Origin of the sequence: Stutzerimonas stutzeri (genome assembly GCF_000952685.1) — a bacterium.
In the GTDB taxonomy this organism is placed as follows: domain Bacteria; phylum Pseudomonadota; class Gammaproteobacteria; order Pseudomonadales; family Pseudomonadaceae; genus Stutzerimonas; species Stutzerimonas stutzeri_E.
This window is the reverse complement of sequence record NZ_JYHV01000015.1, coordinates 113933-229275: the sequence shown is the minus strand read 5'-3', so window position 1 is coordinate 229275 and position 115343 is coordinate 113933. Positions and strand designations below refer to the sequence as shown.

Below are 115343 nucleotides of genomic sequence, written 5' to 3'. Positions count from 1 at the left end.
GGAATCAACCGCGCCAAACCCTTCGTGGACTGGCTGCGAACCAACAATCTGCGCGGTTTCATCGGCGAGATGGGCGTACCGAACTATGCGCCCGACGCGATCGTCGCCATGGACAATCTCCTCGGTTATTTGCGCGAGAATTGCGTGCCGCTCACGTACTGGGCCGGCGGCCCATGGTGGGGCAAATACATCCTCGCGCTCGACGTATCGGGGGGCGCTGAACAGCCCCAACTGCCGGTTCTGCGCAAGCACGCCAATACACCGAATAGTTGCGCTGCGATTGGCGAACCGATGTAACCTTCTGCAAATACGCCAGGGCCTGCCACGTATTGCGTGCCAGGCCTTTTTTGCGCCCGGTCTCGCGCTCGCTGCAAACCACCCTTGTTCACCACAACCTCAGGCAAACGGAACCATTCAATGGTCAATGGGACGAATTCCTTGTGCCTGGTTTCAGGTACCGGAAAGGTTGGCATGACGTCGACCTGAAAAACGCCGAGGATCGGGTATGACGGAAGGCATCTTGTTGGGAGCGACGGGCCTGCTCGTCGTACTGACCCTTTTGCCACTCTGGAAGCATCCCGCCTGGTGGGTGCGAGGGCTGGATTTCCCTCGCTTGCAGCTGTGCGCACTGGCCCTGGTACTGCTGTTGGCCCAGGCATTGCTGTTGTCTTACTCCGAGCCGCTGCAGATCCTGATCTCGCTGGCAGCTGCCGGCTGTCTCGGCTACCAGGCCTGGTGGATCATTCCGTACACCCGGTTATGGCGGCCCGAAGTAAAGTCCGCCGACACCAGTCGCAACAGACCTCGTATCCGTGTCATGGCGGCCAATGTACTGATGCCGAACCGTCAGGCCGACATGCTCAGAAGTCTGGTCCGCGAACATCGACCCGATGTACTGGTGACGCTCGAAACCGATGACTGGTGGGAGATGCAGCTCGAAGAGCTGACCGAGGAATATCCCCACTGCATCCGATGTCCGCTCGACAACCTCTATGGCATGCATGTGTGGTCGCGACTGCCGCTGGAAAATGCCGAAACCTGCTTTCTGGTCGAGCAGGATGTCCCATCGATGCATGCGCAGGTCCGGCTGAACGACCGGCTGGCGATCCGCATGCATTTCCTGCATCCGGCGCCACCCAGCCCCACGGAGAACGACGAATCCACCGAACGCGATATCGAGCTGCTGCTGGTGGCCAAAAGCGTTCAGGACGACGAGCCCGACACACCGATCATCGTGACCGGTGACCTCAACGATGTTGCCTGGTCAGCCAACACACGTCTGTTCCGCAAAATCAGCGGATTGCTCGACCCGCGGGTCGGCCGTTGCATGATTAACAGCTTTCATGCCCAGCACTGGTACCTGCGCTGGCCGCTGGACCACTTGTTCCATAGCCACCATTTCCAGCTGGTGCGTATCCAGCGATTGCCATCATTCGGCTCGGATCATTTCCCCGTATTGGTCGAACTGCAGTACGACCCCGCCTCCGAGCAACAGAGCCTGCAAGGCGGCGCAGCAGACGAGCAGGAGGCCGCGCAAAAGATGGGTGAGAAAGACCTCAGCGAATCCGATGTGCCTGAGCCGGAAAAGCGCTGAAACCGGTTTCGCCTGCCCTATTACTTGGGACCAACGTTCAAACCTCGTCGACCCGGTTGAACTGCACCGCCAGACGCATCGTTTCGTGAGACTCGAGCGCCAGCAAATCATTGGCGAGGTCCCGCGCACCGTCAATTTCGGCTCGGCGTGCCAGTGAGCGATACAGATCCATCACCTGATTGTGAATGGTGAAAACTTCATAGGAAATTTCTTCAACGCTCATCGCCGCGTACGGCATGGCTTGGGGCTGGCTGCGAATCACCGGATTGCGCGCCACGTAGTCATAAATCCAGGTACGCAGAGCTTTCGGATCGGCGTGGCGCTCCACACGTTCAATGGTATTGGCCAGGATCTTTTCGTGATCAGCGAGATAGGCCAGCAACCATCGTGCTCGCTGTTCTTCGTGACGCAAAGCGCTGCGTCCCAGGCATCTGGAAAGCTCTCGGTGGGTATCGCGGGTCCAGTCGATGAGGTCTTCGAATCGTTCAATTTTCATATTCCTCTCCACGCCTTTCGATGGTACGCAGCCACTCGCTGACGAGTAGATGCCGCGTCCGCAGACGGCTCACCCGAATCCTCGAATAATGGCCTTACGGTCCATGGTTGAAGATTAGTCATGACTGACTGAATAGGCTGCCAACAAGAGCGTGTCGAGCTGTATCAGGGTTTTACCGCTCGCCGCCACCTTCCGACTGCGGTGCCGTGAGGGTCTACGCTGCTAGAAGGCAGTGCAACGCTCCGACTAACAGGATGGGGCTGGCGAACCCAACCACATCGCATGACAGAGGACAGCGACATGGCGACCACTACGCTCGGCATCAAGCTAGACGAGGCTGCCCGTGATCGACTCGAGGCAGCCGCCCGGCAGGTCGACCGCACGCCACAGTGGTTGGTAAAACAGGCGCTGCTGAATTACCTCGAACAGCTGGAAAGCGGCACAGCCCCTCTCGGCGCCGCCCCGGTGGAACACGTCGCCGATCATATGGACGTAGAGATCACATCCGATAGCCAGCCGTTTCTCGAATTTGCCGAGAGCGTGCTACCGCAGTCGGTGTTGCGCGCGGCTATTACCGCAGCCTACCGCCGTCCGGAGCCGGAAGCGGTGCCGGTCCTGCTGGAGCAGGCGCGCCTGTCACCGGAAAGGGCCGAAGCCACGCACCGGCTGGCCTTGCGTATCGCCGAGAAGCTGCGCAATCAGAAAAGCGCTGGCGGACGCCAAGGCCTGGTGCAGGGGCTGCTGCAGGAGTTCTCGCTGTCGTCCCAAGAAGGCGTGGCACTGATGTGTCTGGCTGAGGCCCTGTTGCGCGTGCCAGACAAAGGCACGCGCGATGCGCTGATCCGCGACAAGATCAGCACCGGCAACTGGCAACCTCACCTGGGCAACAGCCAGTCGGTGTTCGTCAACGCCGCGACCTGGGGCCTGATGCTCACCGGCCGGCTGGTCGCCACGCATAACGAATCCAACCTCTCCTCCTCGCTCAACCGCCTGATCGGCAAGGGGGGCGAGCCGCTGATCCGCAAAGGCGTGGACATGGCAATGCGGCTGATGGGCGAGCAGTTCGTCACCGGCGAAACCATCAACGAAGCCCTGAGCAATGCGCAGACCATGGAAGCCAAAGGCTTCCGCTATTCCTACGACATGCTCGGCGAGGCGGCCCTGACCAGCGCAGATGCGCGGCGCTATCTGGCCTCGTACGAGCAGGCGATCCATTCCATCGGCATGGCCTCGCGCGGGCGCGGCATCTATGAAGGCCCGGGAATCTCGATCAAGTTGTCGGCGCTGCATCCGCGCTACAGCCGTGCGCAATACGACCGCGTGATGGACGAGCTGTACCCGACCTTGCTGTCCTTGACCGAACTGGCGCGGCGCTACGACATCGGCATCAACATCGATGCCGAAGAAGCGGATCGCCTGGAGCTGTCGCTGGATCTGCTGGAGCGGCTTTGCTTCGAACCCTCGCTGAGCGATTGGAACGGCATCGGCTTCGTCATCCAGGCCTATCAGAAACGCTGCCCCTATGTAGTGGATTACCTGATCGATCTGGCCAAGCGTAGCCGCCATCGGCTGATGATTCGCTTGGTCAAGGGCGCTTACTGGGACAGCGAAATCAAGCTGGCACAGGTCAACGGCCTCGAGGGGTACCCGGTTTACACCCGCAAGGCCTACACCGATGTGTCCTTCATTGCCTGCGCACGCAAGCTGCTCGCCGCGCCCGAGGCAATCTACCCTCAGTTCGCCACCCACAACGCCCACACCCTGGCCGCGGTGTACCACCTCGCCGGCCAGAACTATTACCCCGGTCAGTATGAGTTCCAGTGCCTGCACGGCATGGGCGAGCCGCTCTACGAACAGGTGGTCGGCAGGGGCGAAGGCAGACTCAACCGGCCGTGCCGTATCTACGCCCCGGTCGGCAGCCACGAAACGCTGCTGGCTTATCTGGTGCGGCGTCTGCTGGAAAATGGCGCCAATACCTCCTTCGTCAACCGCATTGCCGACAAGAGCATTTCGCTGGAAGAGCTGGTGGCCGATCCGGTGGTAACCGTCGAACAGATGCTCGCGGCGGAAGGCACGCTTGGCTTGCCTCACCCGCGAATCCCGCTACCGCGCAACCTATACGGTGAAGGTCGCCTCAATTCGTGCGGCATCGACCTTGCCAATGAACAGCGCCTGGCCTCGCTCTCCTCCGCCCTGCTCGCCAGCGCCCATCAGCGCCATACGGCAGCGCCTCAGCTAGGCTGCGAGACGGTTTCGACGATGCCGGTCGAGCCGCTGCTCAATCCTGCGGATCAGCAAGACGTGGTCGGTCAGGTGCAGGAAGCCAGCGAGGAGGATGTCGACAATGCCCTGCGTTGCGCAGTGGAGCATGCTGCTGCCTGGCAATCCACTGCGCCGAAAGAACGTGCGGCGGCGCTGTTAAGCGCTGCCGATCTGATGGAACAGCGCATGCAGATGCTGATGGGCGTGCTCATTCGTGAAGCGGGCAAGTCCTACGTCAACGCCATCGCAGAGGTTCGCGAAGCAGTGGACTTCCTGCGCTTCTATGGCGCCGAAGTGAACTGCAATTTCGATAACGACACCCACCGCCCAGTCGGCCCGGTAGTTTGTATCAGCCCCTGGAACTTCCCGTTGGCGATCTTCACCGGCCAGGTCTGTGCCGCACTGGGCGCCGGCAATACGGTGTTGGCCAAGCCGGCCGAGCAAACCCCGCTGATCGCCGCGCTTGGGGTGCAGATACTCCACGATGCAGGCATTCCCAGAAGTGTCTTGCAGCTGCTGCCCGGGCGCGGCGAAACCGTTGGTGCGCGCCTGGTGAGTGACGAGCGCGTTCGTGGTGTGATGTTCACCGGTTCTACGGCGGTCGCCTCGATCCTCCAGCGCAGCATCGCCGGACGGCTGGATGAGCGCGGGCGGAGCATTCCACTGATCGCCGAAACCGGCGGCCAGAACGCGATGATCGTCGACTCCTCGGCACTCGCCGAGCAGGTGGTGATGGACGTGATGAACTCAGCCTTCGACAGCGCCGGTCAGCGCTGCTCGGCATTGCGTGTGCTCTGCATGCAGGAAGACGTTGCCGAACGGGTCATCGGCATGCTCAAGGGGGCGATGGCCGAAGCACGCATGGGCAACCCGCAGCGACTGGCGGTGGACATCGGTCCGGTTATCGATGCCGAAGCGCGGGACAATATCGAACGGCACCTACAGGCCATGCGGGACAAGGGCCGCCGGGTGCATCAGATGGCTCGCGTCGACGAACAGGAATGTGCCCATGGCACCTTCGTGACGCCCACACTGATCGAGCTGGAACGCCTGGACGAGTTGCAGCAGGAGATCTTCGGCCCGGTGTTACATGTGCTGCGCTATCGCCGTGCCGATCTGGACAAGTTGCTGGACCAGATCAACGCCGCCGGATACGGATTGACCCTGGGCGTGCATACCCGCATCGACGAAACCATCGCCAAAGTCATCGACCGCGCCAAGGTTGGCAATCTATACGTCAACCGCAACATTGTCGGCGCAGTGGTGGGTGTGCAGCCATTCGGCGGCGAGGGGCTCTCGGGCACCGGACCCAAGGCCGGCGGTCCACTGTATCTGTATCGCCTGCTGTCGGAGCGGCCCTACGATGCATTGCTGCGCGCGCTGAACTTCGGTGGTGCTCAGACATTGCCCGAGGTGCAGCAGTCTCCGGCGCAAACCGCTGCCGCCAAGCAGTTCAGGCAATGGGCGCACGACAATGGCCGAGGCGAACTGGCCGCATTGTGCGATCGCTACGCCGAGCAATCCCAGAGCGGCACCACGCGGCTGCTCAACGGGCCCACAGGGGAACGCAACAGCTACAGCCTGCTACCACGCGAATATGTGCTGTGCCTGGCCGAGGATGAACGCGATCTACTGACCCAGCTAGCGGCAGTGCTGACCGTCGGCAGCGAAGCTGTACTGGCGGATAACCCATCCAGCAGCAACCTGATCGGCCAGCTGCCCGAAGCCGTGCAAGCCCGAATCATCCGCGTCGCGGATTGGACCAGTGACGCCGTACGCTTCGATGCGGTGCTGCACCATGGCGAGCCCGACCAACTGCGTGACGTCAACCAGCGACTGTCCCAGCGCAGCGGCCCTATCGTCGGCGTGCAAGGGCTGGCGCCGGGCGAAACCGATATCCCGCTGGAGCGGCTGTTGATCGAGCGCGCCCTGAGCATCAACACCGCGGCGGCCGGCGGCAACGCCAGCCTGATGACCATCGGCTGAGCCCCGAACGCACCGCAGCCCTGATGAAGTACGCGCAACCAGCGTCGAAAGCGGGCTTTGTGTCTCCCGCAGAGCCAAAGTTTCGCTCCGACGCAAGCCTCTCATGCCAAGCCATAAACATGACAAACCAGATGCAAAATATGATGTAAACTAACTGAATATGAAACGTATCTTCACTGTATCAAGACATAGTAAAGCCTGAGACACCACCTCTGGCTGGCGCTCCCCCATCAACAGATCGTCAGTACGCCGTACTGCTGGGGTCGGCCATCTACTAGCAGCTTGCCCTCGTCACCCTCGTGGCAACCGAGCAAGGCCCGTCCCAGCGGTGAATGCGGAGAAATGACCAGCACTTCGGTTTCGCCCACTTTTACCTTCAGCCCTGCGGCGTCCGGACCTAGGAAAACCCACCGGCAACCACTCGCCAGTTCAAGCGAAACCAGAGCACCCAGCCGAATCGGCTCGCCCGTCAGATCGCGCATAGGCAGGTTGCGATAGCTCGCCAGCGCCGCTTCGATTTCTGCGACCCGGCGGCGCTGGCCGTCCGCCAGGTACGCCGCTTCCAGCCCGCGGGTGTCGTATTTGTTTTCCGCCTTGCTTTCGGCATGAGTGGCCGCCTCGTGAGACGCCCTCAGTGCGTCCTCGGCGATCCTCAGATCGGCGAGCAGCTTGTCGATGATCAGCGTCTGCAGATGAATCTTATCCATGCGGGCTCGGGTGAGAGGAGTGGCCGGCTAGCATGGCATCGCAGGCGGCGGAGAGCCATGACCCAGTGCTGTTGTGACGCGTCGCGCTGGCCGTCCGAGCGCAACGACGCCACTATGGCACGCCCGATCCGCAACGTGCCGGAGTCGCCGCGCGGACCGCTGCAGCCAGATGATGCTAGACGAACCACCGGAGCTTATCGATGACACTACGCGCAGTATTTCTGCTGCTTGCCGTTTCGGCGAGCGGTGCGGCATTTGCCGACGGCCAGGCACTGACCGTAAGGCTGAACGGCATCCAGCATGACCAAGGGGCTGTCCGGGTCGCGCTGTTTTCCGACCCGAAGAGCTTTCGCAAGGTCGACAAGGCTTTCGCCACACAGGAGGCCCCGGCGGCGAGAGGTACGGTCACGCTGCTGTTCGAGGACGTGCCCGCCGGCCAGTACGCCATCATGGTCTACCACGATGAGAACGCTAACGGCGAGTTGGATCGCCGCTTCGGCATGTTTCCCACGGAGGGCTACGGGCTGTCCAACAACCCCAAGGTGATGGGCCCGCCGACGTTCGAAGAAAGCGAGTTCGCGGTAAGCGGCACAGCGCCGACCGAACTGGATATCGATATTCGCTACTAGCCGCTGCCGGTCCCGGCGGGCAGATCGGCGTGTCGGTTCGGTGCCTGAGCGAGTCCCGCCGGATCGCCAGCCACGCGCATGCCTGGCCCGGCCAAACCAGGGCCACACCGTCACCAAACGCCTGCAACGAGGCGTCGCGGGGAGCGATTGCAGCAATAGCCGATGGTCGGGCGGGCAATGAACCGAAGCTGACAGGACGCTGTCCAGACAGAAGCGTCCGGATCAGCTGCAACATGCGATTTTGTCAGCCGGCCAACATATTTTTTTTACAAAAGAGGAAATTTGCCGCAGGCGACAGGGCGAGACGCTGCTTATACTGACCACCCAACCCAATCTGGAGCCACACCCGTGAATAAAGCCGAGTTGATTGAAGCTATCGCAGCCTCCGCCGATGTTCCGAAGAGCACTGCCACCCGTGTACTGGATGCCTTCACCGAAAGCGTGACCAATACCCTGCAGAACGGCGACAGCGTGACGCTGGTCGGCTTCGGCACCTTTGCCGTCAAAGAGCGTGCTGCGCGTGACGGTCGCAATCCGCAGACCGGCGCGACAATCAAGATTTCCGCAGCCAAGCTGCCGGGCTTCAAGCCGGGCAAGTCGCTGAAAGATGCGGTGAACTAAGCACCTCATTCGAAAACCGGGCCGCTGACGTCCCTTGTGGACGCAGCGCCTGATCAAAACGCCCCGCTGCTCCCCTCTTCGTCTACTCTCGCAAAACCGCTCTCCAGAGCGCCTGCTGCATTTCGATCTGAACAACCATCTCCCTGTGAATCCCAGCACCTTGCGTGCTCATGGGACGCTGCCGCTGTGCCTGTGGCGTTGCAGACCGGCTTCAGCCCTCCGAACCGTACAGTGTTGCTCGGTGGGCTGCAGCGGCACGCCTCCAGCCCACCCTAGGTCTATTTGTCGCGATCGACCGCGAAGCCCGCCCACGCTTGGCGCGACGGCATGATCTCCAACCGATTGATGTTGATATGCGCAGGCAATGTGGCGACGTAAAAGATCTGCTCGGCGATATCTTCTGCCGTCAACGGTGTGGTGGTGCTGTAAAGGGCATCGGACGCCGCCTGATTGCCCTTGGTACGGACCAGGGTGAATTCGGTTTCGGCCATGCCCGGCGCAATATCGGTGACGCGCACGCCGGTGGCGATCAGGTCGCAGCGCAGGTTGTAGCTGAATTGCTGAACGAAGGCCTTGCTGGCCCCATATACGTGGCTGCCGGGATACGGCCACTGCCCTGCCACCGAACCGATATTGACGATACTGGCGCCCTTGCCCGTATCGATCAGCGTCGGCAGCAGTGCATGGGTGACATTGACCAAGCCGGTGATATTGGTATCGATCATGGTGTGCCAGTCGTTCAGATCGGTCTTCTGCGCAGGCTCCGGGGCCAGCGCCAAGCCCGCGTTATTGACCAGGCAGGTCACGGCCCGAAAGGCTTCGGGCAACGCGGCGATCACTTCCTTGACCGCCTCGTTCTTGCGCACATCGAGCGTCGCGACATGAACGGGTACTTTACCGTCCAGTTCGGCTTTTAACGTTTCCAGGCGCTCCGAGCGGCGACCGGTCAGGACCAACGACCAACCGGCTTCGGCAAATCGGCGAGCCGTAGCGCGCCCGAACCCGGATGTGGCGCCAGTGATGAAGACGACCTTGCTATTCATGCTGTTCCTCTTTCGATTGACGGTACTCGTAGAAGCGCCGTGGTGGTAATCGGTGAGCTATGGTCTGTCGACCGGCAAAAAAATTCGAGTGCTTTCCACGCTGTACGGCAACTCCGATACGCCACTGTTCAGCCGGGATTCGCTACGGCGGCACCCTTGCCGTGCAAAACAACCCGTTGAGAGAAGTGAGTAAAAGCGGAACTGCTGCAGCGCCGGCGCGTTTATCCACTTGAGCCCGATGAGCTACACGCACAGCTGGTCGTTCTGCCCGGCCCGTCAATCCATGCCTTCAGCGCTGGATGAACAGACCTGGCGTCTCACCGTTTCGTATGGGTTCGTCTGCCGCTTATCTCCAATTGATACAAAGCAAAACGCTGGCACTTTCGCTCCAAAGCCCAGCGTTTTCGTGTGGCATCCATTGACGGCCGTAAGAATTAATCCCCCGTAGAATACAGTTCAGCTTTTCGGCGGATACACAGTCACAAGCGCGCCGGCTAGAACTCAGGCCTCCTTCACTCAAGGAACTCTGAAATGCAGACAAGAAAAACAATCCTGGCAGCGGCCATTTCAGTATTACTGGCGAATCACGCCTACGCCGTCAGTGAATCGACCCAGGATCAGACGGGCAGCGACAACTATGCCGATGTGATGCAGCAAGGCGACGAGGGCAGCATTACGCAAGTACAGAACGGCACAGGCAATGTTGCCTACACCGACCAGAGCGGGGTCGGTCTTACGGCCAACAGCAACCAGACTGGCAACGGCAACATCTCCACCATCGAGCAAACAGGCTTGAACGGCGAAATCACTGTCAACCAGGACGGTGCTTACAACCTCGCTACCGTACTTCAGTCTTCAGCAGAAGTTGGCCATTCGGCATCCATCTCGCAAGTGGGTACGAGCAATCTGGCCTATATCGAGCAGCTGGACTTCAACGCAAACAGCGCTGCTATCAGCCAGAACGGAGAGAACAACTCAATCGAGGTGTTTCAGGAAGGCTTCCTCGTCAAGAATTACAGTGGGGTGCAGAACGGCTCTGGGAACACCGCCTATATCGAACAAATAGGCGATACTCATGCGCAGACCGAGCAGAACGGTACGGATAACGCCATCAACCTCACTCAGGATGGCTTCCCCTTCGGCGCCACCGCAACGATCAGTCAGAACGGTACGGCTAACCAGGCGACGCTCGACCAACGTTCACCCGGTCGCTACTCCTCGGGTACCGTTGAGCTGATTCAGATCGGCACGGACAACGTCGCGGATGTCGTGGAGTCTGCCGGCTTCGGCTCGTTCTCCTTCACGCAGAATGGCACCGGCAACGAGCTGACCGCACAGCAAAGCGGGCGTTCGACTAGCGTAGAGGGGAACTCCACTGGCGATTACAACCGGGTGGATATCCGGCAGGATTTCGACGGCAGCAGCCTGATCATCGACCAGAACGGAACCGCCAACGAAATCGATGTGGATCAGTCCGGCTACTACAGCTCTGCCAACGTCGGTCAGATCGGCACCGAGAACTACGCGTCTGTCGTGCAGACCGGCACGCTGGATAGCCCGCAGAGTTACAACGCTGCGATCATGCAGAACGGAACGGGCAACTCGGCGTTCGTGACTCAAGGCCCGTAAAGGGTTACCGCCCAGCCTCCTCGACAAGCCCGCTGAACGCGGGCTTTTTGCTGTCAGTGGCTACCTCGACGCATGCCTGATGCAATTCAAGCCCCTTCCAACGCCTGAGATACGACTCGCTCCAGATCGCTGAAGAAGAACGGCTTTTGCAAGGTGGGGATGTCGGAGAATCGCGGGTCCATGCCATCGACCCCATAGCCGGTGGCAAACAGCAGCGGGATGTTGCGGGCGATGAGCTGTTCGGCGATCGGAAAACTGGCGACGCCATCAAGGTTGACATCCAGCACGGCCAGATCGAAAGACCCGGTCTCGGCCGCTTGCAGCCCATCGGCGAAGCGCGACAGAACTTCCACGTGTGCGCAGCCGATGTCGCTCAACATATCCTCTAGCAACATGCCGACCAGCGCCTCGTCTTCCACGACCAGAACCCGGAGATGTTCAAAACTTCTCTCGCTTCTAGTATTCGCGCTGTGATCGATCATGGCAGCGGAACCTCGATATCACAGGTCACACCGTCGACCGGATAAGCCAGTCGTACCTCGGCATCGAGTTCACCCGCCAGACCGTACTCGAGCAGGCGCGATCCGAACCCCTTGCGCGCCGATGGCGAAACCGGGGGGCCGCCAACCTCCTTCCAAAACAGATGCATGGACTTAGAGGGTGTGACCGTCCAATGAATGCGAACGAAGCCCCTCTCACTGCTCAGCGCACCGAACTTCGCAGCGTTGGTACACAGCTCGTGAAAAGCCATCGCCAATGCCAACGCAGCTTTAGGTTTCAGGCGCTGGGGCGGCCCCTCGATAACGAAGCGCTGGTGACCTGGGGCCTGAAACGGCGCCACCGCCTGATCGATGATGTCGTTCAGACTGGCAGCTTGCCAGTTCTCCTTCGACAGCACGTCATGAGCCTTGGACAGTGCGATCAGGCGTCCTTCGAACCAGCGATAGCCTTCGCTGATCTCGTTCCTCCGGAAACTTTGCGCGGCGATCGACTGTACGGTTGCCAGGGTGTTCTTGACCCGGTGATTCAACTCGTTGAGCAACAACTGCCGATGATCCTCGGCGACCTTGCGCTCCGTGATATCCACCAGCATGTTTACCGCGCCGATCAGTTCACCAGCCTCGTTGTGTAACGGTGCGGGGTACGCCAGAAATGGCACCCGAGTGCCATCCGGTCGCTCGGCCATCGCCTCGGCACCATGAATGGCGCGGTTCTCGGTGAGCGCGATGGCCATCGGACAGGTCGCGTGAGGCATCGGCGTGCCGTCTGGCCAATACAGCCGCCAGGTAATGCACCACTCATCGGTGCCGATCGCCGGCACGCGGCCCGCCAGTTTTACGCAGGCCTGGTTGAAGTACGTGACCTTACCGTTCGCGTCGGTGGTATAGACGGCGCTGGGCAGCGCATCGAGAAGGTCGGCCAGCCGACGCTCCGCCTCGCGGGTCGCCGCCTCCAGACGCTTGCGAACGGTGATATCGCGCGTCACCGCCAGTTGCACGAAACCACCTGACGCGCCGCGGAGGCCGCCGGGCAGCGCCATGGGAACGGCATGGGTCTCCATGTGCCGCCGGGTTCCACCCAAGCTGACGATGTCGAATTCCCAGTTGAGCTTCTCGCCTTCACACACCCGCCGGTGTTGGTCCCGCCAGTATTGTCGGTGCTCCGGCACGATCAGATCGAAGACACTCAGCCCCTCCACATCGGATGGGTTTTTCGCGTCCACCATGCGCAGGCCCGCCGGGTTCATCTGCACCAGAGTGCCGTCCTGGTCGACGACCTTTACGCACTCAGGCGTGTTTTCGACGATGGCGCTCAGCCATTCGACGCTGCGTCGACGATCGGCGTTGCACTGTCGGGATGGCGTGTTGCCCTGAAAGCAGATGACGGCACCGGTGATCTGCCCGGTATCGCTGCGCATCGCCTGGATGTTGGCAAGGACCGGCATCGGCTCGTCATCGGGCCGTTCGATCAGCAGGGCAATGTCCTGACTGGTACGTCCTGTACGGATCGTATCCGCCAGCGGTGAGTCGGCGAATGCCAACGCAGCTCCATCCGGGCGCAGGATACGAAGCCGCCCATACACCTCCAGCCCGCTTCCGCAAAGCTGACCGGCGATTCGGTTGTAACGCAGCACCGCGCCATCGGCATCGAGCGTGCAGACGCCGATCGGCAGCACATCCAATAGCGCTTCATCGAAGGGCAACGGGCAGTCGGGTCGATCGACCACCTGTTTCACGCCGGGACTATCGGTACTCAACATCTATAGTTGTTCCAAGGTCACAGTTGGGTCTCGTTTTGCCAGTGAACCAGGCGCTGCGATATGCAGGCTTACCCTCGGCGTGGCAACGCGAGCTCAGCCAACGCTGTGTATTTATGCAGACCCACTATGCGCCAACCCGCATTGATGTGGATAAATTTGCACTCTAGGATCAGGAAAGCTCAATCGGCCTTTATTCAATAACAACAATCGCTAGGACCCACCATGACCCAGTCAAGTGCCATCCCCACAGTCAAACTCCTGATCGGCGGTGAGCTGGTCGAGTCCTCCACCAACGAGTGGCGCGACATCATCAACCCGGCGACGCAGGAAGTACTGGCCCGCGTACCCTTCGCCACCGAAGCGGAAATGAACGCCGCCGTCGCCAGCGCCAAGGAAGCCTTCAAGACCTGGCGCAAGACGCCCATCGGCGCGCGCTCGCGGATATTCCTCAAGTACCAGCAGTTGATTCGCGAAAACATGAAGGAGCTGGCCGCAATCCTCACCGCCGAGCAGGGCAAGACCCTGCCGGATGCCGAGGGCGACGTGTTCCGCGGCCTGGAAGTGGTCGAACACGCCGCCGGCATTGGCAACCTGCAGCTCGGTGAGCTGGCCAACAACGTCGCCAACGGCGTCGACACTTATACGCTGCTGCAACCGCTGGGCGTCTGTGCCGGCATCACCCCGTTCAACTTCCCGGCGATGATCCCGCTGTGGATGTTCCCGATGGCCATCGCCACCGGGAATACCTTCGTGCTCAAGCCGTCCGAACAGGACCCGATGGTGACCATGCGCCTGGCCGAACTGGCGCTTGAAGCCGGCGTGCCGCCGGGCGTGCTGAACGTCATCCATGGCGGCGCCGATGCGGTGAACCTGATCTGCGACCACCCGGACATCAAGGCCGTTTCATTCGTCGGCTCGACCAAGGTCGGCACCCATGTCTACAACCGCGCCAGCCAGGCCGGCAAGCGCGTGCAATGCATGATGGGCGCGAAGAACCACGGCATCATCCTGCCCGACGCGCACAAGGAGCAGACACTCAACAACCTGGCCGGTGCCGCGTTTGGCGCTGCGGGCCAGCGTTGCATGGCCCTGTCCGTACTGATTCTGGTCGGTGAAGCCCAAAGCTGGTTGCCGGATCTGGTCGCCAAGGCCAGGACGCTGAAGGTCAATGCGGGCGCCGAAAGCGGCACCGATGTCGGCCCGGTCGTCTCCTGTGCCGCACTCGATCGCATCAGTTCGTTGATCGAACGCGGTGTTGCCGAAGGTGCCGATCTGGTCCTCGACGGCCGCAACCCGCAGGTCTCGGGCTTCGAGAAGGGCAACTTCGTCGCGCCGACGATTTTCTCCGGCGTGACGCCTGAGATGAGCATTTACCGCGAAGAAATCTTCGGCCCCGTGCTCTGCGTGATGCAGGTCGACACGCTTGATGAAGCCATCGAGTTGATCAACGCCAACCCCAACGGTAACGGCACCGCCCTGTTCACCCGTTCCGGCGCCGCAGCACGGCATTTCCAGGAAGAAATCGACGTTGGTCAGGTCGGCATCAACGTGCCGATTCCGGTGCCGGTGCCGATGTTCTCCTTCACCGGCTCGCGCGCCTCCAAGCTCGGCGATCTCGGCCCGTACGGCAAACAGGTGGTGCAATTTTATACCCAGACCAAGACCGTCACCCAGCGCTGGTTCGACGAGAACGAAGTCGGCGGATCGGTCAACACCACCATCAACCTGAAATAACCGCGGCAGGCGTCGTGGCCATCGGTCGCGGCGCCGCCAATCGCCCTTAATAAGAAGAAGGAAACGGCCATGCATATCGGTTTTCTCGGACTCGGCAACATGGGCGGGCCCATGGCCCACAACCTGCTCAAGGCCGGTCATCAGGTCTGTGTCTTCGATCTTTCCGCCGCGGCGGTCGCCAATCTGGTGGAGGCCGGCGCGAAGGCAGTCACCTCGCCCGCCGCCGTCGCCCAGGCCGGCGTGGAGATGATCATCACCATGTTGCCGGCTGCGGCCCATGTAAAACAGGTCTACCTGGGCGATGACGGCCTGCTCGCGCACGTGCCGGCCGAGGTGCTGTTGATCGACTCGTCCACCATCGACCCGATGAGTGCGCGCGAAGTCGCCGCCGCCGCGGCGAAGAACGGCAACCCGATGCTCGACGCCCCCGTCTCCGGCGGCACCGTTGGCGCGGCAGCCGGCACCCTGACCTTCATGGTCGGGGGCGATGAGGCGGATTTTCAGAAAGCCCAGCCGATTCTCGCGACGATGGGCAAGAACATCGTCCATTGCGGCGGCAGCGGCAACGGCCAGGTGGCCAAGGTCGCCAACAATCTGCTCCTCGGCATTTCCATGATTGGCGCCGCCGAAGCCATGTCCTTAGGCGTCGCGTTGGGCATGGACCCCACAGTGCTCGCCGGGGTGATCAACTCTTCCAGCGGTCGCTGCTGGAGTTCCGAGATCTACAACCCGTTTCCCGGCGTCGTGGAAAACAGCCCCGCCTCGCGCGATTACAGCGGCGGCTTCGGCACCGATCTGATGCTCAAAGACCTGGGTCTTGCCAGTGAAGCGGCCAAGCAGGTACGCCAGCCGGTTATCCTCGGTGGCCTCGCGCAACAGCTGTACCAGGCCTTCAGCATGCAGGGCAACGGTGCGCTGGACTTCTCCGCGATCATCAAACTCTACCGTCAGGAGCATTGAGCATGACCCAGGCAGAAGCGCCGGTATTGATCGAGGTTCGTAACCGCGTCGGCTACCTCACCCTCAACCGTCCGGCCGGACTGAACGCAGTGACCCTGCCGATGGTCCGCAGCCTTCATCGTCAACTGCAGGACTGGGCTGACGACCAAGACGTGGTCGCCGTGGTATTGCGCGCCGCCGGCGAAAAGGCCTTCTGCGCCGGCGGCGACATCCGCTCGCTGTACGACAGCTACCAGAACGGCGAGGACCTTCACCGCGTCTTCTTCGAGGAGGAATACGCCCTCGACCAATACATCCACGCCTACAGCAAGCCGCTGCTGGCACTGATGAATGGCTTCGTGCTCGGCGGGGGCATGGGGCTGGTCCAGGGCGCTTCGCTGCGGGTGATCTCCGAGCGCACGCGCATGGGCATGCCGGAAGTCGGCATCGGTTATTTCCCGGACGTCGGTGGTAGCTACTTCCTGCCGCGCCTGCCGGGCAACCTCGGCATCTACATGGGCCTGACCGGCAACCACATCGATTCGGCCGATGCGCTCTATGCCGGACTCGCCGATTATTGCGTGCGCCATGAGCGTTTCGCTGAACTCGAACAGGCGCTGGACCGTCAGGACTGGAGCACCCCGCCGGTGCAGGCGCTGACCAATCTGCTGGTATCGCTGGGCTGCACCGAGCTGCCGGACGCCTCGTTCAAAGGGCTTTTCCCGGCCATCGAGAAGCACTTCGGGCATGACGACGTCGCGGCCATCCGCGACTCCCTGGCGAGCGAGAACCGTCCGGAATACCGCGACTGGGCGGCCGAGACGCTCAAGATCATCGACAGCCGCTCGCCTCTTTCGCTCGGCATCACGCTGGAAATGCTTCGTCGCGGACGCGCACTCTCACTGGCCGATTGCTTCCGTATGGAGCTGCACCTGGACCGCCAGTGGTTCGATCAGGGCGACATCATCGAGGGCGTTCGTGCACTGATCGTCGACAAGGACAAGAACCCACGCTGGAACCCGCCTACGCTGAGTGAGGTGACGCCTCAGCGGGTTGCCGATTTCTTCGCGGGCGTCTGAGAGGGAACAATCCATGCAAGACATCGAACTGAGCGAAGAACAACGGATGATCCGCGACATGGCGCGCGACTTCGCCCGCGCCGAAATCGCACCCAAAGCCCAGGCCTGGGAGCAGGCCGGCTGGATCGGTGACGAGACCGTGACCCAGCTGGGCGAGCTCGGTCTGCTGGGCATGATCGTTCCCGAGCAATGGGGCGGCACCTACATCGATTACGTCGCCTACGCGTTGGCGGTCGAGGAAATCTCGGCCGGCGACGGTGCCATCGGCGCGTTGATGAGCATTCACAGCTCGGTCGGCTGTGGTCCAATCCTCAAATACGGCACGCCGGAACAGCAGGACGAATGGCTGCCGGATCTGGCCGCCGGGCGCGCCATCGGCTGCTTCGCCCTTACCGAACCCCAGGCCGGCTCCGAAGCGCACAACCTGCGCACCCGCGCCGTGCTGGAGAACGGCGAATGGGTGATCAACGGCGCCAAACAATTCGTCAGCAACGGCAAGCGCGCGAAGATCGCCATCGTCTTCGCAGTCACCGATCCGGAGCTGGGCAAGAAGGGTCTTTCGGCTTTTCTGGTGCCTACCGACAACCCCGGTTTCGTCGTAGATCGGATGGAAAGCAAGATGGGGATCCGTGCTTCGGATACCTGCGGCGTCACCCTGCGCGACTGCCGCATCCCCGAAGCCAATCTGCTCGGCCCACGCGGCAAGGGACTGGCCATTGCCCTGTCGAATCTCGAAGGTGGGCGCATCGGCATTGGCGCCCAAGCGCTGGGCATCGCCCGCGCGGCGTTCGAGGCGGCGCTGGGATATGCCCGCGAGCGCATCCAGTTCGACAAGCCGATCATCGAGCACCAGAGTGTGGCAAACATGCTGGCGGACATGCACACCCGCCTCAACGCCGCGCGACTGCTGATCCTGCATGCGGCGCGTCTGCGCAGCGCCAACCTGCCATGCCTATCCGAAGCCTCCCAGGCCAAGCTATTCGCCTCGGAAGTCGCCGAATACGTCTGCTCCAAGGCCATGCAGATCCACGGTGGCTACGGCTATCTCGAGGATTATCCGGTCGAGCGTTACTACCGCGACGCACGCATTACGCAGATCTATGAAGGCTCCAGCGAGATTCAGCGGCTACTGATCGCTCGGGAGCTCAACAACTATGGGCTGTGAAAGATCGCGCATGGAAAAGCGGCGCGCGGACTCATCTGTTCGTGGCCAGGCTCGCGAATGCAACCTGGAGGGCCAAGGGAGCGCTAGTTCAGCGCGAAATCATTAAAGCTGGCGGGTAAGACCCGTTAAAGACGACAAGCAGTCAGTAATCCGAGTTATGGATGTCGAGCCATATCAGCCGCCATCCACACAACAATAAAAAGGATACGAAGATGCTCAAAGGTACGATGCAGCAGACCCCGCTGATGATCAGCGGCATCCTGACCCACGCCGCCCTCGCCCATGGCGATCGGGAAATCGTCTCGCGGCTGGTAGACGAACCTCTCTGGCGTTATGACTATGCCGGGCTGGCGAAACGCGCAGGCCAGGCGGCCTCGATGCTGCGCAGTCTGGGCGTCAAAGCCGGCGACCTGGTCTCGTCCATGGCCTGGAATACGCATCGTCACTTCGAGCTGTTCTTTGCCGTACCGGGCGTCGGCGCCGTGCTCCACACCGCGAATCCGCGGCTGTCGGATGACCAGATCATCTACACGTTGAATCACGCCGGCAGTGGCGTGTTGCTGTTCGATCGCAGCTTTCTCTCCGTGGTCGAACGCGTTCGGCCACGGCTGGAGCACATCCATACCTTCATCATGCTGTCGGATGCCCAACGCACCGAACCCGGCGAAGTAGGTGCGCAGAGCTACGAGACCCTGATTGCCCAAGAAGAACCGATCACCGATTGGCCGCAGTTCGACGAGAATGCCGGCGCCATGCTTTGCTACACCTCTGGCACCACCGGTCATCCGAAGGGTGTGGTGTATAGCCACCGCTCCGTCGTCCTGCATGCCATGGCCGCGGGACTCACCGGCGCCTTCGGCTTCTCGGCGTTCGACTGCATCATGCCCTGCTCCTCGCTCTATCACGCGACCGCGTGGGGCGTGCCCTTCACCGCGGCGATAAACGGCTGCAAGTTCGTCCTGCCGTGCGACAAGATGGATGGAGCCAGCCTGCAGGAGCTGATCCAGAACGAAGGCGTGACCTTTTCCGGCGGTGTGCCGACCATCTGGACCATGTACCTCAATTATCTGGAACGCACCGGCGAGGGCACCGGCCAGCTCAAGTGCCTGGTCATTGCCGGCTCGGCGGTACCCAGGGCGCTGGCCGAGAAGTTCGAGACCCGCTATGGCGTCAGTGTCCGCCAGCTCTGGGGCATGACCGAAACCAGCCCGCTCGGCGTGGTCGCCACCCCGACGCCCAAGTTGGCCGCCCAGGGCGAAGCGGCCACCAACGAGGCCATCTGGACCCGCCAGGGCAGGCTGCAATTTGGCATCGAGCTCAAGATCGTTGACGAAAGAGGCAATGAGCTGCCCCACGATGGCACCAGCTCCGGCGCGCTGCTGGTGCGCGGCCCCTGGACGGTCGAGCGCTACTTCCGCAGCGACTCCAGCGCACTGGACCAGGATGGCTGGTTCGACACCGGTGACATCGCCACCATCGACCCCAACGGCTACATGCGCATCACCGATCGCAGCAAGGACGTGATCAAGTCCGGCGGCGAATGGATCAGCTCCATCGATATCGAAAACATCGCCGTGGCCTGCCCCGGCGTGCGAATCGCGGCGGTGGTTGGTGTGACCCACGAAAAATGGGAGGAGCGCCCGATTCTCATCATCGAAGCCCACGATGACGCTGAAGTGTGCGCTGAAGCCGTTCTCGCCTATCTGGAACCGCAGATCGTCAAATGGTGGATGCCCGACGCGGTGATCTTCGACAGCGTTCCGCTAACCGCCACTGGCAAGATCGACAAGAAGACCCTGCGCGACCGCTACCGCAACCACCTGCTTGAGATGAGCGCGGTGGGCAGCTAAACCGCCAGGGTTGCGCCCATCCTACGACCACCACAGTTGGATCTCGCTTCGCCGAGCCATCTGCCCGTTCGATGCGCTAAGCCTCGGGAGCTACCGATGTCGATAGACCAATCACAACCCCGCCAAGGTCCCCTGCTCGGCCTTCGGGTGCTCGAATTCGCCAGCATCGGCCCCGGCCCGCACTGCGCAATGCTACTGGCCGATCTCGGTGCCGAGGTTATCCGCATCGAGCGTGAAGGCGGCAACGGCTGGCCCAATCCGGTGGCGGATCGCGGCCGCAAGCGAATCACACTCGACGTCCGTACGGACACAGGGCGCGAGCGATGCCTGACCTTGGCCGAAAACGCGGACGTGTTGATCGAAGGTTTTCGCCCCGGGGTGATGGAGCGACTAGGCCTTGGGCCGGAGCAGATGCACGAGCGCAACCCGCGCTTGGTCTATGGCCGAATGACCGGTTGGGGCCAGACCGGACCACTGGCCAAGAGCGCCGGCCATGACATCAATTACTTGGCGATCACTGGCGCGCTGGCTGCCATCGGCGGCCGCGAAAGTCCGGCGATCCCACCGTTGAATCTCGTTGGCGATTTCGGCGGAGGCTCGCTGTATCTCGCGTTCGGCATCATGGCTGCCCTCTGGGAGCGGGATCGTTCGGGAAAGGGGCAAGTGGTCGACGCCGCCATCGTCGATGGTGTGTCGTCCATGATGACCTTTTTCGCCGGGCTCCTGCCCAGCGGCGCCATCTCCCTGGAGCGAGACCGCAACCTGCTCTCCGGTGCCGCCCCGCACTACCGCTGCTACACCTGTGCTGATGGTCGCGACATTGCCGTTGGGCCATTGGAGCCGCAGTTTTTCTCCGAGCTGATGCAGCGCATCGAGGCGCCGGAGAGCCTGCGCCAAGGCTGTTCCGACCCGGACCGCTGGCAGGAACAGAGCGAGCAACTCGCCACACTGTTCGCCAGCCGGAACCAAGCCGACTGGTGCGCGCTGCTCGAAGGCACCGATGCCTGCTTCGCGCCGGTACTCACGTTGGAAGAAGCCGCGCAGCACCCGCACATGCGGGAACGCGGCGTGTACCGCGACATCGACGGCACCCCCCACGCCGCACCCGCCCCGCGCTTTTCGCGAACGCCGGGGGCAATCAGGGACTCGGCAGAGGACACGAAAGGCTGGGATTGAACGAGAGGTGAGGTCATCACCCTTCCGCTTCGCAAGCCAGTGTCATCTGGAATATCGACGCAGCCTAAGATTTAGCCCCGTAGGTGAGCGTCAGCCCACCAGGGCCATGGTTGCCGCCCCATTGTGGTGAGTTTCAGCCCACCCGGAGCCAAACGGCTTGCGCATCAATATCGAACAGAGGATTCACTCCCCCAAGTTGCGCGCAATTACCAATCGCTGAATATCGCTGGTGCCTTCGTAAATCTGGCAGACACGTACGTCGCGGTAGATGCGTTCCACCGGGAAGTCCTGCAGATACCCATAACCACCCAGCGTCTGGATCGCTGCCGAGCAAACCTTCTCCGCCATTTCCGAGGCAAACAGCTTGGCCATGGAGGCTTCGACCAGTGCAGGCTGGCCGGCCTCGCGCAGTGCGGCAGCGTGCAGCACCATCTGCCGAGCGACGGTGATTTGGGTGGCCATGTCGGCCAGGCGAAAGGCGACGGCCTGGTGTTCGGTAAGGGCTTTTCCGAACGCCTCACGCTCGCGCGCGTAATCGCGCGCGGCTTCGAAGGCCGCTCGGGCCATTCCCACGGCCTGGGCGGCAATGCCGATGCGGCCACCTTCCAGATTCGCCAGTGCGATGCGGTAGCCCTCGCCCTCCTCGCCCAAGCGCTGCGACTCATGCACGCGCATCTCTTCGAACGCCAGTTGGCAAGTGTCGGAGGCGTGCTGGCCGAGCTTGTCCTCGATCCGTACCACGTGATAACCCGGTGTATCGGTCGGCACGATGAAGGCGCTGATGCCACGCTTGCCGGCGTCCGGGTCGGTCACGGCGAAGACAATTACCGTGCCGGCGTGTTGGCCCGAAGTGATGAACTGCTTGGCGCCGTTGATAACGTAACCATCGCCGTCACGTCGGGCGCGGGTGCGCAAGCTGCTCGCATCGGAGCCGGCATGGGGCTCGGTGAGGGCGAAGGCACCGATCTGCGAACCGCTGGCCAACGGCGTGAGGTAGCGCTGTTTCTGTTCATCATTTCCAAAGCGCAGGATCGGCACGCATCCGACCGAGTTGTGCACGCTCATGATGGTCGAGCAGGCGCCGTCTCCAGCCGCGATCTCTTCGAGTGCCAGCGCATAGGCGATATACCCGGTGTCGCTGCCGCCCCACTGTTCCGGGCAGAGCATGCCGAAGAAGCCGAGCTCAGCCATCTCGGCAATCGCCTCGGCCGGGTAACGATGCTCGCGGTCCCAGTCGGCGGCGAAGGGTTTCAGCCGTTCCTGGGCGAATTGTCGAGCCATGTCGCGAATACTGGTCTGGTCATCATTGAGCAGCATGGCAATTCCTCAGTCGAGTAGTTCGACGGCCATAGCGGTCGCTTCGCCACCGCCGATGCAGATGGCCGCAATGCCCTTGCGCAGCCCACGGTCGCGCAGCGCGGCGAGCAGCGTGACGAGAATGCGCGCACCGGATGCACCGATCGGGTGGCCAAGCGCGCAGGCGCCGCCGTTGACGTTGACCTTGGCGTGATCCAGACCGAGCTCGCGCATGGTGACCATGCTGACTACGGCGAAGGCCTCATTGATCTCGAACAGATCCACCTCGTCGAGACGCCAGCCGGTGCGCTCCAGCAGCTTGTGGATGGCACCGATGGGCGCGGTCGGGAACAGGTTGGGCGCATCGGCGAATACCGCGTGGCCATGGATCACCGCTTGCGGCTTCAGGCCGAGCTTTTCGGCCCGGGAGCGTCGCGTCAGCACCAGCGCGGCGGCGCCATCGGAAATCGAGGAGGAGTTGGCTGCGGTAACAGTGCCGCCCTCGCGAAACGCCGGCTTGAGAGACGGAATCTTCTCCGGCATTGCCTTGGGCGGCTGTTCGTCATCGCGCACGGTGCGCTGCTCACGACCCTGCGTGACCTCCAGCGGGACGATTTCACTGGCGAAACGGCCAGCGGTAATGGCGTCGCGCGCCCGCTGCAGTGAGGTCACCGCGTAGGCATCCTGCTCCTCACGGCTGAAACCATGATTCTGCGCGCAGTCCTCGGCAAAGGTACCCATCAAGCGGCCCTTGTCGTAGGCGTCCTCGAGGCCGTCGAGGAACATGTGGTCAAGCACCTTGCCGTGGCCCATGCGGTAGCCGCCGCGGGCCTTTTCCAGCAGGTACGGCGCGTTGGACATGCTTTCCATGCCACCGGCAACGATCAGGTCGACGCTGCCAGCGCGCAGCGCGTCATGGGCGAGGATCGCCGCCTGCATGCCCGAGCCGCACATTTTGTTCAGCGTGGTGGAAGCGGTTGCCTTGCCTAACCCGGCGCCAAGCGCGGCTTGACGTGCCGGTGCCTGGCCGAGGCCGGCTGGTAGCACGCAGCCCATCAGCACCTCCTGCACCTGTTCGGCTGAAACACCGCTGCGCTCCACTGCAGCGCGAATCGCCGCCGCGCCCAGCTCCGGCGCGCTGAGGCTTTTCAGATCGCCCTGGAAACCGCCCATGGGCGTGCGGGCCGAGCCCAGAATCACGATTGGATCGTTGTTCATTGCTGTCTCCGATTATTTCGCGGCCATGCGCAGCGCACCGTCGAGGCGGATCACTTCACCGTTGAGCATGTCGTTTTCGATGATATGGCGTACCAACGCTGCGTATTCCGGCGCGCGACCCAGCCGCGGAGGGAACGGCACGCCTGCGGCCAGTGAATCGCGCACTTCCTGAGTCATGCCGGCCATCATCGGCGTCTCGAACACGCCGGGGGCGATGGTCATGACCCGAATGCCGTGGCGTGCCAATTCACGTGCGGCCGGTAGCGTCATCGCGACCACACCACCCTTGGAGGCCGCATAGGCAGCCTGGCCGATCTGGCCGTCGTAGGCCGCGACGGAGGCCGTATTGATGATCACGCCGCGATTGCCCTCGGCGTCCGGTTCATTCCTGGCAATGGCCTCGGCAGCCAGGCGCAGCATGTTGAAAGTACCGATCAGGTTGAGGCCGATGACCTTGCCGAAACTGTCCAGACCATGCGGCCCCTGACGACCGAGTATTCTTTCGCCGCTGGCAACGCCGGCGCAGTTGACCAGCCCGTGCAGCGCGCCGAACCGCTCCACCGCCTCATTCACAGCCCCCTGCGCCGCAGCTTCGTCACATACGTTGGTGATCACACCCAGGGCATTGGCGCCCAACGTCTCGCAGCGCTCGTTCAGCAGCTTGGTATTGATGTCCGCCAGCACGACTTTCGCACCGGCCAGCAGCAGTATTTCGGCAGCCGCCGCGCCCAGCCCGGAGGCGCCTCCGGTGATCAGGAAAACCTTGTCTTGAATGTCCACAGCACAACCTCTCGAAAGCGTCCGAGATCGCCGCCGCAGGCACCTATGGTCAAGGCCGGCGCCCAAGCGATCCCCTTGGCGGCATCTTCATCAGCCCGATCGGTGCGGACAATGGTCGTTCTTCTCAATCTGGCTGACCGTTTTGGCCAATCTGACCTGACTGAAGTCTAGACCGTACCCAGAATCAGTCGGCGGTACTGGCCGGGGTTGGTCCCGGTCCATTTGCGGAACGCCTTGTAGAAGGAGCTGACATCGGCAAAGCCGAGGCGATCGGCGATTTCGCCATAGGTGATGGCGGCATCGGCTAGCCACAAGGTCGCCATTTCCTGCCGCACCAAGTCCTTGATGGTCTGGTACGGCAGCCCGGCTTCGGCCAGCCGACGGCGCAGGGTCGACGGCGAAACGCACAGTTCTTGAGCCAGCAGGTGGCTGGTCGGCCATTGCTCGGCCGGCAGCCCGCGCAATTTCGCCTTGATGCGGCTGGCCAGACTGGTGTCATCACGGTACCGGACCAGAATGTTCGCTGGCGCCTGGGCCAGGAAGCCATGCAGTTCGGACTCACTACGGCGAACGGGCAGACCCAGCACCTCGGCGGCGAATATAAGGCGCGTGGTGGAACGCGAAAACCGCAGGTTGTCCGAAAACATCACACGATAGTCATCGCTGTAGTCAGGCTCGTCGCAGCGCAGCTCCACCGCCAGCAACGGAATGCGCCGCCCGACCAGCCAGCACGCCAGCCCATGCAGCAACATCCAGAAGGTGAAGTAGGTAAATGCCCGTCGTGGCGACGTATCGCGCTCCAGCAGCACGATCTCGGCCAGACTTTCGCTACGGTTCAGTTCGCCGCGGAAGGCTTCGAAGGTTAACCCGAAGAAGTCCAGCGCCACTTGCATCGCACTGTCCAAGGTCGGCTGCGCCATCGCTGCGCGGCAGACGAAGGCAAAGCTGCCGACTCGCATTCGCCGCGCATCCATGCCGAAGAATTCATCGTCGAAATGCCGTGCCAGTCGCCGCCAGAGCTTGCTGTATTCAGTCACATCGACCCGCGCCTCCGAGTCGTCGAGCGCGATTGGCGAAAGTCCGAGGTTATCCAGCAGGGCCTGAACAGGCAGCACCGGCGTCGTAAAGGCCAGCAGTGCCTCGTGCACCAACTGGACCGAAATGGTGCCCTTGTCCTCGCGGATCATGCGCGCCCCATCATCTGATCCTGGCTGCTGGCGGCGACGGCGCGGAGAAAATCCCAGCACACGCGCATCCTCGCCAGGTCCTTGTTTTCCACGGGCATCAGCATCCAGAACGTACGGGTGAACTCGATTTCGTCGACCAGCACCTCCTTGAGCAACGGCTCCTTGCGTGCGGAGAATGCGGGCAGTATCGCAAGCCCGGCCCCGGCGGCGACGGCTTCCTGCTGCGCAAGAATGCTGGTACTGCGCAGCGAATGCTGACGGGGGCGAACGATCTCGTCGAGGAAGAACAGCTCCTTGCTGTAAAGCAGGTCCTCGATATAGCTGACGAACACGTGGTGGCTCAAATCTTCACGGCTGCGGATGGGCGGATGTTGAGCGAGATAGGCCTCCGACGCGTAGAGCCGCAACACGTAGTCGGTCAGCTTGGTGATCACGTAGGGGCCACGTTCCGGCCGTTCCAGCGTGATGACGATGTCCGCTTCATGGCGCGCCAGACGCACCGAGCGCGGAACGGCCAGCAGATCCACGCTGAGGTGCGGGTAGTCGCGGGTGAGCGTGGCCAGTTGTCCGGCCAGCATCAGCGTGCCATAGCCCTCGGTCGCGCCGATGCGGACCTGACCGGAGAGTTTGTCAGCCGTCAGGCTCGGCTGTTCGATGGAGGTAATGGCGCTCTCCATCGCCTCGGCTTGGGTGAGTAATTCACGACCGGCTTCGGACAACCGATAGCCCGCCTTGGCGCGGATGAACAGCTGCCTGTCCAGCGCCTTTTCCAGTGCCTGCACCCGGCGCGCGACCGTGGTGTGATCGACCGCCAGGCGCCGCGCCGCCACCGTCAACTTGCCCGCGCGCGACAGTTCGAGAAAGAAACGCAGGTTGTCCCAATCCACCGTAGGCTCCAGATCCGTGAGGTCATCGCGCGCACGCCAACAGGGCCGGCTGTGCAAAAAAACAGAATACATCTGCATTTAGTCGCATGTGTTTACTATTTTTACACTGCTAGGCTCGTTCATCGAACCCTGCTCGCCTTACGACGTGCACATCATTCCAACGAGAAGGAACCGACATGAGCCAGAAGATCCAGCTCGAGATACGCGACCACACCGCCCTGCTGACCATCGCCAACCCGCCGGCCAATACTTGGGACCGCGAGTCGCTGGCCTTGCTGGAACAACTGATCGGTCAGCTCAACGACGATCCGAACGTGTATGCGCTGGTCATCACTGGTCAGGGTGAAAAGTTCTTCTCGGCCGGTGCCGACCTCAAACAATTCGCCGACGGCGACAAGGCCAGCGCCCGCGAAGTAGCCGAGCGCTTCGGCCATGCCTTCAATGCGCTGACGCGTTTTCGCGGCGTTTCCATCGCGGCGATCAACGGGTACGCCATGGGTGGCGGCCTGGAATGCGCGCTGGCCTGCGACATCCGCATCGCAGAGGAACAGGCGCAAATGGCGCTTCCCGAAGCGAGCGTCGGCCTGCTGCCCTGCGCTGGTGGCACCCAGAACCTGCCCTGGCTGGTGGGCGAAGGCTGGGCCAAGCGCATGATTCTCTGTGGCGAGCGCATCGATGCACAGCGGGCCGAGAAGATTGGCCTGGTCGAGGAAGTCGTCCCACGCGGACAATCGCTCGAGGCTGCGCTCAAGCTCGCAGCAGGCGTCAGCGCACAGAGCCCGTCCTCCATCAGCCGCTGCAAGCGCCTGGTGATGAATGCACGCAACGAGACCCACGCCGATGGCTGGGCCTCCGAGCGTGAGCTGTTCGCGGAACTGTTCGATACCCAGGATCAGAAGGAAGGCGTCAATGCCTTCCTGGAAAAACGCCGCCCGAGCTGGAAAAACGCCTGAGCAACAAGGCCCTGCGCGACTGCAGGGCTATCTCACCGCTAGACAGCTTCGCCCCGGGGGCGGGGCTCCCCACAGACCGTATCTACCGAACGTCGCATGCGGGACCTCCCCAATTGGCGTGCGCTTGCTCACCGCGGCTTTGGCACCCACACCGGCCCGCTTTCGTGAGAGGCGCGCCCCGCAGCGAATGCCCACCGGACCGCCCAACCCTGGCCGCTTCACCCGGGTAACTCTCCTACCATTGGCGAGCTACTGCTGTGCGATCGGTCCTGCCTGGGGACCCGGACGCCTCCTGTCTCCGCTTCCGGTCGCCTTTTACTTGAAATTGCGTTTGATCAGCCGCTCCAGCCAACCCACGATGCCGGAGCGGAACAGCAGCACGCAGAGCACGAAAATCACGCCCAGAATCACATGCACCCACTCGCCCAGCGGCCCGTTGGATAGCGAGCTCTGCAAAGTCACCACCACCGTCGCACCCACGATCGGACCGAGAATAGTGCCGACGCCGCCCAGCAAGGTCATCAGGATCACTTCGCCGGACATGTGCCAGTGCGCATCGGTCAACGAGGCGAGCTGGAACACCACAGTCTTGGTCGAGCCGGCCAGGCCAGTCAACGCCGCAGAGATGACGAATGCCAGCAACTTGTGCGCATCGACGTTGTAGCCGAGCGATATCGCCCGGGGTTCGTTTTCGCGAATAGCCTTGAGCACCTGGCCGTATGGTGAGTGAATGGTGCGCTGAATGATGGCGAAACCGAACACGAACACCGTTAGCACGAAGTAGTACAGCGCCATGTTGTTCTGCATGTCGAACAGGCCCAGCAAGAACCCGCGCGGCACGCCCTGCATACCGTTTTCGCCGCCTGTGAACGGTGCCTGCACGAAGACGAAGAAGGCCATCTGCGCCAACGCCAGGGTGATCATCGCGAAATAGATGCCCTGCCTACGGATAGCCAGCAGTCCGAAGATCAGCCCCAATATTGTCGATGCCAGCGTGCCGGCGAGAATACCCAGCTCGGTGCTCAGGCCGCTGTAGCTGCTGAGCATGTAGCCGGTGATATACCCGCCACAGGCGAAGAACGCCGCATGCCCGAAGGACAGCAAGCCCGCATAGCCCAAAAGCAGATTGAAGGCGCAGGCGAACAACGCGAAGCACAGCAGCTTCATCAGAAACACGGGGTAAACCATCATCGGCGCCACCAGCGCCAGCCCCAACAGCACCACGTAGAACAGGTATTTGCGGCGCATCGCAGCACGGCGGCGCTCGCGTTCGGCGTTGGCTCGCGTGGCCACCGGAGACGCTTGAACGCTTTCTTGAGTCGACATGTTCATGCCTCCTTACCAAACAGGCCGGCGGGGCGAACCAGCAGGACCAGAACCATGATCACGAAAATCACCGTGTTTGCCGCCTCGGGATAGAACACCTTGGTCAGTCCCTCGATCAGCCCCATGGCGAGCCCTGTAATGATCGCGCCCATGATCGAACCCATACCACCGATCACTACTACGGCGAACACCACAATCAACAGATTCGAGCCCATGCCCGGCGTCACCGCGTAGATCGGCGCAGCCAGCACGCCGGCAAAGGCAGCAAGCGCCACACCGTACCCATAGGTCAGGGTGATCAACAGCGGTACGTTGATGCCGAAGGCCTGCATCAGCTTGGGGTTTTCGGTACCAGCGCGCAGATAGGAGCCCAACCGGGTTCGCTCGATCATGTACCAAGTGGCGAAGCACACCGTCAGCGCTGCAACAATGACCCAGCCACGGTAGGTCGGCAGGAACATGAAGCCCAGGTTATGCCCGCCCTTGAGCATGTCCGGCATTGGATAGGATGAACCCGAGACGCCGAACAGTTTGACGAAGCTGCCTTCGACGATCAGCGCCAGGCCGAAGGTCAGCAGCAGGCCGTACAGATGATCTTCCCCAGCGATGCGGCGCAGCAGGCCGCGCTCGATTCCGATGCCAAGCAGCCCGACCAGCAAGGGCGATAGCAACAGTGCCGCCCAGTAATTGATGCCCAGGTAGTTCAGCCCGAGAAACGCCGCAAAGGCGCCGAGCATGTACTGCGCGCCGTGGGCAAAGTTGATGATGCGCAGCAGGCCGAAGATGATCGCCAGACCAAGGCTCAGCAGCGCATAGAACGACCCGTTGATCAGGCCGAGCAGTAGCTGCCCGAACAGAACGCTCAGGGGGACGCCGAAAACGAGAGTCATGATTCACTACCCAAGGAATTTTCCGGGGTACCCAGCCGCTCTGGCGAGAGCCGGCCAGGTAAAGGCACGGATCGGGCGAGTCAGTTCTTCGCCGCCATCTTCTGGCACTGGCTTTCGCCTATAGGCCGGAACGCTTCATCGCCAGGGATGGTGCTGACCATTTTGTAAAGGTCCCACTCGCCCTTGGATTCGGCTGGGGTTTTCACCTTGACCAGATACATGTCATGCACCATGCGCCCGTCCTCGCGGATGCTGCCGTTTTTGGCGAACATGTCGTTGATCGGCGTCTTGGCCATCTGCGCACGAACCACTTGAGCATCATCACTGCCGGTTTCTTTCACGGCGTTGAGATAGTGCATGGTCGCCGAGTAGATGCCGGCCGGCACCATGCCCGGCATGCGGCCGACGCGATCGAAATAACGCTTGGCCCAGGCGCGGGATTCCTCGTTCATGTCCCAGTACCAACCGGTGGTCAGCATCAGGCCTTGGGTTACGTCCAACCCCATCGCGTGGATGTCGTTAAGGAACACCACCATCCCGGCAAGTTTCTGACCGGACTGGGTCACACCGAACTCGCTGGCGGTCTTGAGCGAGTTCACCGTGTCGGCGCCGGCGTTTGCCAGGGCGACCACGTCAGCGCCGGACCCTTGTGCCTGCAGGATGTAGGACGAGAAGTCACTGCTCGGGAACGGATGGCGAACGGTGCCGACCACGCTCCCGCCCTCAGCCTCAACGACTTTGGTGATATCGGCCTCCATGGCGTGACCGAAGGCATAGTCGGCGGTGAGGATGAACCAGCTCTTGCCGCCATCCTTGAGCACTGCATTAGCGGTGCCGTTGGCCAACGCGAAGGTATCGTAGGTCCAGTGAATATGGCTGGGCGAGCAGTACTCGTTGGTAATGCTCGATGCGGCCGCGCCGGAAATCAGCGCCAGCTTGCCGCCCTGCTCCACGACCTTGGCCGCCGCCAGCACTACGGAGCTGGCCACCATGCCGGTCACCATGTCCACATTGCGCTCGTCGATCCACTGCCGCACGGTGTTGGCGCCCACGTCGGGCTTGTTCAGGTCATCAGCGTTAAAGGTCACGATCTTCTTGCCATTGACCGTGCCGCCGAAGTCTTCGATCGCCATTTGCAGTGCTTCGAGGCCGCCCGGGCCGGACAGATCACGGTAGGTTCCGGACATATCGGCGAGATAGCCGATGCGAACTTCGTCGTTGCTGATTTCGGCCTGCGCGGCACCGGCGATCATGCTGGAAACCAGAACGGCAGCTGCGGTCTTCTTGATGGTTTTCATATTCACCCACTGTGTTTGTTTTTGTTGTTGTGGCTCTTGGTGTATTGGCCGGCGTGCACTTCGAACCGGCGGGACTTCCTGACGAAAAGGGCCGTCAGACCCCCAGACAGCTATTCAAAAACTCCTTTTTCGAATCCAGTTCTGCAGCACTGATCTCTTCGATGATCCGGCCGTGCTCCATCACGTAATGACGATCGGCCAGAGGGGCGGCAAAGCGGAAGTTCTGCTCCACCAGCACGATGGTCAGCCCGCGTTTCTTCAGTTTGATCAGCACTTCGCCGAGCTTCTGCACGATCACCGGGGCCAGGCCTTCGGTAATCTCATCGAGCAGCAGCAGGTTGGCGCCGGTACGTAGAATGCGCGCCATGGCGAGCATCTGCTGCTCGCCGCCGGACAATCGCGTGCCCTGGCTGAAACGGCGCTCATACAGGTTGGGGAACATCTCGTAGAGTTCGTCCAGCCCCATGCCACCGCTGCGGACAGTGGGCGGCAGCAGCAGGTTTTCCTCGACACTGAGGCTGGAGAAGATGCCTCGTTCTTCGGGACAGTAGCCAACGCCGAGCCTTGGAACCTGGTGGGCCGGCATGCCGATGGTTTCGTTGCCGTTGATCACGATGGAGCCGGTGCGTCGCCCGACCATGTTCATGATTGCGCGCAACGTCGTGCTGCGACCGGAACCGTTGCGGCCGAGCAGCGTGACGAGCTCGCCCCGCCCGACGACCAGATCGACACCGTGAAGAATATGGGACTCGCCATAGAAAGCATGCAGATCATCCAGTCGCAGCTGGTCGCGGTCGGCCATGGGCGTCATGGGTGCACCTCTTCTGCGGCGGCTTCGCTGCCCATGTAGGCCTCGCGCACCTGGGGATTGGCCGAGACGGTGTCATAGTCCCCCTCGGCCAGCACCGCGCCGCGCGCCAGCACCATGATGCGGTCGCAAAGCCGACTCACCACGCTGAGGTTGTGCTCGACCATCAGCACCGTGCGATTCACTGCGGCTCGCCGTACCAGCGCCACGACCATGTCGACGTCTTCGCCCCCCATACCCTGGGTGGGTTCGTCGAGTAGCAGCACAACCGGATCCAGCGCCAGCGTGGTTGCAAGTTCGAGCGCCCGCTTGCGGCCGTAAGGCAGTTCGATGGCGAGCGTCTGGGCAAAGGTTTCCAGATCCACGTCCGCCAACAGCTGCATAGCACGGTCGTCCAGTTCACGCAGAATCCGTTCGGATTTCCAGAAATGATAGGAATTGCCCAGCTTTTGCTGCAGCGCGACACGGACGTTCTCCAGCACGGTCATGTGACCGAACACCGCCGATATCTGAAATGAGCGCACGAGGCCCAGCCTGGCAATCTCGTTGGCTTTCATCGAGGTGATCGCTTTGCCGCGGTAGAGAATGTCGCCGCGAGTGGGCGTGAGAAATTTGGTGAGGAGGTTGAATACCGTGGTCTTACCGGCGCCGTTGGGGCCGATCAGTGCATGGATGTGTCCCTTCTGTACGCGCAGATCAACGGAATCCACTGCGGTGAAGCCGCGAAATTCCTTGGTCAGGCCGCGCGTTTCCAGCACGAACTCTGGTTCCATTGGATGCCCTCTAACCTTGATTATTGTTGTTGGTTATGGCGCAGGTCGCTGCGTGACCTTTACGTAAACGATAACAACCGCTTACGACTCGAGGCAAGCTGCAATTTCAAACGGCCGATTGACTTCTGGAGTCAATGATTCGAGGCCGCCCGAACGGAATTCCTCATTGAAGGTAGCCTAAAAAACCGGGCCACAACGGCCCGGCAAAGATCAACGAGGAGGGGTTGCGGTGTTGCGCTCTCCGGTTACCAGAGCGCCAGGGTGTAGCTGAGGATCAGACGGGTTTCGTTCAGGTCGGAGCCGAAGTTGCTGCGCACGGTCGCGTTGCGCACTTTCATGCCAAAGTTCTTCAGCGGTCCACTCTGCACCACGTAGGCGATATCGGTGTCACGCTCCCACTCCTCGCCTTCCCCACCGGCGGCCAGGTTGACGTTGTCACCGGACACGTAACGAGTCATCAGGCTCAACCCTGGCACGCCCACGGCAGCGAAGTCATAGTCGTAGCGAACCTGCCATGATTTCTCATCTTCGTTACCGAAGTCATTGATCTGCAAAAGGTTGATCAGCATGTTGTCGCCACCGCTGACATATGCAAAGCCGGTGTCGCCGCTCATCTTCTGATAGCCACCGGTAAAGCCATGGCCGCCGAGCCGGTAGGTGAACAGCGCGCCGAACGCGTTGTTGTCGACGTTGCTGCCGCCGTCGTCGGTGGAGCGCACGTAGCGCAGATCGGTTTTGAAGCTCTGGTTCTCACCCAGCGGCATGATATGGACCAACTGCATGTTGTGCTGGTCGTAGATGCCGTCCAGTCCGCCGTAGTAGTAGCTGCCGGTCAGTTCGGGGCTGAACTGATATTTGCCCCCAGCAAACAGGAACTCGTCGCTGGTCTTGGTGCTACCCAGCTGGATATTCCGTGCGCCGCCATTGAATACTGCCATCTCCTCGTAATCGGACGAGTCGCGATAACTGGTGCGATCGAGCCGCCCCGCATCCAGGGTCAGCCCTTGGACTTCTTTGCTCTGCAGCCAGGCACCGCGGTAGACGTTGGGGAGCAGGCGGCTGTCGTTGCGCATCAGCACCGGAATGATCGGCTGCAGGGTGCCAACGTGCAGCGTGGTGTTTGATAGTTTCGCCTTGGCGGTCAGCCCCGCGGTGCCGTAGTCATCCTGGGCGCGCTTGGTCTCCAGGTCGCGCTGCAGAATGCCGGTGCCGGAACGATCAGGGCTGGAGTCGAGCTTGACGCCCAACAGGCCGATGGCGTCGAGGCCGAAGCCGACCGGCCCGTCCGTGTAGCCTGATTCGATTTTCATGATGAAGCCCTGAGCCCATTCGTCGGCCTTGGACTGGCTCGCACCGCTTTCGCGGAAATCACGGTTCATATAGAAGTTGCGAAGCTCGACGGCCGCCTTGCTGTCGTCGAAAAACGCGGCTGAAGCCATCGTCGAGGCGCCCAGGGCGGATGCCGTCAGGCTGCTTAGGATGAAAAAACGGCTCAGGGGTTTCAGTTGCATAGTCATCTCTCTTGTTATTGTCTTGGTTGATGCAGCTGTGAGCCCGACCTGCTCCAGCCGGGGCTCGTATCTACCGCATATGCGGCAAATCCAGGGCTGTCGCTCAGCTCGCGGCAGGCTTGGGCACGCGGCCCAGCAAATAGAATTCGTCGTTGGGCGGTGTGCGCGCCATCGACACCAGACGATTGGATAGACCGAACAGCGCGGCAATCGCGCCGATGTCCCAGATGTCGTCCAGCGTGAAGCCCAGACTCTCCAGTCGTGTCTGCCAAGCGTCATCCAATACGCCACGCTTGGCAGCCAGGTGCAGGGCGAAATCGAGCATGCCCCGCTGGCGTTGGCTGATCGGCGCGGTGCGATAGTTGACGGCGACCTGATCGGCGATCAGAGGATCCTTGGCCAGGATGCGCAGGATCGCGCCATGGGCCACCACGCAATACAGACAGCCATGATCGGCGCTCACCGCGACCACGATCATCTCTTTCTCGGCCTTGGTCAGGCTGGTGGACTCGCGCTCCATCAGCGCATCGTGGTACGCGAAGAACGCGCGAAATTCAGCAGGCCGATGAGCCAGCATCAGGAAAACGTTAGGAACGAAGCCTGCCTTCTCCTGCACGGCGAGAATACGCTCGCGTACATCCGCAGGCAGCGCGGCGAGATCCTCGACGAGCGGGAAACGACTGATCGATTGAGTCATGTGGCGCTCCGTATCGTTGCGATCGACAATGCGAGCGGCCGGTGCTGCTGACCGGCACGCCGCTGCTTGGTTACTCAGCAAGGCCCAGCTCAGCGACGCTGACTTCGCGCATCTTGAATTTCTGGACTTTGCCGCTGATGGTCATGGGAAATTCGTCGACGAACTTGATGTGGCGCGGCGTCTTGAAGTGGGCGATGCGCCCCTTGCAGAACGCGCGCAGATCGTCCGCCGTAGCCTCATGGCCGGGATGCAGCTTGACCCAGGCGACGATCTCTTCGCCGTAGGTCTTGTCCGGCACCCCGATCACCTGCACGTCAGCCACGGCCGGATGGGTGAAGAGGAATTCTTCGATCTCGCGCGGATATACGTTCTCACCGCCGCGAATGATCATGTCCTTGTTGCGCCCAACGATCTTCAGATAGCCCTCGTCGTCCATGATCGCCAGGTCGCCGGTGTGCATCCAGCGCGCGCCGTCGATGGCACCGGCGGTGGCCTCCGGGTTGTTCCAGTAGCCCAGCATCACGCTGTAGCCACGGGTGCAGAGCTCGCCGATCTGCCCGCGCGGAACGATGCGGTTGTGCTCGTCGACCACCTTGCTCTCCAGATGCGGCTGGGTACGCCCGACGCTGGTCACGCGGCGCTCGAGGTCATCGTCGGCACTGGTTTGAGTGGACACCGGGCTGGTCTCGGTCATGCCGTAGGCGATCTGCATTTCGGCCAGGTGCATGTCGTCGATGACCCGTTTCATCACCTCGATCGGGCAGGTCGAGCCAGCCATGATGCCGGTGCGTAAGCTGCTCAGATCCAGTGAGGGGCGTTCCGGGTGGTCAAGCATGGCGATGAACATGGTCGGCACACCGTACATCCCCGTGGCTTTTTCTTCGGCCGCGGCCTGCAGCGCCGCTAGCGGTTCGAATGCCGCGCTCGGATAGATCATGGTGGTACCGTGGGTGACGCAGCCCAGGTTGCCCATGACCATGCCGAAGCAGTGATACAGCGGCACCGGAATCACCAGCCGGTCGTGCTCGGTCAGCTTGAGGCTCTCCCCGACCATGTAGCCGTTGTTGAGGATGTTGTAGTGGCTGAGCGTCGCGCCCTTCGGAAAACCGGTGGTGCCCGAGGTGTACTGGATGTTGATCGGGTCGTCGAATTGCAGCTGCTCGCTGCACAGTCGCAGCTGCTCGGGTCCGACCTGATCGGCCATGTCCATCAGCCCTTTCCACAACAGCATGCCGTCCACCGGTGTGTCGCACAGGCTGATCACGCCGCGCAGCTCCGGGAGCATGTGACTTTGCAGGGCGCCAACGGCCGATCGCTCCAGCTCCGGCAGCAGCTCGTTGAGCATGGCGTGGTAATCGGAGGTTTTGAAGGCATCGGCGCAGATCAGCCAACGGCAGCCGGACTGCTTGAGCGCATACTCGAGTTCGTTGAGGCGATAGGCCGGGTTGATGTTCACCAGGACCACACCAATCTTGGCGGTCGCGAACTGGGTGATGCACCACTGAGCATTGTTCGGCGACCAGATGCCCACCCGTTCGCCCGGCTGCAGACCGAGCGCCAGCAGTCCCCTTGCGCAGCGGTCTACCTCATCGGACAGCTGGGCCCAGGTGTAGCGCAAGTTCTGATGGCGAACGACCAGGGCCTCACGCTCGGCGAACCGCTCGACTGCCCGATCGAACGCCGCACCGATGGTCATCGCCAACAGGGGTTTGGTCTGCGGACCGCAGGTGTAACTCGGAAGACTCATGTCGGACTCCTCAGTCTTATGTTTGTTATGAGGCCTTGCCGTCCGGGGATATCGATGAGTTGACAGTTATCCCGGCGTTTGATTACGTTAACGTAAAGGTAACAGCGTGACAACCCACCGCACCCTACATCTAAAGTCGCTGTTGGAGCGTGGTGAGCGAACAGGCCGGACGACAGGCGTTATCAACGTTTCGCGACGTCCGGCAGTCGAATCAGAACAACTACAAAACAGAACAGGTGGCACATGAACTACTCCGGCCTCAACTTCGCCCTCGGTGAAACCGTCGACATGCTCCGCGACCAGGTGCGCGGTTTCGTGGCTGACGAGCTGGCGCCCCGCGCCGAAGCCATCGACCGTGACAACCTCTTCCCCAGTGACATGTGGCGCAAGTTCGGCGACATGGGTCTGCTCGGTATCACCATAGACGAGGAATTCGGCGGCGCTGGCATGGGTTATCTGGCGCACGTCATTGCCATCGAGGAGATCAGCCGCGGCTCGGCTTCGGTTGGACTCTCGTACGGTGCGCATTCGAACCTCTGCGTCAACCAGATCAACCGCAACGGCACACCCGAGCAGAAGGCCAAGTACCTGCCCAAGCTCGTTTCAGGCGAACACGTCGGCGCCCTGGCGATGAGCGAGCCGAATGCCGGCTCCGACGTGGTCTCGATGAAGCTGCGTGCAGACCGCAAGGGCGATCGCTTCGTGCTCAATGGCAGCAAGACCTGGATCACCAACGGCCCGGACGCCAACACCTACGTGATCTATGCCAAGACCGACCTGGACAGAGGCGCCCACGGCATCACTGCGTTCATCGTCGAGCGTGACTGGAAGGGATTCTCGCGTGGGAACAAGTTCGACAAGCTCGGCATGCGCGGCTCCAACACCTGCGAGCTGTTCTTCGATGACGTCGAGGTGCCGGAAGAGAACGTGCTGGGCGTCGAGAACGGCGGCGTGAAGGTACTGATGAGTGGGCTGGACTACGAACGCGTGGTACTGGCCGGCGGCCCGGTCGGAATCATGCAGGCCTGCCTTGATGTGGTCGTGCCCTATATCCACGACCGCAAGCAATTCGGCCAGAGCATCGGCGAATTTCAGTTCATCCAGGGCAAGGTAGCCGACATGTACACCCAGCTCAATGCCAGCCGCGCCTATCTCTACACCGTGGCGCAGGCCTGCGACCGCGGTGAAACCACCCGCAAGGATGCCGCTGGAGTGATCCTCTACACCGCCGAAGCGGCAACGCAAATGGCCTTGCAGGCCATCCAGATCCTCGGCGGCAACGGCTACATCAACGAATTTCCCACTGGCCGACTGCTGCGCGACGCCAAACTCTACGAAATCGGCGCCGGTACCAGTGAGATTCGCCGGATGCTGATCGGCCGCGAGCTGTACAACGAAACCAAATAAGTTCGCCGAATAACGGTGGGCTGAAGCGGAACGTCGCTCAGCCCACGCTACGCAAGATATTCAATTCGGAGTGAGCCGCATGGCTATCCTGAATACCCAGATCAACACCCGCTCCCCCGAATTCGCCGCCAATCGCGACGCTATGCTCGAGCAGGTGGAAAGCCTCCGCACCCTGCTCGGCCGTGTCAGTGAAGGCGGTGGCGAGAAGGCCCAGCAGCGTCACATCGCCCGCGGCAAGTTGCTGGTACGCGACCGCATCAATGCCCTCCTCGACCCCGGTTCGGCGTTTCTCGAAGTCGCGCCGCTGGCGGCTTACGAGGTTTACGGCGAGGACGTTGCCGCCGCTGGCGTGGTCGCCGGCATCGGGCGCGTCGAAGGCGTCGAATGCATGGTCATCGCCAACGACGCCACGGTAAAAGGCGGCAGCTACTACCCATTGACCGTGAAGAAACACCTGCGCGCCCAGGCCATCGCTCAACAGAACCGCTTGCCTTGCATCTACCTGGTGGACTCGGGCGGTGCCAACCTGCCGCGTCAGGACGAGGTTTTCCCGGACCGCGAGCACTTCGGCCGCATTTTCTTCAACCAGGCCAACATGAGCTCGATGGGCATTCCGCAGCTTGCCGTGGTGATGGGCTCCTGCACTGCCGGCGGCGCGTACGTGCCGGCGATGGCCGATGAAACCGTCATGGTGCGCAACCAGGCGACGATCTTTCTCGCTGGCCCGCCCCTCGTGAAAGCCGCCACCGGCGAAGTGGTCACCGCTGAAGACCTGGGCGGCGCCGACGTGCACTGCAAGACGTCCGGTGTGGCCGACCATTACGCCGAGAATGACGAGCATGCACTGGCTATCGCCCGTCGCTGCGTGGCCAACCTCAACTGGCGCAAGCTCGGCCAGCTACAGAGTCGCGAACCACGCGCGCCGCTGTACGCCGCCGACGAGCTGTACGGGGTGATCCCGGCCCAGGCCAAGCAGCCTTATGACGTGCGCGAGGTGATCGCACGGCTGGTCGATGGCAGCGAGTTCGATGAATTCAAGGCCCTGTTCGGCACCACTTTGGTTTGCGGCTTCGCCACGCTACACGGCTACCCCATCGCTATCCTGGCGAACAACGGCATCCTCTTTGCCGAAGCGGCGCAGAAAGGTGCGCACTTCATTGAGCTGGCCTGTCAACGCGGCATCCCGCTGCTGTTCCTGCAGAACATCACAGGCTTCATGGTCGGGCAGAAGTACGAGACCGGCGGCATCGCCAAGCACGGCGCCAAGCTGGTCACCGCGGTGGCCTGCGCTCAGGTGCCGAAATTCACCGTGGTCATCGGCGGCAGCTTCGGCGCCGGCAATTACGGCATGTGCGGACGCGCCTATGATCCGCGCTTCCTGTGGATGTGGCCCAACGCGCGCATCGGCGTGATGGGTGGCGAACAGGCTGCAGGCGTACTGGTACAGGTCAAGCGTGAGCAGGCTGAACGCAGCGGACAGGAGTTTTCCGAGCAGGACGAAGCCCACCTCAAGCAGCCGATTCTCGAACAGTACGAACGCCAGGGACACCCCTACTATTCCAGCGCCCGGCTATGGGACGACGGGGTTATTGACCCGGCGCAGACACGCGATCTGTTGGGCCTGGCACTCTCGGCCAGTCTCAACGCGCCGATCGAGCCGACCCGCTTTGGCGTATTCCGGATGTGAGCGGCGCTCACGCCCCCAGTGATTGAGGATTTGCCGTCATGACCGATTTCACCACCGTACAACTGGAAATGGATCCGCGCGGCTTCGCCACGCTCTGGCTCAATCGACCGGAAAAAAACAACGCCTTCAACGCCGAGATGATCCGTGAACTGGTGCTCGCCATCGATCAGGTGCAATCGGACAAGAGCCTGCGCTTCCTGCTGCTGCGTGGCCGTGGCAAGCACTTCTGCGCAGGAGCCGATCTCGCCTGGATGCAGCAATCGGCGAAGCTGGACTTCGATGCCAACCTCACCGATGCCCGTGAACTGGCTGAAATGATGTACAGCCTTTACCACTTGAAGCTGCCGACGCTTGCGGTCGTGCAAGGCGCGGCCTTTGGAGGCGCAGTCGGGCTGATCGCCTGCTGCGACATGGCCATTGGCGCGCAGGACGCACAACTGTCGCTCTCGGAAGTGCGCATCGGCCTCGCGCCAGCGGTGATCAGCCCCTTCGTGGCCAAGGCCATCGGCGAACGGGCCGCGCGCCGCTATTCGATGACCGGCGAACGCTTCAGCGGCGAACGCGCTCGCGATCTTGGCCTGCTGTCGGAAACCTATGCCGCTGAAGCGCTGGACGACAACCTCTGCGGCTGGATCGATACGCTCCTGCTGAACAGCCCGCAGGCCATGCGCGCCAGCAAGGATCTGATGCGCGAAGCCAGCAGCGGATCGCTCAACCCGGCGCTTCGCCGCTATACCGAAAACAGCATCGCCCGTATCCGCGTCAGCCCTGAGGGGCAAGAAGGCTTGAATGCCTTTCTGGAGAAGCGCAAACCGAATTGGATGCAGGAGCCACAACAATGATAACCACCCTTCTGGTGGCCAACCGCGGCGAAATCGCCTGCCGCGTGATGCGCACCGCCAAGGCCATGGGCCTGACCACCGTCGCCGTGCATAGCGCCATCGACCGTGACGCACGCCATGCGCGCGAAGCCGACATCCGCGTCGAGCTCGGTGGTGCCAAGCCCGCCGAAAGCTATCTGATGATCGACAAGCTGATCGCCGCAGCCAAAGCCAGCGGCGCCCAGGCGATCCACCCGGGCTACGGCTTTCTGTCCGAGAATGCTGATTTCGCCCGTGCCATCGAAGGCGCCGGGCTGATTTTCCTCGGCCCGCCCGCCTCGGCCATCGACGCCATGGGTAGCAAGTCAGCCGCCAAGGCGCTGATGGAAAAGGCCGGTGTTCCGCTGGTACCGGGCTACCACGGTGAAGCCCAGGATGTGGAAACCTTCCGCGCTGCCGCCGAGAAGATCGGCTACCCGGTGCTGCTCAAGGCCACCGCCGGCGGTGGCGGCAAAGGGATGAAGGTCGTGGAGCGCGAAGTGGATCTCGCCGAAGCACTGCAATCGGCCCAGCGTGAGGCGCAATCCTCGTTCGGCGATTCGCGGATGCTGGTGGAAAAATACGTGCTCAAACCACGCCATGTGGAGATTCAGGTGTTCGCCGACCAGCACGGCAACTGCCTGTACCTCAACGAACGCGACTGCTCGATCCAGCGGCGCCATCAGAAGGTCGTCGAAGAAGCACCAGCGCCAGGCCTCTCCCCCGAATTGCGCCGAGCCATGGGCGAAGCGGCGGTCAAGGCGGCGCAGGCCATCGGTTATGTCGGTGCTGGCACCGTGGAGTTTCTGCTCGATGCGCGCGGGGAGTTCTTCTTCATGGAGATGAACACCCGCCTGCAGGTCGAGCATCCAGTCACCGAAGCCATCACCGGTCTCGATCTGGTCGCCTGGCAAATCCGCGTCGCCCGCGGTGAACCCCTGCCGATCAGCCAGGATCAGGTACCGCTTAACGGCCACGCCATCGAGGTGCGACTGTATGCCGAAGATCCTGACAATGACTTCTTGCCGGCCACCGGTACCCTCGACCTGTATCGCGAATCCACTGAGGGGCCGGGTCGTCGGGTCGACAGCGGCGTGGCTGAAGGCGATACGGTTTCGCCGTTCTACGACCCCATGCTTGGCAAGCTGATCGCCTGGGGCGAAAACCGCGAAGAGGCGCGTCTGCGGCTGCTGGCCATGCTCGGCGAAACCTGTGTTGGCGGTGTGCGCACTAACCTGGCGTTCTTGCGGCGGGTGGTTGGGCATCCTGCCTTCGCGGCGGCGGAACTGGATACCGGCTTCATTCCCCGGCACGAAGCCGAACTGATGCGCCAGCCAGGCGAACTGGCGGATGCGTTCTGGCAGTTGGCCGCTGAGCTATACATCGAAACCGAACCGGCCAAGGTACGCAGTGATGACGTCCACTCGCCCTGGTCGAATCGCGCCGGTCTGCGCTTCGGGATGCCGGCGCGGATTGGCGTGCACCTGACGTGTAACGGTGAAAACCGCCTGGTGCGGGTGGATGAACCGGCCATTCAGCGCGAACCTGCAGCTGGCGGGGTACGCAAGCCGAAGGCAATTCGCCAAGGCCACACGCTCTACCTGGAGTGGGACGGCGAGCTGCACGCGGTAACCGCATTCGACCCCATCGCCGAAGCCGAAGCCAGCCATCAGCACCACGGCGGCCTGACGGCCCCTATGAATGGCAGCATCGTGCGCGTCCTGGTCGAGACCGGGCAAAGCGTTGAAGCCGGGGCCACGCTGATCGTGCTTGAAGCGATGAAGATGGAGCACAGCATCCGTGCGGCAGAAGCCGGCGTGGTGAAAGCCGTTTACTGTGCCGAAGGCGAGATGATCAGCGAAGGCACCACGTTGGTGGAGCTTGAGTGATGACCGTTACCGGCGGCTGGCAGATCCGGGAGCACCTGCCAGTGGCGCCCCCCGGTGATAGCCTGCGGGACGTCGGTGCTGCCCTTTGCAGGAGCGAGCTCGCTCGCCAGCCAGGCCCCTCGCGAGAACGCCCTAGCAGACCAATTCGCTCCAACAGAAGTACAAACGCCGCTCAATGGCTACATGCGGAAACGACGCACAAGCCCATTCAGGCCCACCGCCAGGCGCGAGAGCTCCTGAGTCGCCACGCTAGTCTGCTGGGCGCCAGCGGATGTTTGCACCGAAAGATCGCGAATGCTGACCAGGTTGCGATCGATCTCACGGGCGACCTGCGCCTGCTCCTCCGACGCACTGGCAATTACCAGATTGCGCTCGTTGATCCCAGCCACCGTCTCGGCGATCCGCACCAGGGCGACGCCAGCCGCCTCGGCTTTATCGAGTGTGCCCTGGGCGCGAGCGGCACCCTGTTGCAGCGCTTCAACCGTCCGCCCCGTGCCTTGCTGGATGCTACCAATCATCGATTCGATTTCGCGGGTCGACTCGCCGGTACGTTTGGCCAACGCTCGTACTTCATCCGCCACGACAGCGAAACCACGCCCGGCATCGCCGGCGCGAGCAGCTTCGATGGCCGCATTCAGCGCCAGCAGATTGGTCTGGTCGGCAACGGCACGGATCACATCCAGTACTCGGGTGATGTTATGGGTCTGATCGGCCAGTTCGCCGGCGCGTGCCGAAGCGCTGACGACGTCATCCGCCAACGCCTGAATCGACGCGATCGCCTCTTCGAGCTGCTTACGCCCCTGCTGAGCCGACTCGCTGGAGGCCCGCGACGCTTCAGAAGTGGACACGGCATTGCTGGCCACCTCTTCGACTGCGCAAGTCATTTCGTTCACCGCAGTGGCCGCCTGCTCGATCTGGTCGTTCTGCCGCTGCAGGCCCTGGGTGCTGTCCAGCATGACAGCGCTCATCTCTTCGGCCGAGGCGGTCAATACATGGGCCGAATCGTTGATCTGGCCGATGATGTTACGCAGGTTGATCTGCATTTCGCTCAACGAGGCCAACAGTTCGGTCGCTTCGTCATTGCCATCGACATGCACATCATGGGTGAGGTCGCCTTTGGCTATCTGATTCGAAACGGCGACAGCCCGACGCATGGGCCGGACGATACTGGCGGTCAACAGCAGGGCCAACGCAACGGTCGAGACCAGCGCAATCAGGATCACCGAGGCGATCACCATCTGCGCCTTCTGGTAAACGGAAGTAGCCGCCTCCACTGCATGGTGAGCGCCCTCTTCGTTGAAGGACCGGAGCTTCGACAAGGCCTGCTCGAACTGGTGGCTAAGATCGTTAACCCGCGCCTCAGCCCTGGCGGCCTGCTCGGCACTCAGGTTGCTATCAAGCACGCGCTGCCGGTCCTGAAGCGCCTGCGGATAATTCGCGTATACCTCCTTGACGATGCTAAATGTACGAGCCTCGTCGGGGTTGGAGATGTGATTCTCATAACGAACCATCAGGCGACCGATTTCAGTCATTGCCGCGGCGATCTCCTCACCACTCTTACGAAGCGTTTCGGCATCGTGAAAAGCAAGCTGACGCATGGATTCGATCCGTACGTGAGCGAAGTTCAGCGCCATATCGTCAGCGGCCGCCTGGCTTGGCATCCAATCGGAGTCGATTTCGCTGCCTGCGGCACGTATCGCCGCCATCTGCATCAGACTAAACAACCCAAGCGCGGTCAGCAGTACAGCGACAAGCGCAAAGAACAACAGCGTACGGTGGGAGATCTTCAGTTTGCGTAGCATGGCGGTTCTCGAACGTGGTGCCCCGCCAAGGAGCGGGTCTTCCAAAGTTATCTGCCATGCTGCTGGGAACTTGAGGGAGCAGAGTCGCCGTATGACCCATGGGTCTCCCCAATTTACCGGGACGGCACCGGCACTTGTTCATGAGGACAATCGATGACTACAACCACCGCAATGCCACGCCGGGTACGCCTGGTTGAAGTGGGCCCCCGAGACGGGCTGCAGAACGAAAAGCAGCCGATCAGCGTGGGCGATAAGGTACGCCTCGTGGACGACCTGAGTGCCGCCGGCCTGCATTACATCGAGGTCGGCAGTTTCGTGTCGCCCAAGTGGGTCCCACAGATGGCTGGTTCGGCCGAGGTATTCGCGCAGATCCGGCAGAAAACCGGGGTCACTTACGCCGCCCTGACGCCCAACCTGAAAGGGCTCGAGGCCGCCATCGAAGCCGGAGTCAGCGAGGTTGCGGTGTTCGGCGCCGCTTCCGAGGCTTTCTCGCACAAGAATATCAACTGCTCCATCGAAGAAAGCCTGGCGCGCTTCGCGCCGCTGATGGCAGTCGCACGAGAGAACGGCATCCAGGTGCGCGGCTACGTGTCCTGCGTGCTCGGTTGTCCCTACGAAGGCGAAGTGGACCCCAAGCGCGTCGCACATGTCGCTCATGAGCTGTTCGCCATGGGCTGCTACGAGGTGTCGCTGGGAGACACCATCGGCACCGGCACACCGGGCAAGACCCGGCAGCTGTTCGAGACGGTCAGCCGTGAGGTCCCGCGCGACAAGCTCGCCGGGCACTTTCATGACACCTACGGCCAGGCGTTGGCAAACATCTATGCCAGCCTGCTGGAAGGCATCTGCGTGTTCGACAGTTCGGTTGCAGGCCTGGGCGGCTGCCCATACGCCAAAGGCGCCAGTGGCAACGTGGCCAGCGAGGACGTGCTCTACATGCTGAACGGCTTGGGCATCGAAACCGGCGTCGATCTCGACGCCCTGATCGCCGCCGGACAACGCATCAGTGACGTGCTGGGACGACCCAACGGCTCACGAGTCGCTCGTGCGCGCCAGGCGGCGCAATGACGACAAAACGCCCGCTTGCACCGGCGCGTTCCGGTCCTATGGTTTGAGTGGCGGCACACGGAAAAACACGAGGTTCATATGAACAAGCTCTATCCCAACGCCCAGCAAGCGCTCGATGGCCTGATCGAAGACGGCATGACGCTCGCCGTGGGCGGCTTCGGTCTGTGTGGCATTCCTGAAGCGCTGATCGAAGCACTACGCGACACCGGCAAGAAGGATCTTACGGTGATCAGCAACAATGCGGGTGTCGACGGCTTCGGCCTGGGCGTACTGCTGGAAACGCGCCAGGTGCGCAAGATGATTTCCTCCTATGTCGGCGAGAACAAGGAATTCGAACGCCAGTACCTGGCCGGCGAATTGGAACTCGAATTCACGCCGCAAGGTACCCTGGCCGAGAAGCTGCGTGCAGGCGGTTCCGGCATTCCCGCGTTTTTCACCCGCACCGGCTACGGCACGTTGATCGCCGAAGGCAAGGAAACGCGCCAGTTCAATGGCGAGTGGTACGTGATGGAAGAATCGCTCACCGCCGACATTGCCCTGGTCAAGGCGCACAAGGCCGACAAGGCGGGCAATCTGGTGTTCAACAAAACCGCGCGCAATTTCAACCCGCTCGCAGCCATGGCCGGTAGGGTCTGCGTGGTGGAAGTCGATGTACTGGTCGAAACCGGCGAAATCGACCCCGACCAGGTCCATCTGCCCGGCATCTATGTGCAGCGCATCATCCACAACCCGAACGCCGAGAAGCGCATCGAAAAACGTACGGTGAGGAGCTGATCATGGCCTGGACACGTGAACAGATGGCGCAACGCGCCGCGCAGGAATTGCAGGATGGCTTCTACGTCAACCTGGGGATCGGCCTGCCGACGTTGGTGGCCAACTATATTCCGGACGGCATGGATGTCTGGCTGCAGAGCGAGAACGGTCTGCTCGGCATCGGTCCGTTTCCCACCGAGGAGGAGATCGATCCGGACCTGATCAACGCTGGCAAGCAGACCGTCACCGCCCTCCCCGGCAGCGCCTTTTTCGACAATGCCATGAGCTTCGGCATGATCCGCGGCGGTCATATCAACCTGGCGATTCTTGGCGCCATGCAGGTGTCGGAGAAAGGTGATCTGGCCAACTGGATGATCCCCGGCAAGATGGTCAAGGGCATGGGCGGCGCAATGGACCTTGTCGCCGGGGTCAAACGCGTGGTGGTGCTGATGGAGCACACGGCCAAGGGCGCGCACAAGATCATCAAGCAGTGCGATCTGCCGCTGACCGGCGTCGGCGTGGTCGACCGTATCATCACCGACCTGGGCGTGTTGGACGTCACGGAACAGGGACTGAAGCTGGTCGAACTGGCTGACGGGGTCACCTTCGAGCGGATTCAGGAAGCGACCGGCTGCGCGATCCAACGCTGACGCAACGAGCGCTGGCTAAAAGCCACTGGGCATCGGGCCAGCGCAGCGTGTAGCCTTGGCTCGTTTCACATAAGTACAAGCGCCCGGTTCGTCGCGAGCCGCGGGTGGACAGGCAAGACTGGATATATTCATGGCAAAGCAGACCTACAGCATTTCCGATTTAGCCAACGAACTCGACATCACCACCCGTGCCATACGCTTCTACGAAGAACAGGGCATGCTCTCGCCGACACGGCGCGGCCAGGAACGCATCTACACCCCCAAGGACCGCGTCGCGCTCAAGCTGATCCTGCGCGGAAAACGCCTCGGTTTCTCGCTCGCCGAATGCAAGACGCTGATCGAGCTGTACGATCCCAAGGCGGGCAACCAGAAGCAGCTCAACATCATGCTCGGCATGATTGCCGAACGCCGCCAGCAGCTTGAGCAGCAACAACTGGATATCCAGCAGATGCAGCTGGAGCTCGATACTGCCGAAGAGCGCTGCCTCACCGCATTGAAAGCGACCCTGGGCAAAGAAGCGAGCTGAATGCCCAACGCACGGCGAGCGCCTAGCGCCGTCTCGGTAACCGTCCCCCCGTTCTTAGCCGCAGCGACTCGCCACAACCACGTGGTGGGGTCGCCGTCTCGGCGTGTCCAACGCACTCACTGTCCAGACCAAAAGACACTTTTCCAGATTATTGGACATACAAAATAATCCGCGCTCAGCATGTCCAGCCTGCTGGACAACACTTTCACCAGGTTGTTGGTGAAATGGCTCTGGGACGCGCGTTTCAACGTATTCATCGGGGCAGGCACAGAACCTGCTAGGTGATAAGCGCTAGAGGCCAGAATATCTGGCGGACGAGCGACCGGATGTCACTCGCCCGCCTCCACTGCGCAGCGCCACACCGGGCTGCACCTTCTGGTTATCCAAAACAACAAAAACAAGGAAACCTGCGATGTCAGTAAAGAAAAAGCTATCCCGCCTCGCCTGTGCCATTGGCGCAACCACACTTCTCAGCGCCCCCCTGTTAAGTGGAAACGCGATGGCCGCCGAGAAGATTCGCTGGCAGGTGCCGTTGGCCTTTCCATCCCATCTCGTCGGCCTGACCACGCCGGTCAAGCACCTGTCCGAGTCGCTCAAAGCGATTTCCGGTGGCGATATTCAGCTGCGCTATTACGAACCCGGCGAACTGGTCCCGCCATTCGAGATCATGGATGCGGTGAGCAACGGCAAGTATCCGGCCGGCTACACCTGGATCGGCTACGACCAAGGCACCATCCCAGCGCTGCCGCTCTACTCCGGTGCGCCCTTCAATATGGAGCCGCCAGCATATCTGGCCTGGTACTACGAGGGTGACGGCAAAAAACTGCTCGAAGAGATCTACGCCAAGCGCAACATCCACCCCATGCTGTGCAGCATCATCGGCCCGGAAGGCGCCGGTTGGTTCGCCAAGCCGATCGAGAAGCTGGAAGACATCGACGGCCTGCGCATCCGCTTCGCCGGTATCGGCGGCAAAGTGCTGGAGAAGCTCGGCGCCTCGGTCACCATGATTCCAGGTGGCGAGATCTATCAAGCATTGGAACGCAAGACCATTGATGCCACCGAGTTCTCGCAGCCGGCGATCGACAAGATGCTGGGCCTGGATCAGATCATCAAGAACTACATCATGCCGGGCTGGCACCAGACGTTGACTACCTCACACCTGCTGGTGAACAAGGGCGTGTGGGACAAGCTGGAGCCGCAGAGCCGTGCGCTGATCGAGATGGGCTGTGAATCCGCCACGCTCAAGGGCTTCGCCGAAAGCGAGTGGGCCCAACCGACCGCACTGGGCGACTACGAGAAGCAGGGTGTGGAGGCTCAGGTGCTGCCCGAAGAAGTGTTGCGGGAGCTTGAACGCGTAACCAACGAGGTGCTCGACGAACTCGCCGCCAACGACGAAACATTCAATCGAGTCCTGACCAGCCAGCGCGCGTTCATGAAGCATCACTCGGTCTGGCACAGCAAGGGCTATCTGCCACGCGATTACTACCAGTACGACTGATCGCTGCGCACTGACTCCGGTGCCCTGATAAGTAGGTGCGTCAGTCAGGTTCGAATGCTCGAGCCCCGATCAGGCGTTTCGATCGAGGCGTCAGGCAGCGAAACTCGTTGACCTAGCCAACCAACCAGGGCGCTGACGGCACGGCTTCGGTCGTGCCATTTCTTCATGAGTGCCGGATTACCGAGGTGGCCGTGTCCGTTCTTCCCGTTTCCCCTGACGATGCAGTGCCCACCGCCCATGCGGATGCACTGCCGCACAACAAATTTTCCCATTGGCTGGACAAGGCGCTGGTCGCCATCGGCGAAGCCAGCGCCTGGATCTGGCTGCTGGTGCTGGCGGTGGTGCTGACCAACGTCTTCAGTCGCTTCGTGCTGTCGCGCGGCTCGATCGCACTGGAGGAGCTGTCCTGGCACCTGTTCGGCGCGGCATTGATGCTCGCGCTCGCCTATGCCGTGGTGCGTGATGACCATGTACGCGTCGATGTGCTACGCGAAAAATTCACCCTGCGCAGCCAGGCCATCATCGAGCTGCTATCCATCCTGTTCCTGGCTCTGCCGATCGTGCTGCTGATGGTGGATGCGCTGATTCCCTTCGCCTACCAGGCCTTCATCCACAACGAGCGTTCGCAGGCGCCGAGCGGCCTGCCGCACCGTTTCATCTTCAAGAGCGTGTTGCCGCTGGGCCTGACCCTGGTCGCCCTGGCCCTGCTGTCGCGGGCCACGCGTTGCAGCACCTTGCTGTTCAATTTCCCGCGGGCGTTGTCAGCCCCGACGAATGACCGCAACCGCGGCCATTCGCAGCCCTGATGGAGTAGTCGTAGTCATGGGTCTGGAACAAATTCTCGTCATCAGCATGTTCGCCTCGTTCATGGGGCTCCTGCTGCTTGGTTTCCCGGTGGCCTGGTCGTTGGCCGGCATCGGACTGCTGTTCGCCGTATTAGGCCATGTGCTGATCGAACACTTCGATGCCGACCTTTGGTTCACCTGGGACGGCACCATCGGCGTGCTCGATGCGCGCATCTACGGCATCGTCGCCAATGAACTGATGGTCGCCCTGCCGCTGTTCATCTTTATGGGCATCATGCTCGACCGTTCCGGCATCGCCGAGCGTCTGATGCACAGCCTGGTACGGGTCCTCGGTCCGTTGCGCGGTGGCTATGCAGTCACGGTGGTGCTGGTGGGCATCCTCCTGGCCGCCTCCACCGGCATCGTCGGCGCTTCGGTGGCACTTTTGGGCATGCTCTCGATCGGCCCGATGCTACAGGCCAAGTACAACAAGAGCCTGGCCGTCGGCACCGCCTGCTCGGTAGGCACCCTGGGGATCCTGATCCCGCCGAGCATCATGCTGGTGTTGATGGCCGACCGCCTCGGCACTTCGGAAGCCTCGGTGGGCAAACTGTTCATGGGTGCGCTCATCCCCGGGATGATGCTGGCGCTGATGTACATCCTCTATATCGTCATCGCATCCTGGCTGAAAAAGGATTTCGCGCCTGCACCGGCCAACCGCTCGAAGCTCGACGCCCGCGCGCTGCTCGACGTATTCTGGGCCGTGGTGCCGCCCTTCGTGCTGATCCTCGCCGTGCTCGGGTCGATTTTCTTCGGTATCGCTACTACCACCGAAGCCTCCGCCGTCGGCGCGTTCGGCGCGGTGCTGATGGCGGCCTGCAGTCGCCGTCTGAACATGGCCGTGTTCAAGGAGGCGCTCTATCAGACCAGCCGCACCTCAGCCTTCATTTTCGGCATATTCATCGGTGCCACGGTGTTCGCCGCCGTGCTGCGCGGCCTAGGTGGAGACGACGTGATTCGCGCGGCACTCACCGGCCTGCCCTTCGGCCAGACCGGGGTGCTGCTGACGGTGCTGTTGATCACCTTCCTGCTGGGATTCTTCCTGGACTGGGTGGAGATCACCCTGATCATTCTGCCGCTGGTGGCACCGGTGCTGTTTTCCATGGGTGTCGACCCGCTGTGGTTCGCGATTCTGTTCGCGCTGTGCCTGCAGACCTCGTTCCTGACGCCACCGGTGGGTTTTGCGCTGTTCTACATCAAGGGTGTATGCCCGCCCGAAGTGACCACCCGCGACGTGTATTTTGGGGTACTGCCCTACATCCTGATCCAGTTGATCGGTCTGGCACTGGTGTTCTTCTATGCGCCTCTGGCCACATGGCTGCCCAACGAGGTGTACGCCCAGTAAAAACTACCTGCGTTGGCAATACTGCGTTGAAACCGGCCTCAGAAAGCCGCTTGCGGCTAACGCGCTTTAGCGCGGCCCGGAGGGCGAACGACGTGAGTAATGCTCATTTACATAAAGTAAACTCGTACGCGAGCTCGGTCCGCTTCTTCGGCCGTTTGACTCGCTGCGCTCGCCCTTCGGGCCAGCCTTCGGCTGTTACTCCCGCTGGTCGTTGCGCCTTGTCTTGCCTGCCTCGCTAACGTTTTTCCAGCCTAGCTGCTCCGGCCCGGCTACCTTGCTTGAGGCAGCCGGGGCCTCCCATAATCGGCCGAACCCAAACGGATTTCTCTGCCCATGGCGATTGCGCGCAACGACCTCGACCACAACGGCCTGATCATCGGCGTTTCGCCGGAGCGTTTTCGCGCGGTGGCGATGCCGTTGCTGTTCGATCACCTCAATGCGCAATGCGAAGGCACCATCGCGGTCAACCGCCAGGCGCGCATCGTCTGGATCAATGACAAGTACGCCGAGAAGGTCGGCATCAGCGATCCGCGTAGCGTGCTCGGCAAGGAGATCGAGGAAGTGCTGCCGGCCAGTCGTCTGCGCGAGGTGGTGGAAAGCGGCCTGCCGAGCATGCTCGACCTGATGGCATTCGGTGACGAACATTTCGTGGTGACCCGTATCCCGCTGCGTGACGAGGACGGCACGCTCGTGGGCGCGCTGGGGTTCGTCCTGTTCGACCGGGCGCAGCATCTCAAACCGCTGATGTCCAAATTCAACATCCTGCAGACTCAGCTGGTCGCCACCCAGAACGAGTTGGCCAAGGCCCGCCGCGCGCGCTACACCATTGCCGGTTTCATCGGCACCAGCCCCGCCGCCAGCGAGGTCAAGCGCCAGGCCCGGCGCGCCGCACAGCTCGATGCCACGGTGCTGATCCGTGGCGAAACCGGGACCGGTAAGGAATTGCTGGCCCAGGGCATCCACAACCTGTCGCCGCGCGCTAACGGCCCCTTCGTCGCGGTCAACGTCGCGGCCATTCCCGAAACCCTGGTGGAAGCGGAGCTTTTCGGCACCGCACCCGGTGCCTTTACCGGCGCCGATCGCAAGGCACGGACCGGCAAGTTCGAAGTCGCCAATGGCGGTACCTTGTTCCTCGACGAAATCGGCGATCTGCCCATGGCGCTGCAGGCAAAGCTGCTGCGTGTATTGCAGGAACAGGAAATCGAGCCGCTCGGTTCCAACCAGGTCAAACCACTCAACGTACGGGTGATCGCGGCCACCCATATCGATCTGGAAGCCAAGGTCGCCACCGGGCAGTTTCGCGACGACCTCTACTACCGGCTCAATGTTCTCGCTCTCAAGGTGCCGTCACTGCGCGAACGTGCCAGCGATATCCCGGCCCTGGTCGAACACCTGCTCGATGACATCGCTAATCGATCCGGCCAGGCGCCGATGGAGCTCACCGCCGACGCCGTGGCGCTGCTCTGCGGGCAACCCTGGCGTGGCAACGTGCGCGAATTGAGCAACCTGCTGGAGCGCGCACAACTGAACGCCGACGGTCTGCCGCTGGAGTCGAGGCATCTGCTGCCCCTGCTTGGCGAGCAGACCCACCGGGTCGCACCGCCGGCGGAGCCAGCATTGTCCGCGGTCGAACTGCCCACGCTGGAAGATTCGCCCTTGCAGCTGCTGGCCGAAAGCGTTGCACAGGCCGAGCGCCGCGCACTGCAACATGCGCTGCGCGCCTGCAAGGGCAATCGCCGCCGTGCCGCTGTCGAACTGGGAATTTCTCGAGCGAGCTTGTATTCCAAGCTTCAACTGCATGGATTGAGCGAGCGGTAGGTCGCTGCGATAGCCACGCGGACCCAGCCGCGTCGCATGCGAGCCGTGAGTTCGAATCTTACCGCCCCATCACTTATGGATTATCGGCCCTTCTGCTATTTTCGGTTGCTTTGGCCTCTGCGGAGCCAGATACGCATCGCTGGCGCGATGCACTCCAGCGGCGTGGCCATGCAGGAGCGCAGGCACGGACCGGCCGTGCCGACGGCAGCCATGGGTTTCGCCGCGCTAGTCGATCATTGCGCCAGCCAGCCGCCATCCACGTTCCAGGCCGCCCCGCGCACCTGCCGAGCGGCATCGCTACAGAGAAACAGCGCCAGGTCACCCAGCTCTTCAGGCGTGACGAAATCCAGCGAGGGCTGTTTCTCCATCAGCAGCTCACGGGTCGCTCGGCTCGGGTCGCCATGGACCTGCGCCTTGCTATCGATCTGCTGTTGCACAAGTGGCGTCAGTACCCAGCCGGGGCAAAGCGCGTTGCAGGTAATTCCAGTGGTTGCCGTTTCCAGCGCAACCGTTTTGGTCAGCCCGATCACACCATGCTTGGCCGCCACGTAAGCAGCTTTCTGCGCGGAGGCCACCAGGCCATGTACAGAGGATATGTTGATGATCCGCCCCCAGTTGCGCTCACGCATGCCCGGTAATACCAGGCGCATGGTATGGAACACCGAGGACAGATTGATGGCGATGATGCTGTCCCAGCGCTCGACCGGGAATTTCTCGACCGGAGCGACATGCTGGATGCCTGCATTGTTGACCAGCACATCAAGGGAACCGAAATCACGCTCGGTCTGGCTGACCATGTCGCCGATCTGTTCAGCATCGGATACATCGGCCGGGTGGTGCAGCACGCGCGTGCCGTACCTGGACACTTGGGCGACAGCCGCCTCCACATCGCCGAAGCCGTTGAGCATCACGCTGGCGCCCGCCTCCGCCAGTTTGCAGGCGATGCCCAGGCCAATGCCACTGGTCGAACCGGTGACCAGGGCGGTTTTGCCTTTCAAGATCATGGCTGTCTCCGATAACGGCGAATGACGGTCAGGGCATTGGTGCAGAAGGCACCTTGCTGACAATCAGAATAGCGGCTGCCACGAAGGGCGCTGTGCGGGGCTATGGCAAAGCGGGACGGCATATGGCCGGCGGTCGCTCCCCCAGAACGTTCGAGTAAGGCATTCATGCAGTTTTCCTTATTGTTCTAGTCACCCGCACTCCAGTCGGCCCCGCGTTGCGGTGCGACTGGGATAACAAGCGGGACAGTGGGAAACCAAGAGCGAAAGCCGTGCCAGACCGGGACAACTGCCAGTGAAAGCCCTCGAGGCCGTGAAACGGCCGCACTCCGCATCGAGATGCGGTGCGGCTCGCTACTCGCTACGGCATTGCAAAGTGCCCAGAACACTGGACATGCTCACCTATCGATACACATCCGCCTGCCGCATGTCCTGCCGGCTGGACGATGCGGCTCGACGGCGCCCGCATCTATTTTGCCATGCGACTCTGTCGACCTGTTTCGAAAGACAACTGGCGGGGCTCGCCTCCTCGCTTTCCGGCAAGTACGATCGCTCGGTTAGTTGGTGCGCTAATGAACTTCCGCGCATCGATGAACGATGAGTGGCTAGAAGCCTTAGTGCCGGAAGGATTCTCAAATAACAGGCGATGGGAATGCAGCAAAATAGCATTTGCTGTCGCCTCGTTTAATATCGACTTTCAAGACAGAAGGAGAACTCCATGACTGACAAGAAAGAAGGCATGAGTGTTAACGAGGCGGGCCGCAAAGGAGGCGAAGCAACTTCCGCATCACACGATAAAGAGTTCTACCAAGAGATTGGTAGCAAAGGCGGCCAGAACAGCGGCGGCAACTTTGCCAATGACACTACGAGTCTTTCTGATCGAGAGCTAAATCGAGCATTGATTCGCCTAGAGCCTCACGTCCCCGCTCTATCAGAATAGTTGCAGCGCTTTGGATATCCCCTAGCTCCTTGTTCTGGCTCAGCTTGAACTTGGCAGTGAGCCGAGTGATCTCGATCTCCAGACCGACAATAGCCAGCATCATCGAGGCAATGTATTCCTTCGGTGCGTCGGTCATTTTCCATGGCTTGGGTTCAGAGGCCTCATGCGTACGGGTCAGTTTGGCGACGAGCCCTCGCACATAACGCTCGTCATCCCGAATCCTGATACGGCCGTGCGCATGTACCACCTTGTAGTTCCAGGTGGGTACCTGCTTGTGGTGTTCTTGCTTGCTCGGATACCAGTTAGGCGAGATATAGGCTTCCTCTCCCCGAAATACGACGAGCACCTCATCACCGTTCCGGACGTCTGTCCAAACCGGGTTATTGCGCGCGACATGGGCATGCAGCGTCCCAAACGCACCTGCCTCCGCGACCAATTCGAAGGGAATGTGATTGGCGTCCAAACCGCTTTCGCCATGTGTAAAAAGGACACCTAAAGGATGCTGTCTGACGAGCTGGAACATGGCGTCAGTCGAAGGGGGATCGAAGTGCTCTGGAACGTACATATCACCACCCGTGGGTTGACGGGACATCGTTAGAAAATGAGGAATTGGCCAGGCATCGCCGGACATGCAGCTGCAGGTATTGCAGCCATCTCAGTGCGAAAAATCATCGTCATGGATATTAGTCTCCCAACCTGCCGAGCCCTAAAGCCATTGCGACAGGAGCATGGATGCCGGATGAAACGTCGCTCGACAGGCTTCGAAGCAACGAGGGATCAGACTGGCCCCTTACCACCAAAGCCAAAACTTCTCGACAACTCGGTACCTCCTTTGGACGTCACGCTCAGCGCCCTGGAGTCCAGATGACGAGTGACCCAGCCACGTTTAAGCATTAGCTCCAACAACGCCGCGCCCAACGCACCGCCGACATGCGGCGATCTCTCGCTCCAGTCCATGCACGGATACGCCAGGCGTCTGCGCTGACGGAGCACTGCGTCGATATCGATCCCCCGCCTCGCCAACGCTTCGGTTCCCACCTCGGTGAGTTTGTAGTCCCTGCCTTGCACCTGTATCCAATTCGCTTCAAGCAAGGCGTCGTGCAGCTTGACCGCGACCTCACCCGCGCAGTGGTCGTAACAGGTTCGCGCGTGCCTCAAAGCGGAGGGGGTCGAGGGCCGGAACGCCGCCGCGGAGCCATTGGCCAGAGACAACAGCGCCTCCAGAACCCGAGCCACCTGGGTACTGGCCAATCTGTAATACCGATGCCTGCCCTGCACATGCAGCTCGACCAGGCCCTGTTCACGAAGGCGCGCGAAATGGCTGCTGGCGGTGGAAGCGCCTATGTCGGCGACGGCCGCCAGTTCGGTCGCAGTGCGAGCGTGTCCATCGAGCAGGCTGCATAGCATTCGCGACCGGGCTGGGTCGGCAATGGCGCCTGCCACCGCGGCGAGATATGCGTCAGCGGTATCTACATCCATAGTTCGGCTACCCCCGAAGTATTCCGTGTCGCCGTCATCATACTCAGGTTCAAACCACTTGAGCGGCGGCAGGAATGAACCAATCCTTTTTCGGCAGGAAAGTCGTAGCGGCAGCCTTTGTAACGGCCTTGCTCGGGTGGGGAATAGGCTTCTACGGCCCGCCGATATTTTTGTACTCCGTCATCCAGAGAACTGGCTGGTCCGTGCAACTGTGCTCCGCGGCCGTCACCGTGCATTTTCTGGCTGGCACCCTGGTGGTCGTGAACCTTCCTAGATTGTACAAACGCTTTGGCATCCCTCGGATCACTGCCTTGGGCTCCCTGCTGCTTTCCTTGGGCGTGTACGGCTGGTCAATTGCACGCGAACCCAACGAACTGTTCATCGCGGCAACCCTCAGCGGCCTGGGATGGGTAACCTTGGGCGCCGCGGCAATCAACGCGATCATCGCGCCATGGTTCGTCACCAAGCGTCCCGCAGCTCTGGCAATGGCCTATAACGGCGCCAGCATCGGTGGCGTGGTTTTCTCGTCTGCCTGGGTCTATCTGATCAACCAGCTGGGCTTTTCGCAGACCGCATTGCTGATAGGTGTGCTGACCATCAGCACCATCGGATGCCTCTCGCTAAAGGTCTTCGGTGTTCTCCCAGAGCACCTCGGGCAACATGCAGACGGAGCCGAGGTCAGACTTGCCGAGCTGAATGCCCCGCCAATCGCATCGGCGATATCTCTCTGGAGCAACCCCCAGTTCGTCACCCTGGCGGCCGGAATGTCTCTGGGCCTGTTCGCGCAGATCGGGCTGATCGCCCATATGTTTCTGCTGCTGGCTCCCTATCTCACCGAGCAACAGTCCGGCCTTGCGATGGGATTGGCAACCGCGAGCGCCATTGCAGGCAGATTCCTGGTGGGTTGGTGCATGCCCGCGAATGCCAACCGACGAACAGTCGCTTGCATCAGCTACGCGAGCCAGCTGGCGGGTTGCCTGATCATGGCAGCACTGCATACCCATCCCATCTTGTTGTGGATAGGCATCGTCATGTTCGGCGCAGGTATAGGCAACGCCACGTCCGTGCCTCCGCTCATCGCACAGGCCGAATTTCCCAAACATCAAACGCAACGCGTGATCGCACTGATCGTCGCGACATCACAAGGCTGCTATGCATTTGCCCCGGGCCTGTTCGGAATCCTGACATCGCTCACCGACGGGCCGGGCTCGGCGATGCTGCTGTTCGGTTTCGCAGCCGTTCTTCAGGCAGCAGCCATCCTGGTTTTCATGCTTGGCGACAGTTCGACTCGAAGAAAAAACATGGTTCAGCGTACGGAAAATTGATCGCACTAATCCCCAATCATCTAGCCGGCCTCGGTAAGCAACCAGTCACGGAAGGCCTGCACCTTCGGCAGCTCGCCATTCTCTGGACGATAGACGACGTAGTACGCCTGCGTCAGGGGGCAATCCAGGCCTTTGTCAGCGAAGGGGCGGATGAGGTGGCCGGTATTCAAGTCCCCCTTGACCATCACACTGCGCGCCAGTGCCAGCCCTTGCCCCTCCATCGCTGCCTGCAGGACGGCCGCCGAGTTGTTGATGCGCAGGCCATGATCGCTCTTCACATGGTTGAAGCCCGATGCATCCAGCCACATTCGCCAAGTGGGGTAGTCGCCATAATGTGCCATCGACAGGTCGTGGATCAGCGTGCAACGCGACAAGGCGTCGGCGGGCAATCGTCCGCTCTTCAGCAATGGATAGTTCGGCGAGCAAACCGGAAATATGACTTCGTCCATCAAACGAACGGCGCTTAAACCTGGCCAACTGCCGGAACCGTAGCGTACGCCGACATCGATACGCTCAGCCTGAAAATCCACTGAACGCGAATTGGTATCGAGCAACACATTCAGGTCTGGATAGGCCTGCTGAAACCGCTCGATACGAGGCAACAACCATTTTGAAGCGAAGGCGGGACTGACCGTGATGGTGAGTTCCGCGTGCACACCGGCGTCCTTCAACCGAGCCAAACCCAGCCCCAGTCGTTCGAAGCCCTCGCGTATATCAGGCAGTGCCGCACGCGCTGCATCGGTTAACACCAGGCGTGCCCCCCCACTTGCAGCGCGAGTGAACAGAGCGATCCCCAGCCATGACTCGAGGTTACGCACCTGCTGCCCTACGGCTGCAGGGGTGACGTTCAACTCGGCTGCTGCGGCAGAAAAGCTCTGATGTCGCGCAGCCGCTTCGAAGGCGCGCAAGGCATTTAGGTACGCAGGCGTACTCATTGAAAGTTTTTCTTTCTCGGAAAGCGAAATCTTATGCGTTGTCGGCAGTGTCTGGCAAATCAACAATTCGCAGCAGGTCGGCAAACTAACGTTACGCGAAGAGCCTTTGTCGGCCACCATTCCTTGCGCTCAGTAACACTGAGGAGATCAGAGTATGAATAGTTTTTCTAACAAGATTGCCATCGTCACCGGCGGCGGTTCGGGTATCGGTAAGGAAGTCGCCAAGCGTCTGGTCACATCCGGCGCTTCGGTGGTTATCGGCGGACGCGATGCGGCCAAGCTGACCCAGGCAGCCCGGGAAATCGATGCCAGCGGTCGCCAGATACACACCCTGGCCGGCGATATCGCCCACCCCAGCACTGCCCAAGCATTGGTCGACGTGGCGGTACGTGAATTCGGCGGCGTCGACATCCTGGTCAACAATGCGGGCGTGTTCAAACCCAAGCCGTTCCTCGAGGTGAATCCTGACGAGTATGACTGGTTCCTCGATACCATCCTCAAGGGCAAATTCTTCATGGCGCAGGCGGCAGCCAAAGCCATGCTTCAACGCGGCGGCGGCGCTATCGTGCAAACGGGTTCGTTGTGGGCCATCCAGGCCATCGGTGCGACGCCTTCGGCAGCCTACTCCGCAGCCAATGCCGGTGTGCATGCGCTGACTCGCAACCTGGCCATTGAGCTTGCCAGCTCGAACATCCGCATCAACACCGTGGCCCCGGCTGTGGTCGAGACGCCGGTATACGGCACATTCATGAATGCTGAACAGGTCAAGGAAGTACTGCCGACGTTCAATGCCTTCCATCCTTTGGGGCGTAACGGCCAGCCGGGCGACATTGCGTCAGCCATCCTGTTCCTCGCCTCAAGCGAGGCTGCCTGGATTACTGGCACCGTGCTGCCGGTCGATGGCGGCGTAACCGCCGGCCGTCACTGAAGGAGTTTGCTCGATGCAGGATTGGAATGAATATTTTGGCGGGTTGATGAACCGGGCCGGTGAGTTCGCCCAATTCGCGCCACAAACCATGCGCGGACTGAACACCATGGGCAGCGCACCGGCCAAACATCTTGATCCGAAAATCCACGAGCTGATCGCGCTTTCGGTGGCCGTTACCACCCGCTGCGACGGCTGCATCGCGGTTCATGTTCAGGATGCGCTCAAGCATGGTGCGACCCGAGAGGAAATCGGCGAAGCCTTGGGCGTGGCCATCGCACTGAACGCGGGCGCTGCCCTGACCTACAGCGCTCGAGTATTCGATGCCATTGGGGCTTTCGGCGAGCCCTGATCTGCAATGGGCGCCTCTAAGCGCCCGTTTCTTATCAGCTCACCTTCTTCCTTCGAACAACGCCGCGATATGGGCCAACTCTGCGCCATCGGAGCGTGTAGAGATATGCCATAGCGAACCGGGATGCACCGCCGAGGCGTTGCTATGTCTCGCTCAGGAACTTCCAATCTGCTGGAGTGATATGCCCGCGCCGCTCCCCCGCGGCCGAATGGCTATCGCAAGACAAGCCACCACCGCCGACGCAATCAGTGCATTAAGGGAACTTGTAGCGGTCAGCGTGGCGCCAAATAGCGGCGTGCCGATAGCCTGGCCAATCGCAAGGACAAGAAAGGGAATGCCTAAACCCAGGTCGGGACGGTCCGGAAGCAGGTTGATGCCTTGGATCAGATAGGCTCCCGTCGAGACGATATAGGCAGCGCCAAATACGCCCATAGCTACAACGCCGGAGATGGCCGACATGGAAGCTGTTGCCAGTCCTACGGTGCCAAGCGCTATTCCCAGCAGCGCAAATCCATGGACTCGTCCCGTACCGAAGCGGTTGACCAGAACACCAGTCAGCGATCCGCTGATGCCTGCCACGCCCAGCGCTATCCAGGCCCATGCAATACGGGCGTCGGTAAAGCCGAATTCATTGCGCAAGATATCCGCCCCGAACGTCCAGATGGCAGTGCTGGCCAAGCCCATCAAAAAGGCGCTCACGCTCAGCGCGCAAAGACCTGGCCGACCGAAGATCGCGAGGGAAAAACGCTGTGGGGCGTCGCCATTGGCGCGCGGCGGGACGGCGAACCAGAGCCACACCGTTACGCCTGCACCACACAGCGCGAACATGGCGTAAAGCTCGCGCCACGCACCAGCGGCCGTCAAGGCTGCCGCGCCTGAAAATACGATGCCTGCGGCCGTTCCGGCGTTGATCGCTCCATTGGCTTTAGGGCGGTCTTGGTCACCGAACCGGGCTGCAACCGCGGACGCGAGCGGAGGCGATGTCAGGCCAGTACTCACGCCTCCAAGCGTAATGCCTAGGCCCAGCGCCCAACCCGACCATGCAAAAAATACGAGCCCCATGCCAACGGTAGCAGCCAGTCCGGCCAAGCAAGCGATAGTGCGCGGACCGAGTTTGGCAGCGCTTAGAAATGCGAAGACGATACCGACGCAGTAAGCGGCAAAAGCACTGCCACCAATCCACCCGGCTACGGCTACATCGAGCGTCAGTTCCTCGCGGATTTGCGGCAGAAGGAGCCCATAGGCAAAACGTGCGAGACCATAGGAAAGCGCTGTCAGGGCGAAGGCTGCGGCGATGAGATTCAGGCCGCGGCTCATGAGTGCTCTACTCGGGCATGTTCGAGAAGCGACAACGCGGCAGCCTTGGCGTCGTCAATGACCGAAACACTTGTCACACTGGCCGCAGCAGTGGCGCCTTCGAACAGTAACCAGACTTGGGTGGAAAGCGCCGGGCTCTCATACCCAAGGGCGCTTTGAACGCGTTTTTCAACTTCGTTACGGAACTCATCCTTCTGCTGAAGAACCAGTGACACGATTGCGCCGCTGGCTTCGGCGTATTCGCTGCGCGCGCGCAGCAGCATGCATCCTCGCGCGCCGTGCTCTTCTATCCACTGCCGCAGCGTATCGAAAAGCGACTCAACCGGATTGACGTCCGCTGACTGCGCTTCGAGTTGCGTCATGAATGCATGATGCCTCGCTTCGAGCACCGCGATAACCAGTCCGTCTCGTGAGCCGAAGTGCTTGTAGAGCGTGCGGGTGGAGGCACCGGAAGGCGCGAGCGCACGATCGATCCCGATTCCTCGGAACCCCTCTGAGTCGAACATGCGGGCCGCGCCCGCGATCATTTCTTCACGTTTGTCCATGGGCTCAGTGTAAAACGATCATTTTACACGTCAAGCTTGCTACGGCTCTCAATGCCCATATGCCAACTCGCGCCCTACCGCGTGCCGCCTGGAGCAGGCTCCAACTCGCCACAAGAGTCGATTGAAAGGATTAGGCAAGGCCCCAGAGGCGCTGGCATGGGTACGTTGGGCACGGTGAAGTCAGGACGCGCGACATCGTTGCGCTCCTGCTCGCTTGTTCCGGCTAGAAACAGGTGCGCTACCCGGCGCTTTTGGCCTGGCTGATCATACCTAGTTCATCAGGTCGCAAAGTCAGCACCGAAACGCCAGAAGCGGTCACGGCAACGGTGTGCTCGAACTGCGCAGAAAGCGATCCGTCCTTGGTGACAACGGTCCATCCGTCTGCCTTGGTTCTGACATTCCGCGCGCCTCGATTGAGCATCGGCTCGATGGTAAAAACCATGCCCTCTCGCAGGACGAGTCCGGTGCCTGGCCTACCGAAGTGCAGCACCTGAGGTTCCTCATGCATCTCGCGGCCGATGCCGTGGCCGCAATATTCGCGCACCACCGAATAACCGTTGCGCTTGGCATGATGCTCGATTGCCGCCCCTATATCACCAAGCCGGGCACCTGGACGAACCGCCCGAATACCCTTCCACATGGCTTCGTAGGTAACCTGGACCAAGCGTTTGGCGGCTGGGCTGACTTCTCCGACAAGATAGGTCTTGCTCGAATCGGCGATATAGCCATTTTTCTCCAGGGTGATATCGAGGTTGACGATATCGCCATCTCGAAGCACTTCCGATTGCGATGGAACGCCGTGACAAACCACGTCGTTGATCGAGCAATTCAGCACGAAGCCGTAGCCATATTGACCTTTGCTGGCCGGCCGGGCTTGCAGTTCCCGGACAATGAAGTTCTCGACCATTTCATCAATCTGAAGCGTCGACATGCCAATCAGTGGGGTTCGATCCAACAGCTCGAATACGGACGCGAGCAGCCGGCCGGATTCAGCTAACAGCGCCAGTTCCCAGGGTTGCTTGATCATAGGTAGTTCATGGTCAATGGCTGAGCCGAGACCCCGGCGCCGCTGAGCTCGCGTTGGATGATCTCGTTGAAACTGAGCGTAGGGTTGGTCTCACACAGCATCCCCACCTTGATCCAGAAGGCCGCCTGCGCGTTGATCGAACGGCAGGAAACCTTCGTTGCCCGGCGCAATTGATCGTGTAGGTCGTCGTCGATGTTCACAATACCCATTGGCTTCTCCATATATGCTTCGTATATGAATAGCATATGTTTCGCTTACTTAAAAGCCAAAAGCAATTTTGGACGCTGAGACACGCCGTGGTAGTCGCTATGGAATGAGTCAGGGGTGCGATTCGAGCGCTTGAAGGCGGCGATGGCAGCTGAAGGTAAGGCACTCGGCGAAGACTACCCCGACATCATCGTGGTAATAGTCATCGGTCATTGAGCAAGCGGAGCTGGCGATGAAGCGGCTACGCCATCGCCAGAAAGGGTCAGCTCCACGAAGCGCGGAAGCCGACCGTAGTGAGAGGCCAGGTCGGTTCAGCCGGCCAACACGCCATCGACCAAGGCTTTGGCTTCTTCCTGGATGCGCTTGAGGTGCGCCTCGCCTTCGAAGCTTTCCGCATAAATCTTGTAGACGTCTTCAGTGCCGGACGGGCGTGCAGCGAACCAGCCATTGTCGGTGACTACCTTGAGCCCGCCGATCGCCGCGCCATTGCCCGGCGCCTCGGTGAGAATCTGTTTGATCGGTTGGCCAGCCAGCTCAGCTGCCGTGACCTGTGAGGCGCTGAGCTTACCCAGCTTGGCCTTCTGTTCGCGATCAGCCGGAGCATCGATACGCTGGTAGACCGGCGCACCGAAACGCTCGGTGAGTGTCTGGTAGCGCTCGCCCGGATCCTTGCCGGTCACCGCGGTGATCTCGGCGGCCAACAGGCCGAGGATCAGACCGTCCTTGTCTGTCGACCATGCGCTACCGGTCTTGCGCAGGAACGACGCGCCCGCAGACTCTTCGCCACCGAAGCCGAGGCTCCCGTCCATCAAGCCATCGACGAACCATTTGAAGCCCACTGGCACTTCCACCACTTTGCGCTCGATACCCTGGGCAACCCGGTCGATCATCGAGGAGGACACCAGCGTCTTGCCAATGCCGGCTTGCGTGCTCCACTCGGGGCGATGGGTGAACAAATATTCGATCGCCACGGCCAGATAGTGGTTTGGGTTCAGCAGCCCGACGGAACGCGCGACGATGCCATGGCGATCATGGTCGGTGTCGCAGGCGAAGGACACGTCGAAGCGGTCCTTGTTTTCGATCAGCCCGGCCATGGCGTGCGGCGAACTGCAATCCATACGGACCTTGCCGTCCCAGTCCAGACGCATGAAGCGGAACGTGGGATCGACACGCGTAGACAGTACCTCGAGCGGCAGCCCGTAGCGTTCAGCAATGCGCGTCCAGTAGTGCACGCCGGCACCGCCGAGCGGGTCGACGCCAAACTTCAGACCCGAGCTGCGAATCGCCTCCAGGTCGATTACCTGGCCCAAGCCGCCGACGTAGTGATCGATGAAATCGAATCGTTGAGTGGTGGCAGCCTTCAGCGCTTGGGCGTAATCCATCCGCTCGACGCCCGTGAGCCCGGCCGTCAGCAGGGCGTTGGCGCGATCCTGAATCCACTTGGTCACGCCGGTATCAGCCGGACCGCCATTGGTGGGGTTGTATTTGAAGCCGCCGTCAGCGGGAGGGTTGTGCGACGGGGTGATGACGATGCCATCGGCCAGACCAGTACTACGGCCAGCGTTGTACTCAAGAATGGCGTTGGAGATGGCCGGTGTCGGCGTGTAGCCCGGCTCGCCATTGGTTTCGCTGCAGCCGGCGTCGATGCGTGTCTCGACGCTGTTGGCCGCCAGCACTTCCAAAGCGGAAACGAAGGCCGGTTCAGACAACGCATGGGTGTCCATGCCGACGAAGATCGGGCCGTCGATACCCTGCTCGCGCCGGTAGTCACAGATCGCCTGGGTCACGGCAAGAATGTGCCACTCATTGAAGCTGTTTTTCAGCGAGGAACCACGATGGCCGGAGGTGCCGAACGCGACCTGCTGCGCCGGATCGGAAGGGTCGGGTCGCTCGCTGTAATAACGCGAGATCAGTCGCGGGATGTTCGTCAGGGTGTGTTCGTCCGGCAGGCGTCCTGCATTGAGGTCGAGACTCATCTGTCGTTCCTTTGGATAAAGTGGAAAGTATCGCCTCAGGCAAAACCGTGTGCCGCATGGGAGGCAATCAACACAAAAAGGCATCGTTCAACGCCGTTCACTAGGCGCTAAGACCATCATCCCTTGGGCTTTGGTTCCCCGTGCGATCGGACCAATGTTCACGCTCGCCGGCGGCGCATGATATTGCCTGTTCCTTCTTCATCCAAACGCCGCTATTTCTGGGTCTGCTGGGGGCTCGCCTTCCTAGACGAAGCTGACGGAAGCCAGGGGATAAACCATGGCCCTGAGCCCGCCTCGCTTTCGGCGATCAGAGCGAATCCCTGCACGCTCTCGCATCGTCGGGTATTGAGTTGAGCGATTGTGCCGCCGTCCAACGAGGGCGTATCGCCGGGCGGGTGCGATACGCTGTATCAGGATCAGGGGTCAGCACACCAGCTGACCCCTGATCAGCGATATCAAGCCGCCTTGGCAGCCGTCGAAAGGCCCGCTGGGCGCTGCTCCCGGAACGCGAGCAGGAACGTCAGGAAGACGCCGAGTGCGAATACCGCGGGGAACAGCCAGATGCTCTGCCAATCGTGCCCGTCGGTTACTGCGAAATGATCGGTCACCTTGCCCGCTACCCAGAAACCGATGAGCATGCCGACGCCATAGGTGGCCAATGTGATCAGCCCTTGTGCCGAGCCCTTGAACGTCTCGCCCGCCTTGGCGTCCGTGTAGATCTGCCCGGAAACGAAGAAGAAGTCGTAGCAGATCCCGTGCAAAGCGATACCTGTGACCAGCATGAACAGCAGATCACCATTGTTGCCGTAGGCGAACAGTACGTAGCGCAGCGTCCAGGCCAACATGCCCAGCAGTAGCGTCTTCTTGATGCCGAAACGCTGGATGAACAGCGGCAGCAACAGCATGAACAGCACTTCGGAAATCTGCCCTAAGGTCATCTTGCCGGTCGGATTGTCGACGCCGATTTCGGCCAGAAACGGGTTGGCGTTCTGGTAGTAGAACGCCAGCGGGATGCAGATCAACACCGAGGCGAGAAAGAAAATGGCGAAGCTGCGGTCCTTCAGAAGCTTGAGCGCATCCAGCCCGAGTATTTCCTTCAGCCCGCCCTGCTCTCGTCGTGCCAGCGGTGGCGTGCTCGGCAGGCTGAAGCTGTACAGCCCGAGCAACGCCGACGCGATGGCACACATCAGGAAGGTGTTACGCAGCGCACCGGCCGCGATGGCCTGTTGGGAATCCCAGCCGAACAGAAAGCTGATGACCAATCCGGCGATGATCCAGCCCACAGTGCCCCATACGCGGATTTTCGAGAACTCCTGCGCCGGGTCGCTCATCTGCCGGAAGGCCACGGCGTTCACCAGCGCCAGGGTCGGCATGTAGACGATCATGTAGCCCAGCACGAAGGGGTAGAACGCGCTGAAGTCAGCCGCCCGATAAAGCTGGAACAACAGCACGGCGCCGACCAGATGGAGGATGGCCAACAGGCGCTCGGCGTTGAAATAGCGGTCGGCGATCAGGCCGATCACGAACGGAGCCAGAATCGCGCCCCAGGATTGGGTCGAAAACGCCATACCAATCTGGCCACCAGTCGCGCTCAGGTTGTTGGCCAGAAAGGTGCCGAGGGTAACGAACCAGCCGCCCCAGATGAAGAACTGCAGGAACATCATCAGGCTCAGCCGTGCATTGAGTGTGCTCATGGTCTTGTCCTTGTTTTAGTGCACGTCTTGTCAGTGAGATACGCCGTCATCGAGGCCCAACAACCGACGGTTTCTCGAGGCGCTGCTCGCAACGCCGGCAAAATCGTCGAAGGCTCGCGTGGCGCGGTTGATCAAATGCCGTCGAATGAAAGAAGCGCCCTCCTCGGCCCCTTGCGCTGCATCTTTGAGGCAGCACTCCCATTCGAGTACTGCCCAGCCCTCGTAACCGTACTGCGTCAGCTTGCTGAATATCTGTTTGAAATCGACCTGGCCGTCGCCCAGCGAGCGGAAGCGCCCAGGACGCTCGACCCAGCTCTGATATCCCCCGTAGACGCCCGAACGGGCATCCGGGCGGAACTCTGCGTCCTTGACGTGAAACATGCCGATGCGCTCGTGATAGCGATCGATGAAACCGAGGTAGTCCAACTGCTGTAGCAACAGGTGGCTCGGGTCATAGAGGATTTTCGCGCGCCGGTGATGGTCGACCGCATCGAGGAAGCGCTCGAACGAGGCGCCGTCGTGCAGGTCCTCGCCGGGATGGATCTCGAAGCACAGGTCGACTCCGGCTTCGTCAAAGGCATCGAGAATAGGCCGCCAGCGCCGCGCCAGTTCGGCGAAGCCCTCCTCGATCAGACCACTCGGTCGCTGTGGCCAGGGATACATGTAGGGCCACAACAGTGCGCCGGAAAACGTCGCATGAGCGGTGAGCCCCAGGCGCCGACTGGCTTTAGCGGCTAGCAGCAGTTGATCCATGGCCCACTGGGTACGAGCCTTTGGCTGACCACGCAGCTCCACCGGTGCGAAATCATCGAACAGGTCGTCGAATGCCGGATGCACCGCGACCAGCTGGCCCTGCAAGTGAGTCGAAAGCTCGCTGATTTCGACGCCCGCCTCGGCGCAAAGCCCTTTCAGTTCGTCGCAGTAGGTCTGGCTCTCGGCGGCTCTTTTCAAGTCCAGGCATTGCGTGCCAAGCGTAGGTAGCTGAACCCCGCAGTAGCCGAGCGAGGCGGCCCAGCTCACAAGGTTTGCAAGCCCGTCGAACGGTGCTTGCGTGCCAAGAAACTGCGCAAGAAAGATGGCCGGACCGCGAATACCCCTGGGTGTGTGGGTGTGCTCCATATTCATACCTGCCTTTCGGTGGCTGCGAATGCCGTCCACTTGCTGTCGCTGCGATGGCTGGCAAGGACCGTCTCGATAAAGGCCATGCCGCGCAGGCCCGCCTCGATGCCGGGGACATCAGGCGTCGCTCCCGATCGGATGGCAGTGGCAAAATCGCTATAAAGGTTGGCCATTGCCTCGAGATAACCCTCCGGGTGCCCAGCGGGCAGGCGCAGGCGTCGCAGGGCTTCGTCACATAACCAGCCCTGATCGACCCCGGCGCGGAGCAGGCGTTGGGCTTCGCCAAGCGGGCGATGGACCAGGCTGTTCGGTTCCTCCTGGCGCCATTCAAGACCGCCGCGCTCGCCGTACAAGCGCAACGTCAAGGCGTTCTCTTCGCCTGTGCAGACTTGACTGGCGATGAGCACGCCGCTTGCGCCTCCGTCGGTCTGGAACAACACAGCACCGTCATCGTCGAGCTGCCGTCCTGCGACATGCACGCCGAGATCCGCGCACAGCCGCTCGATGCGTTGGCAACTGACGAACTCGGCAAGATTGAAGGCGTGCACGCCAATGTCGCCCATGCAACCGCTCGGCCCGGCCTGTTCCGGCTCCCCGCGCCAGACAGCTTGCTTGTTGCCCTGCCCGGCCTGGTCCTGGCTCAGCCAGCCTTGGGGATACTCGACATAGACCTTGCGCAGACGGCCAAGCACGCCGGCTCGCACCATCTGTCGCGCCTGCCAGACCATGGGATAGCCTTGGTAGGTATGCGCCAGCCCATACAAACGTTCGCTACCGGCCAGTGTGGCGGCCAAACGCTGCACCTCGGCGAGCGACAATGCCGCCGGCTTCTCGCTAAACACATGGAAGCCCGCCCGCAGCGCCGCTTCGGCAATAGGTGCATGCAGGTGATTGGGCGTGACGATGGCCAACAGCTCCATGCGTTGGTCCTCCGGCCGCGCCTGCTCTTCGGTCAGCAGCGCCTCCCAGGATCGATAGCAGCGCTCGGGGCTCAAATGCAGTGCTTCACCGCTTCGTCTGTTGTTCTCAGGGTCCCGGCTGAAGGCACCGCAGACCAGTTCGATCCGGTCATCGAGCCGCATTGCCTGACGATGCACCTGGCCGATGAATGCTCCCTCGCCGCCACCCACCATGCCCATCCGGACCCTCGCCCGACTGGCTAAAGCCATTTCCATACTCCGTTCTAATTGTTTTATGATCAATGTAACCGGTTACATTGATCAAGAAACTAGCACCAAAGCCTGTGCTGTCAAGAAAGATTGAATAGAACGTAGCGCGCAGACCGTAATCGTCATCCGAACGTGGCAAGTCGTTGCAACTACCCACGCATGAGCCAAATCGCTGCGTTACGCTATCGACTTGCCGGCGGACCGATCACCACCGGATTGATCAACGAGGAGCTATGCCGAACATTCGCAAGGTGGCCGAACTGGCGGGGGTTTCTGTTGCCACCGTATCGCGCACGTTGAAGTCTCCTGAGAAGGTTTCGCCGCAGACCCGCGATCGCGTGCATACGGCAGTCGAGCAAGCCGGCTATCGCCCTAATCTGATGGCTATACAATTCCGTTCCCGCAGGACCCGCAACCTTGTCGTGCTGGTGCCGGTTATCGCCAACGTATTCTTCGCCCGCGTCATCAGCGGCATACAGGAAGCCGCGCAGGCGTTCGATTACCGCGTGCTGCTGTGCGATACCCGGGGCCGTGAGGAGGTCGAGACGGCCTACGCGGAGCTGGTCCACGCCCACCAGGCCGACGGTGTCATCCAGCTTCGGGCGTTCAATCCGTTCAGCGAGACCTGCCGTCACGGCGACGACCCGCCACCTATGGTCAACGCTTGCGAAGTGCTCGATACGCCGCCCTGTCCCACTGTTCGTCTGGATAACCGTGCCGCCGCCCGCACGATGACCGAACACCTGCTCGCGCTGGGCCATCGTCGCATCGGCCTGATCAAGGGGCCGCAAGGCAGTCCATTGACGCGTGACCGGATCGCCGGCTACGAGGATGCCCTCAGCGCCGCGGGCATTGCAGCCGACCCCGAACTGCTCTGCCGCGGCAACTTCACCTTGCAGGCCGGCTATCAAGCGGCAGACCAGCTATTGCGTTATCCGAACCGTCCCACGGCGATCTTCTGCGAGAACGATGAGATGGCGATTGGCGCCATCCAGCGCATCCGCCAATCCGGCTTACGGGTCCCGCAGGATATGTCGGTCGCCGGATTCGATGACATCCCCTTCGCTGCCTTCTGCGATCCGCCATTGACGACCATCGCACAACCCGCCGAAGCGTTCGGCCGGCAGGCGGTCGAGATGCTGGTGGCGCAGTTCGAAAAGCGCCCTCTCGAAACACCTCATGTCGTCCTGCCTTACGAGCTGGTCGTGCGCGGCAGCACGGCCGCCGCGCCTTGCTGAGCCTGGGAGCTTGCGCCAGTAAGCGTCGGGCCGTCAGGACATACGACCGCTGTCGGACGTTCGAGCGCTCGATTGGCAACGTTACCCCATGTACGCAGGTACCTGTTGCCCCGGCTGGGGTTCATCGCGCTGTCAGCTCGATCGATTCGAGGCTCGGTAGCAGCTTGTCCAAGGTCAGCGGGAAGTCGCGCACGCGGATGCCCGTCGCGTTGTACACCGCGTTGGCTACCGCTGCTCCAGCACCGCACACGCCCAGCTCACCGAGCCCCTTGCTACCCAGCGGATTGGCATTCAGGTCGGGCTCCCCGATGAAAACCACATCCATATCGGCTATGTCGGCATTGGTCGGCAGCAGGTATTCGGCCAGGTCATGGTTGACGAAATGCCCGTATCGCCCGTCGAGCACGGTCTGTTCCAGCAGCGCCGCACCTATGCCCCAAGCCATGCCGCCGAGTATCTGCGAGCGCGCGGTCTTGGCATTGAGGATGCGCCCGGCATCGATCACCGAGAGCATTCGGCGCATGCGAATCTCGCCGGTATCGATGTTCACCGAGACTTCGGCGAAATGTGCCCCGAACGAATGCTGGGAAAAGTCCTTGTACGCATCCCCCATCGGGCCGACGCTCGCTTCGGCCCGCAAGCCGGCCGGTGCAATCCGCCCTAGCAAGTCGGTCAGCCGCTCCCGGTGCTCGCCGATAGCAACGGTGCCATTAACGAATCGGAGATCGTCCGGGTTGGCGTTTTCATAAGGCGAGTCAGGTCGGGCGTTAGCCGCTTCGACGATCAAGGATCTCAACTGCAGACAGGCCGCATCGACCGCCGACGCCGCGCTCGATGCGCCCCATGAGCCGCCCGAGCCTGATGTCCGCGGGAAACGCGTGTCGCCCAGCCGAACCTCGACTGCCGACATCGGGACGCCGAGCCGCTCAGCAGCGACCTGGGTCAGGATGGTATAGGTGCCCGTGCCGATGTCGGTCATGTCGAGCCGGACGCTTACCCGCCCGGTGGCGCTGATCGCCACATGTGCCGAAAACCGGCCCAGGTAGTTCGGACGAATCGCCGCGGCCATCCCCATTCCGATGAGCGTCCGCCCTTCTCTGATCTTCGCCGGGGTTGGGTTGCGCCGCTCCCAACCGAAGCGCTCGGCGCCGGTACGCATGCATTCGATCAATGAGCGAGAAGAAAACGGAACGCCGCGCTCCGGATCGACCTCGGGCTCATTACGGACCCGCAGCTCGATCGGGTCGACCGCCAACCGCACGGCCAGTTCGTCCATGGCGCATTCGAACGCCAGCATGCCAGGCGCTTCGCCTGGCGAGCGCATCCACTCGCCCCGGTTGAGGTCCGTGCGTACCAGGCGGTGACGGGTCAGGCGATTGGGAGCGGCATACAGCGAGCGGGCAAAGATTGCCGTTTGCTCGCAGAACTCCTCGACACGCGAAGTGGCCGACCAGACGTCGAAACCCATCGCCTCGAGCCGGCCATCGCGGTCCGCCCCTAGGCGTACCTGATGCACCATGGCGGCGCGGTGACCGGCGTTGGCGAACATCTGCTGTCGGGTCAGCGCCACCTTGACGGGCCGCTCCAGCTCGCGCGCCGCCAGTGCGGCCAATATGCAATCGGCGTGGGGGATCAGCTTGGCGCCGAAACCACCGCCAACGTAAGGACTCACGACCCGCACCCGCTCGGGCGCAATACCAAGGGTGGCCGCTACTCCCCCTTGGGTGTTGGCCAGCGTCTGCGTGGAGGTATAGAGCGTCAGACCGTCGCTCGACCAGACCGCCAGCGCCGCGTGCGGCTCCATCGGGTTATGGCTCTGGTACGGCGTGCTGTAGCGGACATCCACCGTAAAGGCCGATTGCGGGAATACCGTCTCGACGTCGCCCATGGCGCTATCGGTCTCGAAGCCGGCATTGGTTCGCACCGGTGTGTACGCCTGTTCCAGACGGGAACGCAGATCGAACTCGCCTTGCTCCGTGGCATAGCGAACCCGTATCAGACCCGCTCCGGCCCGAGCGGCTTCGAAGGTTTGCGCGACCACCAGCGCCACTGGCTCATCGTAATAATGCACATCGGCGGTCGCCAGCATTGGCCGCGCACGGGTGAAGGTCTCGGCTGGCGTCGGGGTCACCGGTGGGCCGAACGATGGCTGGTTCGGCGCGTTGCGATGGGTCATGACATGGAGCACACCGGGTGCCCGCTCGGCCTCGCGGGTATCGATCTCGACGATACGTCCCCTCGCAATCGCCGCGCCGAGAATGTAGCCATAAACCATCCGCTCCACATCGCAATGTTCATAGGCATAGGTGGCTCGCCCGGTCACCTTGAGTCGGCCGTCCACTCGGTTTACGGGCTGCCCGATGGGCCCTTCATTCGCAGCTGTCATGAGGGTACTCGCTCCGTACGGGTGGCCGCCGCCAATGTCTGGCGCACGACTCGCTTGGCCAATGGAATCTTGAAGTCGTTGTCGCCGCGCCCTCTTGCTTGTGCCAACGCAGCGTCGGCGGCGGCGACATAGCTCGCGTCGGTAGCCGGTTGCCCAACCAAACGCTGCTCCGCCTCGCTCGGCCGCCAGGGCTTGTGCGCGACGCCGCCGAGCGCGATGCGAGCGTTGCGCACCTCGCCGCCACCGGCCTCGACGATGACCGCCACCGATACCAGCGCAAAGGCGTAGGACGCCCTGTCACGTACCTTGCGGTAGAGCTGCTGGCCGTCTGGCGCAGGCGGCAGAGTCACCGCGACGATGAGTTCACCCTGCGCCAGGTCCGTTTCGATGTGCGGCGTATCGCCGGGCAAGCGGTACAGACGCTCGATCGGAATGCGGCGCGGCGTGCCGTCCGACCGCAGGGTTTCGATGCTGGCGCCCAGCGCAGTCATGGCCACCGCCATGTCGGAAGGATGCACGGCAATGCAGGCGTCGCTGGCTCCGAGCACCGCACTTACGCGATTGTGCCCCTGTAACGCCGAGCAGCCGGCGCCAGGCTGACGTTTGTTGCACGGCATGTTCGTGTCGTAAAAGTAGGGGCATCGGGTCCGTTGCAGCAGGTTTCCGGCGGTGGTCGCCTTGTTGCGAATCTGCCCTGAGGCGCCCGCCAGCAACGCTTGCGTCAGCAACGGGTAGCCGTCGCGCACTCGCTGATCGGCCGCAAGATTGCTGTTGCGCACCAGCGCCCCGATACGAAGGCCGCCTTCAGCGGTTTGCTCGATCCCGGTCAGCGGTAGTCTGCTGATGTCGACCAGCTGAGAGGGCCGCTCGATGGACAGCTTCATCAAGTCGATCAGATTGGTACCACCACCGATGAAGCGTGCTTGTGGGTTCGCGGCAACGGTGGCAGCTGCCTCTGCGGGACTGGAGGCACGCTGGTAGTCAAACGAAAGCATGCTCAGGCCTCCTCCGCCGCGTCGCGAATGGCGGCGACGATGTTGGGATAGGCGGCGCAGCGGCATAGATTGCCGCTCATCCGCTCGCGGATTTCCATGTCGGTCAGGGCGGGACTCGCGCGCCCGACATCCGCCGTGACATGGCTCGGCCAGCCGGCCCGGACCTCCGCCAGCATGCCGACGGCGGAGCAGATCTGCCCCGGCGTGCAGTAACCGCACTGGAAGGCATCGCGTTCGATGAACGCCTGCTGCAGTGGATGCAGGGTTTCCCCGTTGGCAAGGCCCTCGATGGTGACGATGTCGTCGCCTTCATGCATCACCGCCAAGGTCAGGCACGCGTTGATTCGCCGGCCGTTCACCAACACCGTACAGGCACCACACTGGCCGTGGTCACAGCCCTTCTTGGTTCCGGTCAGGCCAAGGTGTTCCCGCAGTGCATCGAGCAATGTGGTCCGCGCATCGAGCGCCAATTCGTAATCGCTGCCGTTGACCAGCAAGCGGAATGATGCGGCGTCGACCGGAGCGGCAGTTGGAGATGCAACTTCAGGTCGAGCCAGCGCGCGCACACCGGTGGTGAGCAGCAAGCCGGCGGCAGCACCGGCCTGCAAAAGGGCTCGGCGGGTCGTTCGTGGGGTGTTGTTCTCGTCCATGGTTGTCTCCCGAAACAAGCGGTTGCTCGGGAGTGTCGTGGATCGATGTGCAGCGTTCTTTCAACTATGCGGAAGAATGTCAGCATCCCGGACGCGATGACGCCGATAGAGGTGCGGCGTGGTACCGGTCAAACGCCGGAACGTGGAGGTGAAATGGCTTTGACTGGAAAAGCCGAGCTCGAGCGCCATGAGGCTGATCGGCATTGCACTCGACTGCAGCAGCGCTTCGGCGCGGCGCACGCGGCGCTCCAGCACGTAGGCATAGGGCGCCATGCCGGTTTCCGCCCTGAAGTGGCGCGAGAATGTATCGACCGGCATGCAGGCCAGTCGCGCCAGGTCGGTCAGCGAAATGTCGCTATCGAGTCGCGACTCGATGTATTCCGTCAGACGTTTCACCAGTTGGGGCCCGAGCCTCCGCCGGCGCTTACCTGGTGATTCGTCGGGTCCGCCATTTGCCAAGCGAAGGCTCACCAGGCTCACGAGATGCTCCAGATAGACCGAATCCGGCAGATGCCCGGCACTGACTTCGGCCGCGAGCGAGCCAATCAAGCTGCGGACCACCTCATCGCTACCGTTGACCCGGATCGGTCGATCCAATAGCGCAGAACATCCCGGAAGATCCAGCGATGGATCCAGCCACAGGGCGCTGTAGACCAAATCCGCCTCGTGAAAGTAACCGGAGCGTTCAACACCGGCGGGCACGAAGGACAAAGCCCCCGGACGGTCGCTGCCCTGATAGATGCGCCGGGATTCGCTGTAAATCTGCGTGGTCGTGGTCATGCCGCGCTCGGTCAGCACGATGACATGGCTGGGCGCGGTCCATTGAATCTCCGCCTCTTTGCAGGCCCACCGGCGCCGGTCGAACGTCACCAGACCGCCGAGCAGCGACAGGGTACCAAGGCCCGTAGCCTCTGCAGCGGCAGCACGCAGCGTTCCGTTACCTAGAAGCGGCTCGAGCGATGCGGACTCAGCTGCAGCCATGCAAGGGCCCTCCTCGGATCAGCAGTTGCGACATGATGGTTGCTCTCAGGCTTTATACACAGCGCATCTTGAACGGCTTATTACGAGCGATGGGGTCAGCAGTTTCGAGAAGAAGCCTAGCCCAGATTGGCTGAAACGAACCTGAGCTCGTCAGCAGCCAATCATCGAACAGGCCGCGCTGCTGGCTTCGGCGGTTTAGCCAGCGCGCAGCAGCCGGCCGTTTGCTTTAGATCCGGTCAACCATCAGTGCCCTCTGGCAGTTTCGCGATCACCTTGATTTCGAACTGGAAGCCGTAGAGCCAGGTCACGCCGACAGCGGTCAGCGTCGGGTGCGGCGCGCTTCCCCAGAACTCGGGTACGACCTTCCAGATGGTTTCGAACGTCGATTGCGGATCGACCATGAACACGGTGACGTCAACCACATCGTCGAAGGTGCAGTTTGCAGCCTTCAGGATCGCGTTCAGGTTCTCGAACGCGAGCCGTACCTGAGCCGTCAGATCCGGCTCCGGCGAGCCGTCTTCACGGCTACCGACCTGCCCCGAAACGAACAGGAAGCCGTTGGCGCGGATCGCCGGCGAATAGCGGTTGCGTTCGTAGAGCGCCTGGCGCCCGGGTGGGAAAACAACATTGCGCTGGGTCATGGGGTTACCTCGGTCTATAGGCCGTCGCCGGCCTGTGATTCACGATGGGTTGAATCTAAGGCGGGCATACCTGGCGGATAAACTGGCGCGTCTACCCATCACTGTTTGTAGAATCCAAACAATCCCCCGAGGCTGGAGCAGAGATGGACCGTTTTGATGCGATGAAGGCATTCATCCGCGTGGTTGAGACCGGCAGCTTCACCAAGGCAGCCGAAACCCTGCACATGAGCAAGACCACCGTGTCACAACTGGTGCAGCAACTGGAGGCCAGATTGCGTGTCAGGCTGCTCAACCGCACCACCCGCAAGGTCAACGTCACGGCCGACGGTGCTGCCTACTATGAGCGCGTAGTACGGCTACTGGCCGACATGGACGACGCCGAAACCAGCCTGTCCAGTGCCTCGGCACTCCCTCGGGGTCGTTTGCGCGTGGACGTGCCCAGCCCCTTTGCCCGGATGATTCTGGTACCAGCGCTGCCTGCGTTTTACGCTCGGTATCCGGACATTCAGCTGGACATGGGCGTAAGCGATCGCACGGTCGATTTGATCGGCGAGAACGTGGACTGTGTCGTGCGCGGCGGCGAACTCACCGACCAATCACTGATAGCGCGGCATGTCGGCGACCTACGGCTTGGGGTCTACGCGGCGCCGAGCTACCTGGAGCGGGCCGGCACGCCCTCACATCCGCGGGAGTTGCAAGACACGCACCACCGGATTGTGGGTTTCCTCTGGGAACGGGCCGGCAAAGTCGTCCCGTATGCCATGCACGGCAACGGAGAGAACATCAAGGTGCTCGGTCGCTATCTGCTCTCGGTCGACGACGGCAACGCTTACCTCGCGGCCGGCCTGGCCGGGCTGGGTGTTTTATGGCTGCCGGATTACATGGCCAAGGATCATCTGGCACGCGGCGAGTTGATCCCCCTGTTCGAAAGCTGGCAACTCGATTCGATGCCGATGTATATCGCGTTTCCCCCGAACCGACATGTCAGCGCCAAACTGCGCGTGTTCATCGATTGGATCGCAGAGCTGATGGCGCAGCACGCACCCGTAACCGGCCGGCACGGTCGATAACCAAGACGCTTGCGCACGACCACGACTGCAGGCAATCAGGGCAATAACGTCGCCAAGGCAGACAGCAACAACAGTACCGCCAGGCTCCGATTGAACATTACCCGCCGTACCCTGGATCCCAGGAGCGCTGCCGCACCTCGTCCGAGGAGCGCCCAAGCGCCCAGGCACGGCAGGGAAATGCAGAAGAACACCAGTGACAGCTGCGTCACGTCATCCCAGCGCTCCGCGCCGGGGCGGGCGAATACGCTGATGACCGCAATGGCCATCATCCAGGCCTTGGGATTGACCAGTTGCAGGCCTGCCGAGGCTAGAAAACCGATACGCGACCCTGCCCCCCCATCTTCCACGCGCTCGGGTTCCGGACTCGTGTAGATCTGCCAGGCGAGATAGCTCAGCCAGAGGATACCGAGCCCCTTCATCAGGCTCTGCAGCAGAGTGTGCGTCGCCACCGCATCGCCAACGCCGAGGCCAACCGCCAGCACCACCAGCGCGGCACCTGCGCAGCCACCCAGAACGATTGGCAAAGCGCCAAGCACACCGAAGCGCACGCTGTGGCTGAGCACCAGCACATTGGTCGGCCCTGGCGTGATGGATGCCACGAACGCAAACAAGGCAAACGGCAGGAGTTCGATCATAACGAGCCCCCCCGGCGGCAGTGATTGTGCAACGGCCTATCGAAATTATCGCTCATGTCGTCCGACTCCTGAGTAGCGTCGGTGCCAGTCTGAGCAGCCAGTAATCAGTCGTCTGGAAGATTCGAGCAGCGCGTGCGGTAGTGCGCCGGGGTCAGGCCATAGGCGCGCCGAAACCACCGGCCAAGGTGGCTCTGGTCGGCAAATCCGAGGATGGAGGCGACCTCGGCGGGCGCTTGCCCTCGGGCCAGCAGATAGCGCGCCCTGGCCAGCCGCAACTGGATGAGATAGGCATGCGGTGCGAGCCCAAACGCCGCCTTGAACGCGCGGGACAAGCGAAAGCGACTGACTCCAGTCACCGCAGCGAGCTCATCCAGCCCGATGTCCTGATCGAAATGCGCATGCAGGTATTCGCGCGCACGAATGGCCACCCGTGGCAGTCGCGGGTCGTCCTGTCGCTCCTGCCGCCAGCGAAGATGGCCGCTCAGGTTGAGCAGCAGCGTATCCAGCGCGGTTTGCCGCACGATGCGCAGGTCGCATTGCTCCAGCGCGTGGAATGCGTTCGCGATGGCACTTAGCAGCTGGGGGCGCTCCGTCAGGGTTCTATCGAATCCAGGTTCACCACAGGCTAGCGGCGTATCGTCAAGCGTACGCAACTCCCGCGCGAGCCAGGCCGGCTCCAGGTAAAGCATTGAATAGGTGAACCCGCCGTCGACAGGTGCATCACCGTCGTGGATCTCACCGGGCTCGACAAGAAAGATCTGGCCGGGCGTGCTCTTGTGCAACGCACCCCGGCAACTGAATTGCTGAACGCCCTGTTCGGTGAAGCCAATCAAATAGCTGTCATGCCAGTGAGGGTCGAATGCATGGCCCTCGAAGTGCGCACGAATGGTCTCGATGCCGGTATCGGCATCCTGGCGAAGGGTGATCCAGCTACGATCATCGGTATGCATCGAGCACTCGGGGCAGAAGTATCAACGTGCGATGGGTGATCCTAGTACGGAGTCAAACTCATGTCTGGAACATTCGTGCGGGCGCTCAGCCAGTGTGCTCTTCCCCGCCACCCAGTTCGCTTCGCAGGCATCGTCGAAACAACTGATGCAGCGGCAACTGCTGCGCGCTGTGGCGGCTGACCAGCATTAGTTCGCGATAGAAGGTGGCACTGCCGAGCGGCAATATGCGAACCGTCGGTTCACGCTCCAACCAGAGTCCGGCTTTGGGCACCAGCGCCACGCCCAGTCCGCTTTCTACCATTTTGACGATTGCGTCGAGCTCGTCGAGTTCGAGCCCCGGGCGAACCTCCAATCGGTGTTTGCGCAGGAAATGACTGACCTGTCGGCCACCGAACGAACTGCGGTCGTAACGCACCAAGGGATGATCGGCGAGCAACTGGAACGGGTCGTCGCCTTCGGTTTCCAGGGGCGCGATCAAAACGAACGGCTCCTGCTGGATCAGCTCGACATGCAGTTCCTTGGGCAACGCAAACGGGGGGCGGATCATCACCGCCAGGTCGATATCGCCCGCATCGACCTGTGACAGCAGGTTCAGCGAAACACCAGGGACGAGTTTGGGCGCAACGCCTGGGGCCTCACGCCGCAAACGCAACAAAACCGGCGGCAGCAACCCGGTCTGCACCGTGGCGATCGCGCCGATACGCAGCTCGCCACGGTATTCAGTCAGCGACTCGGGCTGGCCCATCTGTGCGAACGTCTCAAGAACCTGCTCGGCCAGCGGCAACGCGCGCAACCCGGCGGCATTGAGATGCGCCGAACGCCCGGTTCGATCGAACAAACGCAGGCCTAAGCTCTCTTCGAGATTTTTGATCTGGGCGCTAACGGCCGATTGTGTCAGACCGATCTGGTTGCCTGCCGCCGCGAAGCTGCCGCACCGAGCGATCGCCAGGAAGGTTTTTATCTCGCGAATCATGGGCACCGTTCCGATCGATTTTTTTGAGGCTCGGATCAAAACATATCCGTTGTTGGCGGGTGCGACAAATAGACCAGAATGGATGCTGTCGTTCCCACAAAAAAAAAAGGAAGTCCCGATGAGCCTCTCTCCCTTTCACCTTGCGATCCCCGTTTACGACTTGCCAGCGGCCCGCCATTTCTACGGAGAAGTATTCGGTCTTGCCGAAGGGCGCTCGTCCGAGCATTGGGTCGACTTCGACTTCTACGGGCATCAACTGGTGATCCATGAACACCCGAAGACCCAGTCCCAGGATGCCGCGCACACCAACGCGGTAGATGGCCACGACGTGCCGGTGCCGCACTTCGGCATCGTGCTGAGCTGGCTGGAGTGGGAAGCCTTGGCCGAGCGCCTACGCTCTTTGGGCACGCAGTTCGTCATCGAGCCTTATGTGCGCTTCCAGGGCCAGGTCGGCGAGCAAGCCACCATGTTCCTCTTCGATCCCTGCGGCAATGCACTGGAATTCAAGGCATTCAAGGATATGAGCCAGCTGTTCGCCAAATGACCGCGTTCGCAGTCCGATGCCAGGCTGGGGCGGCGCGCAGAATAGTCGCGCCTAGTCCGGTATATGACATGCGAGCAAGGGTCGATTCGAGTCGGAGGACGGCTCGCCTCCAATGACCACCCAGCCTTACGCCCTGCCGAGACGAATCAATGGACTCCCGTAAACCTTTGGATGCGATGGCCGTTGGTCTGATGCTGCTGCTCTGCCTGATTTGGAGCGCGCAACAGATCGCGCTGAAGGCGACCGCAGCGGATTTCTCCCCTGTGTTGCAGATCGCCCTGCGTTCGGGCATCGGAGCACTGCTGGTCGCGACATTGATGCTCTGGCGTCGTGAACGACTGACCGTCGCGCAGGGCATGTGGAAGCCAGGGTGTCTGGCCGGTATCTGCTTTGCTCTAGAGTTCCTGCTGGTTGGCGAGGCCGTGCGGCACACCTCTGCCGGACATGTCGTGGTATTCGTCTACACCGCGCCGGTGTTCGCGGCCCTCGGCCTGCACTGGAAGCTGCCGAACGAGCGCCTCGCCCCGCTGCAGTGGGTTGGCGTAGGGCTGGCCTTCGTCGGAATCGCTGTGGCCTTCCTACGCGGCGCCGACGCTGAGGCCGGGTTAACCAGCGTGCTGTGGGGCGACTTTCTTGCCCTGCTGGCCGGCGCGGCCTGGGGCGCAACCACCGTGCTGATCCGCGCCTCTCGGCTCTCTTCACTGCCAGCAACCCAGACGCTCCTGTATCAGCTGCTGATGGGTTTCGTACTGCTGCTTCCTATCGCCGCTCTGATCGGTCACACCACTTTCAATCCAACTCCGCTGGTTTGGCTGAGCCTGGGCTTCCAGTCGCTGATCGTCTCCTTTGCCAGCTTTCTACTCTGGTTTGCCTTGCTGCGCCGCTATCTCGCGTCGCGGCTTGGTGTGTTGTCCTTTCTCACGCCATTGCTGGGCGTTGTGCTCGGTGCATGGCTGCTGGCCGAGCCGGTAGAGCCCAGCTTCATTGCCGGGGCGATTCTGGTGCTGAGCGGGATCGTACTGGTCAGTGGCTATGGCTGGATCGCGTCGGTATGGAGGCGGTAGGCCGCGCATGCGGCTAACCTCGGGCGTTCACTTCCGAAGCGCGTAGACATATGCCTCGACTGTCTGGCCGCTGGCCAGCTGCACGACGGTCGGTGTGCGCATGTAGGCGTCACCTTCGAAGGCGTCGAGTCTTGCCCAGTGGTCAGACAGCTGATCGGAGCTGAAAACCAGGCCGTCGATGGTGTCGCCCTGCTCCCCCAGGTCGAGCCCGGGGAACCCCATCGCGGCGCCCCAACCCTCTTCACGCAACGTGCCCGTCACGCTCGCCGCTTCCCAGGAGCCGGGCACGCCGGCCAGGACGTGTTCGTTCGGCCGTCCGGGTGCCAGCGAGCCGTATACGAAAAGCCGTTCCATCTCCAATCCCCCCTAAGTGGCGGGCGCCGCCCAGCCAAGATTATCGTCAACATGTCTAATCACCGAGCGATAGGACGCGCTTTCACGCACTCGCTGCGGCCTGCCATTCCCGCGGACTGGCACCGGTCTTCCGGCGGAAGGCACGGGCCAGCGCCGACGGGCTCTCGTAGCCGACCTCGTCGGCGATCAATGCGATCGGTCGTCCCTCGCGCAAGCGCTTCTGCGCCAAGCTGATACGCCAGCTGGTGAGGTAATCGGCCGGCGTCTGTCCGACCACCGCGCGGAAACTGGCGGCAAAGCTGGCCCTGGACATGTTCGACTCCGCCGCCAATTCAGCCACTGACCAGGCACGCTCGGGTTCGGCGTGCATCAGCGTCATCGCGCGTGCCAGACGCAGGTCCGCAAGACCGGCCATCATCCCTGAGGTCATGGTCTGACTGGCCATCAGGTGGCGCAGCATCTGCACGATCAGCAGCTCGAAAAGCCGCCCCATCACTGCCTCCCGGCCGCAATAACTGGCAAGCGCCTCCTCGAAAAGCCAGTTCAGCGCGCCATCGAGAATCGGCGCTTCGGCAACCGGCAGCAGCAGTACGTCGGGCAATGCGGCTGCCAGCGGATTGTTCACCCCGCCACTGAAGCGCAACGTCGCGCAGACCAGTCGTGCATGTTCGGATTCACTGGCAATCATCCGGTGACGATAGGGTCGTGGAAATACCATGACGGTTGGCTCGGTCAGCTTGACCTCGCTGTTGTCCTCCAGGCGAAGGGTCATGCTGCCCTCGCGCAAAACGTGGATGTAGCCCACCTGATCGGCCGTTTCGAAAGCCGCTACACCGCACAATTCCCCGCTGTGATAGAGCCCTGCACTCATGCCGAAGTGAGTGAGCAGGCTAGATAGACGATCCATGACAAGCCTCGATTAGACGATCAGTTGCATATTGTCGACGATTTGAACCCAAAGCAACGTTCCGCCTGCGCATTATGTCCCTGCACCTGACGCATGCCGCTCACGAAGTCCTGAGCCATTTCCAGTGTTGGTGCTCTGGTCCGCTGAATGCAACCAGCGACCGACACGCGACCCCGAATCATCTCATCGACAAGGTAGATCAACGTCATGACCACCGCATCCAAAACCCGCAAAACCATAGCCTCCGCTCTTTTCGCCGTCTCCACGCTGGGCAGTGCCATCGGCTTCGCCGCCGACAAACCCACCGTGATTCTGGTGCATGGCGCCTTTGCCGAATCCGCGAGCTGGAACGGCGTAGCCGCTCGGCTGATCGACCAGGGCTACCCTGTGGTCGCCGCAGCCAACCCGCTCCGTGGGGTGGCGAACGATGCGAAGTACGTATCGAACATCATCGAGCACACATCCGGGCCCATCGTATTGGTCGGCCACTCCTACGGCGGTAGCGTCATCACCAACGCAGTGAAGGGCAGCAGCAAGGTTAAGGCGCTGGTCTACGTCGCTGCGTTCGCACCGGCAACTGGCGAAAGCGCTGCCACGCTGGCAGGTAAGTTTCCCGGCGGCACCCTGGGCCCGACGCTTGCGGCACCGGTGCAACTGAGCGATGGCAACCAGGACCTGTACATCCAGCAAGACAAGTTCGCCGAGCAGTTCGCCGCGGACGTCGCACCGGCCGAGGCGGCACTCATGGCGGCGACCCAGCGCCCGATCACCGCCGCGGCGCTCAACGAGGAGAGCCAGCAGGTCGCCTGGGACTACGTGCCGTCCTGGTTCGTTTACGGCACGGGTGACAAGAACATTCCTGAAGCAGCGCTGAAGTTCATGGCCGACCGTGCCGGGTCGAAGAAAACGGTGAACATTCCCGGCGCATCCCACGTCGTGATGACTTCGCATCCAGACGAAGTGGCGGCCCTGATTGCCGAAGCCGCCGAAGCTACGACCAAGTAACCAGCCTGGCCTCGTGCGCCGTTCGATGAGCTCGCCTCATCGAACGGCGTTTTCATTCCAGCAGGAGTGCTTGCGCGTAGCTGCGCGGTTTCGCCAGTTGATGGTTTGCCGACTCACACTGAACGGGCGATATGCTCGCGCAGCCACTGGTGCGCCGGGTCGCGGTGGGAACGTTCGTGCCACAGCATCGCCATTTCATACCCCGGCACCTCAACCGGCGGTTCAACGAACCGCAGCGCCGCGTTGTCGCGTACCAGTCGCCACGGCAGCATGGCGACCAGATCGGTACTCGCCAGCGCCGCCATCACGAACAGAAAATGCGGAACCGAAAGCGCCACGCGGCGCGACAGACCGGCAGCCTGCAACACCTCGTCGGTCACACCACGAAAGCCACCGCCATCCGGCGAAACGATGACATGCGCAAGCTTGCAGAACTGGCTGATCGACGGCCGCTTGCGCAGGCCTGGATGCCCTGCTCGCCCCGCCAGCACATAGCGTTCGGCAAACAGCAAACGGCGATGCAAACCCGGCGGCGAGCCGTCACTGGTATGGAAGGCGAGATCGATAGCGCCTTGCTCCGCCTGTTTGGCGATACGCGGCGGAGCCATTTCAATGACGGCCAGTTGAACACCAGGCGCCTGGGAATACAGCCCTGCGAGCGCCGGCATCACGATTGTCGATTCGGCGTAGTCGGTGGCTGCGATCCGCCAGGTATGAGTTGCCCTGGAAGGATCGAAGGGAGCCGAAGGCGACACCACCTGCCTCAGCGCCTCGAGTACCTGACGTAGCGGCTCGCGCAACTCCTCCGCTTTCGCGGTGGGTCTCATGCCCCGCGGGCCGGGCAGCAACAGCGGATCGCCAAAGAACTCGCGCAGCTTGGCCAGATGCACACTCACCGAGGGTTGCGCCAGATTCAGACGCTCCGCCGCGCGTGTCACGTTGTGCTCAGCGAGCAGTACGTCGAGTGTCAGTAGCAGATTTAGGTCGAGCCTGTGGAGATTACTCATTGCAATACCTGGAATTTCAATTATTCATTTTTAACATAGCCGAGCACGGGCGACCCTAGGCACTCACCTACTCGCTCACCCTTCTGATGCACCAACGGAGCTCAGCCATGAATATTCTTCTTGTTTACGCCCACCCTGAACCCCAATCACTGAACGGCTCTCTGAAGGACTTCTCGGTCAAGCGGCTCGAAGCGGCAGGCCATGACGTCCAGGTTTCAGACCTCTATGCAATGAAGTGGAAGACCTCGGTCGACGCCGAAGACAATCTGGAGCATCCGATCGATGCGCGCTTCGAGCCATCGCTCAGTTCCAAGCAGGCGTAAGAGAACGGCAGCCAGCGCGCGGACATCGCCGCGGAACAGGAGAAACTGCGCTGGGCCGATGCGGTGATTCTGCAATTCCCGCTGTGGTGGTTCTCGATGCCCGCCATCCTCAAAGGCTGGGTCGATCGCGTGTATGCGTACGGCTTCGCGTATGGCGTCGGGGAGCATTCCGATGCGCGCTGGGGCAACCGATACGGTGAGGGCACGCTCGCAGGCAAGCGCGCCATGCTGGTCGTCACCACGGGCGGGTGGGAGTCGCATTACAGCCCTCGCGGAATCAATGGCCCGATGGACGATGTGCTGTTTCCAATACAACACGGGGTACTGTACTACCCGGGCTTCGACGTTCTGCCGCCCTTCGTCATCTATCGAACCAGCCGGATGGACGAAGACCGTTACGCAACGGTCTGCCATCACCTCGGCGAGCGGCTCGATACGCTGTTCAGCACCGCACCGATTCCCTTCCGCCAGCAGAACGCCGGTGCCTACGAGATACCGGCGCTCACCCTGCGCGATGAATTCGCGCCCGGCGAATCGGGCTTTAAAGTGCATGTCGCTCGCGAGTAGATCGGCCGACCGCTAAGGGCCACATTGTTTTTGTGATGGGGAACCGACTCGGAGGGGCTAAACAAAAGCGACGATCTACCGATAACCCGGCATGCCAGGCGAAACGTATCTTTCGGTACCGTCTCGCGGCATCAGTCAGCCGGTTCTTCACCCTGCCCCGTTCAGCGCGGCGGGTGCCAAGGTCGGTATCGCCCATCTGCAAGCGGAGCCCCACCGTGCAACTGATCGATAATCGAGCGCTGATCAACGATGCCCTGAGCCAGTCTGCGGAGCTCACTGGAGGTCGCTTCGATCATCGCTACTGGTTGAGCAAGGTGGCGGACGTGAAGTTGCTGATCATTTCCAAGCCGGAAGTACTGTTCGACCTGTCGGTCAAGGTCTACATTCCGCTGCCTCCCGGACAGAAGACACCACTCACCTACGGCGACGGCTGGTTCAATTGGCACTTTCTCGGTAGCAAAGGCGCGATGGTTACTATCGCCCGGGAGATTCTGACCATCGCCATGCGCAATCGGGCATCCAACTCATCCGTGCTGCAGGTCTGGCTAGCCCAATTGGTGTCGTTCAAGCACAGCGACCATACCATCGCCGTGCTTGAACCCGAGCCGCATAAGGACCTGGTGGGGCACTAGGCCGGTTCGCCCGAACCGAGCGCCGCTTCCTCGTAATCCAGTTCGCGCAGCAGCGTCTGCAGCATCTGCTCGTCAATGACGTAGCGTTTGCGCATCCGATAGAGCTCCTTACGCTGCACCCCGATGGCCTGCATGCGAATGTCGCGCTCCAGTGCCATCGTCTCGCGGGCCTGGTTGGTTCGCTCGTGGTGATCCATCAGAGCTTCGATGTCCTTGCGGTAGGACTCGGTAACCCGCGCCGTCACTTCGCTACGAAGCAGCACTTGGTCAGGGTCATCGACGGGGTTGGCCTGCTTCCAGTTTTCCAGCCAGCTGACGGCTGCCTGGGCTGCCGTCCGGCGGGCCTTCTTCAGCTCTTCCCGGTGCAGTTCGACGTCGTTGTTGGGCAGCTTCTTGAGAAAAAAAGGAATCCCCAAGGCCCCCACCAGCAACGACAGGATGATCACCGCCGCGGCGAGGAAGATCATCAGGTCGCGGCCCGGGAACGGGGTATCGCCGATCATCAGCGGGATCGACAGCACGCCGGCAAGGGTAATCGCCCCACGTACGCCCGCCACTGCGCTCAGCGCGGAAAACAGGGGAAGCGGCTTGGGTTGCACCGTTCTGCCGAGCAGGCGAAGCACACGCGCTTCCCCCCAGTGATAGGCGAAGACGAACAGGAAGCGGATCACCAGCAACAGCGCCATGATGGCCAGCGCGCTGAATATCAGCATCGGCATCCGGTAGGTCTCGTGGCCAGCGGCCTCCCAGACGCGTTCGACGATGCGGGGAAACTGCAGCCCCAACAGCAGGAAGACCAGGCCGTTGAAGCTGAAATCGAGCATTTCCCAGATGCTGCGGTTGAGAATGCGCGTGCTGGTCTTGACCGGCAGCATGTCGATGCGGCTCTGTACCATCCCCGCCGCCACCGCCGAGAGAATGCCGGACATCCCGGCATGCTCGGCCAGGAAGAACGCGGCGAACGGCAGCAGCAGGATCATTACCACATAGGTCGACGGATCGAACAGGTCGCGTGCCGTCATCCACTGCTTGGCCTTACCGACCGCCCAGCTCAAGCCGGCGCCGATGGCCAACCCGCCGAGGGCGATGACGAAGAATTCACCCGTCACGCTGATCATCGAGAACGAGCCGGTAATCGCTGCCGCCAGCGCGAACTTGAAGGAAACCAGGCCGGTGGCGTCGTTCATCATCGCCTCGCCTTCCAGCTGGTGCGCCATATGCCGCGGGAGTCTGCCCTGGGCAATGGCGATCACAGCCAGCGCGTCGGTCGGCGACAGAATGGCTGCCAGCGCGAAGCTTGCACCGAGCGGAATGGCGGGCAACAGCCAGTGAATGAAGTAACCGACCACTACCAGGATGATCAGCACGAGCACCAGTGACATGGCGGTCATTTCCGCGCCGTGCTCGGTGAACTCGCGCTTGGGAATTTTCCAGCCGTCGTAGAACAGCAGCGGCGGAATGAACAGCAGCATGAAAATTTCGGGTTGTAGCTCGACCCCCATGCCGAACGGCGGAAGCGCCAGCACACTGCCCATGATGATCTGCAGGATCGGCAGCGGTAGCGGTACGACATTGGCCAGAACGCGGCTTGCACCCACCGCAAGCAACAGCAGGAATATCAGGTAGAGCGTTTCCATGGGGCCGGCGGGCTCTCTGTAAAAGGTAATAGACGGGATGCACGCAACAGATGCGCATGCGAAAAAGTATAGCCAGGTGTTTGGGTATAGCCGCCTCGTTCGTCAGATCTGATCGGACTAAAACCAACGAAGCCGCGTTCGGCGCTTTGTAGCATCAGACGTCGCACCCGCAGGCAACCGTCACTCGCGATGACAGGATTATCGCTCGCCAGACTCACCACCTGTCGGATGTCCGATCCGCTGGACACCATGTCCAGCCTGCCTGGCATTTATTACCGTTCATGTCCCCTCCGCTGGACGGCCGGCGCGCGGGCGAAAACTCCATCTACCCTTAGGTCCGTGGCGCTAGAGCGGCGCACCGGCGCTCAGCGACCAGTTATCGGGAGCGGGGCCGTGAGCGGCTGCGCCTGGCATGGCTTTGGCTCTGATCGATACGCCTGGCCGCTGCCGTATCCTCCGCCCGGGCGCTCCCGCCTCGTGGCGTCTGCACGAGGCACGACAACAACAAGAAGAAGGAAGCCCACATGAAAGCACCCCGTACAACCCGCGCACGCCGCGCCGGGTCGTCGCGTCTGCTGCTGGCCGTACCTGCCTTGCTGGCAGTGGCGATTGCCCAACCCACCTTCGCCGCCAGCTGCAGCGAAATGACCGGAACCCAGATTCCCGCCGCGGCGATCGCCCTGCCAACCTCTGGGGCCCAGGTGATGTCTGCCACTTCGGTGCCAGGCGGCGGTAGCGCACCGCAGACCTTCGGCCCGTATTGCGACCTGAACGTGGAAGTCGCGCCGGTCGACCCGAGCGCACCAACGATCAAGATGCGCATCGCGCTGCCTGAACAGTGGAACGGTAAAGCGATGATGTATGGCGGTGGCGGCTACAACGGCACCATTCCCAACGTCGCCGGCAATGTCCCGGCCGGACCTGCCAACCAACCGACGCCGCTGGGCCGTGGCTATGCCGTGTTCGGCAGCGACTCGGGCCATGTGGCCAACCCGATCAATCCCGGTGATTTCGCCTGGAATGAAGAAGCGCTGGCCAACTACGCCCATGACGCGCTGAAAAAAACCCGCGATACCGCTATCTACCTGATCGAGCGCCGCTACGGCCAGCAGCCGGTTCGCAGCTATTTTGCCGGAGGTTCCACCGGCGGCCGTGAGGCGCTCGCGGTGGTGCAGCAATGGCCTGAGGATTTCAATGGGGCCATCGTTCTCTACCCTGCCTACAATGCGGCGGCGCTGGACCTGCAGTTCGGCCGCATCACCCGTGCGCTGGCCGCTCCCGGCGCCTATCCCAGCCTGGAGAAGCGCTCTGCATTGCTGGAAGCCGCGATGCAGGCATGCGACGGGTTGGATGGCGCCATGGACCGTGTGATCAGCAACCAGGCGGCATGCAACGCCCGGTTCGATCCGGCCAAAGCCAAACTGAACGGCCGTCCATTGCGCTGCCCTGCCGGCGTCGATACCGGCGACAGCTGCCTGTCCGATGCGCAGATCAACGCCTTGAAAATCTTCGATACGCCGATCCGTTTCAACCAACCGCTGGCCAGCGGCGAGCTCGGCTACCCCGGCTTCAACACCTGGGGAACGGATCTGGGCCGGCCCGGCGAAGGCCTGCAGGCGATCGTCAACCGGCTCGGCCTCAACACGCTGCAACCCGATTACCCGATGCCGGTGCACGGGACGGGCTTCGCCGAGGGCGCGCCCTACCACTCCGGATTCTGGGATGAGTGGGTGCGCTACTTCGTGACCCGCAATCCGGCGTTCAACTCGCTGACGCTGGATCCAGCCAACCTCGGTCCATGGCAGACGCGAGTCGACGCCCTGTCGCTGCGCCAGGATGTCAACCAGACGGACCTGTCGGCCTTCGTCGCCAATGGCGGCAAGATTCTCATGGCCCATGGCACCTCGGATCAGCTTGTCAGCACCCGCGCCACGGCCGAGTACTACCAGCGCGTGCAACGGGACATGGGTGTCGGCCAGACCCGCAGGTTCATGCGTTATTACGAGATCCCCGGCTACGCCCATGCCGCCAGCACGGTATTCAACGCCGCCTGGGATTCGTTGACGGCGCTGGAAAACTGGGTCGAACAGGGCATCGCGCCAAAGCGGCAGGTCGTCACCGACACCGTCGCGGTGCCCGGCCGTACCCGGCCACTTTGCGAGTACCCCGCCTGGCCGAAATACAAGGGCCGCGGCGATGTGAACGACGCCTCGAGCTTCGTCTGCGTGAAAAGCCAGAAAGGCCGGCACTGAGCTGAGCCGTCGGGCGGACCTAAACCATCAGCTGCGAGCCTGATAGCTCGCCGCTGATGGATGCCTGTCCCGAACCCTATGCCGTGATCGTGCCATGGGCCATACGAGCGCGGCAGCACCGATCCGACGCGGGCTGCAGGCAGATCGCCGTGCCGTCCGTGATATTGGACAGCAATGAATCCGCCGTTCTGAGCATGCCCAATTCGTCGGACAACTTCAGCTGCCCAGAAGCCATGAAGCTGCTGTCCAGATTGACGGGGCACACCGCTCTGGCTCGCTCCTTTCAGGCACTACCTGATGCTTTTTTTCTTGAGCCGTCAGTGCTGGCACGGCATTCGCTCTAACCCAACCCATCGAAACCAAGCGATCACTCTGCTGGCATAGAGGCCCTTCACGCGCGGCTGGCTATAGAACAAGAACAGAAAGGATCGCCCACCGCTTGCGATCCGCCCCACCCGCCTGCGCGCTCACGGTTGCCAGCACATCGGCACGGCGTCAGCGCCGTGGAAGAACTCCGCCCTTGATTCACCCGCAACGCTGCACCCATAACAACAAGAGGAAACACCATGCATCATGACCGCAAGACCATCTGCCAACTGCTGTGCGCAGGCGCCGCTCTGAGCATCGCCGGGCCAGCCAGCGCGGCCTTCATCGACGACAGCAAGGCGAGCGTCGAGCTGCGCAATTTCTACATGAACCGTGATTTCCGCCAGAGTGGCGCGTCCCAGTCCAAGGCCGACGAGTGGGCCCAGGGCTTCATCATGAAGATCGAGTCGGGCTACACCGATGGGCCGGTCGGCTTCGGCATCGATGCTCTCGGCCTGCTCGGCGTCAAGCTCGATTCAAGCCCGGATCGCTCCGGTACCGGCATCCTGCAGCGCGACCGGGAGACCAACCGCGCCCAGGACGACTACGGCTCGGCCGGTCTGACGGCCAAGGCCCGGATCTCCAACAGCACCTTGCACGTCGGCACGCTGCAACCGGTCGTCCCGGTATTGATGCGCAACGACAGCCGCCTGCTGCCCAATACCTATCGCGGAGCCTGGTTGCAGAGCAAGGAAGTCGACGGACTCACGCTCGATCTCGGCAAGCTCGACCGGATCAACTACCGTGACTCCTCCGATAATGAAGAAATGACCGTTTTCAACGGCGGCCGACGCAACATTACCTTTGGCAACAAGACCACCAGTGACGAGTTCCTGTTCGCCGGAGGCAAGTATCAGTTCAGCCCGGAACTGACCGGTAGTTATTACTACGGCGGGCTGGACGGCATCTACGATCAGCACAACGTCAATCTGGTGCATGTGCTACCGATCGGCGACAAGCAGAGCTTCAAGACCGACCTGCGCTACGTGCGCTCCACCGATGATGGCGGCAGCAATGTCGACAACAATGCCTTCGGCGCCCTCTTCACTTACCGGATCGGCGGACACGGCTTTACCGGTGGCTACCAGAAAATGAGCGGCGACACCGGTTTCGCCTACGTCAGCGGCGGCGACAATGCGCTGATAAACCTCCTACAGATCAATGACTTCGGCAACCAAGATGAGAAGTCATGGCAAGTTCGTTATGACTACGACTTCGCCGCACTGGGCGTTCCCGGCCTGAGCCTGATGACCCGCTACGTCACGGGCGACAACGTTGATCGCGGAGCTGGCCTGAGCGAAGGCAAGGAATGGGAGCGCGACACCGACATCGCCTATGTGGTCCAGAACGGTCCGCTGAAGAACTTCGGCATGAAGGTGCGCAACGCCACGGTGCGCAGCAACTTCGGCGCCGATCTGAACGAAACTCGCCTGATTCTCAGCTATACCCTGGCGCTCTGGTAGTCGAAGGGCGCACACCGCCCCCTCCTCGTTGATCTTTACCGGGCCGCCATGGCCCGGTTTTTCATTTGGATCAACTGCGGAGAAAGGCCAGTACACGCTGGGTGAAGTCGTCACCCGCCTCGACGCAGGACAAGTGCGCCGCCTCCAGTTCCACCAACTCGGCACCAGCGATACGATCCTGCATGAAGTGTCCATGTTCGGGTGTGGTTACCGGATCCTGGCGGCCGCAGACGATCAGCGTGGGAATCTTGATCGCGCCAAGCTGCTCCCGATAATCGGCGTCGCGCACCGCCGCGCAGTTGGCCGCGTAGCCGGCCGGTGAGGTGTTGGCGATCATCTGGGTGAGACGATGGGTCTGAACCGGCTCGCGTCCGGCGAAGGTCGGCGTGAACCAGCGGGCGATCGAGGCATCACGCATGTCGCGCATGGCCTGTTCGCCGCCTTTCAGTACGGTGTCGATGCGCTCGTTCCACACCTCGTCGGTACCGATCTTCGCGCCGGTGTTGCAGATCACCAGCCGCGTCAGCCGCTCGCCCGCGTTGATCCCTAGCCACTGGCCGATCAGCCCCCCCATGGACAGGCCGCAGAAGGCGAAACGGTCGGTCCCCAGGGCATCTACCAACTCCAGCACGTCACGGCCAAGCTGCTCGATGCTGTATGGCCCCGGCGTAGCGGCTGAACCGCCGTGCCCGCGGGTGTCATAGCGCAATACGCGAAAGTGCTCGCTGAAGGCCGGCACCTGCGCGTCCCACATTTCGAGCGTGGTCCCAAGCGAATTGGACAGTACCAGGACCGGCGCGTCGACCGGACCATCGAGACGGTAATTCAGTTCGCCATCGGCGAGTTTTACGCTGGGCATTTGAAAGCCCTCCTCGAGTTGAGATGTAACGATAGCCGCGGAGCGAGACAGGCGCAGTGCCTGCAATCGAAGCGTAGTCATGGCGCGGCAAAAGCCCATCGATGCGGCGCAAGCCATGCTGGGCTAACGCCCACCCTAGGGAATTGGCGTTGCAGCCGTTGTAGGGTGGGCCGGACGGCGCTCCGCTTCAGCCCACCATAGGACCGTAGGATGGGTGCAACCCATCAACCTGATTCGTGCAGTGATCAAGCACAGGCCGGGCACATAGTCGTCCGCCATCCAGGCACGCCTGATGAGTTCCCTGGGGGGCCGTCAGACCCTTTCCAGTGCCAGCGCTAGACCCTGTCCCACGCCGACACACATGGTCGCCAGGCCAAGCTTGCCATCGGTCTTCTCCAGCGCATGCACCGTGGTCAGCACCAGCCGCGCACCGCTCATGCCCAGTGGGTGGCCGAGGGCGATGGCGCCGCCCTGCGGGTTTACCTTGGGGCTATCATCTTCCAGTCCCAAATCGCGGGTGACCGCCAACGCCTGTGCGGCGAAGGCTTCGTTGAGTTCGATCACGTCGAAATCGCTCACGGCTAGATTCAGCCGCTCGCACAGTTTGCGTACCGCCGGTACCGGCCCGTAGCCCATGACCCGCGGCGCCACGCCGGCACTGGCCATGCCGAGTATCTTGGCGCGCGGGGTGAGGCCGTACTTCTGCACCGCCTCGGCGCTGGCGAGAATCAGTGCTGCCGCCCCGTCGTTAACGCCTGAGGCATTGCCCGCCGTGACCGTCTTGTCCGGGCCGTTGACCGGCTTGAGTTTGGCCAGTGCCTCGGCTGTGGTATCCGGGCGGGGGTGCTCGTCGGTATCCACGACGGTGTCACCCTTGCGCCCCTGAATAACAACAGGGACGATCTCTTCAGCGAAAAACCCCGCAGCCTGCGCCCTGCCAGCGCGCTGTTGGCTGCGCAGGGCGAAGGCGTCCTGATCCTCACGGCTGATCTGGTGTTCTTCGGCGACGTTATCAGCGGTCTGCGGCATGGCATCGACGCCGTACATCTCTTTCATCTTCGGGTTGATGAAGCGCCATCCGATGGTGGTGTCCTCGATCTTCTGCGTGCGGCCGAACGCCGTATCAGCCTTGCCCATCACGTAGGGCGCGCGGGTCATGGATTCGACGCCACCGGCAATCGCCAGCTCCATTTCGCCGCAGGCGATGGCACGGAAAGCGCTGCCCACGGCATCCATGCCCGATGCACAGAGGCGGTTCAAGGTCACGCCCGGCACGGTTTCCGGCAACCCGGCCAGCAGCGCGGCCATGCGCGCCACATTGCGGTTATCTTCGCCGGCCTGGTTGGCACTGCCCATGAAGACCTCGTCGACCGCGGCCGGATCGAGCCCGGGATTGCGTTCGAGCAGCGCCTTGATCGGGGTTGCCGCCAGGTCGTCTGCACGTACCGCAGCCAGGGCGCCACCAAAGCGGCCGATGGGTGTACGTACCGCATCGCAGATAAAGACGTCGCGTGTCACTCGTCACCTCCAGATTGTCCGTGGGCGGCGGCGGTGCGGGCTTCCAGGGCGCGCAGAGCCTCCAGTTCAGTCTTGGTGGGCGGTGCTGTTTCGCTCAGGGTGTCAGCGAAACGGATGGCCCAGCCGGTGTTCTCGATCACCTGCTCGCGGGTCACGCCCGGGTGCAGCGAGGTCACCACGAATTCGTTGGACCCGGCTTCCGGCTCCATGATGCACAGGTCGGTGATGATGCCCACCGGCCCATTGCCTGGCAGGCCGAGCTGCTTGCGGTGGTCGCCGCCCTCGCCAAAACCGACCGAGGTAATAAACGCCAGCTTGTCGACGAAGGTGCGGTGCGACTGCTTGAGAATGATTAGCACCTGCTTGGCCGACCCCGCAATTTCCGGCGCTCCGCCCGCCCCTGGCAAGCGAACTTTCGGTTGGTGATAGTCACCGATCACCGTGGTGTTGATGTTGCCGTACTTGTCCACCTGCGCAGCACCGAGAAAACCGACATCGATACGCCCGCCCTGCAGCCAGTAGCGGAAGATTTCGGCGGTGGGCACCACGGTGTCGGCGGTCTCGGCCAGTTCGCCGTCGCCGATGGACAACGGCAGCACAGAGGGCTTGGCACCGATAGGGCCCGATTCGTAGATCAGCACGACGTCCGGTGCATGGGTCAGGCGCGCCAGATTGGCAGCCTTCGACGGCAGGCCGATACCGACGAAGCAGACGCTGCCATCGCCCAGGCGGCGGGAGGCGGCCACGGTCATCATTTCGTTGGTCGAATAGTCCATCACTTGGCCTCCTGCTGCGCGGCCAGCTTGGCCTGGAATGCTTCAAAGTTCTCGGTGCCGTGAATGAATTCGTCGACCCAGGCGGTGAAGGTCTCGCGGTGGCGAGCGATCGGATCCCACTGCTGATAGAAGCGGTTGTCGCGCTCGTAATAGCCATGCGCATAGGACGGATGCGCTCCGCCCGGTACCTGGCAAACGGCGCTCAGCGCCCAGGTCGGCAGTACGCATGCGTTCATCGGCGCCTGCAAATCGTCGACGACTTCTTCGACAGTGACGATGCAGCGCTTGGCAGCCAGTGCTGCCTCCTTCTGCACACCGAGAATCCCGGCAATCAGCACGTTACCCTTGCGATCGGCCTTCTGTGCGTGGATCACCGTGACATCCGGGCGCACGCTAGGCACGGCCGCGAGCTTTTCCCCGGTGAACGGACATTCGATGAACTTGATCATCGGGTTCACGTTTGGCAGGTCGGAACCCAGGTAGGCACGCAGCACGGCAAACGGCAAGCCGGACGCTCCGGCCACATAGGCGTTGGCCAGGTCGGCGTGGCTGTGTTCTTCGATTTCCAGCGGCTGCGGCCAGCCTTTTTCCACCGCGTCACGCAGGCGATGCAATGAGCCGACGCCAGGATTGCCGCCCCAGGAAAACACCAGCTTCTTCGCGCACCCCGCACCTATCAGCAAGTCATAGACCAGATCGGGCGTCATTCGGACCAGGGTCAGGTCCTTCTTGTTCTGACGGATGATCTCGTGCGCGGCAGCGGTGGGAATCAGATGGGTGAAACCTTCAAGGGCAACGGTGTCGCCGTTACTGACGAAGCGATCGATTGCTTCGTCTAGGGATAGGAGTTCGGCCATGGTCATGTCTCGTATTGATGTCCTAATCACGAACGAATCCGTGTCTGAGGCAAACACTAAACATCGAGCCGGCATAGAACAATCCGATAATCGATTCACCGTTCGATTATCGAACAGAACATCTGATTACCCGAGCACGTTATTCCCCATTGAATTGTCGGCACGGGCTCGATCAATGGAACAGTCGGGTGCTCAGTTCCTTGCTCGCCTCCAGTAAGACCGGCAGGAAGCGCGTTTCCAGTTCCTGCTTGGTCACCCGGCTGGCATGAGTACCGACATTCAGCGCAGCCAGCACCTGACCGGCGGAATCCTTCAGCGGCACGGCCAGCGAACGCAGGCCGACTTCCAGTTCTTGGTCGATGATCACCCAACCCTGCTGGCGGATTTCCTCGATGGACGCTCGGATGGCCTCCGGCGTGTGTAGCGTGCGGCTGGTCTTGATCTGCAGATTGGCATGTTCCAGATAGTCTTCCAGCGCCGCGTCATCCAGCGCAGCCAGCAGAATCCGTCCCATGGAGGTGCAATAGGCCGGCAGTCGGCTGCCCACGCTGAGATCGACCGAAATCAAGCGTTGCGGCGTGGCCGAGCGTGCTACGTAGAGCACCTCGTCGCCCTCCAGGGTCGCCATGGAACAAGCCTCATGGAGCTGATCGCTGAGGCGGTCGAGGATCGGCTGTGCGGTGACCGCGAGAGGCGTTGAAGACAGATAGGCGTGGCCCAGCGTCAGCACCTTGGGCAGCAGCGAGTAGGTACGTCCATCAGTGGTGGCGTAGCCGAGCTTGATTAGCGTGTGCAGGCAACGCCGTACCGCCGCGCGGGGAATCTCGGTGCGATGGCTGATCTGGGCAATGGTCAGATGGCGCTTGCGCTCCTGAAACGCGTGAATCACCGCCAGTCCGCGTGCCAATGAGGTCATGAAGTTCGGGTCGCCGGTCAGCGCTTCGATTCGCTTGGCCGGCGACGCAATGATGGCCGGTGCCATCGGAACACTACGAGGACAGGATTCGTCGTTCATGGGCGGACAGCCTTGTCGGAATGCGGTGTTCGATTATCGTCCAGCTGATCGATAATCGCAAAATCAGCTCTAGATCAGCGCTCCGCCATAGCGGGCCGGGTTACGGCAGCTGCCAGCTGAAGTTGAAGTTGAAGTTGAAGTTGAAGATCAGAGTGCCTTGACGCGCCGCAGAACGAGCCCCGATAGGTCTGGTTCGATGGGATGGCGTCAGATCTGGCTCATCGCCGAAGCGATGCTTTGCGCCAGCATGTCCTGGTTGAATGGTTTGTCGAGTCGGGGAAGACTACCGGCCAGGCCGCTCAGGTTGTCGGCGTAACCGGTGGCGAGAATTATCGGCAGCGCCGGATACCGCTGCCTGATGACTTCGGCCAATTGTGATCCGGTCATCTGAGGCATGGTCTGGTCGGTCAGCACCAGATCGACGACGTGCTGCGCCAGTACTTCCAGAGCAAACTCCGCTGAACTCGCCTCGTATACATTGCATTCGAGCTCTTCGAGCATCGCGGCGGTCGTCATCAGCACCAGTGGATCGTCATCTACCACCAGAACATTGAGCGCCACAGGCCGCCGTGGCTCAGACACGTCAAGTACGGCTCCTTCAAGCGGCATACCGGCGCTTGCCGCAAGCGGCAGCCACAACTCAGCAGTGGTGCCACGGCCCTTCTTGCTCTCGAGCACCAGCCGGCCACCCGATTGCGCGGCAAGACCGTGGACAATCGAGAGACCCAGCCCCGTACCCTTGCCGACATCCTTGGTGGTGAAGAAAGGCTCCATCGCCTGCGCCAGTGTCGCCTCGTCCATGCCTTCGCCCTCGTCCGTCACAGCCAGGCATAGATAGTTTCCCGACGCTAACGGCCCGTCAGTCGAATCGAGCCTGTGCTCCCGCGCGGAAATCGTAACGGTACCGCCTTCCGGCATCGCGTCCCGGGCGTTGACCGCCAGATTGAGCAGCGCCATTTCTAACTGATTGACATCCGCCAACACCGGTTTGAGCGAGAGAGGGAAACGGGTTTCGATTTGAATTCGCGGACCGAGCGATTGCCGAAGCAGGTCAGCCATACCCTGCACCAAAGCCGGCACCTCAACGGCTTCAAGGTGCAGTTCCTGGCGCCGCGCGAATGCCAACATACGCTGGGACAAGGCGATGCCGCGCTGAGCGCCATGAATGGTGTTATCGAGCAACGGGACGATCGTAGGGTCATCCGCAACCCGTCGACGCACGATTTCCAGCCCTCCCAGAACGGCCATAAGCAGGTTGTTGAAATCGTGGGCGATGCCGCCGGTAAGCCGGCCGAGCGACTCCATCTTCTGTGATTGAAACAGCGCCTCGCGCGCCTTCTCCAGTTCGCGCTGTGCCTCGACGCTTTCGGTGATATCGCGGGTAACCTTGGCGAAGCCAATCAGGGTACCGGTATCGCTGCGGATCGGGTCCACCGCCACGTTGGCCAAAAAGCGCGAGCCGTCCTTGCGCACACGCCAGCCCTGGCTCTCGAACCGCCCCTCCTGCAGCGCGGTTGCAAGGCCGCGCTGGGGGGCGCCGTTTTGTCGGTCCTCCTCAGTGAAGAACACCGAATAGTGCCGACCGATAATCTCCTCGGGCAGGTAGCCCTTGATACGTTGAGCCCCCTGATTCCAGTTGGTCACCACCCCTTCCGGGTCAAGCATGTAGATGGCGTAATCAGTGACGCTCTGAACCAGCAAGCGGAACTGCTGTTCGCTCTGTTTCAGCGACTCCTCAGCCAGCTTGCGCTCGGTCAGGTCCCGGGTGATCTTGGCAAAACCGAGCAAAGTACCGGTAGACGACCAGATCGGATCGACCACCACATGACACCAGAAGCGCGTACCGTCCTTGCGCACGCGCCAGCCTTCCCCTTCAAAGCGCCCTTCGGCCGTAGCGGTATCCAGCGTGCGCTGCGGCATTCCAGCAGCACGATCGTCGTCGGTGTAGAAGCGGGAGAAGTGTTGGCCGAGGATTTCAGCCTCTTCGTACCCCTTGAAGCGCTTCGCACCCGCGTTCCAACTGGCGACTCTGCCATCGGGGTCGAGCATGTAAATGGCGTAATCGGTCACTGCGTCGATCAGCAGACGGTATCGATCCTGCACGTCTATCGGCGCATTTGAAGATCCAACCTTATGCATGAAAAATATCCACAGCCGACTAATTCAGTCGGGATTATGACCAGCCCCATGGAGAAAAGAAAATTACAGGAGGTTCTCTAGCCACAGGCTGGGTATCGAGAGGATCGTTTGTGCCCTTCCGCTGACGAATCATCCGCCACGCCACTAAACCCGCTCGAAGCCAGGCAGAAGCGGTACGCGCTGCTCAAGAAACTCCAGCAACAGACGCGCCCGCAAGGGCTGATAGCGTCGCTGGGGATAGATCAGAAATGCCTCATGGATTTGCCCTCGCCACTGGGGAAGCATCCGTACCAGCGCGCCCGACTCGATCAGATCACCCACCAGCCAGGCCGGCGCGAAGCCGACCCCGGCACCGAGCAACAGGCTTTCACGAATCGCCAATGAGCTATTCGCCGTATAGCGGCTCTGCGGGGTGATGCGAGCCGTCGCTCCATTTTCGTGCGTCAGCTCCAGCGTTTCGCCCGCCGCCAGCCAGGCGAACCGGAGATAGGGTAGCGCGAGAATATCCTCGGGCCGCTGTATGTCGGCGGCCGTTTCGAGAAGCTCCGGCGCGACCACCAGATACCTCGGTGACGTTGCCACCCGGCGCGCCACTGCATCGAGCGGAAGGTCGCCGCCCAGGCGCAACGCAACATCGATGGATTCCTCGGTTAGATCGACGAAACGGTCATTGAAGCTCAACTCGACATCGATTGCCGGATAGCGCCGCATGAACTCCACCATCAGCGCATTCAGACGGAGCACACCCAGACTGACGGGCACATTGACGCGCAGATGACCTTCCGGCCGCTCAGTCTGCCCCCTTACCTCCGCCACTGCCTCGTTGTATTCGTCGAGCACGCGTCTGGCTCGTTCGTAGAAGCGCTTACCCGCCTCAGTGGGCACAAGGTGGGTGGTAGTGCGATTCAGCAGGCGTGTACCTAGATGCCTTTCAAGCGCCGCCACCGTCTTGCTGACGGTCGGCTGGGTCGTCCCGAGCTCACGCGCCGCCGCTGAAAGACTGCCCAGCTCCACGGCCCGAACGAACTGATGCATTGCGCCTAGCGTGTTCATGGCATTCCATTTTCGAATGATCGGCATGCCATTCTGCGCTCTACCGTAGCCAATCGGAATAACCCAACCTGACCGGACTTATCCCTGTCTCGGAGTCACCCAGTGAAGACACAGACGCTTCTTTCATCCGCTGTAATGTCGCTCGGCCTGCTTTGCATCACCGCGGCAGACGCCAACGCAACCTGGTACAGCACCTGGACCGCCGCGCCGCAGCCGATATGGCGCTCCAGTATCCCTCTGCCGACTGGATTGCCGGCCACACTCGACAAACAGACCATTCGCCAGATCGTTCGTGTCAGTACGGGCGGCAATCGGGTCCGGGTCGTGCTTTCGAACCGGTACGGCACGGTACCGCTGACCATCGGCGCGGCATCCGTGGCGCTGACAGTAGAGGGTGCCCGCGTAAGTCCCAATTCTGCGCGGGCGCTGACCTTCGCCGGCCACAGCGCAGTGACGCTGCCGCCTGGCGCAAATTGGACCAGTGACCCTGTCGAGCTTGCCGTACCGGCGTTAACCCGAATCTCGATCAGCTTGTACCTGCCGGAACCAACGCCCCCAGCCACGATGCACTGGGATGCCAGACAGACCGCCTACCTCGCTCCGGGCGATCGCGTCCAGGCAACGGATCTGCCATACGACTCGACATTTACGTCTGGGCTGCTGGTCACGGATGTGTTGCTCGAAACCCCGTCCCCAGTTCGTACGATTGCGGTGTTGGGCGACTCCATCACCGATGGCAACGGGGCCAGTCCGGATGCATTCAAGCGGTGGCCGGACTTTTTCGCGGAGCGTGTGGCCAACGACGGCATCGCCGTGCTGAACGCCGGTATCTCCGGGGCACGTCTGCTCGAAGATGGGATGGGTGACAACGCGCTGGCGCGCTTCGAACGCGACGTCCTGAGTAAGCCGCATATCGAAACGGCCGTGGTGTTGCTGGGAATAAACGATATCGCCTGGCCTGGCAGCACCTTCGCGCCGGATGCGCCCGCGCCCAGCTTCGAAGCGTTGATAGCCGGTTATCGGCAGTTGATCACGCAAGCGCATCTTCGCAACGTTCGCATCGTCGCGGGGACGCTGCTGCCATTCGAAGGTGCGCTACCGGACTCCCCCATCCACCACTATTACTCACCGGAGAAAGAGCGTCTGCGTCAGCAGGTCAATGAGTGGATTCGCACCAGTGGCAGTTTCGATGCGGTGCTGGACTTCGATGCCTGGCTACGTGACCCCACTCACCCGACACGGCTTCTCGCGCGGTACGACTCGGGCGACAGGCTTCATCCCGGCGATATCGGCAATCAGGCGATGGCCGAACGAATCGATTTGCAACTGCTGCTCGGCAAATCGCCACGCGACGCTCGATAGCGTGGCCATTGGCGGCCCCGCCTCAGCGTGCTTGCGCAGGCGCCGCAAACCGCGATTTCCGCAGCTTTGATCTCTTCAGCGCAAAAGACCTGGATACCCCTGTTCAGCGCGCAAGGTATCGGCAATGGCCTGGGCCGCCACCGACAGTTCGTGGCCGGGCTTGGTCAGAATACCGACCGGCTTTTCGATCACCGGATCACGTAGCGCCACGCAGCGCGCACCGAGTTCCAGCATTTGCGCACGGCACAGCGCCGGTACGGCACTGACTCCCAGACCGCTGGCGACCATGCGGCCGACCGTGGCCAACTGATGACTCTCGAACTGCACCGGCAGCTGGCGTCCGCGCTGGCGCAGGTGGTCTTCGAGCATGAAGCGCACGGTGGAAGGCCGCTGCAAGGTGATGAAGGGATATCCGAGCAAGGCGTCCCAGGCGATCTCGGGCTGAGACGCGAGCGACGATTCCGCCGGCACGACGGCAACGAATCGATCGGTGTATAGCGACGTGAAGGTCAAAGGTGCGCTCGGCTCAGGCTCGAACGCGATGCCCAGCTCCACCTGACGATCGCGGACCATTTCCATTACCTGTTCGTTGATCACGTCATGCACCGTAACGCTGATCGAGGGGTATTGATCGCTAAAGGTTCGTAGCACCGCTGGCAGCAGGTTACCGGCAAACGAAGGCATCGAGGCCAGCGCCACCCTGCCCTGTTTCAAGGTGAAGCGCTGGCGCAACTCATCCTCGGCGTTGTCCCAGTCGGCCAGTAGCCGTCGCGCTAGAGGCAACAATGCTTCGCCCTCCGGCGTGAGGCTGACGGCCCTCGTGGTTCGGCTGAACAAGCGGCCACCGAGCCCATCCTCCAACGCCTTGATGGTCAGGCTCAGAGCCGATTGCGAGAGATGCAGGCGCTCGCAAGCCTGGGCGAAGCTAAGCGTGTGAGCCACCGATAGAAAGGCGCGTAATTGTTTGACGGTCATGGAAGTGTCCGAGCGAATAGACGTACCAACGCCGTAGATTATTCTGTTTTTCCAATTAATAACGCTTAAAAATCAACTTAACAAATCACATCTCTGCAGGAACACTCGACGGCAACGACTCTCACGTCCTCCAACAACAAGAAGGAATGGTTTATGGCTGGTTTCGACAAGCGCGTGAATTCCTACGCCGAAGCCCTCGACGGTCTACAGGACGGCATGACCGTACTGGCCGGCGGTTTCGGCCTGTGCGGTATTCCAGAAAACCTGATCGCCGAGATCAAGCGCAAAGGCACTCGCGACCTGACAGTGGTCTCCAATAATTGCGGTGTCGATGGTTTCGGCCTCGGCGTGCTGCTGGAAGACCGGCAGATCCGCAAGATGATCGCCTCTTATGTCGGCGAGAACGCCTTGTTCGAAAAGCAGCTGCTCAATGGTGAGCTGGAAGTCGAGCTGACGCCTCAGGGCACGCTCGCCGAGAAGATGCGCGCGGGCGGTGCTGGCATTCCGGCCTTCTATACTGCGACCGGTTACGGCACCCCCATCGCCGAAGGCAAGGATGTGCGCGAGTTCAATGGTCGCCCGCACATCCTCGAACACGCCATCACCGGAGACTTCGCCATCGTCAAGGGCTGGAAGGCCGACCGCTACGGCAACGTCATCTACCGCCACACAGCGCAGAACTTCAACCCGCTGGCCGCCGCCGCCGCGAAGATCACCGTGGTCGAAGTCGAGGAAATCGTCGAGCCCGGCGAGATCGACCCCACTCAGATCCATACGCCCGGCATCTACGTCGACCGCATCATCTGCGGGACCTTCGAGAAGCGCATCGAGAAGCGCACTGTCCGCAGCTGATCCCCATACTGGTTGAAAGAATAAGAGATCAAGACCATGGCACTTTCCCGCGAACAAATGGCCCAGCGCGTCGCCCGCGAACTGCAGGACGGCTACTACGTGAACCTCGGCATCGGTATCCCGACCCTGGTCGCCAACTACGTGCCCGAGGGCATGGAAGTAATGCTGCAGTCGGAAAACGGCCTGCTCGGCATGGGCCCCTTCCCCACCGAAGAAGAGCTCGACGCCGACATGATCAATGCCGGCAAGCAGACCGTCACCGCGCGCATCGGCGCCTCTATCTTCAACTCAGCGGAATCCTTCGCGATGATCCGCGGCGGGCATATCGATCTCACCGTGCTCGGTGCGTTCGAGGTCGACGTACAAGGCAACATCGCCTCCTGGATGATCCCTGGCAAACTGGTCAAAGGTATGGGCGGCGCGATGGATCTGGTCGCCGGTGCCGAGAACATCATCGTGCTGATGACGCACGCCTCCAAGGACGGCGAGTCCAAGCTGCTGCCCAAGTGCACCCTGCCGCTGACCGGGGCGGGCTGCATCAAGCGCGTACTGACCGATCTGGCCTATCTTGAGATCGAGAACGGTGCCTTCGTCCTCAAGGAACGCGCACCGGGCGTGAGCGTCGAGGAAATCATCGCAAAGACCGTCGGCGAATTGGTGGTACCGGACCATGTGCCGGAAATGACCTTCGGCTGATCCAGTGCCGATAAAGGCCTCGCGATGAGAAATCATGCGAGGCTTTTCCCGTTTATAAGATGAGAGGAAAAACGCCATGCAAGACGTCGTTATCGTTGCCGCCACCCGTACCGCCATCGGCTCGTTCCAGGGCGCATTGGCCAACATCGCCGCGCCGGATCTGGGCGCGGCCGTGATCAAGCGTCTGCTCGAACAGACCGGACTGAATCCCGCCGACGTCGATGAAGTCATCCTTGGCCAGGTATTGACGGCTGGTTCCGGTCAGAACCCCGCTCGTCAGGCTTCGATCAAAGCCGGCCTGCCTCACGCCGTGCCGTCCTTCACGCTGAACAAGGTTTGCGGTTCCGGCCTCAAGGCGCTGCATCTGGCCACCCAGGCCATCCGTTGCGGCGACGCCGAGGTGATCATCGCTGGCGGCCAGGAGAACATGAGCCTGGCGCCCTACGTCCTGCCGAAAGCCCGCACCGGCTTGCGCATGGGCCATGCTGAGTTGGTCGACTCGATGATCAGCGACGGCCTCTGGGATGCCTTCAACGACTTCCACATGGGCATCACCGCCGAGAACTTGGTCGACAAGTACCAGATCAGCCGCGAAGCCCAGGATGCCTTTGCCGCATCCTCGCAGCAAAAGGCCGTGGCCGCCATCGAGGCCGGGCGTTTCAAGGACGAAATCACGCATATCGAGATTCCGCAGCGCAAAGGCGAGCCCCTGCGCTTCGACACCGACGAGCAGCCACGTGCCGGGACCACCACCGACGCCCTGGCGAAACTCAAACCGGCATTCAAGAAGGATGGCTCGGTCACCGCCGGCAATGCCTCCAGCCTTAACGATGGCGCCGCCGCGGTGCTGCTGATGAGTGCCGACAAAGCCAAGGCGCTCGGCCTGCCAGTGCTGGCGCGAATCAAGGCCTACGCCAACGCTGGCGTCGACCCGGCCATCATGGGCATCGCGCCGGTATCGGCGACCCGTCGCTGCCTGGACAAGGCCGGCTGGTCGTTGGACGAACTGGACCTGATCGAAGCCAACGAAGCCTTCGCCGCCCAGGCGCTGTCGGTGGGCCAGGAGCTGGGCTGGGATGCGAGCAAGGTCAACGTCAATGGCGGCGCGATCGCTCTGGGGCACCCCATCGGTGCATCGGGCTGCCGCGTGTTGGTCACCTTGCTGCACGAGATGATGCGCCGCGACGCCAAGAAGGGCCTCGCCACGCTGTGCATCGGCGGTGGCCAGGGCGTTGCGTTGGCGCTGGAACGGAGCTGAAGCGGCGCGGTTCAGATTCAAGCAGGCCTTCATCCCCGCTGTTCGGTCGCGTAGACGTCCGGGCAGCGGTAGTTACAGCAACTCGCTTCAGCAAGCGCCGCCAGGCTGCCGCGTTACTCCTGCGGCCGGCGATATCCAAAAGAAAAACAAACAGGATCCAACGATGCTTCACACCATCACAGCAATGAGCGTGAAACTGGTTCAGCGCTATCTTCCCTCACCGTTCGTATTCGCCATTCTGCTCAGCCTCATCGTGCTCGCCGCCAGCATGCTAGTCACCGGTCAGGGTTTGCCTGCCATGGCTAAGCACTGGGGTACGGGCTTCTGGAACCTGCTGACCTTCGCCATGCAAATGGCCCTGATCCTGGTCACAGGTCATGCCTTGGCCAGCGCGCCCTTGATTCATCGTCTTCTCGCCGGTTTGGCGCGAACCGCCAAGACACCTGGCCGCGCCGTGGTATTGGTCACCCTGATTGCACTGGCCGGCTCCTGGATCAACTGGGGCTTTGGCCTGGTCATCGGTGCCGTGTTCGCACGCGCACTGGCGCGGGAGGTCAAGGGTGTGGATTACCCGCTGCTGGTCGCGGCGGCCTACTCCGGCTTCCTGATCTGGCATGGTGGGCTGTCCGGCTCCATTCCACTGTCCCTCGCCACCGGTGGCGCGGACCTGGAGCGCATGAGTGGCGGCGTCGTGACAGCTGCAATAGGCGTTGGCGATACCCTGTTCACCCCCATGAACCTGACCATCATTTCCCTGCTCGTCATCGGCCTACCCATCCTCAACTGGGCCATGCATCCGAAGCAGCCGAAGGTCGCCGACCCCGCTATGCTGCTCGATCCCGCACACGAGCCATTGCCTCGCAGCACCCTGGCGCAGCGCCTGGACGACAGCCGTATCCTCAACCTGATCATCGTCGCGCTGGGTGTCGTCTACTTCGGTTACTACTTCGCCGAGAACGGCTTCGCGCTGACCCTGAACATCGTCATCGGTCTGTTCCTGTTCATCGGACTGGCATTGCATGGCTCGCCAGAGCGCTACATGCGCGCGGTGCAGGACGGCATCGGCGGGATCAGCGGTATCGTCATCCAGTTCCCCTTCTATGCGGGGATCATGGGCATGATGGTCGGCGCCAACGCTGACGGCCTATCGCTGGGCAAGCAGATCACCGATACCTTCGTCGCCTGGTCCTCGGCCGACACCTTCCCAGTGCTGGCCTTCCTCAGCGCCGGCCTGGTCAACGTCTTCGTGCCATCCGGCGGTGGCCAGTGGGCCGTGCAGGGTCCGATCATGCTACCAGCGGGCCAGGCACTCGGTGTGGCACCCGCCGTCACAGCCATGGCAATCGCCTGGGGCGACGCCTGGACCAACATGATTCAGCCGTTCTGGGCGCTGCCGATCCTCGGCATCGTTGGCCTGGGTGCGCGCGACATCATGGGCTACTGCCTCCTGATGCTGGTCTACTCGGGACTGGTGATTGCTGGCTGCCTGTATTTCTTCGGCTGACACATACGAGCCAATCTTCAGCCTCACGTAGGGTGGATCTCGCCTCATCGATCCACCGAACGGCGCCACGGTGGATGTAAAAAGCGACATCCACCCTACCGGGCGTAGGGTGGATCACGATCCACCGATCCACCGAGCGGCGCCACGGTGGATGTAAAGAGCGAAATCCACCCTACCGGGCGTAGGGTGGATCACGCTTCACCGATCCACCGAGCGGCGCCACGGTGGATGTAAAAGCGACATCCACCCTACGGAGCTGAACCTCTTCGGCTGCTAGTGACCGGCACTTTGAGAACGGACGGCCTTCATGAAAAACCCCGCAAAAGCGGGGTTTTCTTTGAGGCCGAGCTGATCTGGCGAAGCAGCGCGTCAGATCAGGCTACGATCAGATACGGAACTGCCGGACCAACCCACCCAGACGTTCGCCAACATCGGCCAGATTGCGCGCGGTGCGTGCGCCCTGCTGGGTTTCCTCGGCGACATTTTCCACCGCCGTAGCAATCTGGTGCACGCTGCGGTTGATCTCTTCAGCGACCGCGGTCTGCTCCTCGGCGGCGCTGGCGATCTGCGCGTTCATACCGTTGATGGTGGCGATCAGGTGCGCAATGGCATCCAGCGATGCACCAGCCTGGTTGGCCTGCGCGCTGCTGGCGTCACCCGCCTCACTGGAACGGCTCATGGCGGCCACGGCCTGCTTGGTCCCGGTCTGCAGGCGATCGATCATGCCCTGAATTTCTTGGGTGCTCTGCTGGGTCCGGCTGGCCAGCGCGCGAACTTCATCGGCGACCACGGCAAAGCCGCGGCCCGCTTCACCAGCCCGCGCAGCCTCGATGGCGGCGTTCAGCGCCAACAGATTGGTCTGTTCGGCGATCGAGCGGATCACGTCGAGCACGCCGACGATGGCATGCACGTCCTGTTGCAGCGCGTCCAGCGACGTACCGCTGGTGCGGATTTCTTCTACCAGCGAGTGAATCTGACGAATGCTGGAGTCCACCACGGACTTGGCCTGTTGGCCTTCCTGGTCGGTCTGCTGTGCGGCTTCGGCAGCCCCCTGAGCGCTGTGTGCGACTTCCTGGGCGGCGGCGGACATTTCGTTGATCGCCGTGGCGACCTGATCGGTTTCCTGCCGCTGGGTTTCCATCGCGGTTTCGGAACGCTGCGCCTGTGCCGCTACTTCGGCGACCATGCCCGTCAGTTGCCCGGTCATCTCCGCGACCTGGCTGACCATGGTGTGGATCTTGCCCACGAAGCGGTTGAAAGAACTGGCCAGCTGGCCCAGCTCGTCGTTACGGTCTTCCGGCAGGCGGTGCGTCAGGTCGCCTTCACCGGCAGCGATGTCGTCCAGTTGCGCACGAATCACCTGGATCGGCTTGACGATGGAGTTGCTGATGACCACGCCAGCGATGCCCAGCGCCACCAGCATCACGCCGGCGATCCCGAGGATGCTGGTCAGGATCGAATTGACCCGGCTATCGATTTCCTTGCGGACCTCGTCCAGCGCCAGTTCGATACCGTCCAGATTGACTGCCGTGCCCAACGCCATGTCCCACTTGGGCAGGTAGTAGCTATACGCGAGCTTGGGTACCGATACTTTTTCGTTGCCGGGGAGCGGAGAAGAATAGTTCACGAAATAGGTGTTGTTCTTGGCTACCGTCACCAGCTCACGGTTGATGTAAACACCGTTCGAGTCGCGGCGATCGTTCAGATTGGCACCGACATCCACCGGGCTGTCGCCACGGAACAGGCGGACCACGTTGGAGTCGTGACCGAAGAAGTAACCGTCCTTACCGAACTTGATCTTCGACAGAATGGCGATGGCCTGAGCACGGCTGGCCATATCACCCTGCGCCGCAGGCTCGTAGAGGTGAGCGACACTGCTCACACCGATGCGTATGTAATCCTCGAGCCGGGCACGGCTCTCGTCGATCATCCGCTCGCGAGTGCTTTCCAGCTCCTCGTCGGCAAGCGAGTGAAGGATTTTCGCCACCGCGCCACTGAGTACCAGAGCAAACAAGGCAACGGGTATCAGTGCGAGCAACAGCACCTTCAGTTTCAGGGTCATGCGCATAAGAAGCTCTCGATGAATGATCGGTACTCATTCATCGGCTGAGCAGTTAAATACTTCAGCACCCGCATGCAGAAAACCCCCGATCACCCCGGCTTCTGTGATCAAGGTCAATTTGTCGATCAGTATCAGCGTTTGGAGCTGGCGTTCCGACTATGCGTCCGCTGCGGAAGGTATTCGGATGACACGGCCTGAATCGACATTTCCTACATCGCCACGGGAAGGAACGCGACGGCGTGGCCGTGGCAATTTCCGGCCGTTGTCGAGCCATGCGCTAGCTGCGAGTTCACTGCGCTCAAGCGCTTCTTTTTTTCTGTATGTGACGACACGTCACGGCGACACCATCCGTCTTCGCTTGCAGAGGCTTTGGAAGCCCCGTTTCGCTTGATATCAGGGGCGATATCCACTCGTCCGGGTAGAGTCCCAGCCGGATGAGCGGCGCAACTTTTTCTTACAACTCCGTGTCATTGTTAACAGACAGAGCCGAGCATTCCGTGCAGTGAAAAGGACTGGGTCTGCCGCAGCGCCGCCCTAAACGGCCTGCAACCGGGAGAGTTTCAGCGGCGCGCCGTTAGATTGCGGTTTATCGGGCTTCGCGATTCATCCGTACAAAACACCGCTCTATTCCGAAGGGCGGTCGTGGATGTTCAGGGATAAGGAAATGGACGATGCTCTTCAACTCCATGGTTTTCATCGCCGGGTTTCTTCCGGTGGATCTTCTGGGTTTCATTGTTCTAGCAGGTTCCGGTAGGCAGCGTTACGCAGCCATCTGGCTGACGTTAGCGTCGCTTGTTTTCTACGGCTGGTGGAATCCCGCTTACGTGCCGCTGCTGATGGGCAGCATGGTGGCGAACTACTTTATCGGCGGCTACCTGATGCGCCGGCCCTCGCGGACGGGTTTGATTCTTGGCGTCGCCGCCAACGTGGCACTGCTCGGCTACTACAAATACACCGGATTCCTGTTCGGCACGCTCGATGCCACCTTTGGCCTGGGCTGGTCGGTAGGCGACATCATTCTGCCGCTGGCAATTTCCTTCTTTACCTTCCAGCAGATCGCCTACCTGGTAGATGCCCATGACGGTGAGGTGACCGAGCACGACTTCGTCAACTATTGCTTGTTCATCAGCTTTTTTCCGCAGCTGATCGCGGGTCCCATTACCCATCACGGCGAGATGCTCAAGCAGTTCAACGACAGCAGCACCTTCCGCCCGCGACTCGACAACATCTCGCTGGGGCTCACCATATTCCTGCTTGGCCTGTTCAAGAAGGTGATCATCGCCGATCCGTTGGGGGCGAAGACCTCCCCGATCTTCACCGTAGCCAGCGACGGTATCGTGCCGGCCTTCTACGATGCCTGGTTCGGCGCCCTCACCTATACCTTGCAGATCTATTTCGATTTTTCCGGCTACAGCGACATGGCCATCGGCCTGGGACTGTTGTTCGGTCTGCGACTGCCGGTCAATTTCAACAGCCCGTTCAAAGCGCACAACGTCATCGATTACTGGTCGCGCTGGCACATGACCCTCACGCGCTTCCTGACCGCCTATATCTACAACCCCATCGTCATGCGGATCACACGCTCGCGCATGGCCGCCGGCAAACCACTGCCGCGCCGCGGCAAGATGAGCCTGAGCACCTTCGTCGTGCTGGTCGCCTACCCCACCGTGCTGACCATGTTCATCTCGGGCGTCTGGCATGGCGCGGGCTGGCAATTCGTCGTATTCGGCCTGCTGCACGGCTTCTATCTGGTGGTTGCCCACGGCTTCAGGGCGATCAAGGCGCGCAAAGGCCTGCCAATGGACAGCGAGAACGTCCTCTATCACGCCGCGGCCGTGCTGCTGACGTTTCTCTGTGTCGTGGTCGCCATGGTGTTCTTCCGCGCCGACAGCGTTGCGACTGCGATGACGATGCTGTCCGGCATGGCCGGACTGAGCGAGCAGAGCGTCAAGTTCGACAAGTCTGACTACTTCCCCGTGGTGATTCTGCTCGCGTTCGTCTGGCTGATGCCCAACGTGCAGCAGTGGATGTCGCGCTTTCGCGCCGCGCTGGATGCGCAACCTCGCGAGCACTGGCTGTTGCGCTGGTTTCCGATTGCTTTGTGGAGCCCGACGCCGGTGATTGGCTTAGCCGTAGGCGTGCTGGGGTTCTTTGCGCTGGCCGTGGCGTTCTCTGTGGCTCCAACCGAGTTTCTCTACTTCCAGTTCTGATATTCAAAGGAGTGAATGGCTAATGGATCAGCTTCTCTGGCTACCGCAGCATACTGACCTCAGTGCCGCCATCGGCGAGGCCAAGCGCGCTACCGATCCGCTCGCACGGCTCGTCGAAGCCATCCGGCTGGCGGGCTATCGTCGCGACTTCACCCAAACGATTCGCCTGGACCGGCTGGCAAGCGAAGGGCTGCATGCCATAGCCAACAGCGAAACGCCCACAGCGGGATTGCGCTCCCTGCGGATCGCGCTGCTGTCATCACATACGGTGGACCACCTCGTTCCGGCCATCCGGGTCGCCGGCCTGCAGCGGCGCCTGGCGATCTCGGTAAAGGTTGCGCCGTATGGCATGTACCGTCAGGCGTTGCTCACGGAAGACGCTGAACTGGCCCGCTTTGCTCCGCAGTTGATCGTGCTGGCGCTCGATGCCCGCGACGCGCCGCTGCGGCTGCCCCTGGATGCCTCGCAGGAAGAGGTCGAGGCGGCGGTGACCGAGCGTGTCGACGAGTTGCGCCTGCTTTGGCGCCGCGCCCGCGAGCGTTACGCCGCGCAGGTGGTGCAACAAACCATCGTACCCGCCGACCCGCCGCTCTTCGGCTCGTTCGAGGCCCTGGTGCCGGCCTCGCCCGGTGCCGTGATCGAGTGCTTGAATGCAGCCATCCGCGCCGCGGCCCGCAAAGACGGCGTGCTGCTGATGGACCTTGCCTGGGAAGCGGCACGTGGCGGCTATGGTGATGGCTTGGCCGAACCGCTGCGCTGGCACCAGGCCAAGCAACTGGTCAGCCCCAACCTCGCGCCGCTGTATGGCGACCAGTTGGCTCGCATCGCCGCGGCGAGCGTCGGCCTGTCGCGCAAATGCCTGGTGCTGGATCTGGACAACACGCTGTGGGGCGGCGTGATCGGCGACGACGGCGTCGACGGCATCCATCTCGGCCAGGGCTCGCCCAGCGGCGAGGCCTATCTGGCGTTCCAACGCTATGCGGCCCTGCTGGCCCGGCGCGGCATCATCCTTGCGGTGTGCAGCAAGAACGACCTGAGTGTGGCCGAAGCAGCCTTCAACCACTCGGAGATGGCACTCAAGCGCAGCGACATCGCAGCGTTCGTGGCGAACTGGGAAGACAAGGCCGGCAACCTGCGGCGCATCGCCTCGATGCTGGACATCGGCCTGGACAGCCTCGTCTTCGTCGACGACAACCCGGCCGAGCGCGACATCGTGCGGCGTGAGCTGCCGGAGGTCGCGGTGCCCGAGCTGCCGGACGATGTAGCCGACTATCCTGCTCGCGTGGCGGCGGCCGGCTACTTCGAGGCGGTCTCCTTCACCTCGGACGATGCCACCCGCGGGCGCAACTATGCACTGAACGCCGAGCGCAAGGCAGCGATGAGCCAGGCGACCGACATGGAAGGCTACCTGCGCGGGCTGGAAATGGTGCTGACCGCCACCCCGATCGGCACTGCCGAGCTCGCCCGCAGCACTCAGCTAATAAACAAAACCAACCAGTTCAACCTCACCACCCGCCGCTACAGCGAGGCAGAAGTCGAGCGTATCGCCGGCGATCCACGCTCGGTGGCGCTGGCGATCCGGCTGGCCGATAAATTCGGCGACAACGGCTTGATCAGCGTGGTGCTGGCGCGCCCTGATGCCAGTGTTGGGGCGGATGAACTTCTGATCGACAGCTGGCTGATGAGCTGCCGGGTGCTCGGTCGACAGGTCGAAGACGCGGTGCTCGAGGTGCTCGCTCGCGCGGCCGTCGCAGCCGGCTATCGCGCGCTGATCGGCGAGTATCGCCCGACCGAGCGCAACGGAATGGTCGCCGAACACTATCCGCGGCTCGGATTCGCCCAGCATCCAACACCTGCCGATGCGACGAGCGACGCGACCTTCTGGCGCTTCGCACTCGACTCTATCCGCACTTCCCATCATTTCATCGAGGTATCAGCATGACCGAAGCAGAAGTACTCAAGGCGCTCACCCCGGTTTTTCATGACGTATTCGACGACGACAGCATCGTGCTCTCACCGGACATGACCGCCAACGACATCGAGGGCTGGGACAGCCAGACCCACGTCATGCTCACCGTTGCGGCCGAACAGCGCTTCGGCATCAAGTTTCGGACCGCCGAGCTGGAATCGCTGCGCAACGTAGGCCACTTCGCCCAGGTCATCAGCGCCAAACTCGAAGGAAAATAGCCATGGCCCATACCGCTGAATTTCCCAAGGACGGAAGCACCATCGAAAGCGGAAAAGCAAGCACGGCCAGCGCGCCGGGCCAGGTGCGTTCGCGGTATCTACTGTCCTTGTTCGCCGGCTTGTTCGGTGCGTTGGCCCTGTTCTGTCTAACGCTGCTGGTGCTGGACCGAACCGGCAATCTGCCGCCGCCGGCCTTCTCGAACATCTCCTGTGCGGACGAGAAGCTCAGCTTCATGCGCGACAACCCGATTCAGTCACCGAACCTTGTGATAATCGGTTCGTCTGTGGCCTGGCGTCACGTCGACGGTAATGTGCTGGTGCAGACGATGCCGGAACTCCGCCCCATGAACGGCGCGTTCTGCGGTCTTTTCGCCAATCAGTCCACGTACGTGGGCAATTGGTTGCTCGATCGCGAGCCCAGCATCCGCAGCGTCGTAATGATCGCTGACCCACAGGATTTCGCTGGCTGCTGGCGCGTGCCGACTGCCGTGTTCAACCGCGAGCACGTCGATCCCTACGTCTATGAAAAAGCATCTCCCTGGAGCCACTACCTGCGCTATTTCTCACCGAAGTCACTGGTACGCAACGCACTGACGGTGAAGGCCCAACGAGCCGGACAGATCGAGTGGGATCCGCTGGTATTCAACCGGTTCGGCGATGGCCCGCTGGATACCCCCAACACTCGCGAGTTGTTATATGGCCGTCCGGAGCCGCTGGATCGCAGCTGCTTCAAGGCGCTAAGGGACATGGGCACACGCCTGCAGCAGGAAGGTCGACGGCTGATGGTCGTTTCAACCCCGCTGCATCCGGAATGGAAAGAGAAATACGACCCGGACGGCACTTTTCTGGCCGACTTCGACAGGCGCGTCCTGAACTCTATCAGTGCCACCGGTGCTACCTACTGGAACGCCGACAAGGATTGGAAAACACCGGTAACCTCGTTCGTCGATGCTGTTCATTTGCGCTGGTCGGCGGCCCAAGAATTCACCGCCGCGCTCGCCGAGCAGATGCGCAACGCAGCGACCGGCCCGGCACCATCGATGGAAACCGCCCGGGTGCCCTGATAAATCGGCGCGAAAAAAGCCCGGTTGCCGGACCGGCAACCGGGCTTCATGAGAACCGCTTCAGCGCGAAGCGGGTAGCACCCGACCGCGGCATTCGCCGAACCCGATTGCGCCATACCCCTCGCGCTGGCAGCGCGCCCTGAAGATGATCTCATCGCCGTCTTCGAGGAAGGTACGGGTTTCGCCGCTCGCCAGTTCCAGCGACTGTTTGCCGCCCTGGGTGATCTCCAGCAGGCTCCCGCAGCTATCGGTGGTCTCACCGGACAACGTGCCGGAGCCGAACAGATCGCCCGGCTGCAGGCTGCAGCCATTGACGCTGTGGTGGGCGATCATCTGAGCCACGGTCCAATACATGTTGCGCGTGCTACTGAGGGTGATGCGCTGCGCCGGCAGATCCTTGTCGCGCATGGCCTGGGTCTGCAGCAGCACCTCCAGCTCGATGTCCAGAGCGCCCTGCCGCTGATCCTTTTCGTCATACAGATACGGCAGCGGCTGAGGATCGCCTTCGGGACGCGCCGGCTGCGCGCAGCGGAACGGTTCCAGGGCCTCGGGCGTTACCACCCAGGGCGAGACGCTGGTGGCGAAACTCTTGGACAGGAACGGCCCCAACGGTTGATATTCCCAGGCCTGCAGATCGCGCGCCGACCAGTCGTTGAGCAAACAGAAACCTGCCACGTGAGCGCCCGCTTCGCTGATCGAAATCGCCTCGCCTCGGGCATTGCCTTCCCCGATCCAGATTCCCAATTCCAGCTCGTGATCCAGGCGCTTGCTGGGGCCGAAATTCGGCTCGCTGGCGCCAGGCGGCAGCGTCTGGCCATTGGGCCGCTTGACCGTGGCGCCGGACACATCGATGGTCGATGCACGACCGTGATAACCGATGGGTACGTATTTGTAGTTCGGCAACAAGGGATTATCCGGGCGGAACAACTTGCCGACGTTGTTGGCGTGATGGATGCCCACATAGAAGTCGGTGTAGTCGCCCACCTTGGCCGGGAGATGCATCTGACATTGGCTCATCGGCTGCAGCAGGGTTTCGCCCATGGCGCGCAGACGATCACGGTGCTCGCAGGTCTCGGCGAGCAAGCCTTGCAGCGCCTCGCGCAACGCTTTGCGAGCCGACGCCCCCAGCGCGAAGAAGGTGTTGAGGCTGCTGGCGCTGGCGGCCTTCGCCGCTTCGGCGGCGCGCCCTTCGAACAGGCCTGCATCGCAAGCTGCGGCAAGGTCGAGAATGCAGTCGCCGATCGCAACGCCGCCGCGCGGTAGCCCGCCGTTCCGGCTGAAGACCCCCAGCGGCAGGTTGGCGAGGGAAAAGTCCGAATGGCCATTAGCCGATTCGACCCAACTGCGTAGTCCCTTTTCCGCGGTTATGTTTTGTTCGGTCATGGTCTGTGCAGTCCTGTTATTTCTGTTTCTTGTCGAAAGTCTTGGCCAGGCCAGCCCAGCAGCTGTCGTAATCGTCCTGCAGTTGCGGGCTTTCCAACGCCTGGCGCGTGGGGCGAAGCACCTGGCCGGTTTCGAACATGAAGGCCATGGTGTTCTCGATCTTGTGCGGTTTGAGTTCGGCGTTGATCGCCTGTTCAGTCGACACGTGATCCGGGCCGTGGGCGCTCATGCAG

98 protein-coding genes and 3 pseudogenes (2 of these 101 running past the window's edge) are annotated in these 115343 nt (G+C 61.7%); 47 read left to right on the top strand and 54 right to left on the bottom strand.

Going from position 1 to position 115343, the window contains the following annotated elements; genetic code table 11:
- Both UF78_RS09715 and UF78_RS09710 read left to right on the top strand, forming a co-directional pair.
- Positions 1 to 297: the end of a glycoside hydrolase family 5 protein gene (locus UF78_RS09715; protein WP_230623595.1), read on the top strand. 1446 nt of this gene lie to the left of the window's left edge; only the last 297 of its 1743 coding nucleotides appear in the window; its start codon lies beyond the left edge, outside the window; the stop codon is at positions 295 to 297.
- A gap of 208 nt (positions 298 to 505) precedes the next feature.
- Positions 506 to 1594 (top strand): endonuclease/exonuclease/phosphatase family protein, encoded by a 1089-nt coding sequence (locus UF78_RS09710; RefSeq protein WP_045161963.1) that lies wholly within the window; start codon positions 506 to 508, stop codon positions 1592 to 1594.
- Between the two features lie 37 nt (positions 1595 to 1631).
- On the opposite strand, the gene UF78_RS09705 is transcribed toward UF78_RS09710, so the two are convergent.
- A complete protein-coding gene (locus UF78_RS09705; RefSeq protein ID WP_045161961.1) occupies positions 1632 to 2090 on the bottom strand; it encodes a hypothetical protein in 459 nt (152 codons plus the stop codon).
- 300 nt (positions 2091 to 2390) lie between these two features.
- On the opposite strand from UF78_RS09705, the gene putA reads away from it, so the two are divergent.
- Positions 2391 to 6338, top strand: coding sequence for a trifunctional transcriptional regulator/proline dehydrogenase/L-glutamate gamma-semialdehyde dehydrogenase (gene putA / locus UF78_RS09700; RefSeq protein ID WP_045162069.1), 3948 nt, complete (start codon positions 2391 to 2393; stop codon positions 6336 to 6338).
- 230 nt (positions 6339 to 6568) lie between these two features.
- On the opposite strand, the gene UF78_RS09695 is transcribed toward putA, so the two are convergent.
- The gene (locus UF78_RS09695) at positions 6569 to 7045 is read right to left on the bottom strand and encodes a GreA/GreB family elongation factor (RefSeq protein WP_045161960.1); all 477 of its coding nucleotides are present in this window, start codon (positions 7043 to 7045) and stop codon (positions 6569 to 6571) included.
- Positions 7046 to 7245: 200 nt separating this feature from the next.
- On the opposite strand from UF78_RS09695, the gene UF78_RS09690 reads away from it, so the two are divergent.
- Entirely contained in the window at positions 7246 to 7674 is a 429-nt protein-coding gene (locus UF78_RS09690) for a DUF2141 domain-containing protein (RefSeq protein WP_045161959.1), read from the top strand.
- A 270-nt stretch (positions 7675 to 7944) separates the two neighbouring features.
- A pseudogene (locus tag UF78_RS09685) lies at positions 7945 to 8295 on the top strand (HU family DNA-binding protein); the annotation flags it as partial.
- Positions 8296 to 8573: 278 nt separating this feature from the next.
- Here the strand turns inward: UF78_RS09685 and UF78_RS09680 are convergent.
- Positions 8574 to 9338, bottom strand: a complete 765-nt coding sequence (locus UF78_RS09680) for an SDR family NAD(P)-dependent oxidoreductase (protein WP_045161958.1) — start codon at positions 9336 to 9338, stop codon at positions 8574 to 8576.
- A 531-nt stretch (positions 9339 to 9869) separates the two neighbouring features.
- Between UF78_RS09680 and UF78_RS09675 the strand changes: the two genes are divergently transcribed.
- Positions 9870 to 10967 (top strand): hypothetical protein, encoded by a 1098-nt coding sequence (locus UF78_RS09675; protein ID WP_052679297.1) that lies wholly within the window; start codon positions 9870 to 9872, stop codon positions 10965 to 10967.
- Positions 10968 to 11053: 86 nt separating this feature from the next.
- Here UF78_RS09675 and UF78_RS09670 read toward each other — a convergent pair whose 3' ends face one another.
- Both UF78_RS09670 and UF78_RS09665 read right to left on the bottom strand, forming a co-directional pair.
- Complete coding sequence (locus UF78_RS09670) at positions 11054 to 11449, bottom strand: response regulator (protein ID WP_045161956.1); 396 nt, start codon at positions 11447 to 11449, stop codon at positions 11054 to 11056.
- Positions 11446 to 13227: a sensor histidine kinase gene (locus tag UF78_RS09665; RefSeq protein ID WP_045161955.1), complete on the bottom strand. Its 1782-nt coding sequence runs from the start codon at positions 13225 to 13227 to the stop codon at positions 11446 to 11448. Before UF78_RS09665 ends, UF78_RS09670 begins: the two co-directional genes overlap by 4 nt.
- Positions 13228 to 13449: 222 nt before the next feature.
- Between UF78_RS09665 and UF78_RS09660 the strand changes: the two genes are divergently transcribed.
- From UF78_RS09660 to UF78_RS09635, 6 genes are all read left to right on the top strand, one after another.
- Positions 13450 to 14961 (top strand): CoA-acylating methylmalonate-semialdehyde dehydrogenase, encoded by a 1512-nt coding sequence (locus tag UF78_RS09660; RefSeq protein ID WP_045161954.1) that lies wholly within the window; start codon positions 13450 to 13452, stop codon positions 14959 to 14961.
- A 69-nt stretch (positions 14962 to 15030) separates the two neighbouring features.
- The gene (gene mmsB, locus UF78_RS09655; protein ID WP_045161953.1) at positions 15031 to 15921 is read left to right on the top strand and encodes a 3-hydroxyisobutyrate dehydrogenase; all 891 of its coding nucleotides are present in this window, start codon (positions 15031 to 15033) and stop codon (positions 15919 to 15921) included.
- A gap of 2 nt (positions 15922 to 15923) precedes the next feature.
- A complete protein-coding gene (locus tag UF78_RS09650; RefSeq protein ID WP_045161952.1) occupies positions 15924 to 16979 on the top strand; it encodes an enoyl-CoA hydratase/isomerase family protein in 1056 nt (351 codons plus the stop codon).
- Between the two features lie 13 nt (positions 16980 to 16992).
- Positions 16993 to 18144 (top strand): acyl-CoA dehydrogenase family protein, encoded by a 1152-nt coding sequence (locus UF78_RS09645; protein ID WP_045161951.1) that lies wholly within the window; start codon positions 16993 to 16995, stop codon positions 18142 to 18144.
- Positions 18145 to 18356: 212 nt separating this feature from the next.
- On the top strand, positions 18357 to 19994 hold the full coding sequence (locus tag UF78_RS09640) for a long-chain fatty acid--CoA ligase (protein WP_423831467.1): 1638 nt from the start codon (positions 18357 to 18359) through the stop codon (positions 19992 to 19994).
- A 96-nt stretch (positions 19995 to 20090) separates the two neighbouring features.
- Positions 20091 to 21170 carry a CaiB/BaiF CoA transferase family protein gene (locus UF78_RS09635; RefSeq protein ID WP_045161950.1) on the top strand — a complete coding sequence of 360 codons (1080 nt, stop codon included), beginning with the start codon at positions 20091 to 20093 and terminating at the stop codon, positions 21168 to 21170.
- Between the two features lie 183 nt (positions 21171 to 21353).
- Here UF78_RS09635 and UF78_RS09630 read toward each other — a convergent pair whose 3' ends face one another.
- The 5 genes from UF78_RS09630 to UF78_RS09610 form a co-directional block, all read right to left on the bottom strand.
- Positions 21354 to 22487 (bottom strand): acyl-CoA dehydrogenase, encoded by a 1134-nt coding sequence (locus UF78_RS09630; protein ID WP_045161949.1) that lies wholly within the window; start codon positions 22485 to 22487, stop codon positions 21354 to 21356.
- Between the two features lie 9 nt (positions 22488 to 22496).
- Entirely contained in the window at positions 22497 to 23684 is a 1188-nt protein-coding gene (locus tag UF78_RS09625; protein ID WP_045161947.1) for an acetyl-CoA C-acyltransferase, read from the bottom strand.
- Between the two features lie 12 nt (positions 23685 to 23696).
- The gene (locus UF78_RS09620) at positions 23697 to 24464 is read right to left on the bottom strand and encodes an SDR family NAD(P)-dependent oxidoreductase (RefSeq protein WP_045161945.1); all 768 of its coding nucleotides are present in this window, start codon (positions 24462 to 24464) and stop codon (positions 23697 to 23699) included.
- Between the two features lie 167 nt (positions 24465 to 24631).
- Positions 24632 to 25651 carry an AraC family transcriptional regulator gene (locus tag UF78_RS09615; RefSeq protein WP_045161944.1) on the bottom strand — a complete coding sequence of 340 codons (1020 nt, stop codon included), beginning with the start codon at positions 25649 to 25651 and terminating at the stop codon, positions 24632 to 24634.
- Positions 25648 to 26538 (bottom strand): LysR family transcriptional regulator, encoded by an 891-nt coding sequence (locus UF78_RS09610; protein ID WP_045161942.1) that lies wholly within the window; start codon positions 26536 to 26538, stop codon positions 25648 to 25650. The genes UF78_RS09615 and UF78_RS09610 overlap by 4 nt, the downstream gene beginning before the upstream one ends.
- Before the next feature lie 176 nt (positions 26539 to 26714).
- Between UF78_RS09610 and UF78_RS09605 the strand changes: the two genes are divergently transcribed.
- Positions 26715 to 27491: an enoyl-CoA hydratase gene (locus UF78_RS09605; protein ID WP_045161941.1), complete on the top strand. Its 777-nt coding sequence runs from the start codon at positions 26715 to 26717 to the stop codon at positions 27489 to 27491.
- A gap of 315 nt (positions 27492 to 27806) precedes the next feature.
- Here the strand turns inward: UF78_RS09605 and UF78_RS09600 are convergent, their stop codons facing one another.
- The 8 genes from UF78_RS09600 to UF78_RS09565 all read right to left on the bottom strand — a co-directional run bounded on the left by UF78_RS09600 (position 27807) and on the right by UF78_RS09565 (position 36541).
- Positions 27807 to 28817 (bottom strand): branched-chain amino acid ABC transporter permease, encoded by a 1011-nt coding sequence (locus tag UF78_RS09600; protein ID WP_045161940.1) that lies wholly within the window; start codon positions 28815 to 28817, stop codon positions 27807 to 27809.
- A gap of 2 nt (positions 28818 to 28819) precedes the next feature.
- A complete protein-coding gene (locus tag UF78_RS09595) occupies positions 28820 to 29707 on the bottom strand; it encodes a branched-chain amino acid ABC transporter permease (RefSeq protein ID WP_045161939.1) in 888 nt (295 codons plus the stop codon).
- A gap of 80 nt (positions 29708 to 29787) precedes the next feature.
- The gene (locus UF78_RS09590; RefSeq protein ID WP_045161938.1) at positions 29788 to 31005 is read right to left on the bottom strand and encodes an ABC transporter substrate-binding protein; all 1218 of its coding nucleotides are present in this window, start codon (positions 31003 to 31005) and stop codon (positions 29788 to 29790) included.
- A 94-nt stretch (positions 31006 to 31099) separates the two neighbouring features.
- The gene (locus UF78_RS09585) at positions 31100 to 31816 is read right to left on the bottom strand and encodes an ABC transporter ATP-binding protein (RefSeq protein WP_045161937.1); all 717 of its coding nucleotides are present in this window, start codon (positions 31814 to 31816) and stop codon (positions 31100 to 31102) included.
- Positions 31813 to 32586 (bottom strand): ABC transporter ATP-binding protein, encoded by a 774-nt coding sequence (locus UF78_RS09580; protein WP_045161936.1) that lies wholly within the window; start codon positions 32584 to 32586, stop codon positions 31813 to 31815. Before UF78_RS09580 ends, UF78_RS09585 begins: the two co-directional genes overlap by 4 nt.
- A 245-nt stretch (positions 32587 to 32831) precedes the next feature.
- Positions 32832 to 34097 carry an OprD family porin gene (locus UF78_RS09575; RefSeq protein ID WP_045161935.1) on the bottom strand — a complete coding sequence of 422 codons (1266 nt, stop codon included), beginning with the start codon at positions 34095 to 34097 and terminating at the stop codon, positions 32832 to 32834.
- Positions 34098 to 34200: 103 nt separating this feature from the next.
- Entirely contained in the window at positions 34201 to 34794 is a 594-nt protein-coding gene (locus tag UF78_RS09570) for a peroxidase-related enzyme (protein WP_045161934.1), read from the bottom strand.
- Between the two features lie 70 nt (positions 34795 to 34864).
- Complete coding sequence (locus UF78_RS09565) at positions 34865 to 36541, bottom strand: AMP-binding protein (protein WP_045161933.1); 1677 nt, start codon at positions 36539 to 36541, stop codon at positions 34865 to 34867.
- A gap of 243 nt (positions 36542 to 36784) precedes the next feature.
- On the opposite strand from UF78_RS09565, the gene UF78_RS09560 reads away from it, so the two are divergent.
- From UF78_RS09560 to UF78_RS09545, 4 genes are all read left to right on the top strand, one after another.
- Positions 36785 to 37948, top strand: a complete 1164-nt coding sequence (locus tag UF78_RS09560) for an isovaleryl-CoA dehydrogenase (protein WP_045161932.1) — start codon at positions 36785 to 36787, stop codon at positions 37946 to 37948.
- Positions 37949 to 38027: 79 nt separating this feature from the next.
- Entirely contained in the window at positions 38028 to 39635 is a 1608-nt protein-coding gene (locus UF78_RS09555) for a carboxyl transferase domain-containing protein (protein WP_045161931.1), read from the top strand.
- 38 nt (positions 39636 to 39673) lie between these two features.
- Complete coding sequence (locus UF78_RS09550; protein ID WP_045161930.1) at positions 39674 to 40477, top strand: gamma-carboxygeranoyl-CoA hydratase; 804 nt, start codon at positions 39674 to 39676, stop codon at positions 40475 to 40477.
- Positions 40474 to 42384: an acetyl/propionyl/methylcrotonyl-CoA carboxylase subunit alpha gene (locus UF78_RS09545; RefSeq protein ID WP_045161928.1), complete on the top strand. Its 1911-nt coding sequence runs from the start codon at positions 40474 to 40476 to the stop codon at positions 42382 to 42384. The genes UF78_RS09550 and UF78_RS09545 overlap by 4 nt, the downstream gene beginning before the upstream one ends.
- 179 nt (positions 42385 to 42563) lie before the next feature.
- On the opposite strand, the gene UF78_RS09540 is transcribed toward UF78_RS09545, so the two are convergent.
- The gene (locus UF78_RS09540; protein WP_045161926.1) at positions 42564 to 44186 is read right to left on the bottom strand and encodes a methyl-accepting chemotaxis protein; all 1623 of its coding nucleotides are present in this window, start codon (positions 44184 to 44186) and stop codon (positions 42564 to 42566) included.
- A 153-nt stretch (positions 44187 to 44339) separates the two neighbouring features.
- Here UF78_RS09540 and UF78_RS09535 point away from each other — a divergent pair, with 153 nt between their 5' ends.
- The 8 genes from UF78_RS09535 (at position 44340) to UF78_RS09500 (ending at position 52689) form a co-directional block, all read left to right on the top strand.
- Positions 44340 to 45254 carry a hydroxymethylglutaryl-CoA lyase gene (locus tag UF78_RS09535; RefSeq protein WP_045161925.1) on the top strand — a complete coding sequence of 305 codons (915 nt, stop codon included), beginning with the start codon at positions 44340 to 44342 and terminating at the stop codon, positions 45252 to 45254.
- A gap of 78 nt (positions 45255 to 45332) precedes the next feature.
- Positions 45333 to 46028: a CoA transferase subunit A gene (locus tag UF78_RS09530; protein WP_045161924.1), complete on the top strand. Its 696-nt coding sequence runs from the start codon at positions 45333 to 45335 to the stop codon at positions 46026 to 46028.
- 2 nt (positions 46029 to 46030) lie between these two features.
- Entirely contained in the window at positions 46031 to 46657 is a 627-nt protein-coding gene (locus tag UF78_RS09525) for a CoA transferase subunit B (RefSeq protein WP_045161922.1), read from the top strand.
- Between the two features lie 130 nt (positions 46658 to 46787).
- Complete coding sequence (locus UF78_RS09520) at positions 46788 to 47183, top strand: MerR family transcriptional regulator (protein ID WP_045161921.1); 396 nt, start codon at positions 46788 to 46790, stop codon at positions 47181 to 47183.
- A 412-nt stretch (positions 47184 to 47595) separates the two neighbouring features.
- Positions 47596 to 48681 carry a TRAP transporter substrate-binding protein gene (locus tag UF78_RS09515; RefSeq protein WP_045161920.1) on the top strand — a complete coding sequence of 362 codons (1086 nt, stop codon included), beginning with the start codon at positions 47596 to 47598 and terminating at the stop codon, positions 48679 to 48681.
- A gap of 191 nt (positions 48682 to 48872) precedes the next feature.
- On the top strand, positions 48873 to 49487 hold the full coding sequence (locus tag UF78_RS09510; protein WP_045162066.1) for a TRAP transporter small permease subunit: 615 nt from the start codon (positions 48873 to 48875) through the stop codon (positions 49485 to 49487).
- A 16-nt stretch (positions 49488 to 49503) separates the two neighbouring features.
- Complete coding sequence (locus tag UF78_RS09505) at positions 49504 to 50871, top strand: TRAP transporter large permease (RefSeq protein ID WP_045161919.1); 1368 nt, start codon at positions 49504 to 49506, stop codon at positions 50869 to 50871.
- Positions 50872 to 51204: 333 nt separating this feature from the next.
- Positions 51205 to 52689: a sigma-54 interaction domain-containing protein gene (locus tag UF78_RS09500; RefSeq protein ID WP_045161918.1), complete on the top strand. Its 1485-nt coding sequence runs from the start codon at positions 51205 to 51207 to the stop codon at positions 52687 to 52689.
- 233 nt (positions 52690 to 52922) lie between these two features.
- Here the strand turns inward: UF78_RS09500 and UF78_RS09495 are convergent, their stop codons facing one another.
- Positions 52923 to 53693 (bottom strand): 3-hydroxybutyrate dehydrogenase, encoded by a 771-nt coding sequence (locus UF78_RS09495; protein WP_045161917.1) that lies wholly within the window; start codon positions 53691 to 53693, stop codon positions 52923 to 52925.
- 715 nt (positions 53694 to 54408) lie between these two features.
- On the opposite strand from UF78_RS09495, the pseudogene UF78_RS22575 reads away from it, so the two are divergent.
- Positions 54409 to 54552, top strand: a pseudogene (locus UF78_RS22575) (general stress protein); the annotation flags it as partial.
- Between the two features lies 1 nt (position 54553).
- Here the strand turns inward: UF78_RS22575 and UF78_RS09490 are convergent.
- A complete protein-coding gene (locus UF78_RS09490) occupies positions 54554 to 55195 on the bottom strand; it encodes an FMN-binding negative transcriptional regulator (protein WP_045161916.1) in 642 nt (213 codons plus the stop codon).
- 212 nt (positions 55196 to 55407) lie between these two features.
- A complete protein-coding gene (locus UF78_RS09485) occupies positions 55408 to 56109 on the bottom strand; it encodes an ArsR/SmtB family transcription factor (protein ID WP_045161915.1) in 702 nt (233 codons plus the stop codon).
- Between the two features lie 74 nt (positions 56110 to 56183).
- Here UF78_RS09485 and UF78_RS09480 point away from each other — a divergent pair, with 74 nt between their 5' ends.
- Positions 56184 to 57434, top strand: coding sequence for an MFS transporter (locus tag UF78_RS09480; protein WP_045161914.1), 1251 nt, complete (start codon positions 56184 to 56186; stop codon positions 57432 to 57434).
- 20 nt (positions 57435 to 57454) lie between these two features.
- Here the strand turns inward: UF78_RS09480 and gcvA are convergent, their stop codons facing one another.
- The gene (gene gcvA, locus UF78_RS09475) at positions 57455 to 58369 is read right to left on the bottom strand and encodes a transcriptional regulator GcvA (protein ID WP_045162065.1); all 915 of its coding nucleotides are present in this window, start codon (positions 58367 to 58369) and stop codon (positions 57455 to 57457) included.
- 154 nt (positions 58370 to 58523) lie between these two features.
- Between gcvA and UF78_RS09470 the strand changes: the two genes are divergently transcribed.
- Both UF78_RS09470 and UF78_RS09465 read left to right on the top strand, forming a co-directional pair.
- Positions 58524 to 59297 carry an SDR family NAD(P)-dependent oxidoreductase gene (locus tag UF78_RS09470; RefSeq protein WP_045161913.1) on the top strand — a complete coding sequence of 258 codons (774 nt, stop codon included), beginning with the start codon at positions 58524 to 58526 and terminating at the stop codon, positions 59295 to 59297.
- A 13-nt stretch (positions 59298 to 59310) separates the two neighbouring features.
- On the top strand, positions 59311 to 59646 hold the full coding sequence (locus UF78_RS09465) for a carboxymuconolactone decarboxylase family protein (RefSeq protein ID WP_045161912.1): 336 nt from the start codon (positions 59311 to 59313) through the stop codon (positions 59644 to 59646).
- 153 nt (positions 59647 to 59799) lie between these two features.
- Here the strand turns inward: UF78_RS09465 and UF78_RS09460 are convergent, their stop codons facing one another.
- The 8 genes from UF78_RS09460 to UF78_RS09425 form a co-directional block, all read right to left on the bottom strand.
- Complete coding sequence (locus UF78_RS09460; RefSeq protein WP_045161911.1) at positions 59800 to 60963, bottom strand: MFS transporter; 1164 nt, start codon at positions 60961 to 60963, stop codon at positions 59800 to 59802.
- Positions 60960 to 61508 carry a TetR/AcrR family transcriptional regulator gene (locus UF78_RS09455; protein WP_045161910.1) on the bottom strand — a complete coding sequence of 183 codons (549 nt, stop codon included), beginning with the start codon at positions 61506 to 61508 and terminating at the stop codon, positions 60960 to 60962. The genes UF78_RS09460 and UF78_RS09455 overlap by 4 nt, the downstream gene beginning before the upstream one ends.
- 238 nt (positions 61509 to 61746) lie before the next feature.
- A complete protein-coding gene (gene map / locus UF78_RS09450; protein ID WP_045161909.1) occupies positions 61747 to 62535 on the bottom strand; it encodes a type I methionyl aminopeptidase in 789 nt (262 codons plus the stop codon).
- On the bottom strand, positions 62532 to 62744 hold the full coding sequence (locus UF78_RS09445) for a ParD-like family protein (protein ID WP_045161908.1): 213 nt from the start codon (positions 62742 to 62744) through the stop codon (positions 62532 to 62534). Before UF78_RS09445 ends, map begins: the two co-directional genes overlap by 4 nt.
- A 309-nt stretch (positions 62745 to 63053) precedes the next feature.
- The gene (gene pgm, locus UF78_RS09440) at positions 63054 to 64718 is read right to left on the bottom strand and encodes a phosphoglucomutase (alpha-D-glucose-1,6-bisphosphate-dependent) (RefSeq protein ID WP_045161906.1); all 1665 of its coding nucleotides are present in this window, start codon (positions 64716 to 64718) and stop codon (positions 63054 to 63056) included.
- A 455-nt stretch (positions 64719 to 65173) separates the two neighbouring features.
- A complete protein-coding gene (locus UF78_RS09435) occupies positions 65174 to 66412 on the bottom strand; it encodes a nucleoside permease (protein WP_045161905.1) in 1239 nt (412 codons plus the stop codon).
- A gap of 30 nt (positions 66413 to 66442) precedes the next feature.
- Positions 66443 to 67537, bottom strand: coding sequence for a sugar phosphate isomerase/epimerase family protein (locus UF78_RS09430; RefSeq protein WP_045161904.1), 1095 nt, complete (start codon positions 67535 to 67537; stop codon positions 66443 to 66445).
- Positions 67534 to 68670: a Gfo/Idh/MocA family protein gene (locus UF78_RS09425; protein ID WP_045161903.1), complete on the bottom strand. Its 1137-nt coding sequence runs from the start codon at positions 68668 to 68670 to the stop codon at positions 67534 to 67536. Before UF78_RS09425 ends, UF78_RS09430 begins: the two co-directional genes overlap by 4 nt.
- Before the next feature lie 263 nt (positions 68671 to 68933).
- Here UF78_RS09425 and UF78_RS09420 point away from each other — a divergent pair, with 263 nt between their 5' ends.
- A complete protein-coding gene (locus UF78_RS09420; RefSeq protein ID WP_045161902.1) occupies positions 68934 to 69938 on the top strand; it encodes a LacI family DNA-binding transcriptional regulator in 1005 nt (334 codons plus the stop codon).
- A 121-nt stretch (positions 69939 to 70059) separates the two neighbouring features.
- On the opposite strand, the gene UF78_RS09415 is transcribed toward UF78_RS09420, so the two are convergent.
- The 5 genes from UF78_RS09415 to UF78_RS09395 form a co-directional block, all read right to left on the bottom strand.
- Positions 70060 to 72324, bottom strand: coding sequence for a xanthine dehydrogenase family protein molybdopterin-binding subunit (locus UF78_RS09415; protein ID WP_045161900.1), 2265 nt, complete (start codon positions 72322 to 72324; stop codon positions 70060 to 70062).
- Positions 72321 to 73319, bottom strand: a complete 999-nt coding sequence (locus UF78_RS09410) for an FAD binding domain-containing protein (RefSeq protein ID WP_045161898.1) — start codon at positions 73317 to 73319, stop codon at positions 72321 to 72323. The genes UF78_RS09415 and UF78_RS09410 overlap by 4 nt, the downstream gene beginning before the upstream one ends.
- Before the next feature lie 2 nt (positions 73320 to 73321).
- Positions 73322 to 73969, bottom strand: coding sequence for a 2Fe-2S iron-sulfur cluster-binding protein (locus UF78_RS09405; protein ID WP_045161897.1), 648 nt, complete (start codon positions 73967 to 73969; stop codon positions 73322 to 73324).
- A gap of 60 nt (positions 73970 to 74029) precedes the next feature.
- The gene (locus UF78_RS09400; protein WP_045161896.1) at positions 74030 to 74950 is read right to left on the bottom strand and encodes a helix-turn-helix domain-containing protein; all 921 of its coding nucleotides are present in this window, start codon (positions 74948 to 74950) and stop codon (positions 74030 to 74032) included.
- Between the two features lie 236 nt (positions 74951 to 75186).
- On the bottom strand, positions 75187 to 75591 hold the full coding sequence (locus UF78_RS09395; protein ID WP_045161895.1) for a RidA family protein: 405 nt from the start codon (positions 75589 to 75591) through the stop codon (positions 75187 to 75189).
- 143 nt (positions 75592 to 75734) lie between these two features.
- Here UF78_RS09395 and UF78_RS09390 point away from each other — a divergent pair, with 143 nt between their 5' ends.
- The gene (locus tag UF78_RS09390; RefSeq protein ID WP_045161894.1) at positions 75735 to 76661 is read left to right on the top strand and encodes a LysR family transcriptional regulator; all 927 of its coding nucleotides are present in this window, start codon (positions 75735 to 75737) and stop codon (positions 76659 to 76661) included.
- A 35-nt stretch (positions 76662 to 76696) separates the two neighbouring features.
- Here UF78_RS09390 and UF78_RS09385 read toward each other — a convergent pair whose 3' ends face one another.
- The 3 genes from UF78_RS09385 to UF78_RS09375 form a co-directional block, all read right to left on the bottom strand.
- The gene (locus tag UF78_RS09385) at positions 76697 to 77296 is read right to left on the bottom strand and encodes a LysE family translocator (RefSeq protein WP_045161893.1); all 600 of its coding nucleotides are present in this window, start codon (positions 77294 to 77296) and stop codon (positions 76697 to 76699) included.
- Positions 77297 to 77400: 104 nt separating this feature from the next.
- On the bottom strand, positions 77401 to 78246 hold the full coding sequence (locus UF78_RS09380) for an AraC family transcriptional regulator (RefSeq protein WP_045161892.1): 846 nt from the start codon (positions 78244 to 78246) through the stop codon (positions 77401 to 77403).
- An 85-nt stretch (positions 78247 to 78331) separates the two neighbouring features.
- A complete protein-coding gene (locus UF78_RS09375) occupies positions 78332 to 79219 on the bottom strand; it encodes a LysR family transcriptional regulator (protein WP_045161891.1) in 888 nt (295 codons plus the stop codon).
- Positions 79220 to 79337: 118 nt separating this feature from the next.
- Between UF78_RS09375 and UF78_RS09370 the strand changes: the two genes are divergently transcribed.
- Both UF78_RS09370 and UF78_RS09365 read left to right on the top strand, forming a co-directional pair.
- The gene (locus UF78_RS09370; protein ID WP_045161890.1) at positions 79338 to 79763 is read left to right on the top strand and encodes a VOC family protein; all 426 of its coding nucleotides are present in this window, start codon (positions 79338 to 79340) and stop codon (positions 79761 to 79763) included.
- A 149-nt stretch (positions 79764 to 79912) separates the two neighbouring features.
- On the top strand, positions 79913 to 80827 hold the full coding sequence (locus tag UF78_RS09365) for a DMT family transporter (protein ID WP_045161889.1): 915 nt from the start codon (positions 79913 to 79915) through the stop codon (positions 80825 to 80827).
- 27 nt (positions 80828 to 80854) lie between these two features.
- On the opposite strand, the gene UF78_RS09360 is transcribed toward UF78_RS09365, so the two are convergent.
- Together UF78_RS09360 and UF78_RS09355 are read right to left on the bottom strand one after the other, a co-directional pair.
- On the bottom strand, positions 80855 to 81181 hold the full coding sequence (locus tag UF78_RS09360) for a gamma-glutamylcyclotransferase family protein (protein ID WP_045161888.1): 327 nt from the start codon (positions 81179 to 81181) through the stop codon (positions 80855 to 80857).
- A gap of 82 nt (positions 81182 to 81263) precedes the next feature.
- Positions 81264 to 82088 carry an AraC family transcriptional regulator gene (locus tag UF78_RS09355; protein ID WP_045161887.1) on the bottom strand — a complete coding sequence of 275 codons (825 nt, stop codon included), beginning with the start codon at positions 82086 to 82088 and terminating at the stop codon, positions 81264 to 81266.
- Between the two features lie 207 nt (positions 82089 to 82295).
- Here UF78_RS09355 and UF78_RS09345 point away from each other — a divergent pair, with 207 nt between their 5' ends.
- Positions 82296 to 83093, top strand: a complete 798-nt coding sequence (locus UF78_RS09345; protein WP_052679296.1) for an alpha/beta fold hydrolase — start codon at positions 82296 to 82298, stop codon at positions 83091 to 83093.
- A gap of 113 nt (positions 83094 to 83206) precedes the next feature.
- On the opposite strand, the gene UF78_RS09340 is transcribed toward UF78_RS09345, so the two are convergent.
- Positions 83207 to 84100 carry a LysR family transcriptional regulator gene (locus tag UF78_RS09340; RefSeq protein WP_045161885.1) on the bottom strand — a complete coding sequence of 298 codons (894 nt, stop codon included), beginning with the start codon at positions 84098 to 84100 and terminating at the stop codon, positions 83207 to 83209.
- Positions 84101 to 84207: 107 nt separating this feature from the next.
- Here UF78_RS09340 and UF78_RS09335 point away from each other — a divergent pair.
- Positions 84208 to 84990 (top strand): annotated as a pseudogene (locus UF78_RS09335) (NAD(P)H-dependent oxidoreductase).
- A 215-nt stretch (positions 84991 to 85205) separates the two neighbouring features.
- On the top strand, positions 85206 to 85622 hold the full coding sequence (locus UF78_RS09330) for a hypothetical protein (protein ID WP_045161883.1): 417 nt from the start codon (positions 85206 to 85208) through the stop codon (positions 85620 to 85622).
- Here the strand turns inward: UF78_RS09330 and UF78_RS09325 are convergent.
- Positions 85619 to 87259 carry a Na+/H+ antiporter gene (locus tag UF78_RS09325; RefSeq protein WP_045161882.1) on the bottom strand — a complete coding sequence of 547 codons (1641 nt, stop codon included), beginning with the start codon at positions 87257 to 87259 and terminating at the stop codon, positions 85619 to 85621. The genes UF78_RS09330 and UF78_RS09325 overlap by 4 nt on opposite strands.
- Positions 87260 to 87783: 524 nt before the next feature.
- Between UF78_RS09325 and UF78_RS09320 the strand changes: the two genes are divergently transcribed.
- Both UF78_RS09320 and UF78_RS09310 read left to right on the top strand, forming a co-directional pair.
- Positions 87784 to 89511: a tannase/feruloyl esterase family alpha/beta hydrolase gene (locus UF78_RS09320; protein WP_080890579.1), complete on the top strand. Its 1728-nt coding sequence runs from the start codon at positions 87784 to 87786 to the stop codon at positions 89509 to 89511.
- Between the two features lie 566 nt (positions 89512 to 90077).
- A complete protein-coding gene (locus tag UF78_RS09310; protein WP_045161880.1) occupies positions 90078 to 91340 on the top strand; it encodes an OprD family porin in 1263 nt (420 codons plus the stop codon).
- Between the two features lie 70 nt (positions 91341 to 91410).
- Here the strand turns inward: UF78_RS09310 and pcaD are convergent, their stop codons facing one another.
- From pcaD to UF78_RS09275, 7 genes are all read right to left on the bottom strand, one after another.
- Positions 91411 to 92199 carry a 3-oxoadipate enol-lactonase gene (pcaD, locus tag UF78_RS09305; RefSeq protein WP_045161879.1) on the bottom strand — a complete coding sequence of 263 codons (789 nt, stop codon included), beginning with the start codon at positions 92197 to 92199 and terminating at the stop codon, positions 91411 to 91413.
- A 312-nt stretch (positions 92200 to 92511) separates the two neighbouring features.
- Positions 92512 to 93717, bottom strand: coding sequence for a 3-oxoadipyl-CoA thiolase (gene pcaF / locus UF78_RS09300; RefSeq protein ID WP_045161878.1), 1206 nt, complete (start codon positions 93715 to 93717; stop codon positions 92512 to 92514).
- Entirely contained in the window at positions 93714 to 94496 is a 783-nt protein-coding gene (locus tag UF78_RS09295) for a CoA-transferase subunit beta (protein WP_155397618.1), read from the bottom strand. The genes pcaF and UF78_RS09295 overlap by 4 nt, the downstream gene beginning before the upstream one ends.
- Positions 94493 to 95350 (bottom strand): CoA transferase subunit A, encoded by an 858-nt coding sequence (locus UF78_RS09290; RefSeq protein WP_045161876.1) that lies wholly within the window; start codon positions 95348 to 95350, stop codon positions 94493 to 94495. The genes UF78_RS09295 and UF78_RS09290 overlap by 4 nt, the downstream gene beginning before the upstream one ends.
- A gap of 172 nt (positions 95351 to 95522) precedes the next feature.
- Positions 95523 to 96365, bottom strand: coding sequence for an IclR family transcriptional regulator domain-containing protein (locus UF78_RS09285; RefSeq protein ID WP_045161875.1), 843 nt, complete (start codon positions 96363 to 96365; stop codon positions 95523 to 95525).
- A gap of 207 nt (positions 96366 to 96572) precedes the next feature.
- Positions 96573 to 98504, bottom strand: a complete 1932-nt coding sequence (locus UF78_RS09280) for a hybrid sensor histidine kinase/response regulator (RefSeq protein ID WP_045161874.1) — start codon at positions 98502 to 98504, stop codon at positions 96573 to 96575.
- 144 nt (positions 98505 to 98648) lie between these two features.
- Positions 98649 to 99557, bottom strand: a complete 909-nt coding sequence (locus tag UF78_RS09275) for a LysR family transcriptional regulator (RefSeq protein WP_045161873.1) — start codon at positions 99555 to 99557, stop codon at positions 98649 to 98651.
- Positions 99558 to 99692: 135 nt separating this feature from the next.
- Here UF78_RS09275 and UF78_RS09270 point away from each other — a divergent pair, with 135 nt between their 5' ends.
- Positions 99693 to 100919, top strand: coding sequence for an SGNH/GDSL hydrolase family protein (locus UF78_RS09270; protein WP_045161872.1), 1227 nt, complete (start codon positions 99693 to 99695; stop codon positions 100917 to 100919).
- A gap of 75 nt (positions 100920 to 100994) precedes the next feature.
- Here the strand turns inward: UF78_RS09270 and UF78_RS09265 are convergent, their stop codons facing one another.
- On the bottom strand, positions 100995 to 101894 hold the full coding sequence (locus UF78_RS09265) for a LysR family transcriptional regulator (RefSeq protein WP_045161871.1): 900 nt from the start codon (positions 101892 to 101894) through the stop codon (positions 100995 to 100997).
- Positions 101895 to 102047: 153 nt separating this feature from the next.
- Here UF78_RS09265 and UF78_RS09260 point away from each other — a divergent pair, with 153 nt between their 5' ends.
- The 4 genes from UF78_RS09260 (at position 102048) to UF78_RS09245 (ending at position 106204) form a co-directional block, all read left to right on the top strand.
- The gene (locus UF78_RS09260) at positions 102048 to 102746 is read left to right on the top strand and encodes a CoA transferase subunit A (protein WP_045161870.1); all 699 of its coding nucleotides are present in this window, start codon (positions 102048 to 102050) and stop codon (positions 102744 to 102746) included.
- Between the two features lie 36 nt (positions 102747 to 102782).
- A complete protein-coding gene (locus UF78_RS09255; RefSeq protein ID WP_045161869.1) occupies positions 102783 to 103442 on the top strand; it encodes a CoA transferase subunit B in 660 nt (219 codons plus the stop codon).
- A gap of 76 nt (positions 103443 to 103518) precedes the next feature.
- Entirely contained in the window at positions 103519 to 104700 is a 1182-nt protein-coding gene (locus UF78_RS09250) for an acetyl-CoA C-acetyltransferase (RefSeq protein ID WP_045161868.1), read from the top strand.
- Between the two features lie 163 nt (positions 104701 to 104863).
- Complete coding sequence (locus UF78_RS09245; RefSeq protein ID WP_045161867.1) at positions 104864 to 106204, top strand: short-chain fatty acid transporter; 1341 nt, start codon at positions 104864 to 104866, stop codon at positions 106202 to 106204.
- A gap of 385 nt (positions 106205 to 106589) precedes the next feature.
- Here the strand turns inward: UF78_RS09245 and UF78_RS09240 are convergent, their stop codons facing one another.
- On the bottom strand, positions 106590 to 108272 hold the full coding sequence (locus UF78_RS09240; RefSeq protein WP_045161866.1) for a methyl-accepting chemotaxis protein: 1683 nt from the start codon (positions 108270 to 108272) through the stop codon (positions 106590 to 106592).
- A gap of 665 nt (positions 108273 to 108937) precedes the next feature.
- Here UF78_RS09240 and UF78_RS09235 point away from each other — a divergent pair.
- From UF78_RS09235 to UF78_RS09220, 4 genes are read left to right on the top strand one after another with little or no spacing between them, the layout of a single operon-like run.
- The gene (locus tag UF78_RS09235; protein ID WP_045161865.1) at positions 108938 to 110476 is read left to right on the top strand and encodes an MBOAT family O-acyltransferase; all 1539 of its coding nucleotides are present in this window, start codon (positions 108938 to 108940) and stop codon (positions 110474 to 110476) included.
- 22 nt (positions 110477 to 110498) lie between these two features.
- Positions 110499 to 112418 (top strand): HAD-IIIC family phosphatase, encoded by a 1920-nt coding sequence (locus tag UF78_RS09230; RefSeq protein ID WP_045161864.1) that lies wholly within the window; start codon positions 110499 to 110501, stop codon positions 112416 to 112418.
- A complete protein-coding gene (locus UF78_RS09225; RefSeq protein ID WP_045161863.1) occupies positions 112415 to 112663 on the top strand; it encodes an acyl carrier protein in 249 nt (82 codons plus the stop codon). Before UF78_RS09230 ends, UF78_RS09225 begins: the two co-directional genes overlap by 4 nt.
- 2 nt (positions 112664 to 112665) lie before the next feature.
- On the top strand, positions 112666 to 113727 hold the full coding sequence (locus UF78_RS09220) for a hypothetical protein (protein WP_045161862.1): 1062 nt from the start codon (positions 112666 to 112668) through the stop codon (positions 113725 to 113727).
- Between the two features lie 60 nt (positions 113728 to 113787).
- Here the strand turns inward: UF78_RS09220 and fahA are convergent, their stop codons facing one another.
- Entirely contained in the window at positions 113788 to 115110 is a 1323-nt protein-coding gene (fahA, locus tag UF78_RS09215; protein ID WP_196298651.1) for a fumarylacetoacetase, read from the bottom strand.
- Between the two features lie 16 nt (positions 115111 to 115126).
- A protein-coding gene (gene hmgA / locus UF78_RS09210; protein ID WP_045161861.1) for a homogentisate 1,2-dioxygenase crosses the window boundary here: on the bottom strand, positions 115127 to 115343 show its final stretch. It continues 1088 nt past the right edge of the window; 217 of the gene's 1305 nt are visible here — the last part of the coding sequence; its start codon lies beyond the right edge, outside the window; its stop codon occupies positions 115127 to 115129.

Excerpts from the sequence above, each read along its gene's own strand:
- UF78_RS09590 (WP_045161938.1), bottom strand. The coding sequence starts at position 31,005 with ATGAAAACCATCAAGAAGACCGCAGCTGCCGTTCTGGTTTCCAGCATG.
- mmsB (WP_045161953.1), top strand. The coding sequence starts at position 15,031 with ATGCATATCGGTTTTCTCGGACTCGGCAACATGGGCGGGCCCATGGCC.
- UF78_RS09345 (WP_052679296.1), top strand. The coding sequence starts at position 82,296 with ATGACCACCGCATCCAAAACCCGCAAAACCATAGCCTCCGCTCTTTTC.
- UF78_RS09570 (WP_045161934.1), bottom strand. The coding sequence starts at position 34,794 with ATGACTCAATCGATCAGTCGTTTCCCGCTCGTCGAGGATCTCGCCGCG.
- UF78_RS09575 (WP_045161935.1), bottom strand. The coding sequence starts at position 34,097 with ATGCAACTGAAACCCCTGAGCCGTTTTTTCATCCTAAGCAGCCTGACG.
- UF78_RS09495 (WP_045161917.1), bottom strand. The coding sequence starts at position 53,693 with ATGATCTTGAAAGGCAAAACCGCCCTGGTCACCGGTTCGACCAGTGGC.
- UF78_RS09445 (WP_045161908.1), bottom strand. The coding sequence starts at position 62,744 with ATGGGTATTGTGAACATCGACGACGACCTACACGATCAATTGCGCCGG.
- UF78_RS09410 (WP_045161898.1), bottom strand. The coding sequence starts at position 73,319 with ATGCTTTCGTTTGACTACCAGCGTGCCTCCAGTCCCGCAGAGGCAGCT.
- UF78_RS09485 (WP_045161915.1), bottom strand. The coding sequence starts at position 56,109 with ATGGATGTAGATACCGCTGACGCATATCTCGCCGCGGTGGCAGGCGCC.
- UF78_RS09235 (WP_045161865.1), top strand. The coding sequence starts at position 108,938 with ATGCTCTTCAACTCCATGGTTTTCATCGCCGGGTTTCTTCCGGTGGAT.
- UF78_RS09645 (WP_045161951.1), top strand. The coding sequence starts at position 16,993 with ATGCAAGACATCGAACTGAGCGAAGAACAACGGATGATCCGCGACATG.
- UF78_RS09630 (WP_045161949.1), bottom strand. The coding sequence starts at position 22,487 with ATGCTGCTCAATGATGACCAGACCAGTATTCGCGACATGGCTCGACAA.
- UF78_RS09540 (WP_045161926.1), bottom strand. The coding sequence starts at position 44,186 with ATGCTACGCAAACTGAAGATCTCCCACCGTACGCTGTTGTTCTTTGCG.
- UF78_RS09380 (WP_045161892.1), bottom strand. The coding sequence starts at position 78,246 with ATGCATACCGATGATCGTAGCTGGATCACCCTTCGCCAGGATGCCGAT.
- UF78_RS09280 (WP_045161874.1), bottom strand. The coding sequence starts at position 98,504 with ATGCATAAGGTTGGATCTTCAAATGCGCCGATAGACGTGCAGGATCGA.
- UF78_RS09310 (WP_045161880.1), top strand. The coding sequence starts at position 90,078 with ATGCATCATGACCGCAAGACCATCTGCCAACTGCTGTGCGCAGGCGCC.
- UF78_RS09340 (WP_045161885.1), bottom strand. The coding sequence starts at position 84,100 with ATGAGTAATCTCCACAGGCTCGACCTAAATCTGCTACTGACACTCGAC.
- UF78_RS09265 (WP_045161871.1), bottom strand. The coding sequence starts at position 101,894 with ATGACCGTCAAACAATTACGCGCCTTTCTATCGGTGGCTCACACGCTT.
- UF78_RS09435 (WP_045161905.1), bottom strand. The coding sequence starts at position 66,412 with ATGAGCACACTCAATGCACGGCTGAGCCTGATGATGTTCCTGCAGTTC.
- UF78_RS09270 (WP_045161872.1), top strand. The coding sequence starts at position 99,693 with ATGTCGCTCGGCCTGCTTTGCATCACCGCGGCAGACGCCAACGCAACC.
- UF78_RS09425 (WP_045161903.1), bottom strand. The coding sequence starts at position 68,670 with ATGGGCATGGTGGGTGGCGGCGAGGGAGCATTCATCGGCCAGGTGCAT.
- UF78_RS09635 (WP_045161950.1), top strand. The coding sequence starts at position 20,091 with ATGTCGATAGACCAATCACAACCCCGCCAAGGTCCCCTGCTCGGCCTT.
- UF78_RS09455 (WP_045161910.1), bottom strand. The coding sequence starts at position 61,508 with ATGGACAAACGTGAAGAAATGATCGCGGGCGCGGCCCGCATGTTCGAC.
- UF78_RS09420 (WP_045161902.1), top strand. The coding sequence starts at position 68,934 with ATGCCGAACATTCGCAAGGTGGCCGAACTGGCGGGGGTTTCTGTTGCC.
- UF78_RS09710 (WP_045161963.1), top strand. The coding sequence starts at position 506 with ATGACGGAAGGCATCTTGTTGGGAGCGACGGGCCTGCTCGTCGTACTG.
- UF78_RS09470 (WP_045161913.1), top strand. The coding sequence starts at position 58,524 with ATGAATAGTTTTTCTAACAAGATTGCCATCGTCACCGGCGGCGGTTCG.
- UF78_RS09675 (WP_052679297.1), top strand. The coding sequence starts at position 9,870 with ATGCAGACAAGAAAAACAATCCTGGCAGCGGCCATTTCAGTATTACTG.
- map (WP_045161909.1), bottom strand. The coding sequence starts at position 62,535 with ATGATCAAGCAACCCTGGGAACTGGCGCTGTTAGCTGAATCCGGCCGG.
- UF78_RS09245 (WP_045161867.1), top strand. The coding sequence starts at position 104,864 with ATGCTTCACACCATCACAGCAATGAGCGTGAAACTGGTTCAGCGCTAT.
- UF78_RS09430 (WP_045161904.1), bottom strand. The coding sequence starts at position 67,537 with ATGAATATGGAGCACACCCACACACCCAGGGGTATTCGCGGTCCGGCC.
- UF78_RS09285 (WP_045161875.1), bottom strand. The coding sequence starts at position 96,365 with ATGAACGACGAATCCTGTCCTCGTAGTGTTCCGATGGCACCGGCCATC.
- UF78_RS09325 (WP_045161882.1), bottom strand. The coding sequence starts at position 87,259 with ATGGAAACGCTCTACCTGATATTCCTGCTGTTGCTTGCGGTGGGTGCA.
- UF78_RS09535 (WP_045161925.1), top strand. The coding sequence starts at position 44,340 with ATGACTACAACCACCGCAATGCCACGCCGGGTACGCCTGGTTGAAGTG.
- UF78_RS09670 (WP_045161956.1), bottom strand. The coding sequence starts at position 11,449 with ATGATCGATCACAGCGCGAATACTAGAAGCGAGAGAAGTTTTGAACAT.
- UF78_RS09505 (WP_045161919.1), top strand. The coding sequence starts at position 49,504 with ATGGGTCTGGAACAAATTCTCGTCATCAGCATGTTCGCCTCGTTCATG.
- UF78_RS09400 (WP_045161896.1), bottom strand. The coding sequence starts at position 74,950 with ATGGCTGCAGCTGAGTCCGCATCGCTCGAGCCGCTTCTAGGTAACGGA.
- UF78_RS09355 (WP_045161887.1), bottom strand. The coding sequence starts at position 82,088 with ATGGATCGTCTATCTAGCCTGCTCACTCACTTCGGCATGAGTGCAGGG.
- UF78_RS09275 (WP_045161873.1), bottom strand. The coding sequence starts at position 99,557 with ATGAACACGCTAGGCGCAATGCATCAGTTCGTTCGGGCCGTGGAGCTG.
- UF78_RS09415 (WP_045161900.1), bottom strand. The coding sequence starts at position 72,324 with ATGACAGCTGCGAATGAAGGGCCCATCGGGCAGCCCGTAAACCGAGTG.
- UF78_RS09220 (WP_045161862.1), top strand. The coding sequence starts at position 112,666 with ATGGCCCATACCGCTGAATTTCCCAAGGACGGAAGCACCATCGAAAGC.
- UF78_RS09260 (WP_045161870.1), top strand. The coding sequence starts at position 102,048 with ATGGCTGGTTTCGACAAGCGCGTGAATTCCTACGCCGAAGCCCTCGAC.
- UF78_RS09360 (WP_045161888.1), bottom strand. The coding sequence starts at position 81,181 with ATGGAACGGCTTTTCGTATACGGCTCGCTGGCACCCGGACGGCCGAAC.
- UF78_RS09465 (WP_045161912.1), top strand. The coding sequence starts at position 59,311 with ATGCAGGATTGGAATGAATATTTTGGCGGGTTGATGAACCGGGCCGGT.
- UF78_RS09555 (WP_045161931.1), top strand. The coding sequence starts at position 38,028 with ATGGCTATCCTGAATACCCAGATCAACACCCGCTCCCCCGAATTCGCC.
- UF78_RS09525 (WP_045161922.1), top strand. The coding sequence starts at position 46,031 with ATGGCCTGGACACGTGAACAGATGGCGCAACGCGCCGCGCAGGAATTG.
- pgm (WP_045161906.1), bottom strand. The coding sequence starts at position 64,718 with ATGAGTCTCGACCTCAATGCAGGACGCCTGCCGGACGAACACACCCTG.
- UF78_RS09290 (WP_045161876.1), bottom strand. The coding sequence starts at position 95,350 with ATGGCCGAACTCCTATCCCTAGACGAAGCAATCGATCGCTTCGTCAGT.
- UF78_RS09545 (WP_045161928.1), top strand. The coding sequence starts at position 40,474 with ATGATAACCACCCTTCTGGTGGCCAACCGCGGCGAAATCGCCTGCCGC.
- gcvA (WP_045162065.1), bottom strand. The coding sequence starts at position 58,369 with ATGAGTACGCCTGCGTACCTAAATGCCTTGCGCGCCTTCGAAGCGGCT.
- UF78_RS09705 (WP_045161961.1), bottom strand. The coding sequence starts at position 2,090 with ATGAAAATTGAACGATTCGAAGACCTCATCGACTGGACCCGCGATACC.
- UF78_RS09460 (WP_045161911.1), bottom strand. The coding sequence starts at position 60,963 with ATGAGCCGCGGCCTGAATCTCATCGCCGCAGCCTTCGCCCTGACAGCG.
- UF78_RS09250 (WP_045161868.1), top strand. The coding sequence starts at position 103,519 with ATGCAAGACGTCGTTATCGTTGCCGCCACCCGTACCGCCATCGGCTCG.
- UF78_RS09595 (WP_045161939.1), bottom strand. The coding sequence starts at position 29,707 with ATGACTCTCGTTTTCGGCGTCCCCCTGAGCGTTCTGTTCGGGCAGCTA.
- UF78_RS09375 (WP_045161891.1), bottom strand. The coding sequence starts at position 79,219 with ATGATTCGCGAGATAAAAACCTTCCTGGCGATCGCTCGGTGCGGCAGC.
- UF78_RS09240 (WP_045161866.1), bottom strand. The coding sequence starts at position 108,272 with ATGCGCATGACCCTGAAACTGAAGGTGCTGTTGCTCGCACTGATACCC.
- UF78_RS09565 (WP_045161933.1), bottom strand. The coding sequence starts at position 36,541 with ATGAGTCTTCCGAGTTACACCTGCGGTCCGCAGACCAAACCCCTGTTG.
- UF78_RS09365 (WP_045161889.1), top strand. The coding sequence starts at position 79,913 with ATGGACTCCCGTAAACCTTTGGATGCGATGGCCGTTGGTCTGATGCTG.
- UF78_RS09390 (WP_045161894.1), top strand. The coding sequence starts at position 75,735 with ATGGACCGTTTTGATGCGATGAAGGCATTCATCCGCGTGGTTGAGACC.
- UF78_RS09550 (WP_045161930.1), top strand. The coding sequence starts at position 39,674 with ATGACCGATTTCACCACCGTACAACTGGAAATGGATCCGCGCGGCTTC.
- UF78_RS09625 (WP_045161947.1), bottom strand. The coding sequence starts at position 23,684 with ATGAACAACGATCCAATCGTGATTCTGGGCTCGGCCCGCACGCCCATG.
- fahA (WP_196298651.1), bottom strand. The coding sequence starts at position 115,110 with ATGACCGAACAAAACATAACCGCGGAAAAGGGACTACGCAGTTGGGTC.
- UF78_RS09660 (WP_045161954.1), top strand. The coding sequence starts at position 13,450 with ATGACCCAGTCAAGTGCCATCCCCACAGTCAAACTCCTGATCGGCGGT.
- UF78_RS09370 (WP_045161890.1), top strand. The coding sequence starts at position 79,338 with ATGAGCCTCTCTCCCTTTCACCTTGCGATCCCCGTTTACGACTTGCCA.
- UF78_RS09320 (WP_080890579.1), top strand. The coding sequence starts at position 87,784 with ATGAAAGCACCCCGTACAACCCGCGCACGCCGCGCCGGGTCGTCGCGT.
- UF78_RS09500 (WP_045161918.1), top strand. The coding sequence starts at position 51,205 with ATGGCGATTGCGCGCAACGACCTCGACCACAACGGCCTGATCATCGGC.
- UF78_RS09680 (WP_045161958.1), bottom strand. The coding sequence starts at position 9,338 with ATGAATAGCAAGGTCGTCTTCATCACTGGCGCCACATCCGGGTTCGGG.
- UF78_RS09385 (WP_045161893.1), bottom strand. The coding sequence starts at position 77,296 with ATGATCGAACTCCTGCCGTTTGCCTTGTTTGCGTTCGTGGCATCCATC.
- UF78_RS09585 (WP_045161937.1), bottom strand. The coding sequence starts at position 31,816 with ATGACGCCCATGGCCGACCGCGACCAGCTGCGACTGGATGATCTGCAT.
- UF78_RS09480 (WP_045161914.1), top strand. The coding sequence starts at position 56,184 with ATGAACCAATCCTTTTTCGGCAGGAAAGTCGTAGCGGCAGCCTTTGTA.
- UF78_RS09605 (WP_045161941.1), top strand. The coding sequence starts at position 26,715 with ATGAGCCAGAAGATCCAGCTCGAGATACGCGACCACACCGCCCTGCTG.
- UF78_RS09515 (WP_045161920.1), top strand. The coding sequence starts at position 47,596 with ATGTCAGTAAAGAAAAAGCTATCCCGCCTCGCCTGTGCCATTGGCGCA.
- UF78_RS09405 (WP_045161897.1), bottom strand. The coding sequence starts at position 73,969 with ATGGACGAGAACAACACCCCACGAACGACCCGCCGAGCCCTTTTGCAG.
- UF78_RS09230 (WP_045161864.1), top strand. The coding sequence starts at position 110,499 with ATGGATCAGCTTCTCTGGCTACCGCAGCATACTGACCTCAGTGCCGCC.
- UF78_RS09255 (WP_045161869.1), top strand. The coding sequence starts at position 102,783 with ATGGCACTTTCCCGCGAACAAATGGCCCAGCGCGTCGCCCGCGAACTG.
- UF78_RS09225 (WP_045161863.1), top strand. The coding sequence starts at position 112,415 with ATGACCGAAGCAGAAGTACTCAAGGCGCTCACCCCGGTTTTTCATGAC.
- UF78_RS09530 (WP_045161924.1), top strand. The coding sequence starts at position 45,333 with ATGAACAAGCTCTATCCCAACGCCCAGCAAGCGCTCGATGGCCTGATC.
- UF78_RS09490 (WP_045161916.1), bottom strand. The coding sequence starts at position 55,195 with ATGTACGTTCCAGAGCACTTCGATCCCCCTTCGACTGACGCCATGTTC.
- UF78_RS09640 (WP_423831467.1), top strand. The coding sequence starts at position 18,357 with ATGCTCAAAGGTACGATGCAGCAGACCCCGCTGATGATCAGCGGCATC.
- UF78_RS09395 (WP_045161895.1), bottom strand. The coding sequence starts at position 75,591 with ATGACCCAGCGCAATGTTGTTTTCCCACCCGGGCGCCAGGCGCTCTAC.
- pcaD (WP_045161879.1), bottom strand. The coding sequence starts at position 92,199 with ATGCCCAGCGTAAAACTCGCCGATGGCGAACTGAATTACCGTCTCGAT.
- UF78_RS09665 (WP_045161955.1), bottom strand. The coding sequence starts at position 13,227 with ATGTTGAGTACCGATAGTCCCGGCGTGAAACAGGTGGTCGATCGACCC.
- UF78_RS09690 (WP_045161959.1), top strand. The coding sequence starts at position 7,246 with ATGACACTACGCGCAGTATTTCTGCTGCTTGCCGTTTCGGCGAGCGGT.
- putA (WP_045162069.1), top strand. The coding sequence starts at position 2,391 with ATGGCGACCACTACGCTCGGCATCAAGCTAGACGAGGCTGCCCGTGAT.
- UF78_RS09695 (WP_045161960.1), bottom strand. The coding sequence starts at position 7,045 with ATGGATAAGATTCATCTGCAGACGCTGATCATCGACAAGCTGCTCGCC.
- UF78_RS09560 (WP_045161932.1), top strand. The coding sequence starts at position 36,785 with ATGAACTACTCCGGCCTCAACTTCGCCCTCGGTGAAACCGTCGACATG.
- UF78_RS09600 (WP_045161940.1), bottom strand. The coding sequence starts at position 28,817 with ATGTCGACTCAAGAAAGCGTTCAAGCGTCTCCGGTGGCCACGCGAGCC.
- UF78_RS09520 (WP_045161921.1), top strand. The coding sequence starts at position 46,788 with ATGGCAAAGCAGACCTACAGCATTTCCGATTTAGCCAACGAACTCGAC.
- UF78_RS09615 (WP_045161944.1), bottom strand. The coding sequence starts at position 25,651 with ATGATCCGCGAGGACAAGGGCACCATTTCGGTCCAGTTGGTGCACGAG.
- UF78_RS09580 (WP_045161936.1), bottom strand. The coding sequence starts at position 32,586 with ATGGAACCAGAGTTCGTGCTGGAAACGCGCGGCCTGACCAAGGAATTT.
- UF78_RS09650 (WP_045161952.1), top strand. The coding sequence starts at position 15,924 with ATGACCCAGGCAGAAGCGCCGGTATTGATCGAGGTTCGTAACCGCGTC.